General features: G+C 63.5%; 98 protein-coding genes, 1 tRNA gene and 5 pseudogenes. 76 read left to right on the top strand and 28 right to left on the bottom strand.

Annotation, left to right across the window (positions count from 1 at the left end):
- Positions 1-29 precede the first annotated feature (29 nt).
- Complete coding sequence (gene lpdA / locus AB3X96_RS24660) at positions 30-1,802, top strand: dihydrolipoyl dehydrogenase (protein WP_368591777.1); 1,773 nt, start codon at positions 30-32, stop codon at positions 1,800-1,802.
- A 325-nt stretch (positions 1,803-2,127) separates the two neighbouring features.
- On the opposite strand, the gene AB3X96_RS24655 is transcribed toward lpdA, so the two are convergent.
- A complete protein-coding gene (locus AB3X96_RS24655) occupies positions 2,128-2,703 on the bottom strand; it encodes a phasin family protein (protein ID WP_013089827.1) in 576 nt (191 codons plus the stop codon).
- Between the two features lie 781 nt (positions 2,704-3,484).
- On the opposite strand from AB3X96_RS24655, the gene pbpG reads away from it, so the two are divergent.
- The gene (gene pbpG, locus AB3X96_RS24650; protein WP_368591776.1) at positions 3,485-4,699 is read left to right on the top strand and encodes a D-alanyl-D-alanine endopeptidase; all 1,215 of its coding nucleotides are present in this window, start codon (positions 3,485-3,487) and stop codon (positions 4,697-4,699) included.
- A gap of 151 nt (positions 4,700-4,850) precedes the next feature.
- Here the strand turns inward: pbpG and AB3X96_RS24645 are convergent, their stop codons facing one another.
- Entirely contained in the window at positions 4,851-5,684 is an 834-nt protein-coding gene (locus tag AB3X96_RS24645; protein ID WP_368591775.1) for an IclR family transcriptional regulator, read from the bottom strand.
- Positions 5,685-5,863: 179 nt separating this feature from the next.
- Between AB3X96_RS24645 and AB3X96_RS24640 the strand changes: the two genes are divergently transcribed.
- Positions 5,864-6,586, top strand: a complete 723-nt coding sequence (locus AB3X96_RS24640) for a (Fe-S)-binding protein (protein WP_368591774.1) — start codon at positions 5,864-5,866, stop codon at positions 6,584-6,586.
- Positions 6,587-6,698: 112 nt separating this feature from the next.
- Positions 6,699-8,114 (top strand): lactate utilization protein B, encoded by a 1,416-nt coding sequence (locus tag AB3X96_RS24635; protein ID WP_368591773.1) that lies wholly within the window; start codon positions 6,699-6,701, stop codon positions 8,112-8,114.
- A gap of 90 nt (positions 8,115-8,204) precedes the next feature.
- Here the strand turns inward: AB3X96_RS24635 and AB3X96_RS24630 are convergent, their stop codons facing one another.
- Positions 8,205-8,705, bottom strand: coding sequence for a hypothetical protein (locus tag AB3X96_RS24630; protein WP_368591772.1), 501 nt, complete (start codon positions 8,703-8,705; stop codon positions 8,205-8,207).
- Between the two features lie 276 nt (positions 8,706-8,981).
- On the opposite strand from AB3X96_RS24630, the gene AB3X96_RS24625 reads away from it, so the two are divergent.
- The 10 genes and pseudogenes from AB3X96_RS24625 (at position 8,982) to iscX (ending at position 16,219) form a co-directional block, all read left to right on the top strand.
- Entirely contained in the window at positions 8,982-9,221 is a 240-nt protein-coding gene (locus AB3X96_RS24625; RefSeq protein ID WP_368591771.1) for a hypothetical protein, read from the top strand.
- A 155-nt stretch (positions 9,222-9,376) separates the two neighbouring features.
- A pseudogene (locus tag AB3X96_RS24620) lies at positions 9,377-9,872 on the top strand (low molecular weight protein-tyrosine-phosphatase).
- A gap of 198 nt (positions 9,873-10,070) precedes the next feature.
- Positions 10,071-10,601: a Fe-S cluster assembly transcriptional regulator IscR gene (gene iscR / locus AB3X96_RS24615; RefSeq protein WP_013089819.1), complete on the top strand. Its 531-nt coding sequence runs from the start codon at positions 10,071-10,073 to the stop codon at positions 10,599-10,601.
- Positions 10,602-10,684: 83 nt separating this feature from the next.
- Positions 10,685-11,908 carry an IscS subfamily cysteine desulfurase gene (locus tag AB3X96_RS24610; RefSeq protein WP_176108193.1) on the top strand — a complete coding sequence of 408 codons (1,224 nt, stop codon included), beginning with the start codon at positions 10,685-10,687 and terminating at the stop codon, positions 11,906-11,908.
- Positions 11,909-11,980: 72 nt separating this feature from the next.
- Positions 11,981-12,394, top strand: a complete 414-nt coding sequence (gene iscU / locus AB3X96_RS24605) for a Fe-S cluster assembly scaffold IscU (protein WP_013089817.1) — start codon at positions 11,981-11,983, stop codon at positions 12,392-12,394.
- 81 nt (positions 12,395-12,475) lie between these two features.
- Positions 12,476-12,799, top strand: coding sequence for an iron-sulfur cluster assembly protein IscA (gene iscA / locus AB3X96_RS24600; protein ID WP_129959361.1), 324 nt, complete (start codon positions 12,476-12,478; stop codon positions 12,797-12,799).
- A 138-nt stretch (positions 12,800-12,937) separates the two neighbouring features.
- Positions 12,938-13,465 (top strand): Fe-S protein assembly co-chaperone HscB, encoded by a 528-nt coding sequence (gene hscB, locus AB3X96_RS24595; RefSeq protein ID WP_176108194.1) that lies wholly within the window; start codon positions 12,938-12,940, stop codon positions 13,463-13,465.
- Positions 13,466-13,646: 181 nt separating this feature from the next.
- On the top strand, positions 13,647-15,518 hold the full coding sequence (gene hscA / locus AB3X96_RS24590; RefSeq protein WP_368591770.1) for a Fe-S protein assembly chaperone HscA: 1,872 nt from the start codon (positions 13,647-13,649) through the stop codon (positions 15,516-15,518).
- Between the two features lie 146 nt (positions 15,519-15,664).
- Positions 15,665-16,006, top strand: a complete 342-nt coding sequence (fdx, locus tag AB3X96_RS24585) for an ISC system 2Fe-2S type ferredoxin (RefSeq protein WP_176108196.1) — start codon at positions 15,665-15,667, stop codon at positions 16,004-16,006.
- Between the two features lie 15 nt (positions 16,007-16,021).
- On the top strand, positions 16,022-16,219 hold the full coding sequence (gene iscX / locus AB3X96_RS24580; protein WP_008922031.1) for a Fe-S cluster assembly protein IscX: 198 nt from the start codon (positions 16,022-16,024) through the stop codon (positions 16,217-16,219).
- 113 nt (positions 16,220-16,332) lie between these two features.
- On the opposite strand, the gene AB3X96_RS24575 is transcribed toward iscX, so the two are convergent.
- The 5 genes from AB3X96_RS24575 to AB3X96_RS24555 form a co-directional block, all read right to left on the bottom strand.
- Positions 16,333-17,076, bottom strand: a complete 744-nt coding sequence (locus AB3X96_RS24575; RefSeq protein WP_368591769.1) for a glycine zipper 2TM domain-containing protein — start codon at positions 17,074-17,076, stop codon at positions 16,333-16,335.
- Between the two features lie 343 nt (positions 17,077-17,419).
- The gene (gene lysS / locus AB3X96_RS24570; RefSeq protein ID WP_368591768.1) at positions 17,420-18,991 is read right to left on the bottom strand and encodes a lysine--tRNA ligase; all 1,572 of its coding nucleotides are present in this window, start codon (positions 18,989-18,991) and stop codon (positions 17,420-17,422) included.
- A 174-nt stretch (positions 18,992-19,165) separates the two neighbouring features.
- Positions 19,166-20,270, bottom strand: a protein-coding gene (gene prfB / locus AB3X96_RS24565; protein ID WP_013089810.1) for a peptide chain release factor 2 whose coding sequence is annotated in 2 segments (ribosomal slippage) — positions 19,166-20,188 and positions 20,190-20,270 — 1,104 coding nt in all. Because the reading frame shifts where the segments join, the coding sequence is not laid out codon by codon here.
- Between the two features lie 110 nt (positions 20,271-20,380).
- On the bottom strand, positions 20,381-22,087 hold the full coding sequence (gene recJ, locus AB3X96_RS24560; protein WP_368591767.1) for a single-stranded-DNA-specific exonuclease RecJ: 1,707 nt from the start codon (positions 22,085-22,087) through the stop codon (positions 20,381-20,383).
- A 16-nt stretch (positions 22,088-22,103) separates the two neighbouring features.
- Positions 22,104-23,222 carry a regulator gene (locus AB3X96_RS24555; RefSeq protein ID WP_368591766.1) on the bottom strand — a complete coding sequence of 373 codons (1,119 nt, stop codon included), beginning with the start codon at positions 23,220-23,222 and terminating at the stop codon, positions 22,104-22,106.
- 306 nt (positions 23,223-23,528) lie between these two features.
- On the opposite strand from AB3X96_RS24555, the gene AB3X96_RS24550 reads away from it, so the two are divergent.
- From AB3X96_RS24550 to ftsB, 9 genes are all read left to right on the top strand, one after another.
- Complete coding sequence (locus tag AB3X96_RS24550) at positions 23,529-24,782, top strand: lipoprotein-releasing ABC transporter permease subunit (protein ID WP_368586049.1); 1,254 nt, start codon at positions 23,529-23,531, stop codon at positions 24,780-24,782.
- Positions 24,775-25,530, top strand: a complete 756-nt coding sequence (lolD, locus tag AB3X96_RS24545) for a lipoprotein-releasing ABC transporter ATP-binding protein LolD (protein WP_368591765.1) — start codon at positions 24,775-24,777, stop codon at positions 25,528-25,530. The genes AB3X96_RS24550 and lolD overlap by 8 nt, the downstream gene beginning before the upstream one ends.
- A 137-nt stretch (positions 25,531-25,667) precedes the next feature.
- A complete protein-coding gene (locus AB3X96_RS24540) occupies positions 25,668-26,456 on the top strand; it encodes a TatD family hydrolase (protein WP_176108202.1) in 789 nt (262 codons plus the stop codon).
- A 113-nt stretch (positions 26,457-26,569) separates the two neighbouring features.
- Positions 26,570-29,200 carry a DNA internalization-related competence protein ComEC/Rec2 gene (locus tag AB3X96_RS24535; protein ID WP_368591764.1) on the top strand — a complete coding sequence of 877 codons (2,631 nt, stop codon included), beginning with the start codon at positions 26,570-26,572 and terminating at the stop codon, positions 29,198-29,200.
- 117 nt (positions 29,201-29,317) lie between these two features.
- Positions 29,318-30,121 (top strand): alpha/beta fold hydrolase, encoded by an 804-nt coding sequence (locus AB3X96_RS24530; RefSeq protein WP_368591763.1) that lies wholly within the window; start codon positions 29,318-29,320, stop codon positions 30,119-30,121.
- Positions 30,122-30,264: 143 nt separating this feature from the next.
- Positions 30,265-31,926 (top strand): CTP synthase, encoded by a 1,662-nt coding sequence (locus AB3X96_RS24525; protein WP_176108205.1) that lies wholly within the window; start codon positions 30,265-30,267, stop codon positions 31,924-31,926.
- Entirely contained in the window at positions 31,923-32,777 is an 855-nt protein-coding gene (kdsA, locus tag AB3X96_RS24520; RefSeq protein WP_368591762.1) for a 3-deoxy-8-phosphooctulonate synthase, read from the top strand. Before AB3X96_RS24525 ends, kdsA begins: the two co-directional genes overlap by 4 nt.
- Before the next feature lie 215 nt (positions 32,778-32,992).
- Positions 32,993-34,276: a phosphopyruvate hydratase gene (gene eno, locus AB3X96_RS24515; RefSeq protein ID WP_368591761.1), complete on the top strand. Its 1,284-nt coding sequence runs from the start codon at positions 32,993-32,995 to the stop codon at positions 34,274-34,276.
- A 113-nt stretch (positions 34,277-34,389) separates the two neighbouring features.
- Positions 34,390-34,827: a cell division protein FtsB gene (gene ftsB, locus AB3X96_RS24510; RefSeq protein ID WP_176108208.1), complete on the top strand. Its 438-nt coding sequence runs from the start codon at positions 34,390-34,392 to the stop codon at positions 34,825-34,827.
- Between the two features lie 96 nt (positions 34,828-34,923).
- Here ftsB and AB3X96_RS24505 read toward each other — a convergent pair whose 3' ends face one another.
- From AB3X96_RS24505 to AB3X96_RS24495, 3 genes are all read right to left on the bottom strand, one after another.
- Entirely contained in the window at positions 34,924-35,286 is a 363-nt protein-coding gene (locus AB3X96_RS24505; protein WP_018435430.1) for a hypothetical protein, read from the bottom strand.
- Between the two features lie 205 nt (positions 35,287-35,491).
- Positions 35,492-36,442 carry an Hsp33 family molecular chaperone HslO gene (gene hslO / locus AB3X96_RS24500; protein ID WP_176108210.1) on the bottom strand — a complete coding sequence of 317 codons (951 nt, stop codon included), beginning with the start codon at positions 36,440-36,442 and terminating at the stop codon, positions 35,492-35,494.
- Positions 36,443-36,505: 63 nt separating this feature from the next.
- Positions 36,506-37,030: a gamma carbonic anhydrase family protein gene (locus AB3X96_RS24495; RefSeq protein ID WP_176125657.1), complete on the bottom strand. Its 525-nt coding sequence runs from the start codon at positions 37,028-37,030 to the stop codon at positions 36,506-36,508.
- Positions 37,031-37,282: 252 nt separating this feature from the next.
- On the opposite strand from AB3X96_RS24495, the gene AB3X96_RS24490 reads away from it, so the two are divergent.
- The 10 genes from AB3X96_RS24490 (at position 37,283) to AB3X96_RS24445 (ending at position 46,462) form a co-directional block, all read left to right on the top strand.
- Positions 37,283-38,185: a ferritin-like domain-containing protein gene (locus AB3X96_RS24490; protein ID WP_368591760.1), complete on the top strand. Its 903-nt coding sequence runs from the start codon at positions 37,283-37,285 to the stop codon at positions 38,183-38,185.
- A gap of 72 nt (positions 38,186-38,257) precedes the next feature.
- Positions 38,258-39,142, top strand: a complete 885-nt coding sequence (locus AB3X96_RS24485; RefSeq protein WP_368591759.1) for an alpha/beta fold hydrolase — start codon at positions 38,258-38,260, stop codon at positions 39,140-39,142.
- Positions 39,143-39,318: 176 nt separating this feature from the next.
- Positions 39,319-40,149 (top strand): 3',5'-nucleoside bisphosphate phosphatase, encoded by an 831-nt coding sequence (locus AB3X96_RS24480; protein ID WP_176125660.1) that lies wholly within the window; start codon positions 39,319-39,321, stop codon positions 40,147-40,149.
- Positions 40,150-40,262: 113 nt separating this feature from the next.
- The gene (locus tag AB3X96_RS24475) at positions 40,263-40,898 is read left to right on the top strand and encodes an L-threonylcarbamoyladenylate synthase (protein ID WP_018435435.1); all 636 of its coding nucleotides are present in this window, start codon (positions 40,263-40,265) and stop codon (positions 40,896-40,898) included.
- Positions 40,899-40,954: 56 nt separating this feature from the next.
- Positions 40,955-41,617, top strand: coding sequence for a site-2 protease family protein (locus tag AB3X96_RS24470; protein ID WP_176108214.1), 663 nt, complete (start codon positions 40,955-40,957; stop codon positions 41,615-41,617).
- Between the two features lie 6 nt (positions 41,618-41,623).
- On the top strand, positions 41,624-42,826 hold the full coding sequence (locus AB3X96_RS24465; RefSeq protein WP_368591758.1) for a tryptophan--tRNA ligase: 1,203 nt from the start codon (positions 41,624-41,626) through the stop codon (positions 42,824-42,826).
- Between the two features lie 28 nt (positions 42,827-42,854).
- The gene (locus AB3X96_RS24460) at positions 42,855-43,457 is read left to right on the top strand and encodes a class I SAM-dependent methyltransferase (protein ID WP_368591757.1); all 603 of its coding nucleotides are present in this window, start codon (positions 42,855-42,857) and stop codon (positions 43,455-43,457) included.
- A 43-nt stretch (positions 43,458-43,500) separates the two neighbouring features.
- Positions 43,501-44,418, top strand: a complete 918-nt coding sequence (dapA, locus tag AB3X96_RS24455; protein ID WP_368591756.1) for a 4-hydroxy-tetrahydrodipicolinate synthase — start codon at positions 43,501-43,503, stop codon at positions 44,416-44,418.
- 123 nt (positions 44,419-44,541) lie between these two features.
- Positions 44,542-45,681, top strand: coding sequence for an outer membrane protein assembly factor BamC (bamC, locus tag AB3X96_RS24450; protein WP_368591755.1), 1,140 nt, complete (start codon positions 44,542-44,544; stop codon positions 45,679-45,681).
- Positions 45,682-45,688: 7 nt separating this feature from the next.
- A complete protein-coding gene (locus tag AB3X96_RS24445) occupies positions 45,689-46,462 on the top strand; it encodes an MBL fold metallo-hydrolase (protein WP_368591754.1) in 774 nt (257 codons plus the stop codon).
- A 145-nt stretch (positions 46,463-46,607) separates the two neighbouring features.
- Here AB3X96_RS24445 and AB3X96_RS24440 read toward each other — a convergent pair whose 3' ends face one another.
- Positions 46,608-47,306 (bottom strand): Bax inhibitor-1/YccA family protein, encoded by a 699-nt coding sequence (locus AB3X96_RS24440; protein ID WP_018417558.1) that lies wholly within the window; start codon positions 47,304-47,306, stop codon positions 46,608-46,610.
- Between the two features lie 269 nt (positions 47,307-47,575).
- Here AB3X96_RS24440 and ndk point away from each other — a divergent pair, with 269 nt between their 5' ends.
- The 17 genes from ndk (at position 47,576) to AB3X96_RS24355 (ending at position 67,125) form a co-directional block, all read left to right on the top strand.
- The gene (ndk, locus tag AB3X96_RS24435; protein ID WP_008923116.1) at positions 47,576-48,001 is read left to right on the top strand and encodes a nucleoside-diphosphate kinase; all 426 of its coding nucleotides are present in this window, start codon (positions 47,576-47,578) and stop codon (positions 47,999-48,001) included.
- A 218-nt stretch (positions 48,002-48,219) separates the two neighbouring features.
- Positions 48,220-49,371 (top strand): 23S rRNA (adenine(2503)-C(2))-methyltransferase RlmN, encoded by a 1,152-nt coding sequence (gene rlmN, locus AB3X96_RS24430; protein ID WP_368591753.1) that lies wholly within the window; start codon positions 48,220-48,222, stop codon positions 49,369-49,371.
- 212 nt (positions 49,372-49,583) lie between these two features.
- On the top strand, positions 49,584-50,720 hold the full coding sequence (locus tag AB3X96_RS24425; protein WP_368591752.1) for a helix-turn-helix domain-containing protein: 1,137 nt from the start codon (positions 49,584-49,586) through the stop codon (positions 50,718-50,720).
- 85 nt (positions 50,721-50,805) lie between these two features.
- On the top strand, positions 50,806-52,122 hold the full coding sequence (gene ispG, locus AB3X96_RS24420) for a flavodoxin-dependent (E)-4-hydroxy-3-methylbut-2-enyl-diphosphate synthase (RefSeq protein ID WP_368591751.1): 1,317 nt from the start codon (positions 50,806-50,808) through the stop codon (positions 52,120-52,122).
- A 21-nt stretch (positions 52,123-52,143) separates the two neighbouring features.
- Positions 52,144-53,484 carry a histidine--tRNA ligase gene (hisS, locus tag AB3X96_RS24415; RefSeq protein ID WP_176125669.1) on the top strand — a complete coding sequence of 447 codons (1,341 nt, stop codon included), beginning with the start codon at positions 52,144-52,146 and terminating at the stop codon, positions 53,482-53,484.
- 66 nt (positions 53,485-53,550) lie between these two features.
- Positions 53,551-54,180 (top strand): YfgM family protein, encoded by a 630-nt coding sequence (locus AB3X96_RS24410; RefSeq protein ID WP_368591750.1) that lies wholly within the window; start codon positions 53,551-53,553, stop codon positions 54,178-54,180.
- Between the two features lie 78 nt (positions 54,181-54,258).
- A complete protein-coding gene (gene bamB / locus AB3X96_RS24405; protein WP_176108225.1) occupies positions 54,259-55,404 on the top strand; it encodes an outer membrane protein assembly factor BamB in 1,146 nt (381 codons plus the stop codon).
- 468 nt (positions 55,405-55,872) lie between these two features.
- Positions 55,873-57,210 carry a ribosome biogenesis GTPase Der gene (der, locus tag AB3X96_RS24400; RefSeq protein WP_013089777.1) on the top strand — a complete coding sequence of 446 codons (1,338 nt, stop codon included), beginning with the start codon at positions 55,873-55,875 and terminating at the stop codon, positions 57,208-57,210.
- A 175-nt stretch (positions 57,211-57,385) separates the two neighbouring features.
- Positions 57,386-57,622 carry an RNA chaperone Hfq gene (gene hfq / locus AB3X96_RS24395; RefSeq protein WP_006051315.1) on the top strand — a complete coding sequence of 79 codons (237 nt, stop codon included), beginning with the start codon at positions 57,386-57,388 and terminating at the stop codon, positions 57,620-57,622.
- Positions 57,623-57,680: 58 nt separating this feature from the next.
- Positions 57,681-58,868 (top strand): GTPase HflX, encoded by a 1,188-nt coding sequence (gene hflX, locus AB3X96_RS24390; RefSeq protein WP_368591749.1) that lies wholly within the window; start codon positions 57,681-57,683, stop codon positions 58,866-58,868.
- Positions 58,869-58,917: 49 nt separating this feature from the next.
- Positions 58,918-60,321 carry an FtsH protease activity modulator HflK gene (hflK, locus tag AB3X96_RS24385; protein WP_368591748.1) on the top strand — a complete coding sequence of 468 codons (1,404 nt, stop codon included), beginning with the start codon at positions 58,918-58,920 and terminating at the stop codon, positions 60,319-60,321.
- A gap of 15 nt (positions 60,322-60,336) precedes the next feature.
- The gene (hflC, locus tag AB3X96_RS24380; protein WP_176108228.1) at positions 60,337-61,242 is read left to right on the top strand and encodes a protease modulator HflC; all 906 of its coding nucleotides are present in this window, start codon (positions 60,337-60,339) and stop codon (positions 61,240-61,242) included.
- Between the two features lie 43 nt (positions 61,243-61,285).
- Positions 61,286-61,477: a DUF2065 domain-containing protein gene (locus tag AB3X96_RS24375; RefSeq protein WP_176108229.1), complete on the top strand. Its 192-nt coding sequence runs from the start codon at positions 61,286-61,288 to the stop codon at positions 61,475-61,477.
- A gap of 218 nt (positions 61,478-61,695) precedes the next feature.
- Complete coding sequence (locus tag AB3X96_RS24370; protein WP_368591747.1) at positions 61,696-62,847, top strand: ATP phosphoribosyltransferase regulatory subunit; 1,152 nt, start codon at positions 61,696-61,698, stop codon at positions 62,845-62,847.
- 220 nt (positions 62,848-63,067) lie between these two features.
- Positions 63,068-64,414 carry an adenylosuccinate synthase gene (locus AB3X96_RS24365; RefSeq protein ID WP_368591746.1) on the top strand — a complete coding sequence of 449 codons (1,347 nt, stop codon included), beginning with the start codon at positions 63,068-63,070 and terminating at the stop codon, positions 64,412-64,414.
- Positions 64,415-64,432: 18 nt separating this feature from the next.
- The gene (locus tag AB3X96_RS24360; protein WP_013089770.1) at positions 64,433-65,005 is read left to right on the top strand and encodes a phosphoribosyltransferase; all 573 of its coding nucleotides are present in this window, start codon (positions 64,433-64,435) and stop codon (positions 65,003-65,005) included.
- Between the two features lie 233 nt (positions 65,006-65,238).
- Entirely contained in the window at positions 65,239-67,125 is a 1,887-nt protein-coding gene (locus tag AB3X96_RS24355; RefSeq protein ID WP_368591745.1) for a potassium transporter Kup, read from the top strand.
- Positions 67,126-67,278: 153 nt separating this feature from the next.
- On the opposite strand, the gene AB3X96_RS24350 is transcribed toward AB3X96_RS24355, so the two are convergent.
- Entirely contained in the window at positions 67,279-69,630 is a 2,352-nt protein-coding gene (locus AB3X96_RS24350) for a Tex family protein (RefSeq protein WP_368591744.1), read from the bottom strand.
- Between the two features lie 274 nt (positions 69,631-69,904).
- On the opposite strand from AB3X96_RS24350, the gene AB3X96_RS24345 reads away from it, so the two are divergent.
- From AB3X96_RS24345 to AB3X96_RS24335, 3 genes are all read left to right on the top strand, one after another.
- Entirely contained in the window at positions 69,905-70,897 is a 993-nt protein-coding gene (locus AB3X96_RS24345; protein ID WP_368591869.1) for a hypothetical protein, read from the top strand.
- Positions 70,898-71,045: 148 nt separating this feature from the next.
- Positions 71,046-71,264: a DUF465 domain-containing protein gene (locus AB3X96_RS24340; RefSeq protein WP_013089766.1), complete on the top strand. Its 219-nt coding sequence runs from the start codon at positions 71,046-71,048 to the stop codon at positions 71,262-71,264.
- Between the two features lie 64 nt (positions 71,265-71,328).
- Positions 71,329-73,581 carry an ATP-dependent DNA helicase gene (locus AB3X96_RS24335; RefSeq protein ID WP_368591743.1) on the top strand — a complete coding sequence of 751 codons (2,253 nt, stop codon included), beginning with the start codon at positions 71,329-71,331 and terminating at the stop codon, positions 73,579-73,581.
- Between the two features lie 201 nt (positions 73,582-73,782).
- Here the strand turns inward: AB3X96_RS24335 and AB3X96_RS24330 are convergent, their stop codons facing one another.
- Complete coding sequence (locus tag AB3X96_RS24330; RefSeq protein WP_035491217.1) at positions 73,783-74,031, bottom strand: hypothetical protein; 249 nt, start codon at positions 74,029-74,031, stop codon at positions 73,783-73,785.
- 231 nt (positions 74,032-74,262) lie between these two features.
- Positions 74,263-75,516: a cupin domain-containing protein gene (locus AB3X96_RS24325; protein WP_368591742.1), complete on the bottom strand. Its 1,254-nt coding sequence runs from the start codon at positions 75,514-75,516 to the stop codon at positions 74,263-74,265.
- A gap of 32 nt (positions 75,517-75,548) precedes the next feature.
- Here AB3X96_RS24325 and AB3X96_RS24320 point away from each other — a divergent pair, with 32 nt between their 5' ends.
- Positions 75,549-76,091, top strand: coding sequence for a peptidylprolyl isomerase (locus AB3X96_RS24320; protein WP_129959440.1), 543 nt, complete (start codon positions 75,549-75,551; stop codon positions 76,089-76,091).
- On the opposite strand, the gene AB3X96_RS24315 is transcribed toward AB3X96_RS24320, so the two are convergent.
- The 4 genes from AB3X96_RS24315 to AB3X96_RS24300 form a co-directional block, all read right to left on the bottom strand.
- On the bottom strand, positions 76,071-77,486 hold the full coding sequence (locus AB3X96_RS24315; protein WP_368591868.1) for a hypothetical protein: 1,416 nt from the start codon (positions 77,484-77,486) through the stop codon (positions 76,071-76,073). The genes AB3X96_RS24320 and AB3X96_RS24315 overlap by 21 nt on opposite strands.
- A complete protein-coding gene (gene mutS / locus AB3X96_RS24310; protein ID WP_368591741.1) occupies positions 77,473-80,160 on the bottom strand; it encodes a DNA mismatch repair protein MutS in 2,688 nt (895 codons plus the stop codon). The genes AB3X96_RS24315 and mutS overlap by 14 nt, the downstream gene beginning before the upstream one ends.
- Positions 80,161-80,266: 106 nt before the next feature.
- Entirely contained in the window at positions 80,267-81,565 is a 1,299-nt protein-coding gene (lplT, locus tag AB3X96_RS24305; RefSeq protein ID WP_368591740.1) for a lysophospholipid transporter LplT, read from the bottom strand.
- A 215-nt stretch (positions 81,566-81,780) separates the two neighbouring features.
- The gene (locus AB3X96_RS24300) at positions 81,781-82,584 is read right to left on the bottom strand and encodes an inositol monophosphatase family protein (protein ID WP_176108238.1); all 804 of its coding nucleotides are present in this window, start codon (positions 82,582-82,584) and stop codon (positions 81,781-81,783) included.
- A 334-nt stretch (positions 82,585-82,918) separates the two neighbouring features.
- Here AB3X96_RS24300 and AB3X96_RS24295 point away from each other — a divergent pair, with 334 nt between their 5' ends.
- The gene (locus AB3X96_RS24295; protein WP_368591739.1) at positions 82,919-83,749 is read left to right on the top strand and encodes an RNA methyltransferase; all 831 of its coding nucleotides are present in this window, start codon (positions 82,919-82,921) and stop codon (positions 83,747-83,749) included.
- Between the two features lie 255 nt (positions 83,750-84,004).
- Positions 84,005-84,847 carry a serine O-acetyltransferase gene (gene cysE, locus AB3X96_RS24290; protein WP_368591738.1) on the top strand — a complete coding sequence of 281 codons (843 nt, stop codon included), beginning with the start codon at positions 84,005-84,007 and terminating at the stop codon, positions 84,845-84,847.
- Positions 84,848-84,892: 45 nt separating this feature from the next.
- Here cysE and AB3X96_RS24285 read toward each other — a convergent pair whose 3' ends face one another.
- From AB3X96_RS24285 to AB3X96_RS24270, 4 genes are all read right to left on the bottom strand, one after another.
- Positions 84,893-85,690, bottom strand: coding sequence for a UDP-2,3-diacylglucosamine diphosphatase (locus AB3X96_RS24285; protein ID WP_176108241.1), 798 nt, complete (start codon positions 85,688-85,690; stop codon positions 84,893-84,895).
- A gap of 63 nt (positions 85,691-85,753) precedes the next feature.
- Positions 85,754-86,248, bottom strand: a complete 495-nt coding sequence (locus AB3X96_RS24280; RefSeq protein ID WP_013089755.1) for a peptidylprolyl isomerase — start codon at positions 86,246-86,248, stop codon at positions 85,754-85,756.
- Positions 86,249-86,386: 138 nt separating this feature from the next.
- The gene (locus AB3X96_RS24275) at positions 86,387-86,968 is read right to left on the bottom strand and encodes a peptidylprolyl isomerase (protein ID WP_368591737.1); all 582 of its coding nucleotides are present in this window, start codon (positions 86,966-86,968) and stop codon (positions 86,387-86,389) included.
- 50 nt (positions 86,969-87,018) lie between these two features.
- Positions 87,019-87,810, bottom strand: coding sequence for a tetratricopeptide repeat protein (locus tag AB3X96_RS24270; protein WP_368591736.1), 792 nt, complete (start codon positions 87,808-87,810; stop codon positions 87,019-87,021).
- A 250-nt stretch (positions 87,811-88,060) separates the two neighbouring features.
- On the opposite strand from AB3X96_RS24270, the gene cysS reads away from it, so the two are divergent.
- The 10 genes and pseudogenes from cysS (at position 88,061) to AB3X96_RS24220 (ending at position 99,734) form a co-directional block, all read left to right on the top strand.
- Positions 88,061-89,458, top strand: a complete 1,398-nt coding sequence (cysS, locus tag AB3X96_RS24265; protein WP_368591735.1) for a cysteine--tRNA ligase — start codon at positions 88,061-88,063, stop codon at positions 89,456-89,458.
- Between the two features lie 47 nt (positions 89,459-89,505).
- Positions 89,506-90,609: a DNA-3-methyladenine glycosylase gene (locus AB3X96_RS24260; RefSeq protein WP_368591734.1), complete on the top strand. Its 1,104-nt coding sequence runs from the start codon at positions 89,506-89,508 to the stop codon at positions 90,607-90,609.
- A 128-nt stretch (positions 90,610-90,737) separates the two neighbouring features.
- The gene (locus AB3X96_RS24255; protein ID WP_090800690.1) at positions 90,738-91,709 is read left to right on the top strand and encodes an acetyl-CoA carboxylase carboxyltransferase subunit alpha; all 972 of its coding nucleotides are present in this window, start codon (positions 90,738-90,740) and stop codon (positions 91,707-91,709) included.
- A gap of 53 nt (positions 91,710-91,762) precedes the next feature.
- Entirely contained in the window at positions 91,763-93,235 is a 1,473-nt protein-coding gene (gene tilS, locus AB3X96_RS24250) for a tRNA lysidine(34) synthetase TilS (RefSeq protein WP_368591733.1), read from the top strand.
- A gap of 415 nt (positions 93,236-93,650) precedes the next feature.
- Positions 93,651-94,901: an aspartate kinase gene (locus AB3X96_RS24245; RefSeq protein ID WP_018435472.1), complete on the top strand. Its 1,251-nt coding sequence runs from the start codon at positions 93,651-93,653 to the stop codon at positions 94,899-94,901.
- 180 nt (positions 94,902-95,081) lie between these two features.
- Positions 95,082-95,175, top strand: a tRNA-Ser gene (locus AB3X96_RS24240).
- 146 nt (positions 95,176-95,321) lie between these two features.
- Positions 95,322-96,572 carry a tyrosine-type recombinase/integrase gene (locus tag AB3X96_RS24235; RefSeq protein WP_368591732.1) on the top strand — a complete coding sequence of 417 codons (1,251 nt, stop codon included), beginning with the start codon at positions 95,322-95,324 and terminating at the stop codon, positions 96,570-96,572.
- 752 nt (positions 96,573-97,324) lie between these two features.
- A pseudogene (locus AB3X96_RS24230) lies at positions 97,325-97,468 on the top strand (IS30 family transposase); the annotation flags it as partial.
- 1 nt (position 97,469) lies between these two features.
- A pseudogene (locus tag AB3X96_RS24225) lies at positions 97,470-97,856 on the top strand (DDE-type integrase/transposase/recombinase); the annotation flags it as partial.
- 336 nt (positions 97,857-98,192) lie between these two features.
- Positions 98,193-99,734 (top strand): phospholipase C, encoded by a 1,542-nt coding sequence (locus AB3X96_RS24220; RefSeq protein WP_368591731.1) that lies wholly within the window; start codon positions 98,193-98,195, stop codon positions 99,732-99,734.
- A gap of 65 nt (positions 99,735-99,799) precedes the next feature.
- Here AB3X96_RS24220 and AB3X96_RS24215 read toward each other — a convergent pair whose 3' ends face one another.
- Positions 99,800-100,051 carry a hypothetical protein gene (locus AB3X96_RS24215; RefSeq protein WP_368591730.1) on the bottom strand — a complete coding sequence of 84 codons (252 nt, stop codon included), beginning with the start codon at positions 100,049-100,051 and terminating at the stop codon, positions 99,800-99,802.
- A 100-nt stretch (positions 100,052-100,151) separates the two neighbouring features.
- Positions 100,152-100,448: a hypothetical protein gene (locus tag AB3X96_RS24210; protein WP_368591729.1), complete on the bottom strand. Its 297-nt coding sequence runs from the start codon at positions 100,446-100,448 to the stop codon at positions 100,152-100,154.
- Positions 100,449-100,660: 212 nt separating this feature from the next.
- On the opposite strand from AB3X96_RS24210, the gene AB3X96_RS24205 reads away from it, so the two are divergent.
- From AB3X96_RS24205 to AB3X96_RS24185, 5 genes and pseudogenes are all read left to right on the top strand, one after another.
- Entirely contained in the window at positions 100,661-101,599 is a 939-nt protein-coding gene (locus AB3X96_RS24205; RefSeq protein ID WP_368591728.1) for a hypothetical protein, read from the top strand.
- A 290-nt stretch (positions 101,600-101,889) separates the two neighbouring features.
- On the top strand, positions 101,890-102,303 hold the full coding sequence (locus AB3X96_RS24200; protein WP_368591727.1) for an adenylate/guanylate cyclase domain-containing protein: 414 nt from the start codon (positions 101,890-101,892) through the stop codon (positions 102,301-102,303).
- A gap of 253 nt (positions 102,304-102,556) precedes the next feature.
- Positions 102,557-103,008 (top strand): annotated as a pseudogene (locus AB3X96_RS24195) (hypothetical protein); the annotation flags it as partial.
- Between the two features lie 154 nt (positions 103,009-103,162).
- The gene (locus AB3X96_RS24190; RefSeq protein WP_368591726.1) at positions 103,163-104,263 is read left to right on the top strand and encodes a DnaJ domain-containing protein; all 1,101 of its coding nucleotides are present in this window, start codon (positions 103,163-103,165) and stop codon (positions 104,261-104,263) included.
- A gap of 255 nt (positions 104,264-104,518) precedes the next feature.
- A complete protein-coding gene (locus tag AB3X96_RS24185; RefSeq protein ID WP_368591725.1) occupies positions 104,519-104,782 on the top strand; it encodes a hypothetical protein in 264 nt (87 codons plus the stop codon).
- A gap of 450 nt (positions 104,783-105,232) precedes the next feature.
- On the opposite strand, the gene ilvD is transcribed toward AB3X96_RS24185, so the two are convergent.
- On the bottom strand, positions 105,233-107,092 hold the full coding sequence (gene ilvD, locus AB3X96_RS24180; protein ID WP_368591724.1) for a dihydroxy-acid dehydratase: 1,860 nt from the start codon (positions 107,090-107,092) through the stop codon (positions 105,233-105,235).
- 1,293 nt (positions 107,093-108,385) lie between these two features.
- On the opposite strand from ilvD, the gene AB3X96_RS24175 reads away from it, so the two are divergent.
- The gene (locus AB3X96_RS24175; protein WP_368591723.1) at positions 108,386-109,720 is read left to right on the top strand and encodes a hypothetical protein; all 1,335 of its coding nucleotides are present in this window, start codon (positions 108,386-108,388) and stop codon (positions 109,718-109,720) included.
- Positions 109,721-110,115: 395 nt separating this feature from the next.
- Here the strand turns inward: AB3X96_RS24175 and AB3X96_RS24170 are convergent, their stop codons facing one another.
- Positions 110,116-110,829, bottom strand: a complete 714-nt coding sequence (locus AB3X96_RS24170) for a substrate binding domain-containing protein (protein ID WP_368591867.1) — start codon at positions 110,827-110,829, stop codon at positions 110,116-110,118.
- A 36-nt stretch (positions 110,830-110,865) separates the two neighbouring features.
- Positions 110,866-111,042: pseudogene (locus tag AB3X96_RS24165) on the bottom strand (LysR family transcriptional regulator); the annotation flags it as partial.
- 92 nt (positions 111,043-111,134) lie between these two features.
- Between AB3X96_RS24165 and AB3X96_RS24160 the strand changes: the two are divergent.
- The 4 genes from AB3X96_RS24160 (at position 111,135) to AB3X96_RS24145 (ending at position 115,222) form a co-directional block, all read left to right on the top strand.
- A complete protein-coding gene (locus AB3X96_RS24160) occupies positions 111,135-111,986 on the top strand; it encodes an SDR family NAD(P)-dependent oxidoreductase (RefSeq protein ID WP_368591722.1) in 852 nt (283 codons plus the stop codon).
- Between the two features lie 13 nt (positions 111,987-111,999).
- A complete protein-coding gene (locus tag AB3X96_RS24155; protein WP_368591721.1) occupies positions 112,000-112,308 on the top strand; it encodes a putative quinol monooxygenase in 309 nt (102 codons plus the stop codon).
- Between the two features lie 689 nt (positions 112,309-112,997).
- On the top strand, positions 112,998-114,095 hold the full coding sequence (locus AB3X96_RS24150) for a hypothetical protein (protein WP_368591720.1): 1,098 nt from the start codon (positions 112,998-113,000) through the stop codon (positions 114,093-114,095).
- 479 nt (positions 114,096-114,574) lie between these two features.
- Positions 114,575-115,222: a hypothetical protein gene (locus AB3X96_RS24145; RefSeq protein ID WP_368591719.1), complete on the top strand. Its 648-nt coding sequence runs from the start codon at positions 114,575-114,577 to the stop codon at positions 115,220-115,222.
- Positions 115,223-115,343 lie beyond the last annotated feature (121 nt).

Below are 115,343 nucleotides of genomic sequence, written 5' to 3'. Positions count from 1 at the left end.
ATCATCGATCAATAAGAGAAGGGGACACCATGAGTCTCGTCGAAGTAAAAGTGCCGGACATCGGTGACTTCAAGGACGTCGACGTTATCGAAGTCAACATCAAGCCGGGCGACGTCATCGAGCAGGAGCAGTCGCTGCTGACGCTCGAATCCGACAAGGCGTCGATGGAAGTGCCGAGCGATACCGCCGGCACCGTCAAGGAAGTGCGCATCAAGCCGGGCGACAAGGTTTCGCAGGGCACGGTGATCGCGCTCGTCGAGGCAGCGGCGGGCGGCGCGGCCGCGGCCGCCCCGGCAGCGAAGGAACCTGAAAAGGCGGCGCCCGCGCCGGCGCCTGCCGCGCCGAAGGCCGCCGCACCGGCGCCGCAGGCCGGCAGCTATTCGGGCAGTGCGGACATCGAGTGCGACATGCTCGTGCTCGGTTCGGGCCCCGGTGGCTATTCGGCCGCGTTCCGCTCCGCCGACCTCGGTATGAAGACCGTGCTGGTCGAGCGTTATCCGACGCTCGGCGGCGTGTGTCTGAACGTCGGCTGTATCCCGTCGAAGGCGCTGCTGCACACCGCGCTCGTCATCGACGAAGCGGCTGATCTCGCGTCGCACGGCATCACGTTCGGCAAGCCGCAGATCGACCTCGACAAGCTGCGCGATTTCAAATCGGGCGTGGTCAAGAAGCTGACCGGCGGTCTCGCGGGCATGGCCAAGATGCGCAAAGTCGAAGTGGTGACGGGCACCGGCGCGTTCGTCGATCCGAACCATATGGAAGTGCAGACCGAGGGCGGCAAGAAGGTCGTCAAGTTCAAGCAGGCGATCATCGCCGCGGGCTCGGAAGCGGTGAAGCTGCCGTTCATTCCGGAAGATCCGCGGGTCGTCGATTCGACCGGCGCGCTCGAACTGCGCCAGATTCCGCAGCGCATGCTGGTGATCGGCGGCGGCATCATCGGCCTCGAAATGGCGACCGTGTACTCGACGCTCGGCGCACAGATCGACGTCGTCGAAATGCTCGAAGGCCTGATGACCGGTGCGGACCGCGATCTGGTCAAGGTCTGGGAGAAGTACAACAGCAAGCGGTTCGCGAACGTGATGCTGAAGACCAAGACCGTCGCGGCCGAAGCGAAGGACGACGGTATTTACGTGTCGTTCGAGGGCGAGAAGGCGCCGGCCGAGCCGCAACGCTATGACCTCGTGCTGGTGGCCGTGGGCCGCTCGCCGAACGGCAAGCGGATCGGCGCGGAAAAGGCCGGGGTCGCGGTGACGGATCGCGGCTTCATCGAAGTCGACAATCAGCAGCGCACGAACGTGCCGCACATCTTCGCGATCGGCGATATCGTCGGTCAGCCGATGCTCGCGCACAAGGCCGTGCACGAAGGCCACGTGGCGGCGGAAGCCGCGCATGGCGAGAAGGCGTACTTCGACGCGATGCAGATTCCGTCGGTGGCATACACCGATCCGGAAGTGGCATGGGCCGGCAAGACGGAAGACCAGCTGAAAGCCGAAGGCATCAAGTTCGGCAAGGCGGTATTCCCGTGGGCCGCGTCGGGCCGCGCGATCGCCAACGGCCGCGACGAAGGCTTCACGAAGCTGCTGTTCGATGAGGAGACGCATCGCGTGATCGGTGGCGGTATCGTCGGTCTGAACGCGGGCGACCTGATCAGCGAGGTCTGTCTCGCGATCGAGATGGGCGCGGACGCAACGGATATCGGCAAGACGATCCATCCGCATCCGACGCTCGGCGAATCGATCGGCATGGCGGCCGAGTTGTATGAAGGCGTCTGTACCGATCTCCCGCCCGTCAAGAAGAAGTAAAGCGGTGCGCCGGGAATGCATGGCGACATGCGGGCCCGGCGAAGTGCGTCAGGCTGTGGCGCAAAGAAAAACGGCGCGCTCCATGTCGGAGCGCGCCGTTTCTGTTTTCCTGGCGGCCGGTAGGCGGGCAAAAAAATCCCGGCTTGGCGGCCGGGCAAACGATACGTCCATTGCAACGTATCGGAGCGTTCGGCCCATCAAACCGTATAAGCGGCAACGGCACGACGCTGTTGCTTGCGATAACGCCGGCGCAGCGCGCAGGCTGAGCCGGCGTGAAAGACGACGACGCCAGGTGTTTAACGCCTGGCGTGTTGATGCGTGAAGCTTAGACTGCCTTCTTGGCGGCAGCGCGCGATGCTTGCGCAGCGGCTTGCGAAGCTGCCTTCGAAGCGGCCGTTGCAGCTGCATTGAAGTTGCTTTCGGCGATTTCGACAGCCTGACGGGTTGCCTTGTGGACCGTTTCGTACGTGGTGTTGGCGGCGGTGATAGCCGACTTCATCACGGCGACAGCGGTTTCCGAACCAGCCGGTGCGTTCTTGGCGACGTTTTCGACGAGCGCCTGAACCTTGCGGTTTTGCTCTTCGAATTGCGCTTCCGCGACGCGGGTGAATTCACCTTGCGTTGCCGAAACGATTTCGTACACGTGGCGGCCATACGACAGCGCCTTTTCAGCCACCGGCTGCGCGAGGCTTGCTTGCAGTGCCAGCAGTTCCTGCGCGTCCTTCACGGACAGCGCGCGTTGGGCATTTTCCTGGCTTTCGGCGAGCGTCGACTTCACAACTTGCAGGTTCAGCTCAACCAGCTTTTCGACGCCTTCAAATGCTTTGGTCGTCAGGCCGAACAGGGTTTCGAAGTTGGCTTTCTGGGCTGCGGCGAATTGCTCAGGGGTCAGCAGAGTCATGGTTTACGCTCCTGGATCGCGGCCGGTCTGTGCGGACCGCATTGGGTGGGTGGCAAGACGCCGATTGATCGTCCGCCTGGACCGCGATGTATTGTGCATCGCAGCAATGGTTCCCATTTTAGGATGGTCACAAGGAATGTCAAGCGTTTTTTGTGCGTTGCACAATATTAAGAAAACGCCGATAAAACAAGAGGTTATGCAGTAGGCATGTCATTAATATGACGCGGAACGATTGAGTCGCCGCACCTAGCTGGTGCGAGATAAACGACCTCCGCAAGAGGCGGTCGGGAAATTATTTTTCGCCGTCAAAGCCTTTATGCGGGGCTGAGAGGGGTTGCATCGCAGCGATTCGCCCCTGAAAAACCGATCATCATCAATTCGATGTAAACCACCCGAGGACAAGGAACGTTAAAGAACGAAGGCAGTCGAATGCGCGTTAGCGACTTTCGTCAGACACTTAAAAGTCTGCCGCACGCTCGCAACGCCCTCATGGCGCGGCGCAGTAGTTTCCGCCGGCGCTCTGACGGTATTTCCCCGGATCAAGGTTGTCTCAAAATTGCCGTTATCCTGCAAGGATCTGCTCGGTTGGGCTGGGCGGCAGCAATGGCGAGGCTTGCTGGCGACGATCGTTTTTTTCGATCGAGGCGCGGCACTTATTCGTGTTTTCGCGATCGGAGCTGACAAGCCGGTTTAAGGACCGCATATAAGTGCTTCAAATTGCTAATTTTTCGTTGCTTTACTACACTTGCGGAAACCTCTCGCCGCTCCCTATCGAACACCCATGAAAACCGACATGTTTTCGTCGCTAAAGGCGCTCCACGGCGCGGCGCGCAGCACCGCTCTGTCGGTGGCCGTCTCGCTGGCCGTCGCAGCGGCATTCGCTACGCCTGTCAGCACTTTTGCAGCTACGTCTGCTGCATCCGCAAAAACTTCCACACACGCAAAAACCGCCAAAAAGCCGGCGCAAGCGGCCGCCACCGAAAAAGTGTCGAGCCGTGCGGCGAAAGCCGGCAAAACTGAGGCAGCGAAAGCCGGCAACGGCGAGGCCGTGAAAGCCGCTGCCGCAGACGAAGATGCGCCGCGCGCCGGCGTCAAACGCAAGCGCCTGACGTTCGCGGCGAACGGCCGGCACCATTCGGTGATGCGACGCGTTGCGTACGAGCCGCGCCAGCCGAGCGTCGGCCAGGCGTTTGGTTTGCACGAGACGCCGGACGCGCTGATGCTGCGCTCGAGCGTCGCCTACGTAATCGACCAGAACAGCGGTGAGACGCTGTTCGACAAGAACTCGCGTGCTGTGGTACCGATCGCATCGATCAGCAAGCTGATGACCGCGATGGTGGTGCTCGATTCGAAAGAGCCGATGACCGACCAGATCGAAGTCACCGACGAAGACCGCGACTACGAGAAGAACACCGGTTCGCGTTTGGCGGTGGGCTCGGTGCTGTCGCGCGAAGACATGCTGCACATCGCGCTGATGGCGTCGGAAAACCGCGCGGCGGCGGCGTTGTCGCGCTACTACCCGGGCGGCCGCCCGGCGTTCCTTGCGGCCATGAACGCGAAGGCCAGGCAACTCGGCATGAACGACACGCACTTCGAGAACCCGACCGGTTTGACGAGCATGAACGTGTCGAGCGCGCGCGATCTGGTGAAGATGGTCAACGCGGCGTATCAGTACCCGCTGATCCGCAAGTTCTCGACCGATCACAGCTACGAGGTGTACACCGGCAAGCGCACGCTCGCGTATAACAGCACGAACGCGCTGGTGCGCAACCCGACGTGGGACATCGGTCTGCAGAAGACCGGCTTCATCAACGAAGCGGGTGAGTGTCTCGTGATGCAGGCGACCATCCACGGCCGGCCGATGATCCTGGTGCTGCTCGATTCGTCGGGCAAGTACTCGCGTTTCGCGGACGCGACGCGTCTGCGTACATGGCTCGACAACGGCGGCGACCAGACACGTATCACGAGCGCCGATGCCGGCGGTCCCGGTACCTGAAGCCGGAACGATTAGTCAGCTGATCGTATTCCGGCCGGCGGCAGTTGTCGTGCCAAGAAAAAGCCTCGCGGATGCGAGGCTTTTTTCGTTGGCGTCGAAGACGGCGAGCGCAACGGTGCAACGGCGGTCAGGCGGCCCCTGTGCGTGCGGCCTACGAATGCTGGCCGTGCGAACTGTGCGAACTGTGCGAGCCGTGCGAATGATCCTGCTGCGCCTGCGGCCGGTAGCCTAGCGACTCCGAAATCATCAACGCGGTCTGGCTCAACTGGCCCAACCACGAATCCTGCAAGCGATCGGCCGGCGCCGACAGCGACAGCCCCGCGACCAGCTTGCCCGTATCGTCGTAGATGCCGGCGGCGATGCAGCGCACGCCCAACTCCAGTTCCTCGTTGTCGCGCGCGCAGGCCTGCTGGCGCACATGCGACAGCTCGCGCTCGAGTTTCGCGAGATCGGTGATGCTGTTTTGCGTGTGGCCCGAAAGACCGGTGCGGGTTGCGTAGGCACGCACGCGGGTGGCTTCGTCGGCGGCGAGGAACAGCTTGCCGACCGAAGTCAGATGGAGCGGCGCGCGCCCGCCGATCGCCCGCACCACCTGCATGCCCGAGCGCTCCGAATACGCGCGTTCGATATAGACGATTTCGTCGCCCTGACGCACCGACAGGTTCACGGTCTGCCCGGTCTGACGGTGCAGCTCGCGCATCGGCGTGAGCGCCGCGTCGCGCACGGACAGGCGCGCCTTGACGAGATTGCCGAGTTCGAGCAGGCGCATGCCGAGACGGTAGGTGCCGGGGTCCGAACGGTCGACCAGCCGGCACATCACCATATCGTTCAGGATCCGGTGCGCGGTGGAGGGGTGCAGCTCCGTGCGGAGGGCCAGTTCTTTCAGGCTGACCGGGTCGCTATGTGCCGCCAGTGCGTCGAGCAGGCGCATCATGCGTTCGATCACCTGGATCGAGGTTTTGGGATCCGGGTTCGTATCGCTCATATGAGAATCGGTGGATGCGTCAAACAGCGAAAACTGATTGTATCTCGTATTGTGAAAAAAGCGAACGCGCTTCGAGGCGCGCTTCCAATCCGACGGTGCTGCTTCCTATGCCTTCCGGCCGTTGGTATTGCCCCGGCAAACAGCGGATAATCAGGGACGTTTCCCCGAAAGGAGGGCTCATGCGAGTCGGATTGTTCGTCACGTGCCTGATCGACCTGATGCGTCCCGAGATCGGTTTTTCGGTCATCAAGCTGATCGAAGGCGCCGGTTTCGAGGTCATCGTGCCGCCTGCGCAAACCTGTTGCGGGCAACCCGCGTACAACTCCGGAGACCGCCGGCTCGCGCGCGAACTCGCTGAGAAAACGCTGCGCGAGTTCGAACAGTTCGACTACGTGGTGGTGCCGTCGGGTTCGTGCGGCGGCATGATCCGCGCGCACTACGGCGACCTGTTCCGCGACGATCCCGAACTGATGAACCGTTTCGGCCGCCTGCGCGGCAAGGTGTTCGAACTGACGGACTTCCTCGTCAACGTCGCGAAGGTGCAGCTGCAACCGGGCGAGTTCGCAGGGCAGGTGACTTATCACGACTCATGCTCGGGCCTGCGGGAACTGGGCGTGAAGGCGCAGCCGCGCGAACTGCTCGCGCAGGTCGGCGTCGCGGTCACCGAAATGAACGGTTGCGAGCATTGCTGCGGCTTCGGCGGCACGTTCGCGGTCAAGTACGGCGATATCTCGACCGCGATCGTCGACGAAAAGTGCGCCAACATCGCCGCGAGCGGTGCCGGTACGGTCGTGCTCGGCGACCTCGGCTGCATGTTGAATATCGAAGGGCGGCTGCGCCGCCAGGGCGACTCCACGACGCGCGTGCTGCATATTGCGCAGGTGCTGGCCGGCGACGTGTAAGCCCCGCGCGGCGAACACGGCGATTGTTCGCGTCGCGTCTCTCGCGTCTTTCACGCATTGCGTCGCGCGCGGATACGCCGCGCGTTTTCAATCCGATCTCCTCAGGGCCGCCATGCAAGTCCAATCGATGCAGTTCAAGGCTCGCGCCGGTCAGAAACTCGCCGACCAGCGCCTGCAGCAGAACCTGACCAAACTGTCTACGAAGTTCGTGTCGGCGCGCGCCCGCGCGATCACCGCGATCGACTTTCCCACGACCCGCGCGGCGCTCAAGGAGCGTCGCAATCGCGCGCTCGAGAATCTCGACGTGTGGCTCGAAACCTTCGAACGCGAGGCGACCCGGCGCGGCGTGACGATGCTATTCGCGGAGACCACGCAGGACGCTGCGCGGCTCGTCGGCGACATCGCGCGCAAGCACGACGTAAAGAAGGTGATCAAGACCAAGTCGATGGTCACCGAGGAAATGCGCCTGAACGAAGTGCTCGGGCAGATGGGCGTCCAGTCGATCGAAACCGATCTCGGCGAATACATCCTGCAGATCAACGACAACGAGCCGCCGAGCCACATCATCGCGCCGGTCGTTCACAAGGATAAAGACGAGATCGCCGATCTGTTCGCGAAGACCCACGGCCGGCCGCGGCTCACCGAGATTCCCGACATGACGCGCGAGGCGCGCGAGATGCTGCGGCCGCATTTTCTGAGCGCGGACATGGGCGTGACGGGCGGCAATTTCATCATCGCGGAAACGGGCTCGGTGGTGGTCGTGACCAACGAAGGCAACGAGGGCATGTGCACTGTTATGCCGCGCGTGCACGTCGCTGTCACCGGCATCGAGAAGGTGTTGCCGACGCTCGAGGATCTCGCGACAGCGATGCGCCTGCTGCCGCGTTCGGCAACCGGGCAGGCGACCTCGAACTATTTTTCGGTGCTGACCGGGCCGCGTGGCGCGGGCGATCAGGACGGGCCAGAGCATATGTACGTGGTGCTCGTCGACGGTGGCCGAACTGGGCTGATCGGCGGAGACTTTCAGGAGATGCTTCGCTGCATCCGCTGCGGCGCGTGCATGAATCATTGCCCGGTGTATCAGAAGGTCGGCGGACATGCGTACGGGTGGGTGTATCCGGGGCCGATGGGCTCGGTGCTGACGCCGAGCTATGTCGGCATCGACAAGGCGCTCGATTTGCCGCAAGCAGCAACGTTGTGCGGCGAATGCAATAGCGTGTGCCCGGTCGGTATCCCATTGTCCGATCTGTTGCGCAAGCTGCGCGAAAAGCAGATGGAGCGACACCTGCGGCCGTGGAAGGAGCGCGCCGGGTTGGCGGTGTGGGGTTGGCTCGCGCTGCATCCCGATGCCTATGCGCTCTTTACGAAACTCGCCGTGCGCGTGCTGGAACGCATGGGTGGGCGCAATCGGTCGATTGCAAAGCTGCCGCTCGGCGGCGCGGGCTGGACCGATACGCGCGACATCCCGGCGCCGGTGGGTCGTACGTTCCGGGAGTTGTATGCCGCGCAGCGCAGTCATATTGGCTGAGCCGGCGGCACTGGGAGTGGTTTGACGGCTGCGCGCTCACGCAGCTGTCATCGTGGGCGCGGGCGGGACTAACTCGACGTCGGACGGTCCTCAATGTTCCGTCGGTTGCCCCGGGCGACGGGCAGGCGCATTTCTCACCCAGTCGTTGCCCCGTCCGCCGTTGCCTGCTTGCGGCTGCGGCTGCGGCTGCGCCGGCGGCGGGCCCCCTGCGCCGGGGCGCGGGCCGCCATTCGCCCCGCTCGGGCCGTGCGGACCGCCCGCTGCGCCCTGCGGCGGTGGCCCGCCGTGCGGCTGTCCAGGACCGCCACCATTGTTGCCACGATCGTTGCCGTGATTGTCGTGGTCGTTGTCGCCCGGATGACCGCGGAAGCCACGGCCCGGCGGCGGCCCGTAGTAGCGTCCCGGACCGTAATCGCTGTAGCCGAGGTACACATTGGATTGCGGCACGACCGCTACGCCCGGCGCGTAATCGTCATAGCCGCTATAGGCGCCGTAGCCGTTGCCATACATCGGCGTGCCGTCGGGATAGACCGCGCAGCCGCCGAGCAGCGCGGCGGCCACGAGGCCAGCGAGAGGTGCAATGCGTTTCATTTTGTGGGACCAGTTGCAAGTGCAAAGAAATGTCGATGTAAGAATAAGACCATCATTATCGCTTTCCGTCGCGGCGGCTTTGTATGAGTTTGTAAGGTCTTCTTTTTCGTGCCAGCGATTGCGCAAGCGCTCGTGGAAGACCTGTCAATTGACTGTTCCATTTCGAGCAACGATGTATCCCGTGTGCGCGGGTTTTTCCTGATTGTGAATTCCTATAGCATTTGGACTGGGCATAGTGCGCCAAAAGCTCATGCGCCCCTAATTGGAAAACACATCATGAAAAAGACAATATCGGTGTACTGGCCTCTCGCCATCGTTGTGTCGCTCGCGGTGCTCGCCTACCTGCACGTCAGCGGCCAAACCTCTTCGCGCGCTCCGCAGATGCCGCTCGATGCCAACCATCTGACCGCGGAACTCGCACGCGCGGTGTCATACGGCATGATCGACACAGCGTCGGCATTGCCGGCTAAACCGATGCCTGCCGCCGCGGCGACCCCGCTGGCCGAGGCGTCGTAGGCAGTCGCGGCGGACCGCGACGGGACGAAGCCCGCTGCGCTTGCGCGGCTGTACCACAACCGGCGCGAATCCGTCGAGGTTTGTATAATCGCGGCGCAGTCCGCTGACTGTCTGATGACCTCACGCGCGGCGCCTGGAGCGCCGAAGAATCCCTGATGAAAACTGTGTCCATCTGTTTTGTTTGCCTCGGGAATATCTGCCGTTCACCGACGGCGGAGGGCGTGATGCGTCATCTGGTCGACGAGGCGAAGCTCGCGGATCGCATTCTGATCGATTCGGCCGGCACCGGCGATTGGCACATCGGCGCGCCGCCCGACGAACGCGCGCAACACGCGGCGCGCCAGCGCGGCTATGCCCTCGACGCGCTGCGCGGCCGCCAGATCACGGTCGCGGACTTCGAGCGCTTCGATCTGCTGATTGCAATGGACGACCGCAACGTCGCCACGTTGCGGCAACTGTGCCCGCCTTCTCAGCGTGACAAGATCCGTCTGCTGATGGAGTTCGTGCCGGAGTCGGATGGCCGCTGGAGCGGCGCGCGAGATCGTCGACCCGTATTTCGGCGGCGCGGAAGGCTTCGAGTTGGTGCTCGATCAGTGCGAAGCAGCCTGCCGCGGGCTGATCGCCGCGCTGCGCCCGCAGTTGCTCGCGTAGGTATCGGGCGAAGAGCGCGGGCGAATGCCTCGGGTGACAACCGCAGCCTCATGCCGCGTGTGCCGCGCATGTGAATCTGGCGTCGAAGTATGGTGATCAATTAAGCAGATGACACAAAATTTGCCGCCCATACTTGACTAAATCGGTCATGTATTTATACTTGACAAAACTTGTCGAGAATTGCGGTTCCCACATCATATGAGACTCACCACGAAAGGCCGTTTCGCCGTCACGGCGATGATCGACCTGGCGTTGCGCCAGGAGCAGGGCCCGGTGACGCTTGCGGGTATCAGCCAGCGCCAACACATCTCCCTGTCGTATCTCGAGCAGCTGTTTGGCAAGCTGCGCCGTCATGAAATCGTCGAGTCCGTGCGCGGACCGGGCGGTGGCTACAATCTCGCGCGCCGTGCCGAGGAGGTGACGGTGGCCGACATCATCATCGCGGTCGACGAGCCGCTCGACGCCACCCAGTGCGGCGGCAAGGGCACGTGCGAAGGCACCAAGCAGCACGATGGCCACTGCATGACGCATGAGCTGTGGTCGACGCTGAACCAGAAAATGGTCGAATACCTCGATTCGGTTTCGCTAAAGGATCTGGTCGACCAGCAGCGCTCGCGCGAAGGCGCGCCGGCGGTGCTGCGCGACAGGCGCAGCGACGCGCCGGCGGTCGAACCCGTCCGCGTGGCGCCCAAGGGTCCCAATTCCGTTTTCAACATGGCCGGTTCGTGAAGCGCGGCACGCGATAGAAATCTTCCGCCGCAGCCCCATATCGAATCCAGAAGCCAGAGCACATGACGTCCCCGGAGCAATTGATGAACAACGACTCTCTCCATCTGCCCATCTACATGGACTACAGCGCCACGACGCCGATCGATCCGCGTGTGGTGGACAAGATGATCCCGTATCTGCGTGAACAGTTCGGTAACCCCGCGTCGCGTAGCCACGCTTATGGCTGGAACGCCGAACGCGCGGTCGAGGAAGCGCGCGAGCAGGTCGCAGCGCTCGTGAACGCCGATCCGCGCGAAATCATCTGGACCTCGGGTGCGACGGAGTCGGACAACCTCGCTCTGAAAGGTGCCGCGCACTTCTACAAGAGCAAGGGCAAGCACATCGTCACGGTGAAGACCGAGCACAAGGCCGTGCTGGACACCACCCGCGAACTCGAGCGCGAAGGCTTCGAAGTCACCTATCTGGATGTCAAGGACGACGGTCTGATCGACCTCGACGCATTCAAGGCGGCGCTGCGCCCGGACACGATTCTGGTGTCGGTGATGTCGGTCAACAACGAGATCGGCGTGATCCAGGACATCGAGGCGATCGGCGAGATCACGCGTGAAAAAGGCATCATTTTCCACGTCGACGCGGCGCAGGCCACCGGCAAGATCCAGATCGATCTGCAGAAGCTGAAGGTCGACCTGATGTCGTTCTCGGCGCACAAGACCTACGGCCCGAAGGGCATCGGCGCGCTGTACGTGCGTCGCAAGCCGCGCATCCGGATCGAGGCGCAGATGCACGGCGGCGGCCACGAGCGCGGTATGCGTTCGGGCACGCTCGCGACGCACCAGATCGTCGGCATGGGCGAAGCGTTCCGTATCGCGCGTGAAGAGATGGCGACCGAAAACGAGCGCATCCGCATGCTGCGTGACCGTTTGCTCAAAGGCTTGTCGGAAATCGAGGAAGTGTATGTGAACGGCGACATGGAAAAGCGTGTGCCGCACAACCTGAACATCAGCTTCAATTTCGTCGAAGGCGAATCGCTGATCATGGCGGTGAAGGACGTCGCGGTGTCGTCGGGTTCGGCGTGCACGTCGGCGTCGCTGGAGCCGTCGTACGTGCTGCGCGCGCTCGGCCGCAACGACGAACTGGCGCACAGCTCGATCCGCTTCACGGTGGGACGCTTCACGACCGAGCAGGAAATCGACTACGTGATCAACCTGCTGAAGACGAAGATTTCCAAGCTGCGCGATTTGTCGCCGCTGTGGGAAATGCACAAGGACGGCATCGATCTGTCGACCATCCAGTGGGCCGCGCACTGACGCGCCCGCTGAACGAAACCGACATCGAACGTTCATCGGATTGCAGGTTGAAACGAATCAAGGAGTGTAATCATGGCTTATAGCGACAAGGTCCTCGACCACTACGAAAACCCGCGCAACGTCGGTTCCTTCGCCAAGGACGACGACACGGTCGGTACCGGCATGGTCGGTGCGCCGGCCTGCGGCGACGTGATGAAACTGCAGATCCGCGTCGGCGCGGACGGCATCATCGAAGACGCGAAGTTCAAGACCTACGGCTGCGGCTCGGCCATCGCGTCGAGCTCGCTCGTCACCGAGTGGGTGAAGGGCAAGACGCTAGACCAGGCCATGTCGATCAAGAACACGCAGATCGCCGAAGAACTGGCACTGCCGCCGGTGAAGATCCACTGCTCGATCCTCGCGGAAGATGCGATCAAGGCAGCAGTCGCCGACTATAAGCAGCGTCACGGCGAAGCGGCGGTCGCCGAAGACGGCAAGGCCGCCTGAGCAGCAACAAGGTAAGAACGAAGCAACCGGTGAGCGCGGCGCGAACAAGCGCGCCAAGCACACCGGCAACTGAGAAACGTTATGGCAATTACGTTGACCGAAAAGGCAGCACAGCACGTCCAGAAGTATCTGACCCGCCGTGGTAAAGGCATCGGGTTGCGCGTCGGCGTGCGCACCACCGGTTGCTCGGGCCTCGCCTACAAGCTCGAGTACGTGGACGAACTCGCGCCGGAAGATCAGGTCTTCGAGACAGGCGGCGTGAAGGTCGTGGTCGACCCGAAGAGTCTCGCGTATATCGACGGCACGGAGCTCGACTTCGCGCGCGAAGGGCTGAACGAAGGCTTCAAGTTCAACAACCCGAACGTGAAAGACGAATGCGGCTGCGGCGAGTCGTTCCGAGTCTAGATTCGTTACTTTCCGCGTGCGGCGGATCAAAGGCGGCGCGGGCCGCCTTTTTAGTTTGATCCGTGCGCGCGTGAAGCGCTCACGCCTGACACGGCCCAACGTTTCCACACCAGGTTTTCATCAACGGACTTTCATCCGATGGCATCGCTGAACGACAGCCACTTCGATCTGTTTGGTCTGCCGGCGCAATTCGCGCTCGACGCGAGCACGCTCGATCACGCGTACCGCACCGTGCAGGCGCAAGTGCATCCGGACCGCTTCGCGGCGGCCGGCGATGCGCAAAAGCGTATCGCGATGCAATGGGCGACGCGCGCGAACGAGGCGTATCAGACGCTGCGCGATCCGCTCAAGCGCGCGACCTATCTGCTGTCGCTGCGCGGCATCAACGTCGGCGCGGAGAACAACACGGCGATGGAGCCCGCGTTCCTGATGCAGCAGATGGAGTGGCGCGAGAACATCGAGGACGCGGCCGCGGCGAAGAACGTCGACGCGCTCGACGCGCTGCTCATCGAGTTGCGCGACGAGGAACGTCAGCGCTTCGACAAGCTCGGCGCATCGCTCGATAGCGGTGCGAATCAGGCGGCGGCCGAGGCGGTGCGGCAGATGATGTTCATCGAACGCGTCGCGTCGGAAATCGACGCGCAGATCGAGCGGCTCGAAGGCTAGCCCGGTTTCGTGCGGCGCGCGCAAAAAGCGCGGCGCCGGCAAGCAGCAACACGCCGAAGCAGCACCGGCAGGCAGCGATGTAGCAAGCGACAAACAAAAACCAGAGCGGCCGCGAGCCGTGGCATCACCCCCAGCAACGCGAACATTCAGGACGGGGCACAACGTCCCCGAGAAGATCCAGATGGCCTTACTGCAAATCTCCGAACCCGGCATGGCGCCGGCGCCTCACCAGCGGCGTCTGGCGGTGGGTATCGATCTCGGTACCACCAACTCCCTCGTCGCCGCCGTGCGCAGCGGCCTGCCCGATGTGCTGCCCGACGAAGACGGGCACGTGCTGCTGCCCTCGGTGGTGCGCTACCTGGAACAGGGCGGCCGTCGCATCGGCCGCCGGGCGAAGGCCGAGGCCGCCAGCGACCCGCGCAACACGATCGTGTCGGTCAAGCGCTTCATGGGCCGCGGCAAGGCCGAGGTGGAGGGCGCCGAAAACGCGCCGTACGACTTCATCGACGCACCCGGCATGGTGCAGATCCGTACTGTGGACGGCGTGAAGAGCCCGGTGGAAGTATCGGCTGAAATTCTCGCGACGCTGCGCCAGCGCGCCGAAGACACGCTCGGCGACGAACTGGTCGGCGCGGTGATCACGGTGCCCGCATACTTCGACGAAGCGCAGCGCCAGGCGACGAAAGACGCCGCTCGCCTCGCGGGGCTGAACGTGCTGCGTCTGCTGAACGAACCGACCGCGGCCGCGATCGCCTACGGTCTCGACAACGGCGCCGAAGGTCTGTACGCGGTCTACGACCTCGGCGGCGGCACCTTCGACTTGTCCATTCTTAAGCTCACCAAGGGCGTGTTCGAAGTGCTGGCGGCGGGCGGCGATTCCGCGCTCGGCGGCGATGACTTCGACCATGCGCTGTACCGCCATGTGCTCGAACAGGCCGGCATCGCGCCGCAGACGCTCGCGCCGCACGACGTGCGCCTGCTGCTCGATAGCGTGCGCGAGGCCAAGGAGGCGTTGTCGAGCGCGCCGCAGGCTGATCTCAAGCTCGCGCTTTCCAACGGCACCGCGCTCGATCTGACGATCGACGAAGCCACTTTCGAGACCATCACGGCCGAGCTGGTGCAACGCACGCTGGGTCCGACGAAGAAGGCGCTGCGCGACGCGAAGGTCACCACGAAGGAGATCAAGGGTGTCGTGCTGGTTGGCGGCGCGACGCGCATGCCGGTGATCCGCCGCGCGGTCGAGGCGTTCTTCGGCCAGGCGCCGCTCGTCAATCTCGATCCGGACCAGGTCGTCGCGCTCGGCGCGGCCATCCAGGCCGATCTGCTGGCCGGCAACCGCGGCGGGGAAGGCGACGAGTGGCTGCTGCTCGACGTGATTCCGCTGTCACTCGGCGTCGAGACGATGGGTGGTCTCACCGAGAAGATCATTCCGCGCAACTCGACGATTCCAGTCGCGCGCGCGCAGGATTTCACGACCTTCAAGGACGGTCAGACCGCGATGGCGATTCACGTCGTCCAGGGCGAGCGCGAGCTCGTCAGCGATTGCCGTTCGCTCGCGCGCTTCGAGCTGCGCGGCATTCCGCCGATGGCCGCGGGCGCCGCGCGCATTCGCGTGACCTATCAGGTCGACGCCGACGGCCTGCTGTCCGTGTTCGCGCGCGAGCTCGCGTCGGGCGTGGAGGCGTCGGTCGTCGTGAAGCCTTCGTATGGCCTCGCCGACGACGACATCGCGCGCATGCTCGAAGACAGCTTTTCGACCGCTGAAATCGATATGCGGGCGCGCGCTCTGCGCGAGGCGCAGGTCGAAGCGCAGCGTCTCGTCGAAGCGACCGACGCGGCGCTCGCCGCCGACGCCGAGCTGCTCGACGACAGTGAACGCGCCGAACTCAACACGCTCCTCGCCGCGCTGCGCAAGGTCGCGCCCGGCGAGGACGTCGGCGCGATCGAAGCCGCGACGAAGGCGCTCGCCGAAGGCACCGACGAATTTGCCGCGCGCCGCATGAACAAGGGGATTCGCCGCGCGCTGTCGGGCCGCAAGCTCGACGAGATCTGAACGGGCGAACGAACCGCGAACGTCGCACGAATCACCGGAGCGCGCCGGCTGGACTTAAAAAGTCCGCGCGGCGCCAGTAAAATGGTACGGAGCCTGCACGCGGCATTGCTGGCAGCCGCTGTGCCTCAGACCCAAACGGAAACTGTATGCCTCAAATCGTTGTGCTGCCTCACGTCGAACTGTGCCCGGAAGGCGCGCTGATCGACGCCGTTCCCGGCAAGAGCATCTGCGACAACCTGCTCGATAACGGTATCGAAATCGAGCATGCGTGCGAGAAGTCGTGTGCATGCACGACCTGTCACGTGATCGTGCGTGAGGGTTTCGCCGCCTTGACGCCGTCCGAGGAAGACGAGGACGATCTGTTGGACAAGGCATGGGGGCTCGAACCGGCTTCGCGCCTGTCGTGCCAGGCGATCATGCCGGACGAGCAGGATCTGGTCGTCGAAATTCCGCGTTACTCGATCAATCACGCGAAGGAAAACCACTAACAGGAGGGCGCCGCCATGAAGTGGACCGATACGCAAGAAATCGCGATGGCTCTGACCGACAAGCATCAGGATGTCGATCCGCAGCAGGTGCGTTTCACCGATCTGCATCGCTGGGTGATGGAGCTCGAAGGCTTCGACGACGATCCGAACCGCTCCAGCGAAAAGATCCTCGAAGCGATTCAGGCGGCGTGGATCGAAGACGCGGATTATTGAACGCGCGTTCGAACTGATTCATCGAACCTGCAAAGAAAAGGCGATTCCGATGGAATCGCCTTTTTTCATGGCTGCGTCGACGAGAGTGGAGCGCGTGAGTGACGCGGCCGATGTCAGTCGGCGACGAGACCGCCGTTCTGCACGCGCACCCGCTCGCCGTCGTGGAACGGCGGCGCCTCGTGATAGGTGAAGTAGCGCGTCTTGCCGTCTTCCATGTGCACGCGCACCGAATACGACGTCGTGCTGCGCAGATGTTTTTCGACCGAGTTGCCGGCGAGCCCGCCGCCGAGCGCGCCGAGCAGCGTCATCGCGGTACGCCCGCCGCCGGCCCCGAACTGGTTGCCGACGACGCCACCGGCCACCGCGCCGCCGACCGCGCCAATACCGGTGCCATGTCCTTCATGCCGAACTGCAGAGATCGCGACGACCGTGCCGCAAGTCGAGCAATGAGCGGCTTGTGGCGCCGGCTGCTGCGCGTACTGGGGCGCTGCTTGCGGCCCGGGTTGTTGCGCGTACTGCGCCTCAGGTGCGGCCGGCGCCTGTTGCTGCTGCGCGTATTGCTGTTGCTGCGCCGGGGCCGGGGCTGGGGCGGGCTGCGCAGCTTGCTGGGCCTGAACCTGCTGCTGTTGCGCGGATGGATTGACCGGTGCGGCCGAATCGACGACGCCCGGCACTTGCGTGCTGACCTGCGCGGCCTGTGTCTGATCGTTCTGTGCGCCGTTGCCCGACGCCTTCGGGAACACGCCGGTGATCGCGGCGGTAGCGACGAGACTTGCAACGAGCACCGCGCCGGCGGCGACCGCGATCAACGGATGAAGACGACGTGGCTGCGTGGGTTGATGAGTAGGGGTGTCCATGTGGGGCCTCCGCTTCTGACAGAGCCGACTGCCTATGAGACTGAGTGTCGGGCAATTCGATCCCGGCAGCGTTTCCATTTGTAACCGGCTCGAAGGCGGCCTCGGGCGTGGGCTGGTGGCCTCTGCGCGGCGCGCCTTGTGTCAGCAAGCTTTCAAGACTGTTGCGACCACGGCGATTTGCGCGCACTGGCGCGGCTTTTACCGCCGGTTACAAAACGACTGCTCGCAGAAACCGGTCCCGCCAAGCGAAAACGCGTATAAAAAACGCCCGGCATCGACCGGGCGCTCTTCAAAACCATCACATTGCACGCGAAGCGCAACGACTACTCGCGCTTAGCGTCGCTCAATCTTCGCGACGCAGATGCGGGAACAGAATCACGTCGCGGATGCTCGGGCTATCGGTCAGCAACATCACCAGGCGGTCGATGCCGATACCGCAGCCGCCCGCCGGCGGCATGCCGTATTCGAGCGCGCGGATGTAGTCCGCGTCGTAGAACATCGCTTCCTCGTCGCCGGCGTCCTTCTGATCGACCTGTTTCTTGAACCGCGCGGCCTGATCTTCCGGATCGTTCAGCTCGGAGAAGCCGTTGGCGATTTCGCGGCCGGTGATGAACAGCTCGAAGCGCTCGGTGATGCCTTCCACCTTGTCCGACGCACGCGCGAGCGGCGACACCTCGATCGGGTAGTCGATGATGTAGGTCGGCTCCCACAGTTGCGACTCGGCGGTCTCTTCGAACAGCGCCAGCTGCAGCGAGCCGATGCCCGCGTTCAGGAACTGCGGCTGCGACGCATCGACACCGAACTTCTTCAGTTCGGCGCGCAGGAACGTGCTGTCGCCGAGCTGTTCGTTCGTGTATTGCGGCGCGTATTTCTGGATCGCCTGCGTGATCGTGAGGCGATGGAACGGCCTCGACAGATCGAGCTCGCGGCCCTGATAGGTGATGGTGGCCGTGCCGAGCGCATCGATCGCGGCCTGGCGGATCAGCTGCTCGGTGAAGTCCATCAGCCACTTGTAGTCGGTGTAGGCCGCGTAGAACTCGATCATCGTGAATTCCGGGTTGTGGCGCACGGACACGCCCTCGTTGCGGAAGTTACGATTGATTTCGAACACACGCTCGAAGCCGCCCACCACCAGACGCTTCAGATACAGCTCCGGCGCGATGCGCAGGAACATCTGCATGTCGAGCGCGTTGTGGTGCGTCGAGAACGGCTTGGCCGCCGCGCCGCCCGGAATCGGGTGCAGCATCGGCGTTTCGACTTCCATGAAGTTCGCATCGGCCATGTACTTGCGGATCGACGAAATCGCCTTCGTGCGCGCGACGAACGTGCGGCGCGTCTCCGGCGTGACGATCAGGTCGACATAGCGCTGGCGGTACTTCATTTCCTGGTCGGCGAGACCGTGGAACTTGTCCGGCAGCGGACGCAGCGACTTCGACAGCAGACGCAGCTCCGTGCAGCGCACCGACAGCTCGCCCTTGTTGGTGCGGAACAGTATGCCGCGCGCGGCGACGATGTCGCCCATGTCCCACTTCTTGAACGCGTCGTAGGTTTCCTGGCCGACGTCGGCCGGCGTGATGAAGAACTGGATCTGACCCGAGCCATCGCGCACGGTCGCGAAGCTCGCCTTGCCCATCACGCGTTTGAGCATCATGCGGCCGGCGATCGCGACTTCGAGCGGATTCGCTTCGAGCGCTTCCTTGTCGGCGTGCTCGTACTGCGACTGCAGATCTTCGGCGTGGTGCGTGGGACGGAAATCGTTCGGATAGGCGACGCCTTGCTCACGCAGCTCGCGCAGCTTTTCGCGGCGCTCGGCGATGATCTTGTTGTCGTCCACTTCGGGCACGACAGTCGGCTGGGCGGCATTCGGCTGGGCGGCATTCCGCTGGGCCGCATTCGGCTGGGTCGGTTCAGTCATGATGATTTGGTATTCGGTGGCCCGCCGCGGCGTGCGCCGCAAAGCGGGAAGCCAGTCAGTGTAGAAACCTCAGGCGGTACTGAAAAAACGGCAAAGAAACAGCTAGAAGCAACGCAAAAGCAGCAACGAAGAAGGCGCGGCACCGATCGCTGAACGTGGCCGCGCCGTGCGCGCTTAGACGCCCTGTTTCAGGCTCGCGCTGATGAACGGATCGAGATCGCCGTCGAGCACGCTCTTCGTGTTGCTGATTTCGACGTTGGTGCGCAGATCCTTGATGCGGCTGTTGTCGAGCACGTACGAGCGGATCTGATGGCCCCAACCCACATCGGTCTTGCCGGCTTCGAGCTTGTCCTGCTCGGCCTGACGCTTGCGGATTTCCGCTTCGTACAGGCGCGATTTCAGCATCGCCATTGCTTCGGCGCGGTTGCGGTGCTGCGAGCGGTCGTTCTGGCACTGCACGACGATGCCCGACGGCATGTGCGTGATACGCACCGCAGAGTCGGTCTTGTTGATGTGCTGACCGCCTGCGCCGGAAGCACGGTACGTGTCGATGCGCAGATCGGCCGGGTTGATCTCGACTTCGATCGAGTCGTCGATTTCCGGGTACACGAACACCGACGAGAACGACGTGTGACGGCCGCCCGATGAATCGAACGGCGACTTGCGAACGAGGCGGTGCACGCCGGTTTCGGTACGCAGGAAGCCGTACGCGTATTCACCTTCGATCTTGATCGTCGCGTTCTTGATGCCGGCGACGTCGCCTTCGGTCTGCTCGAGCACTTCGGTCTTGAAGCCCTTGCGCTCGCAGTAGCGCAGATATTGGCGCAGCAGCATCGACGCCCAGTCGCACGCTTCGGTGCCGCCGGCGCCGGCCTGGATGTCGAGAAAGGCGTTGTTGGGGTCGGCCGGGTTCGCGAACATCCGGCGGAATTCCATGTCGGCGACGCGCGCCTCGATGGCCTGGGCATCGGCTTCGCAGGCGAGCAACGTTTCGTCGTCGGCTTCTTCGCGCGCCATGTCGAACAGGTCTTGCGCGTCGTTCACGTCGTTGGTGATCGACGTGAGTTTGCCGACCGTGTCGTCGAGCAGCTTCTTTTCCTTACCGAGTGCCTGGGCGTGCTTCGCATCGTTCCAGACGTCCGGGTCTTCGAGTTCCCGGTTGACTTCGATTAGACGCAGTGCTTTGTCGTCGTAGTCAAAGATACCCCCGTAGGTCGTCCGCGCGCTTGCGCAGGTCGGCCAGAGAGGCTTCGATCGCGTTGAGACGTTCCGCTTCCATGTCGATCTTTTATAGCTTCGTAAAAAGGAGAAATTATAGCCGATCGGCACGCCGCGCCGGAGTCCCGCGGGCGATCCGGCGCGTGTTCGCACTTGATTTTGCGGAAGATTTCAGCTCGCCGCGTGCTCGACGATCAATTGCACGCGCGACACGCCGTTCCATGTGTCGCTCGCGAGCCGGTAGGCGACGGTGGTGCGCGCGGGCAGCGTATCGGTGTGATTGAACCAGATCGCGTTGAAGCGCTGGCGGCCGCGCAACAGTTGCAGCTTCAGGTGCTTGTCCTTCACGAGCGCCTGCGACGCGACCTCGAATTCGCCCGAGAACACCGGCGCCGGAAAGCCCTGGCCCCATACGGCCGCATCGAGCATCTCGACGAATTGCGGCGTGAAGTACGCGTCTTCCAGCTCGCCGTCGGTTTCGACGGTGCGCGCGAGCGCCTCCGCGGACAGCCATTCGCGGCCGACCGCCTCGAAGGCGGCCGTGAAGCGCGGCACGTTCGCGGCGGCGATCGTCAGGCCCGCGGCCATCGCGTGGCCGCCGAATTTGACGATCAGGTCCGGTTCGCGCTTCGAGATCAGATCGAGCGCGTCGCGCAGATGGAAGCCCGCGATCGAGCGGCCCGAGCCCTTGACGAGCACGCCGGTATCGTCGGCGGGTGCGAACGTGAACGACGGGCGGTGGAATTTCTCCTTCAGCCGTCCGGCGACGATGCCGATCACGCCTTGATGCCAGCCCGGATTGAACAGCGTGATCGTGGTCGCGCCGTCGGGATCGACCGTCGACAGGTCGTCCAGTGCCTGCTGCTGCATGCCGGCCTCGATTTCGCGGCGCTCGCGGTTCATCGAGTCGAGCTGCTGCGCGAGCTCCCACGCGCGGCCGACGTCGTCGGTGGTCAGGCATTCGATGCCGAGCGACATGTCCGACAGCCGTCCCGCCGCGTTCAGGCGCGGTCCCAGCGCGAAGCCGAGGTCGAAGCCGGACGCGTTGCGCGCATCTCGCGCGGCGGCGCGAAAGAGGGCGGCGATGCCCGGCTGCATGCGACCCTTGCGGATGCGCTGCAGACCTTGCGCGACCAGCACGCGGTTGTTGCCGTCGAGCTTGACGACATCGGCGACGGTGCCGAGCGCGACCAGATCGAGCAGGCCGTCGAGGCGCGGTTCGGGCAGCGCATCGCCGAACGCGCCGCGGCAGCGCAGTTCGGCGCGCAGCGCGAGCAGCACGTAGAACATCACGCCGACGCCGGCCAGACACTTGCTCGGGAACGTGCAGCCCGGCTGGTTCGGATTGACGATCGCGCGCGCGGCGGGCAGTTCGTCGCCGGGCAGGTGGTGGTCGGTGACGAGCACGTCGATGCCGAGCGCGTTGGCGGCGGCGACGCCGTCGACGCTCGCGATGCCGTTGTCGACGGTGATCAGCAGATCGGGCTTGCCCGTAGCGCCGCGCGCCGCCAGCTCGACGATGTCCGGCGTGAGCCCGTAGCCGTGCTCCATGCGGTTCGGCACCAGATAGTCGATGCGCGCGCCGAACATGCGCAGTCCGCGCACCGCGACCGCGCAGGCGGTCGCGCCGTCGCAGTCGTAGTCGGCGACGACCAGCATGCGGCGCTGTTGCTGGAGCGCGTCCGCGAGCAGCGCGGCGGCCGCGTCGCAGCCCTTCAGTTCGACGGGCGGCACGAGCCGCGCGAGGCCGGTCTCGACCTCTTCGGGCAGGCACACGCCGCGCGATGCGTACAGGCGCGCGAGCACCGGATGCATGCCGCAGCGGATCAGTACTTCGGCATCGACGGGGGAGCAGGGGCGCGTAACGATTCGGGTCATGCGGAAGGGCCGTGGATCATTCGATGAAAAGCGAGGCCAGCACGCGCCGCCGCCAGAATTTGCGCAGATCGCCGCGCGTGACGGTCAGCGTCACCGAGCCGGTGTCGCCGCACAGCGTGAGGTCGAGTTCGGCGAGTTCGCCCGCCTGCAGCGCCGCGAGCGCCGGCTCGAACCAGTCGGTCTGCAGCGCGGCGAATGCCTGGTTCCAGCGCGCCCAGTCCTGTTCGATGTAGGGCGCGGAGAATGGATCGAGTTCGACGAGTGTCGCGCCGCTGCCGTTGCTTGCACGGCGCAGCGCCGCCGGCAGTTCGCGATACGACGCCGGCGGCGCGCCTGGCGTGATCCCCGCGCTGAGCGCGAGGCCTCGCGTCGCGGCGGCGTCGGACAGCACCTGCGCGAACGGACTGCGCACCGGCCGCGCGGCGCCTTGCGCGTAAAACCAGATCGAGTTGACGGCCGGCAGCCCGCGTGCCTCGCGCGCCTCGTTGACCGGATGCTCGAACCATGCCATCTGCACTTCGTTCTGCAGCTTCATCCATGCGCGCGAGCGTTCGCCGGAATGCGCTTCGTGGGGCAGCCAGATCTCGATGTTGCGGCCGCTCGCGCGCAACGGCGACGCGCCCGCGAGCGTGCCGAACGCGTCGCTCGACAGATACCAGCGGGTCGGTTTCGGCGCTTCGATGCGAACGCCGAGTTCCTCGATCAGCGGACGCGCAAGCGCGAGCAGCGTGGCCGCTTCGTCGTCCGACAGATCGAGCGACGCGGGATCGATCAGCACCAGGTGGTCGTGCGCGATGTGCACGTGCACCGGCTGCACGCAGGCCCACGTCGCGCTGCCGGGTTCGCCGCCGTCGGCGCGCAGCATGTAGGGCGCGAGCGGGGCTTCGTCGGCGGCGGCCGAGGCGCCCGCCGTGCCATCGGGCAGCGCGCCGAATTGTCGCGCGACCCAGCGCTCGTGCGGCAGCGTGCGCTGAAAATCTTCGCCGATCACGCGTTCGATCAGCGTCGCGCGGGCGATCAGCCTGTCGAGGGCGGGGCTCTGGATGTCGTGAAGCGCTGTGGAGGCGTCGGCCGCGGCGGGCAGCGCGAAGGGCAGCAGAAGATGGAGGCGGTCGGCAGGCATGATGCTGCGCATTGTAGGGCAAACGGTGCGAGTATTTCGACGAAGCACGGTCGGTTTGTCGATCGCGAACCGAGGCATGAGCTTTGCGCGAGCCGGCGGCATTGTGTGGCAAACTTCGCGCTTGATCGCTGGGCGCGGCAGGGGCGGCGCGCCGTGCAGCCACGCCTCCATGCGCCGGCGGAGCCGCACGGCGGCTGGGCGGGCGAGGAACGATCCGCGCCGCCCCGAGCCCAACGATCACGACGCTCGGGCCGCTCGGCGCACGCTCGCTGTCCGCCGCTCCCGACACACAGTCGAAGAACGCACAAAAGGATTCGCTTGAAATTTCCCTACGAATGGCAGATTGGCTGGCGCTACACACGCGCCGGCAAACGCACGACCGGCAACGGCTTCATCTCGTTCATCGCGCTGGTGTCGATGTCGGGCATCGCGCTTGGCGTCGCGGCCCTGATCGTGGTGCTGTCGGTGATGAACGGCTTTCAGAAAGAGGTGCGCGACCGCATGCTGTCGGTGCTCGCACACGTCGAGATCTTTTCGCCGACCGGGTCGATGCCCGACTGGCAGCTGACCGCGAAGGAAGCGCGGCAGAACCAGCAGGTGATCGGCGCGGCGCCCTACGTCGAGGCCCAGGCGCTGCTCACGCGCCAGGATGCGGTGAGCGGCGTCGCGTTGCGCGGCATCGAGCCGACGCTCGAACCGGAAGTGTCCGATATCGGCAAGGAAATGAAGGGCGGCAAGCTGACCGACCTCCTGCCCGGCGACTTCGGCATCGTGCTCGGCGCCGATCTCGCGGCCAACCTCGGCGTGCAGTTGAACGACAAGATCACGCTCGTCGCGCCCGAAGGCACGATCACGCCGGCCGGCATGCTGCCGCGCCTGAAGCAGTTCACGGTGGTCGGCATTTTCGAGTCGGGCCACTACGAATACGACAGCACGCTCGCGCTGATCAACATCAAGGACGCACAGGCGCTGTTCCGGCTGCCCGCGCCGACCGGCGTGCGGCTGAGGCTCACCGACATGCAGCGCGCGCCGGAAGTCGCGCGTCAGCTCGCGCGCACGCTGTCGGGCGATCTGTACATTCGCGACTGGACCCAGCAGAACAAGACCTGGTTCTCGGCGGTGCAGATCGAGAAGCGCATGATGTTCATCATCCTGACGCTGATCATTGCGGTGGCCGCGTTCAATCTGGTGTCGTCGCTGGTGATGACGGTGACCAACAAGCAGGCCGATATCGCGATCCTGCGCACGCTCGGCGCGCAGCCCGGCTCGATCATGAAGATCTTCGTCGTGCAGGGTGTGACGATCGGCTTCATCGGCACGGCGACCGGCGTCGCGCTCGGCTGCCTGATCGCGTGGAGCATTCCGTGGCTGGTGCCGATGATCGAGCATCTGCTCGGCGTGCAGTTCCTGCCGCCGTCGGTGTACTTCATCAGCGAGCTGCCGTCCGAGCTGGTTCCGGCCGACGTCGCTCGCATCGGCATCATCGCGTTCGTGCTGTCCGCGCTCGCGACGCTGTATCCGAGCTGGCGCGGCGCGAAGGTCCGTCCGGCGGAGGCGCTGCGCTATGAATGACCGCCTCGTCCATCCCTCAACCGATTCATCCATGAACGCTCAGGACCCGGCATCGTATCCGTACGTGCTCGAAGCCACCGGTATTTCCAAATCGTTCGTGCAGGGTGGCCTGAACGTGCAGGTGCTCAACAATGCTGAGCTCGCCGTGCGGCGCGGCGAGAAGCTCGCGATCGTCGGCGCGTCGGGCTCCGGCAAGAGCACACTGCTGCACGTGCTCGGCGGTCTCGACGATCCGAGCGCGGGCGAGGTGTCGGTACTCGGCAAGCCGTTCACGAAGCTCTCGGAGCGCGAGCGCAACGACCTGCGCAATCGCGCGCTCGGTTTCGTTTATCAGTTTCACCATTTGCTGCCGGAGTTTTCCGCGCTCGATAACGTCGCGATGCCGCTGCGAATTCGTCGCGAGACGACCGAAGTCGCGCGCCGTGAGGCGATGGCGGTGCTGGAGCGCGTCGGCATGGGGCATCGCGCGAAGCATCGGCCGGGCGAGCTGTCGGGCGGCGAGCGTCAGCGTGTCGCGATCGCGCGCGCGCTCGTCACGAAGCCCGCCTGCGTGCTCGCCGATGAGCCGACCGGCAACCTCGACGGCGGCACCGCCGACACCGTGTTCAACCTGATGCTCGAACTGTCGCGCACGCTCGAGACGAGCTTCGTGATCGTCACGCACGACCCGGAATTGGCGGGGCGCTGCGATCGCATCATGCGGCTGCGCGACGGCGTGCTGCACGAAGAACCGCCGGTGCCGGTCTGAACCCGGGTTGAGCCCGGGTTGAGCCCGGGTTGAGCAAAACCCCGGCACGGTCGTTGCGGGTGGTCCGCGGATGACCGACCGCCGCCGACAACCGCCAGACCACCTTCGGTTCGGTTCCATTGCCAGCGAGACAACCCATGTGGATCGATACGCACTGCCATCTCGACGCTTCGGAGTTCGACGCCGATCGTGACGCGGTCGCGGCGTCCGCGCGCGATGCGGGCGTGTCGCGCATCGTGATCCCGGCGATCGGGCGACAGAACTTCGCGGCGGTGCGCGAGCTCGCGCACCGTGTTGACGGCGGCGCGTACGCGCTCGGCATTCATCCCATGTACACGCCAGGCGCCGTCGACGCCGACCTCGACCTATTGCGCCTGGAGATCGAGGCGAGTCTCGACGATCCGCGCTTCGTCGGCATTGGCGAGATTGGGCTCGACTTTTTCGTCGACGGTCTCGACGATGCGCGCCAGCAATTTTTCTACAACGGGCAGTTGCAACTCGCGCGCGAGTTCGATCTGCCGGTCATCTGCCACGTGCGCAAATCGCAGGATCAGGTGATCGCGGGACTGCGCCGGCATCAGATCCATCGCGGCATCGCGCACGCGTTCAATGGCAGTTTCCAGCAGGCTCGGGCTTATATCGATCAGGGCCTGCATCTTGGGTTCGGCGGCAACCTGACGTTCGAGCGCGCGCGGCAGATCCGCCGACTCGCCGAACAGCTGCCATTCGACGCGCTGGTCGTGGAGACCGACGCGCCCGATATCGCGCCGTCGTGGATGTACAGGCAGCGCAATTCGCCAGAGCAGATTCCGGCGATCGGCGCGAGTCTCGCGCAACTGCGCGGTGTCACTTCCGACGCAGCAGCCCTTGGCACAACGGCTAACGCGCTCGCCGCGCTGCCGCGACTCGCGCTTTCCTCTGCATAATCGATTCCGTTGATCGAAAGGGTTCGCGCCGGGCGACACCCATGCCCGGCGGGCTCGCTGCTGCCTGCTCGCCGGCGCGTGACGACGCCCGGCGCCAGTGGCGCGGAGGGCGGATGCGGGCAGTCTGGTGCGGGTTTGCGTTGGGCGTGATCTGGCTGCAGCAGCAGGCGGTGTTGCCGGGTGCGGGCGGATGGTGGGCGTTGATACTGGCCGGCTCAACGGCGGCTTGCGTTGCCGTGTGGGGTTTGCGTGGCGATAGGGTGGGTGCGGCGTGCCGGCTCGAATACGAGCGGCGCTTTTCGAACCAGTTCGCTAGCCGCACATGGCGTGATGTCCGCATGCGGCGGGTCGCCGGTTGGGGCGCCGTGTGGTGCGCGGCGATCTGCGTCGGTTTCGGATATGCGGCTCTGCGCGCTCATACGCGGCTCGCCGTGAGTCTGCCGCATGAGTGGGAGGGGCGCGATATCGAGGTGGTCGGCACTATCAACGGATTGCCGACGCGCGATGACAAAGGCGCGCGCTTCCTGTTCGACGTCGAGACGAACGATGCGCGGCTGGCTGCCTTCCCGCGCATGATCCAACTCGCCTGGATCGCGCGCGGCGCCCCGGCGCCGCGGCTCGAACCGGGCGAGCGCTGGCGTCTGACCGTGCGCCTGAAGCGCCCGCACGGCAACGCGAATTTTGGCGTGCGCGATGCCGAGGCGAGTCTGCTCGCGCGCAACGTCCGCGCGACTGGTTACGTGAGCGTGCCGGAGCATGCGCGACGCCTCGCCGGTCGCGCGCGCGGGCTCGCCGTGCTGGTCGACCGGTGGCGCGCCGCATTGCGCGCGCGTATCGACACGGTGCTCGCCGATGCGCCGCATCGCGGCATCGTCGTCGCACTCGCGGTCGGCGCGCAGGACCAGGTGAGCCCCGCCGACTGGCAATTGATGCGCGGCACCGGCACGAGTCATCTGGTGGCGATTTCGGGCTTGCACATCGGCCTGGTCGCGGGGTTGACCGGCTGGCTCGCGGCAGCAGTCTGGCGACGCTCGGGCTGGCTCGGCCGCAACTGGCCGCTGCGCCTGCCCGCGCAGCTCGTCGGCGTGACGGCGGGGGCGCTGTTCGCCGCGCTGCATGCCGCGCTCGCGGGCTTCAACGTGCCGGCGCAACGCGCGCTGTGGATGACCGCACTCGTCGCGCTGGCGTTCGTCGGTGGCCGGCAACTGGCGCGCTCAACGGTGCTCGCGTGGGCGCTCGGGCTCGTGCTGCTGGTCGATCCGTGGGCGGTCGTGTCGGCCGGATTCTGGCTGTCGTTCTGCGCGGTCGGCGCGATCCTGTTCGCGATGGCGGGGCGGCCGCGCGTGCGCGGTCCACAGGCGTCCCTTCGGCATGAAGACGAAGAGGGCGGCGCGGCGCATGGTAGGTGGCTGGCGCTGCGTCCTGACTTGATCCGGCATCTGCGTGCCTTCGCCGAACGCTTGCGCAGCGCCGCGCACGTGCAGTTCGCGGTGACGGTCGCGCTTGCGCCGCTGACCGCCTACTGGTTCGCGCAGATTCCGCTCGTCGGTCCGCTCGCGAATGCGTTCGCGATTCCGTGGGTGAGCGCGCTCGTCACGCCGGCGGTGCTCGCGGGCGTCGCATTGCCCGCGCCGCTCGACGCGTTCGCGTGGCGCGCCGCGCACACGCTGCTCGATGGTCTCGTGGCCGGCCTGGAGCTGGTGTCGGGACCGCGCTGGACATTGTGGTGGTTGCCGCAGCCGCATGCGTGGGCGCTCGCCGCGGCGGCAGTCGGTGTGCTGTGGTGTCTCGCGCCGCGCGGCTGGCCGTTGCGCTGGGCGGCGCCGCTGACGTGGCTGCCGCTGCTGATGCCCAGCGCAAACGGCGCACTCGCCGAGCCATCGGGCGCGTTCCGTCTGACTGCGCTCGATGTCGGGCAGGGCACGTCGGTGCTCGTGCAGACCGCGCATCACGCGTTGCTGTTCGATGCCGGCCCCGGCCCGGAATCGACGCATGCTGGCGAGCGAGTGGTGGTGCCGTTCCTGCAGGCGCAAGGTGTGACGATGCTCGATACGCTGATGATCAGCCACGACGATTCGGATCATTCGGGCGGCGCGCCGGCAGTACTCGACGCGATCGAGGTGCGTCAGCTGGTGGCCGGACTGAAGCCGGACAATCCGCTGTGGCCGAAGGCGAAGCAGCATGGCACGCGGACGCTGCCGTGCGTGGCGGGGCAGCGCTGGCAGTGGGACGGTGTCGAGTTCGCCGTATTGTGGCCGGACGCCGGGGCGCTCACCGGCAAGGCGAACGAACATTGCTGCGTGTTGAGAGTCAGCACGTTGCCCGCCACCAATGCAGGCCACGCGGCGTTGGTCGGTGCGAACGCGCCGCGTTTCGCGGCTCTGCTGACCGCCGACATCGAAGCGCCGACCGAACGCGCGCTGCTCGCACGCGATCGCGAGATGTTACGCGCGCAAGTATTGATAGTGCCGCATCATGGCAGCAAGACCTCGTCGACCGAACCGTTCCTCGACTCTATCGATCCGTCCATCGCATTATTTCAGGTAGGCTACGAGAATCGTTTTCATCATCCGAACGCGGGCGTGCTCGCGCGCTATGTGGCGCGTCATATCGAGCTCGCGCGCAGCGATCGGGATGGCGCCGTCAGGGTCGACGTCGATCCGGGCGCGCGCGGTGAGGAGGGCGCCGCGCTCACGCTCGAGCGCTATCGCGACACGCGGCGCCGCTACTGGATGGAGCCCTGAGCGCGTCGCCGCTCAATGAGCGCAACGGCGCAGACAACGGGCGCAAGCAGCGGTATAAGCAGCGGCACAGACGAAGAACCCGCCCGCGCGTAAAAAACACAACGGAGATTGCCGCAGTTGAAAAACATCATCCATTTCTCGCACGCGAACGGCTTTCCGGCCTCGACTTACCGGACCATCTTCGCCGAACTCTCCGACGACTACGAGGTGCGCTCGATCGAGCGGATCGGTCATGATTCGCGCTTTCCGGTCACGCAGGACTGGCCCCATCTGGTCGACCAACTGCTCGACGATATCGCGCGCAAGTACGAGCAGTCAGTGTGGCTCGTCGGGCATTCGCTCGGCGGTTATCTGTCGCTGATGGCGGCGCTGAAAAAGCCGCAGTGGGTGAGGGGCGTCGTGATGCTCGACTCGCCGGTGATCGCCGGCTGGCGCAGCAGCATGCTGCGCGTGTCGCAATGGACCGGGCTCGACGAGCGGCTGTCGCCGGCCGCCGCGACGCGCAAGCGCCGCACGCAATGGGCTAGCCGCGACGAAGCCTGGCGGCACTTCCATTCGAAACCCGCGTTCGCGCGCTGGGACGAGCGCATGCTGTCCGACTACATCGACTTCGGCATTCCGCAGAGTTCGCCCGACGGCACCCGCGTGCTCGCGTTCGATCGGCGCACCGAATACCAGATCTACCGAACTTTGCCGCATACGCTCGGCGCGCGGCTCGCGCGCGGCGCGGCGGTGCCGGTCGGGTTCATCGCCGGCACGCACTCGAAGGAAATCCGCCAGGTCGGTCTCGACGCGACGCGGCGCGCGACCGGCGGGCACGTCGAGTGGATCGAGGGCAGCCATCTGTATCCGATGGAAAAGCCGATCGAAACCGCGCGCGCGGTGCAACGCATGTTGCGCGAGCTGGAGCGAACCGCCTGACGCGCTGCGCGCACGAAGCGGGCCCCAAACTGCTGCGCCGGCTACCACGCGAGGCGGCATCGGCGCGCGGCGGGCGGGTCGTTTTTTGCTGGGTCGGGACCATCCTTTACGGTATAATCCGTTTTTCCCGCGAGCATCCAGCGATGACCAAATATGTTTTCGTCACCGGCGGCGTAGTATCTTCCCTCGGCAAGGGTATTGCCGCCGCTTCCCTCGCCGCGATCCTCGAATCGCGCGGTCTTAAAGTCACCCTCCTCAAGCTCGATCCCTACATCAACGTCGACCCCGGCACGATGAGCCCGTTTCAGCACGGCGAAGTGTTCGTGACGGAAGACGGAGCGGAAACCGACCTCGACCTTGGCCACTACGAGCGCTTCATCAGCACGAAGATGCGCAAGGCCAACAACTTCACCACGGGCCAGATTTACGAATCGGTGATCCGCAAGGAACGCCGCGGCGATTATCTCGGCAAGACCGTGCAGGTCATTCCGCACATCACCAACGAAATCCAGGCATTCGTCGAACGCGGCGCAGCTTCTGCAACGTGCGGCGAGCCGGATGTCGCGATCGTCGAAGTGGGCGGCACGGTGGGTGACATCGAATCGCTGCCGTTCCTCGAAGCCGCGCGTCAGATGAGCCTGCGCCTCGGCCGCAACAGCGCGTGTTTCGTGCACCTGACGCTGGTGCCCTGGGTCGCCACGGCCGGCGAGCTCAAGACCAAGCCTACCCAGCACAGCGTGCAGAAGCTGCGCGAAATCGGCATCTCGCCGCACGTGCTGCTGTGCCGCGCCGACCGCCGCATTCCGGACGACGAGCGCGCGAAGATCTCGCTGTTCTCGAACGTGCCCGAAGACGCGGTCATTTCCGTGTGGGACGCAGACAGCATCTACAAGATTCCGCAGATGCTGCACGACCAGGGTCTCGACGCGATCATCTGCGAGGAGTTGAAGCTCACGCCGAAGGCCGCCGACCTTTCCATGTGGTCCGACCTCGTCGAGAAGCTGCAGAACCCGAAGCACGAAGTGACGATCGGCATGGTCGGCAAGTATGTCGATCTGACCGAGTCGTACAAGTCGCTGATCGAAGCGCTGCGTCATGCGTCGATGCATACGTCGACGCGCGTGAACATCGAGTACATCGACTCCGAAGAGATCGAAACGCAAGGCGTCGAAAGTCTCAAGCATCTCGACGCGGTGCTCGTGCCGGGCGGCTTCGGCCGTCGCGGCACCGAAGGCAAGATCGCCGCGATCCGCTACGCGCGCGAAGCGAAGGTGCCGTATCTCGGCATCTGCCTCGGCATGCAGCTCGCGGTGATCGAATTCGCGCGTGACGTGGTCGGCCTGAAGGACGCGAACAGCACCGAGTTCGATCAGGAAACGAAGAATCGCGTGGTCGCGCTGATCACCGAGTGGTACGACCGCGAAGGCCGCGTCGAGAAGCGCACCGAAGAATCGGACCTCGGCGGCACGATGCGTCTCGGCTCGCAGCGCTGCCCGATCAAACCCGGCACGCTCGCCGAAGAGATCTATGGCACGGACGTGAACGAGCGTCATCGTCACCGTTATGAGGTGAATAACCGTTTCGTGCCCCAGCTCGAAGGGGGTGGCCTCATCATTAGCGCCCGTACCCCGAGCGAGGATCTGCCGGAAATGATGGAACTGCCGCGCAGCATGCACCCGTGGTTCGTCGGCGTGCAGTTCCATCCGGAATTCACGTCCACGCCGCGTGACGGTCATCCGCTGTTCAAGTCGTTCGTCGAAGCGGCGCTCGCGCATCAGCAGTCGAGGGTCGAGGAGAAAGCATGAAACTGGGCGATTTCGAAATCGGGCTCGACAAGCCGTTTTTCCTGATCGCCGGTACCTGTGTCGTCGAATCCGAACAGATGACGATCGACACGGCCGGCCGCCTGAAGGAAATCTGCGCGAAGCTGAACATTCCGTTCATCTACAAATCGTCGTACGACAAGGCCAACCGCAGCAGCGGCAAATCGTTCCGCGGTCTGGGCATGGACGAAGGTCTGCGTATCCTGTCGGAAGTGAAGCGCCAGCTCGGTCTGCCGGTGCTGACCGACGTGCACGCCGAGCACGAGATCGAGCAGGTGGCGTCGGTCGTCGACGTGCTGCAAACGCCCGCGTTTTTGTGCCGTCAGACGGACTTCATCCACGCGTGCGCACGCTCGGGCAAGCCGGTCAACATCAAGAAGGGCCAGTTTCTCGCGCCGCACGACATGAAGAACGTGATCGACAAGGCGCGCGACGCCGCGCGTGAAGCGGGTCTGTCGGAAGACCGCTTCATGGCGTGCGAGCGCGGCGTGTCGTTCGGCTATAACAACCTCGTGTCGGACATGCGTTCGCTCGCGATCATGCGCGAGACCAACGCGCCGGTCGTGTTCGACGCGACGCACTCGGTGCAGTTGCCGGGCGGTCAGGGCACGAGCTCGGGCGGCCAGCGCGAATTCGTGCCGGTGCTCGCGCGCGCCGCGGTGGCGGTCGGCGTCGCGGGCCTGTTCATGGAAACGCACCCGAATCCGGCGCAGGCGAAGTCGGACGGGCCGAACGCGGTGCCGCTCAATCGCATGGCCGAGCTGCTCGAGACGCTCGTCACGCTCGACCAGGCCGTCAAGCGTGGCCCGTTCCTCGAAAGCGACTTCAACTGATTCAGGTGTGCGCCGCGTGTCACGATTGCTCTCGATAATCGACCCGCGGCGTTTTCGCATAATGGTCGTCGAACGTATCGGCGCGCGAGTTGTCTGTCGGGGAGACCGGCGGGTGCTTTGCATGGGACCGGAGTAGGCGCTAAAGCACCAACCCCGGATCGACAGCGCGATACAGTGTCAGAGTAAAGAATTCAACGTCATCCTTTGAGGAAACCATGAGTGCTATCGTAGACATCATCGGTCGAGAGATTCTCGATTCGCGAGGCAACCCCACCGTCGAATGCGACGTGCTGCTCGAGTCGGGCACGATGGGCCGCGCAGCCGTGCCGTCGGGCGCGTCGACCGGCTCGCGCGAAGCGATCGAACTGCGCGACGGCGAAGCCGGCCGCTACGGCGGCAAGGGCGTGCTGAAGGCCGTCGAGCACATCAACACGGAAATCTCCGAAGCGATCATGGGTCTCGACGCGTCCGAGCAGGCATTCCTCGACAAGACGCTGCTCGAGCTCGACGGCACCGACAACAAGTCGCGCCTAGGCGCGAACGCGATGCTGGCCGTGTCGATGGCCGTCGCGAAGGCCGCCGCTGAAGAAGCCGGCCTGCCGCTGTACCGCTATTTCGGCGGTTCGGGCGCGATGCAACTGCCGGTGCCGATGATGAACATCGTCAACGGCGGCGCGCACGCGAACAACAGCCTGGACATCCAGGAATTCATGATCGTGCCGGTCAGCCAGCCGAGCTTCCGCGAAGCGCTGCGCTGCGGCGCCGAAGTGTTCCACGCGCTGAAGAAGATCCTGTCGGATCGCGGCATGAGCACGGCAGTCGGCGACGAAGGCGGCTTCGCGCCGAATTTCGGCAGCAACGAGGAATGCCTGTCCACCATTTTGCAAGCCATCGAGAAAGCGGGCTATCGCGCCGGTGAAGATGTGCTGCTCGCCCTCGACTGCGCGGCCAGCGAGTTCTACCACGACGGCAAGTACCAGCTCGCGGGCGAAGGCCTGCAGCTGTCGTCGACGGAATTCGCGGATTACCTCGCGAACCTGGCGGACAAGTTCCCGATCGTGTCGATCGAAGACGGCATGCACGAAGGCGACTGGGACGGCTGGAAGACGCTGACCGACAAGCTCGGCGACAAGGTCCAGCTGGTCGGCGACGACCTGTTCGTCACGAACACGCGCATCCTGAAGGAAGGCATCGAGAAGGGCATCGCGAACTCGATCCTGATCAAGATCAACCAGATCGGCACGCTGACGGAAACCTTCGCGGCGATCGAAATGGCCAAGCGCGCGGGCTACACGGCCGTGATTTCGCATCGCTCGGGCGAAACCGAAGACTCGACGATCGCGGACATCGCCGTCGGTCTGAACGCCGGCCAGATCAAGACCGGTTCGCTGTCGCGTTCGGATCGCATCTCGAAGTACAACCAGCTGCTGCGTATCGAGGAAGATCTCGGCGATATCGCAAGCTACCCTGGCAAGTCGGCGTTCTACAATCTGCGCTAAGCGTTTTCGCCAGATTGTTCACGCCGATCGATGAGCCGGTTATCCTTCGTTTCTGATTGACTTCGCCGCCCTGCGTATAGCGCAGGGCGGCGCGTATTTATTGTGCTTACTTCATGCGGCTTGTCACTGCTGTCCTGATCGTTCTGCTGGCATTGATCCAGTACCCGCTCTGGTGGGGGCACGGCGGCTGGCTGCGCGTGCATGAGTTGCAAGGCCAGCTCGCGCAGCAACTGCAGAAGAATGCCGACGCCAAGCTGCGCAACGAGCGCATCCAGGGCGAAGTGCAGGATCTGCAGAACGGCACCGCGGCGGTCGAAGAGCGGGCGCGCTACGAAATGGGCATGGTCAAGGACGGCGAAGTGTTCGTGCAGTTCGTGTCGCCGAACCAGCCGCTGCCGTTGGCGAACACGCCGTCGGCGGATACTTCGACGCGCGGCGAAGTGTCGGCCGCGCCGCTGCACGTGGTGCCGAATCCGGAGTCGCGCGCGAAACCGGATCGCAAGCATGGCGGGAAGGCGGCGGCTGCGAAGGAGAAGAAGCCGGCGCACTGAGGTTCGATATCTCGCATCGGCTTCGCCACGAATGGCGAAAAAAAGCGCGGTTCACTTTGAACCGCGCTTTTTGTTTTTGGGCTGACGTATTCGCTGCTACCAACCCCAATATGGCCCGAACCCGACGCCGACCCCAGTTCCCCAGCCACGTCCCCAGCCGCCGCTCGAGAAGCCCAAGGAAAACCTCACGGGCGGCGAGCGTGAGTAATAGCGGGACCAGGCTTGCGCGGCGGCGTCCGTGGCGATCGCCTGATTCTGTTCGAACATGACCTGTTGCTCGATCGCGTCATAGCGCGCGCGTTCCTCCGGTGTCAGCGTCTGTGTATGGCTGATGGCCTCCGCCTGATCGGGCGGCAGACGGCTCAGAATCGGCGCGGGGCCCGGCGGATCGATCGAGCAGGCGGCCAGCGCCGCGCAGCCCGTGAGGACGGCCAGCATCAACGAAAGCGTATGCTTCATGGTCGAATCTCCATCGGTCCGAGGTCCGAGGCTCGAGCAGGCGTCTTCCAACACGTGGTGACGCATCTTTCCAATGTATCAACGCCGCGCTCAAATGCAACGCGCCGCCCGAGCCGTGACGAGGCATGGGGCGGCGCGGTCAGGACTTCCGTCGTAATGCGCGATCAGTTCGCGGGCACGCACTCCGCTTCAGCGAAAGCGCACTTTAGTGCCGCTGCGCGGCCGCCGGCGTCACGCCTTGTGAGAGTCCGCCGGCGACGAAAAGTTGCGCGACGTCGACCGGGTCGAACTCGTAGCGCTGGTTGCAAAACTCACAGTGAATCTCGACGTGGCCGCGTTCCTCGATCACGCCGTCGACTTCATCGCGGCCGAGCATCTTCAGCATCGCGCCGACTTTTTCGCGCGAGCACGTGCATTCGAAGCGGGCGGTGACAGGCTCGAAATGCTGGACGTTTTCCTGCCAGAACAGGCGCCGGAACACCGTCTCCGGTTCTTCCTTCAGCAACTCGTCCTGTGACAGAGTGCCGCCGAGCGTGCAGACGCGCTCCCACGTATCCGCGTCGAGCGCGCCCGGATGCGGGACGATGCCGCCGTCGCCCGGCAGCTTCTGCAGCAGCATGCCGACCGCGCGCTCGGTGTTCGCCGCGAGCCACATGCGCGTGTCGAGCTGCTCGGAGTGATGCATGTAGTGCTCGAGCACTTCGGCGATCGACTTCAGCGGTCCGTTCGCGCCCGACAGCGGCACGATACTCTGATACGGCTGCTGGCCGGGCTGCTTGTCGGTCGGGTCGAGCGTGATCACGCAGCGGCCGTGGCCGCTCGCGTTCACCAGATCGATCAGCGAGGTCGTGTCGTCGATCGTATGGGCGGCTTCGCCGGACAGCTTCGCGGTGGCGCGCATCGTCAGGTTCGAGCTGCACTGCACGACCAGCATCTTGATCGGGCCATCGCCGAAAATTTGCATGACGAGCGTGCCGTCGAACTTCAGGTTCGCCGACAGCAGCGCGCACGCGGCCATCATTTCGCCCAGAATCGTTCGCACGGGCGCCGGATAATCGCGGCGCGTCAGCACGTCCTGCCAGGTATTGCGCAGGGAAACGATCTCGCCGCGCACCGGCGCCGCGCTGAACATGAATTTTTGCAACTGGTCGCTCACAACTTTTCCTCGCTGGAATGACGCGGCGTGATGCCGCGCCTTTGCGCGCCGCGCGCCGGCCGTCTAGCCGATGCGTACGAGCTGCGCCTTGAAATACTCGCGACGCCCGGCATAACTTGCCGCGGCGCGCTGCAGGTTGGCGATATCCGCTTCCGTCAGTTCGCGCACCGCCTTCGCGGGCGCGCCGAGGATCAGCGTATTGTCGGGAAACACCTTGCCCTCGGTGACGATGGCGCCCGCTCCGACCAGACAGTTGCGGCCGATCACCGCGCCATTCAAGACCACCGCCTGAATTCCGATCAGCGCGCCTTCCTTGATCGTGCAGCCATGCAGCATCGCCTGATGGCCGATCGTCACGTTCGACTCGACCGTCAGCGGATAGCCCGGGTCGGTGTGCAGCACCGCGTTTTCCTGCACGTTGCTGCCGGCGCCGATCTTGATCGGCTCGTTGTCGCCGCGCAGCGTTGCGCCGAACCACACGCTCGCGTTCTCCTCGAGCGTCACGTTGCCGATGATGTTCGCGGAATCCGCGACGAACACGCTTTCATGAATGATCGGGGCGGCTTCGCCCAGCTTGTAAATCGTCACAATGTCTCCTTATCGGTCGGAGCCAGGCCTTGGGGCTGCTCCGATCCCGTGCACGATGGGTGTCTGATCGATTGCCTCGCATGGGCTGGGCGGCGTGCGCCCCGGCGCGGTGCGAGTTTGGCGGTCGTGCCCGAAAGCGCGCCGGATGGTCGAATCGGGTATTGTAAACGGTTGTGTGCTTGAGCCGCTCGGCCGCTCGCGTGCGGGCCGGGCGCCGTCGGCTTCACCGCTTCCATCGCCTATCCGTTCGTCATGACGTCCGTCCCTTCGCTCGTTTCCGTCGCTTCCCCCGCATCGAATTCTCACGACGAGCCACTGTGCGCGCGCCGCGCCGCGCTCGCCGCGTTGCGCGAGCGGGAACCGGCCGCGAAGGTCGCGGCGACCCGCGAACTGTACGCTGCGGTACTCGATGGCCGCGCGCTCTGTGACGCCGGCCTCGATCTCGCCGATCCCGCCGGCCTGCCGGGCCGCCCCGAACGGCCGGAACTGGTCGAACCGCGCCAGCTCGGCCGACGCAGCATGCAGTCGCCGCAGGGGCGCGCGGTGCTGCTCCACGCGCTTGCGCACATCGAGTTCAACGCGATCAATCTGGCGCTCGACGCCGTCTGGCGTTTCTCCGGCATGCCCGCCGAGTTCTATGCCGACTGGCTCAAGGTCGCCGCCGAAGAGGCATATCACTACTCGCTGCTCGCTGCGCGTCTCGCCGAATACGGCCACGCATACGGCGATTTCCCGGCGCACGGCGGCCTGTGGGACATGTGCGAGCGCACTCGCGGCGACGTGCTCGCGCGCATGGCGCTCGTGCCGCGGACGCTCGAAGCGCGCGGCCTCGACGCGTCGCCGCCGATCCGCGCGCGGCTGCAGCAGGCCGGCGATCACGCGTCGGCGGCGATTCTCGACGTGATCCTGCGCGATGAAATCGGCCACGTGCTGATCGGCAACCGCTGGTTTCGTCACCTGTGCGACGCGCACGACCTCGATCCGCACCACACGTATCTGCGTCTGGCCGACCAGTATCACGCGCCGAAACTGCGCGGCCCGTTCAATTTCGAAGCGCGCCGCGACGCCGGTTTCGACGACGCCGAACTCGCCGCGCTCGCACGCGAGGATGCGCTGCAAGCCACACGGGCTGCGGACGACCGGGCGTCGCCCTAATGATCCGTTACCACCTCTCGCGGCGTCCACCCTATAATCGAACGACCATTCTTTTTTGCGAGTGCGCCGTTGATGAATACCTTCCGCTCTGAATTCGTTAGCGCACATGGCGTCCGGCTGCACGTGCGGCGCTGGGGCCGTCCCGACGCGCCGATACTGTTCATGCTGCACGGCTGGATGGATGTCGGCGCGTCGTTCCAGTTCGTCGTCGATGCGCTCGGCGGCGACTGGCAGGTGCTCGCGCCGGACCTGCGCGGCTTCGGTCTGTCCGACTGGCCGGTTGCCGAGCACGGCGGCGGCAGCTACTGGGTGCAAGACTATCTCGGCGATCTCGACGCGTTGATCGATCACTACGCGCCGGACGGCGAGGTGAACCTGGTCGGTCACAGCCTGGGTGCGAACGTCGTGTGCCTGTACGCCGGCGTGCGGCCGCAGCGGGTGCGGCGGGTGGTCGATCTGGAGGGCTTCGGGCTCGCGCCTTCGTATCCGGCGCAGGCGCCGAAACGTCTGCTGAACTGGCTCGACGAATTGCGCGATCCACCGCAGTTGAAGCGCTACGCGTCGCTCGACGAGGTCGCCGCGCGCCTGATCAAAACCAATCCGCGCCTCGATCCGCGGCGCGCGCAGTTCCTCGCGCAGCACTGGTCGAAGCCGGATGGCGAAGGGCGTTTCATGCTGCTCGCCGACCCGGCGCACAAGGTCCGCGGCCCCACCTTGTATCGCCTCGACGAGGTGATGGCGGTGTGGCGCAAGGTCAGCGCGAAGGTGCTGCACGTCGAGGCCGCCGGCTCGCCGACGCTCGCGCGAATCGCCGGCGACGTGCCGCTCGACGAATTCAAGGCGCGTTTCCACGCGTTTGCCGATTGGCGCGAGAAGATCATCGACGGCGCGGGGCACATGGTGCATCACGACCAGCCGGAGCAGGTCGCCGCGTTGATCGAGGGGTTCTGCGCCTGACGCCGTGCCTGAAGCTACGGTCGAAAGGGCGCTCGCGGGTCGCCCGGACGTTGATCTCGGCACTGCCCCGTCCTGACCTTCCGGCACGCGGGCAAGTGCAACCGGCGTCGCCAGATACCCCTGCGGACCCTTACTGCATTGCAGTAAAATGATCGCAGAACCCTTCCAGGACCACGATGAACGCCGATCTTCACTGCCACTCCACCGTTTCCGACGGCCAGTTCGCGCCGACCGACGTCGCGCGCCGCGCGCACGCGAACGGTGTGACGCTGTGGGCGCTCACCGATCACGACGAAGTGGGCGGCCAGCAAGAGGCGCGCACCGCGGCCGAGGCGCTCGGCATGAACTACCTGAGCGGCGTCGAGATTTCGGTTACGTGGGCGGGGCGCACGGTGCACATCGTCGGACTCGGCATCGATCCGTCCAACCAGGTCCTGATCGACGGTCTTGCCCGCACCCGCGACGGCCGCGCCGCGCGCGCCGAGGCAATCGGCGAGCAACTGGCCACGCTCGGCATTCCAGACGCGTACGAGGGCGCGCTGCACTACGTATCGAATCCCGACATGATGTCGCGCACGCATTTCGCGCGCTTCATGGTCGAGCACGGCCACTGCGCAAACACCCAGGAAGTGTTCGACCGCTATCTCGGCGACGGCAAGCCGGGTTATGTCGCGCACCGCTGGGCCAAGCTCGCCGACGCGCTCAGCTGGATCCAGGCCGCCGGCGGCGTCGCGATCGTCGCGCATCCGGGGCGCTACGCCTATTCGCAACTCGAATTCGACGCATTCTTTGGCGAATTCATCGACCTCGGCGGCAAGGCGATCGAGGTCGTCACCGGCAGCCACACGCCCGACCAATACCGCGAATATGCGGATGTCGCGCGTCGCTATGGCTTCGAGGCCTCGCGCGGTTCCGACTTCCATGCGCCAGGCGAAGGCCGCATCGAACTGGGCACACTGCCGCCGCTACCCGCCGATCTGAAGCCCGTCTGGGAACGCTGGCTGTGACCGCGCGCCGTGCCGGAACGGCACGTCTCGCACGCGGGCCGGCTGGCTGGGGCACGCGCGCTGCTCGCCGCAGCCCATCCGCCGCAGTTCGTCTGCCGCCATCGTGAGTCCCCATGTCCCAATACTTTCGGCTCCATCCCGACAATCCGCAGCCGCGCCTCGTCAAGCAGGCCGCGCAGATCATCAACGACGGCGGCGTGGTCGCCTTGCCGACCGATTCGACCTACGCGCTCGCCTGCCGTCTCGACGACAAGGATGCGGTCGAACGCCTGCGGCGTATTCGCGGACTCGACGAAAAGCAGCTGCTGTCGCTGCTCGTGCGCGATCTGTCGGAACTCGCCAATTTTGCGATGGTGGACAACTGGCAATATCGGCTGCTGAAATCGGTGACACCGGGTCCGTACGTGTTCGTGCTGCAGGCCACCAAGGAAGTGCCGCGACGCGTATCGCATCCGTCGCGCAAGACGATCGGTCTGCGCGTGCCGGATCACGCTATCACGCTCGCGATTCTCGAGGAGCTCGGCCAGCCGCTGCTCGGCACGACGCTGATCATGCCCGGCGAAACCGAGCCGCTGAACGACCCCGAGGAAATCCGCGCGCGGCTCGAAAAGCAGCTCGATCTGGTGATCGACGGCGGCGCGTGCGTGTGCGAGCCGTCCACCGTGATCGATCTGACTGGCTCGGAGCCGGTGCTGGTGCGGGCAGGGCGCGGCCCGCTCGAGCCGTTCGGCCTCGAGGAAACGGCGTGAGCGGCCCGAGCGAAAGCGGACAGACACGCGCGAGCGCATTGTTACAATAGCGAGTTATGGATTCTTCCCTGATACAGACAATTGCGGTGTACGCGCTGCCGGTGATCTTCGCGATCACGCTGCACGAGGCCGCGCACGGCTACGTCGCGCGCTGGCTCGGCGACAACACCGCGTACGTGCTCGGCCGCGTGTCGCTTAACCCGATGCGGCATATCGATCCGCTCGGCACGATCGCGATTCCGTTGCTGCTGTACTTCGCGACGAGCGGCGCGTTCATGTTCGGCTATGCGAAGCCGGTGCCGGTCGCGTTCGGCAATCTGCGCAATCCGCGCTGGGGCAGCCTGTGGGTCGCGGCGGCCGGGCCGGTATGCAATTTTGTCCAGGCGCTGCTATGGGGCGTGCTTGGCATCGTGCTGGCGGTGCTCAACGTCAACGAACCGTTTTTTACGCGTATGGCGGGCGCTGGCGTCGGCGTCAATCTCGTGCTCGGCGTGCTGAACCTGTTTCCGCTGCCGCCGCTAGATGGCGGCCGCGTGGTGATGGCCCTGTTGCCGCCGAAGCAATCGATCGCGTTGTCGCGGCTCGAACCGTACGGCTTTTTCATCGTGATGGCGCTCGTGATGACGGGTACGCTGACGCGTTTCTGGTTGAGGCCACTCGTTACGCTCGGCTATAGCGCGATCACCGCAATTCTGACTCCTCTTGTTTCGCTTTTCTAAATAACCATGTTCCCAGACCGTATCTTCTCCGGCATGCGGCCCACCGGGTCGCTGCACCTCGGCCACTATCACGGCGTGCTGAAAAACTGGGTGCGGCTGCAGTCCGAGTACCCGTGCTTTTTCTGCGTGGTCGACTGGCACGCGCTGACGACTCACTACGAAACGCCCGAAGTGATCGAAAAGAACGTGTGGGACGTGCTGATCGACTGGCTCGCTTCCGGCATCGATCCGGCGCAGGCGACGCTGTTCATCCAGAGCAGGGTGCCCGAGCATGCCGAACTGGCGCTGCTGCTCGGCATGAGCACGCCGCTCGGCTGGCTCGAACGCGTGCCGACCTACAAGGAGCAGATGGAAAAGCTGAAGGACAAGGATTTGTCCACCTACGGCTTCCTCGGCTACCCGGTGTTGATGGCGGCGGACATTCTGCTGTATCGCGGCTCGCTCGTGCCGGTTGGTGAAGACCAGGTGCCACACGTGGAGATGACGCGCGAAATCGCTCGTCGTTTCAACTACCTGTACGGCCGCGAGCCGGGCTTCGAGGAAAAAGCGAACGAAGCCGCGAAGAAGCTCGGCGGCAAGCGCTCGAAGCTGTATCACGAGCTGCGCAATGCGTATCAACAGGAAGGCAACGACGAAGCGCTCGAACGCGCGCGGGCGATGCTGCAGGAATCGCAAAGCCTGTCGATGAGCGATCGCGAGCGCCTGTTCGGCTATCTCGAAGGTTCGCGCAAGATCATCCTCGTCGAGCCGCAGGCGATGCTGACCGAGGCGTCGCGCATGCCGGGTCTCGACGGCCAGAAGATGTCGAAGTCGTACGGCAACACGATCGGCTTGCGCGAAGACGGGGAAACGATCACGAAGAAGGTCCGCACGATGCCGACCGACCCCGCTCGCGTGCGCCGCACCGATCCGGGCGATCCGGACAAGTGTCCGGTGTGGCAGCTGCATCAGGTCTACACCGACGAAGCGACCCACGAGTGGGTGCAGAAGGGCTGCCGCTCGGCGGGCATCGGTTGCCTCGATTGCAAGCAGCCGGTCGTCGAAGGCATTCTGCGCGAGCAGCAGCCGATGCTGGAGCGTGCGCAGAAGTACATGGACGACCCGTCGCTGTTGCGCGCGATCGTCGCCGATGGCTGCGACAAGGCACGCCGCTTCGCGACCGAAACGATGCGCGACGTCCGCGAGGCGATGGGGCTTTCGTACAACTGATGCGCACTCGAGGCGCCGCCCCGCAGCGATGAGCACGCCGGCTACCCCTGGCTTGCATGGCCTCGGTGAACCGTCGCGCTGGGTGCGTCACTGGGCACACCTGATCGCGCCGGGCGGGGCGGTGCTCGACGTGGCATCGGGGGCCGGGCGGCACGCGCGCTTTTTTGCGTCGCTCGGCCATCCGGTCACCGCGATCGATCGCGATGCCGCTGCTCTCGACCTGCTGCGTGACGCGTCGCTCGTCACCCCTGTCGTGGCCGATCTCGAAAGCGCGCCGTGGCCATTACCGGACGATGCGGTGTTCGCCGCCGTCGTGGTCACCAATTACCTGCATCGACCACTTTTTCCGCAGTTGCTGCGCGCGCTCGCGCCCGGCGGCGTAATGGTTTACGAGACCTTTGCGCAAGGAAACGAAAGCGTCGGCAAACCCTCCAATCCGGCGTTTTTGCTCGCGCCTGGCGAGTTGCTCGAGATCGTGCGGGGCCAATTGCGGGTGATCGCATTTCAGGACGGATTTCTCGCCGAGCCGCGTCCGGCGTACGTTCAGCGCATCTGCGCGGTTCGGGAAGCGGCACGTGCGGATGATCCCGCACGAGCAACAGTTCCACCTTGTTACGAGTTGGCTGGCTAATCCGCTACAATCGCGGTTTACCTGATCATATTCATGGCGTTTCATGACTAACGGCAACCACAGCGGTCACAAGGACGGCGTTCAGATCCGCGGCAGCATTCCTGCCATCATCACTCCGATGCTCGAAGACGGCAGCCTTGATCTGCCGGCGTTTCGCAAACTGATCGACTGGCACATCGAGGAAGGCACGAATGCGCTCGTCGTGGTCGGCACGAGCGGCGAGTCGGCCACTCTGTCGGTCGAAGAGCACGTGCTGATGGTCAAGACCGCGGTCGACCACACCGCTGGACGCATTCCTGTCATCGCGGGCGCGGGCGCCAACTCCACCGCCGAGGCGATCGAACTCACGCAGCACGCGAAAGACGTCGGCGCGAATGCCACGCTGCAGGTCGTGCCGTACTACAACAAGCCGACCCAGGAAGGCATCTACCGCCATTTCGCGAAGATCGCCGAAAGCGTCGATCTGCCGGTGATCCTGTACAACGTGCCGGGCCGCACCGTCGCCGACATGAGCAACGAGACCATCCTGCGCTGCGCGCAGGTGCCGGGGATCGTCGGCGTGAAGGAGGCCACGGGCAACATCGACCGCGCTGCGCATCTGATCAAGTCGGCGCCGGCAAACTTCAGCATCTATAGCGGCGACGATCCCACTGCGATCGCGCTGATGCTGCTCGGCGGTCACGGCAATATTTCGGTCACCGCGAACGTCGCGCCGCGCGCAATGAGCGAGCTGTGCAAGGCCGCGCTCGCCGCGGACGCGAAGACCGCGCGCGAGATTCATCTGAAACTCCTGTCGCTGCACAAGTACCTGTTTGCCGAAGCGAATCCGATTCCGGCGAAGTGGGCGCTGCAGCAACTGGGGCGTGTGCAGGGCGGCATCCGCCTGCCGCTCACGCCGCTCGACGCGCAATACCATGAAGTGGTGCGCGGCGCGCTGCGCGAAGCGGGCCTGCTCGGCTGAACGGCCCGCCCGTCCAGCCGCCCACGCCAGACCGCCACCGGCATTTCATTAACCGACGTCGCTTCAGCCCACGTTCCCGGCAGACCGAACGAGGCATCGCGTTCCAGCATCACGAAGGACCTCATGAAACGTTCCGCACTTTCCCTCCACGCAACCCGCATGGCGGCGCTGGCGCTTGCCCTGTCGACGCTCGCCGGCTGTGACACGCTGAACGACTGGTTCGCTTCCGACCGCGTCAACTACAAGGCGACCTCGAGCGCACCGCCGCTGGCCGTGCCGAGCGACCTGAGCACGTCGCCGAACGACCAGCGCTATGTGGCGCCACCCGCCAATCTGGCGCTCGGTGGCACGCCGACGCGCGCTGTCACGGCCGCCGGCAACGCGACCGAAGGTCAGCCGACCGCACAGGATCCGCTCGGCATGCATATCGAACGCGACGGCGACCGTCGCTGGCTGGTGGTAGACGGCCGTTCCCCGGAACAGCTGTGGCCGCAACTGCAGGAGTTCTGGCAGGAGAACGGCTTCGTGCTGAAGACCGACGCGCCGGCCACCGGCATCATGACGACCGACTGGGCGGAGAACCGCGCGAACATTCCGGACGACTGGTTCCGCCGCACGATCGGCAAGGTGATCGACTTCGCCTATTCGTCGGGCACCCGCGACAGTTTCCGTACGCTCGTATCGCGCGGTCCGGACAGCGCGACCGATATCTCGATCACGCATAGTGCGATGGAAGAGGTGATGACCGGGCAGGACAAGACGTCTTCGCGCTGGGAAGAGCGTCCGCGTGACCCGGCGCTCGAGGCGCTGTTCCTCGCCAAGCTGATGCAGAAGTTCGGCCTGACCGAAGCGCAGTCGAAGCAGCTTCTGACCGACGCGCGCCCGGCCAGCGCGCCGACCACCATCGAGCAGAACGCGGGCGCGTCGACGCTCGATCTGCAGGAGTCGTTCGACCGCGCCTGGCTGCGTGTGGGCCTCGCGCTCGATCGCACCAACTTCACGGTCGACAACCGCGATCGCGAGAAGGGCATCTACTACGTACGCTACGCGGATTCGATGCAGGAGCTGAAGAAGGAAGGCCTGTTCGGCAAACTGTTCTACAGCGGCAATTCGACGCGCAAACCGGGCCAGGAATTCCTCGTCAACGTGCGCGCGAAGGGCGACGCGGTGACGCAGGTTGCGGTCGTCGACGCGAACGGGCAGATCGATACGTCGTCGGACGCGCAGCGCATCGTGTCGCTGCTGCACGCGCAACTGAATTAGGCGGGTCGTGCGCTTCGCAAGTCTCGGCAGCGGCAGTGAAGGCAACGCGCTGCTGGTGGAAGCGCACAGCGGCGCGAGCACCACGCGCGTGCTGCTCGACTGCGGGTTTTCCGGGCGCGAAGTCGAGCGGCGTCTCGCGCGGCTCGGCGCGAGCGCCGAGCATCTCGATGCGATCCTGATTACGCATGAACATAGCGATCACATCGGCAGCGCATTGACGCTGGCGCGCAAGTGGTCGATTCCGCTGTACATGAGCTGGGGCACCGCATGCGCGGTGGGCGCCGACGAAACCGATGTCGACCTGCAGGTGCTGTGGGGCGACGAGGCGGTAGCAATCGGCGAGCTCAGCGTTCTCCCTTATACCGTTCCGCACGACGCTCGCGAACCGTTGCAATACGTGTTCTCGAACGGCGCGCGCCGGCTCGGCGTGCTCACCGACGTTGGCACGTCCACCCCGCATATCAGCGCGGTGCTGAGTGGTTGTGACGCACTCGTGCTCGAATGCAATCACGACGTGCAGATGCTCGCGGGCAGTCGTTATCCGCCGTCGCTGAAGGCGCGTATCGGCGGCAATCACGGGCATCTGAACAACGACGCGGCGGCTGAAATCCTGGCGTCGCTCGACCGCTCGCGTTTGCGGCATCTGGTCGCCGCGCATCTGAGCCAGCAGAACAATCTGCCGGAACTCGCGCAGGCGGCGCTGGCGGGCGTGGTTGGCGCGGCTCCCACCGAGGTGGTGGTTGCGTCGCAGAGCGAAGGTTTCGGGTGGTTGGCTCTGTGACTGCGGTGCGGGGCTGGCTTCCGGTTGCGCCGCGCAGCATGTGTCAGCTGATCAGGTAATAAAAAAAGCCCATAACGAACAATCGTTATGGGCTTTTGCTTTGAGCCTCGAGGCGGCGCAGGGCACGCCTCGCGACCGGCCAAGCTTAATTGCGGTTGCCGCCGAAAATGCCGAGCAGCGCAAGCAGGTTCACGAACACGTTATACAGATCCAGGTAGATCGCTAGCGTCGCGGTGATGTAGTTCGTCTCACCGCCGTTCACCACACGCTGCACGTCGAACATGATATAGGCGGAAAAGATCACGATTGCCATGACGGAAACCGTCAGCATCAGTGCCGGCAGTTGCAGGAACACGTTCGCGACCGAAGCCAGCAGGATCACGATCACGCCCATGAAGAGCCATTTGCCGAGGCCCGAGAAGTCGCGTTTGCTGACCGTGGCGATGGTCGCCATGGCCGCGAAGATCACACCAGTGCCACCAAACGCGAGCATGATCAGCGACGGGCCGTTCGAGAAGCCGAGCACGAACGCGAGAATGCGCGACAGCATCAGCCCCATGAAGAACGTGAAGCCGAGCAGTACGAATACGCCGACGGCGCTGTCTTTGGTGCGCTGAATCGCGAACATGAAGCCGAACGCGATCGCGAAGAACGCCAGCATGCTCATGGCGGGACTGGTGGCGGCAAACAGCGAGAAGCCGGTGGCAAGACCGACCCAGGCGCCGAGCACCGTTGGGATCATCGACAACGCGAGCAGCCAGTAGGTATTCCGTAGCACGCGGTTGCGTGTTTCGACCGTACTGACCGCGCCGTTGCGGCCAAACATATACGGATGTTCGTTCATGGTCTCTCCTTACCTCGGAAGCGTGTTTCGTGATGGTGATACGGAAATTTGCGAAGCACCGGCGGGCGCACCGTTCATCCGTAAGATTAGCGCGGCGGCACGGAGTTTCAATACCCTCCAGTCACCCCTATGGCCTACGCTACCAGTATTTTGCACCCGTTGCTTCGATCCTTTCCATACTGTAAGGGTTCAATCGCAATGATACACGAGAACATGCTACAATAGCGGATTCATTTAAATCTGTAACCTCTTAATTTTTTGGAGTTTTTATGGCGATCGAGCGCACCCTGTCGATTATCAAGCCGGACGCAGTGGCCAAAAACGTGATCGGCCAGATCTATACCCGTTTCGAAAACGCTGGCCTGAAGATCGTGGCATCGCGCATGGTTCATCTGTCGCGTGCGGACGCCGAGAAGTTCTACGCTGTGCACGCAGCACGTCCGTTCTTCAAGGACCTCGTCGAATTCATGATCTCGGGTCCGGTGGTTGTGCAGGCGCTGGAAGGCGAAAACGCGATCCTGAAGCACCGTGACCTGATGGGTGCGACGGACCCGAAGAAGGCAGAAAAGGGCACGATCCGTGCCGACTTCGCCGACAGCATCGACGCCAACGCGGTGCACGGCTCGGACGGGCCGGAAACGGCTGCGGTCGAAATCGCTTTCTTCTTCCCCCAAGTCAACGTCTACTCGCGTTGAGCGCCTCGCGCTGAGGTCGGGTAGTGACCTCAGTCGCGTATCGCAAGCCGTCTTTCGCGTGGCGCGTTTCGTGCGATCGAATTGTTTTATCGCATGGATCGCGCGCGGTGCACGGCAAAAGTAGTAAGGTAAAAGCAGCAGGAATGGGCGCGAACGGCACGGCGTTCATGCAGCTTGTTGCATGAACGTAGTCTCGCACTGAAATGGCAGGATTCGATATGACGAGCAGTCCCTCCGTCAACCTTCTCGACCTCGACGCCCAAGGGCTCGTCGCCTATTGCGACAGCCTGGGCGAGAAACCGTTTCGCGCCAAGCAATTGCAGCGCTGGATTCACCAATACAACGCTGCCGACTTCGACGGCATGACCGATCTCGCGAAGTCCTTGCGCGAAAAGCTCAAAGGGCGCGCCACGATCACAATGCCTGGCGTCGTCAGCGATCATATTTCGTCGGACGGCACACGCAAGTGGCTGATCGATGTCGGGAATGGCAACGCCGTTGAAACCGTGTACATCCCCGAAGAAACGCGCGGAACGCTATGTGTGTCGTCGCAGGCGGGGTGTGCGGTCAACTGCCGATTCTGCTCGACCGGCAAGCAGGGGTTCTCCCGCAATCTCACCACCGGCGAAATCATCGGCCAGTTGCGCATGGCCGAGTTTGCGCTGCGCGCGTCGCGTGCCGACGCCGGGGGCCGCGCGATGGGCGGCGACGGCAAGGGCGAGCGCGTCGTCACGAACGTCGTGATGATGGGGATGGGCGAGCCGCTGCTCAATTACGACGCGGTCGTGCCGGCCATGCGTCTGATGCTCGACGACAATGCGTACGGCCTGTCGCGCCGGCGCGTCACGTTGTCCACTTCTGGCGTCGTGCCGATGATGGACCGGCTTGGCGCGGACTTGCCCGTGGCGCTCGCGGTGTCGCTGCATGCGTCGAACGACGCGCTGCGCGACGTGCTGGTGCCGCTCAACAAAAAGTATCCGCTGCGCGAACTGATGGCGGCGTGCGAGCGCTACCTGAAAGTGGCGCCGCGCGATTTCATTACGTTCGAATATTGCATGCTCGATGGCGTGAACGACAGTGAGGCTCACGCACGCGAGCTGCTCGCCGTCACGCGCAGCGTGCCGTGCAAGTTCAATCTGATTCCGTTCAATCCGTTTCCCGAATCGGGCCTCATCCGCTCGAAACCGGAACAGATCAAGCGGTTTGCGCAGGTGTTGATCGACGCAGGCGTCGTCACCACCGTGCGCAAAACCCGCGGCGACGATATCGATGCTGCCTGCGGTCAGCTGGCCGGCGCGGTGAAAGACCGCACGCGTCTTGCTGAGCGCACCGGGAAGGCGGGGAAGGTGATCGAGGTTCGCGCCGTGTAATCGCGTGGGGCAGCAGGGCGTCGGCCTTCGGCGGAAGCACTGCGAACGCGAAAATGCTCTGATGCCACCGGCGGTTGAAAAGAAAGTTTGCAGAATCGATCGGGAGCGGCACACAAAGCCGCACATTTTGTTATAAACGGTCTGCGATTTGGACGTGAGGCTCGAGCCCATCCAGTCGCACGATTAAAAGAATCGACGCGAAAGGATTTGGGATGAGTGAGCCGCAGCACCCGCAGCCGCACGAGACAGACACGAATGATGGCCATCCGGCACCCGTTGCAAGGGCGGTGGTCCAGCCGGTCGAGCAGCCGGCCCTCGATTCGTTGGCAGCGGTTGGCGCGCGCTTGACCCAGTTGCGCGAGTCGAAAGGCTGGGCGATCGAGGACGTGTCGGCGCGGCTGAAGGTGTCGGTCGTCAAGCTGAGCGCGCTCGAAGCGGGCGACATTAGCCATCTGCCGGACACGACGTTCGCACTCGGCGTCGTGCGCAGCTACGCGAAAATGCTCGGCGCCGATCCGGCGCCTTTTACGGCGGCGCTGCGTCGCGAGAGAGGAGTGCCGGCGCCGAATCTGTCGATGCCCGCGTCATCCGGCAAGGATCTGCCCCGCGGCAAGGTTTCGCTGTCGCTCGGCGATAGCGGACACAAGAGCCGTTCGTGGCTCTGGGGCATTGCGGCGATCGTCGTCGCGGTCATCGCGCTCGGCATGTGGCGCACCAACGGCGGCGATTCATCCGCGTGGCTCGCGCGGCTGAAGGCCAGCGCAAATAGTTCGACGAGCAGCGACACGGCGGCGTCGGGCCCGGTCGCGCAAGGCCCGGCGACGGCGGAAGGCGCATCGGCGCCGGACGCGGCGGTCACGGCGGACAACGCGGGGAGCGCGGATAATGCGGCGTCTGCGTCGGCAACGCCGATGCCCGCACCGCTTGCCACCGGCACCGCGCCGGGCTCGGCCCCGGCCGCGAATACAGCGGCAACGCCGGCGCCGACGGCAGCGGCAGCGAAGGCCGGCTCGCAGGCGCAGGCGCAAGCCGCCTTGGAGAGCCCAAGTGCACCGGTGGTCGTGGCGAACGCGTCGGCACCGGCGGTTGCGCCAGCGCCTGGCGAGTCGGTCGTCGCGCTGCGGGTGACGCAAGACAGCTGGTTCAGCGTGCGTGACAAAAACGGCAAGGAACTGTTCTCCGGCCTCGTGCATGCTGGCGATCCGAAGGAAGTGACGGGCGCCGGCCCGTTCAAGGTGACGGTCGGCAACAAGGCGGGTCTCGAGTCGGTGACGCTCGACGGCCAGCCGGTCGATCCGTCGAAATATGCGGCAGCCAAGGGCAATGTGGCGCGGTTTGCGCTGCCTTGACAGATACGGTACGCGCCGCGGCCAACCGGTCCGCGGCGCTTTTTCAATTGAGGCGCTGCGTTTTTGCATAGCGCGTGCGGCGTAAATGGGTTTTTCGATGCGAACCGAAGCTCAATCCCAATCCTGTAGCAAGATCGTTTCAGACGAGCCGGTGTTCGGCGGCCCCGCGATGCGGCGCAAATCGCATGCGGTCAACGTCCGCTGGGGCGGCCAGCTCGTGACCATCGGCGGCGATGCGCCGGTGCGCGTGCAGTCGATGACCAACACCGACACCGCCGACGCCATCGGCACCGCTATCCAGATCAAGGAGCTGGCGCAAGCCGGTTCGGAACTGGTGCGTATCACCGTGAATACGCCGGAAGCGGCGGCGGCCGTGCCGGCTATCCGCGAGCAACTCGACCGCATGGGCGTGATGGTGCCGCTCGTCGGCGACTTCCATTACAACGGCCATCTGCTGCTGCGCGACTATCCGGGCTGTGCGGAATCGCTGTCGAAATACCGGATCAATCCGGGCAACGTCGGGCACGGCGCGAAGCGCGACACGCAATTCGCGCAGATGATCGAGGCGGCGGTCAAATACGACAAACCGGTGCGCATCGGCGTGAACTGGGGCAGCCTCGACCAGGACCTGCTCGCCAGGATGATGGACGAAAACGGCTCGCGCGCTACTCCGTGGGAAGCGCAAAGCGTGATGTACGAAGCGCTGATCCAGTCCGCGATCGGCTCGGCGGAACGCGCGGTCGAACTCGGCCTCGGGCGCGACCAGATCATCCTGTCGTGCAAGGTCAGCGGCGTGCAGGATCTGATCGCGGTGTACCGCGAACTCGCGCGCCGTTGCGATTTCGCGCTGCATCTGGGCCTGACCGAAGCAGGCATGGGCTCGAAGGGCATCGTCGCGTCGACCGCGGCGCTGTCGGTTTTGCTGCAGCAGGGCATCGGCGACACGATCCGTATCTCGCTGACTCCGGAACCGGGCGCGTCGCGCACCGGCGAAGTGATCGTCGGTCAGGAAATCCTGCAGACAATGGGCCTGCGCTCGTTCACGCCGATGGTGATCGCTTGCCCGGGCTGCGGCCGCACCACGAGCACGCTGTTCCAGGAACTGGCGTCGCAGATCCAGACCTATCTGCGTCAGCAGATGCCGGTGTGGCGTGACCAGTATCCCGGCGTCGAGCAGATGCACGTCGCGGTGATGGGCTGCATCGTCAATGGTCCGGGCGAGTCGAAGCAGGCGAATATCGGCATCAGCCTGCCGGGCTCGGGCGAGAACCCGGCCGCGCCGGTGTTCATCGACGGCGAGAAAGTGAAGACGCTGCGCGGCGAAAACATCGCGCAAGAATTCCAGCAAATCGTGAGCGACTACGTCGAGCGCCGCTATGGCCGCGCCGAAGCGCTCAACTAAATACCGGCAATCGAAACACAGATGACTGAACAGAAGAAAAAGCTCGAGAAGCTTTCCGGCGTGAAGGGCATGAACGACATCCTTCCGCAGGAGGCCGGGCTCTGGGAATTTTTCGAAACCACCGTCAAGTCGATGCTGCGTTCGTATGGATATCAGAATATCCGCACGCCGATCGTCGAGCATACGCAGCTGTTCACGCGCGGTATCGGCGAAGTGACCGACATCGTCGAAAAAGAGATGTACAGCTTCACCGACGCATTGAACGGCGAAAACCTGACGATGCGCCCGGAAAACACGGCGGCGGTGGTGCGCGCGTCGATCGAGCACAACATGCTGTACGACGGCCCGAAGCGCCTGTGGTACATCGGGCCGATGTTCCGTCACGAGCGTCCGCAGCGCGGCCGTTATCGCCAGTTCCACCAGGTCGGTGTCGAGGCGCTCGGCTTCGCGGGTCCGGATGCGGACGCGGAAATCATCATGATGTGCCAGCGTCTGTGGGACGACCTCGGCTTGACCGGCATCAAGCTCGAAATCAACTCGCTGGGCCTCGCTGAAGAGCGAGCCGCGCATCGTGTCGAACTGATCGCATACCTCGAGAAGCACATGGACGTGCTCGACGAAGACGCGAAGCGCCGTCTCTATACGAACCCGCTGCGCGTGCTCGATACGAAGAATCCCGCGCTGCAGGAAGTCGCGCAAAACGCGCCCAAGCTGATCGACTTTCTCGGCGAAGAATCGCGCGCGCACTTCGAAGGTCTGCAGCGTCTTCTGAAGGCGAACAATCTTCCGTTTACGATCAATCCGCGTCTCGTGCGCGGTCTCGATTACTACAATCTGACTGTGTTCGAGTGGGTGACCGACAAGCTCGGCGCGCAAGGCACGGTCGCGGCGGGCGGCCGCTACGATCCTCTGATCGAGCAGCTCGGTGGCAAGCCGACCGCTGCATGCGGCTGGGCGATGGGCATCGAGCGGATTCTTGAGTTGCTGAAGGAAGAGCAGCTCGTGCCGGAAGACGAAGGTTGCGACGTGTACGTGGTCCATCAGGGCGACGCCGCGCGCGAGCAGGCTTTCATCATCGCCGAGCGTCTGCGCGATACCGGTCTCGACGTGATCCTGCATTGCAGCGCGGACGGTCAGTCTGCAAGCTTCAAGTCGCAGATGAAGCGCGCCGATGCGAGCGGCGCCGCGTTTGCGGTCGTGCTCGGCGAGGACGAGATCGCCAATGGCACGGTCGGCGTGAAACCGCTGCGCGATACCCAGGCCCATGGCGGTAAGAACGAGCAACAGAACGTGCCCGCCGAAGACTTGACCGAATATCTAATCAATGCGATGGTTGCATCCGCCGAAGACGGCGACGACTGATCGCGATGTCGTCGAGCCGGCTGGCTCGACACGCACACATAGCAAGAATGAGGAAATCGCCGGGCAATGAGTTACCACGACGAACAAGAATCGATTGAAAGTCTGAAGGCATGGTGGCGGCAGTGGGGCAATGCGACCACGTGGATCGTGCTGGTGGTGTTGTTGGCAGGCGCGAGCTGGAATGGCTGGAATTTCTGGCAGCGTCGCCAGGCCGCGGAAGCCGCGGTGTTGTATGACCAGGTTCAACAAGCCACGGCATCGGGCGACAAGGCGCAGATCGCGCGCGTCGCCGCCGACATGGAAGACAAGTTCGGCCGCACCGCCTACGCTCAGATGACCGCGCTCGGCGCCGCCAAGGCGCTCTACACCGCTGGCGACGAAGCCGGCGCGAAGGCGCAGCTGCAATGGGCGATCGATCACGCAAAAGATGACGAGTTCAAGCAGATCGCGAAGCTGCGCATGGCATCGCTGCTGCTCGACGACAAGGCGTACGACCAGGGGCTCGCGCTTCTGGCGGAGCCGCAATCCGATGCCTTCAAGGGCGTCGTGGCGGACCGCCGCGGCGACCTGCTCGCCGCCCAAGGCAAGCGCGACGACGCGCGCGCGGCCTACAAGCTCGCGCTCGACTCGCTGTCGAAGAGCGACAGTTCGGCGCGCCAGCTGATCCAGTTCAAGCTGGATGCGCTTGGCGGCTGAGCGTCCCGCGCGGCGCGCCGCGAGCCACGACCGCAAGACGGTCTCCTTTAATCCATTTCCTGAATGCTTCGTCCACCGATGAATCTGCTGAAACGTTACGCCGTGCCCGTTATCTGTGCGATGACCGTTCTCACGCTGGCGGCTTGCTCGTCCACGAAAGACGAGCGCCGTGTGCCGACGCCGCTCACCGAGTTCAAACCCGTTCTCGACGTGCAGCAGTCCTGGTCGGCGAGCGTCGGCAAGGCGGGCCGCTACATGTTCTCGCCGGTTGCCGTCGGCAATGCCGTGTACGCTGCCGGCACGAACGGCACGGTCGCCAAGATCGACGCGCAAACCGGCAAGGACGTGTGGCGCGTCAAGCTGCATGACGATCTGTCGGCGGGCGTCGGCAGCGATGGCACGCTCACCGCGGTCGGCGGCCTGAAGGGCGACGTATACGTGCTCGGCGCGGACGGCAAGGAGCTGTGGACCGCGAAGGCGCCGGGCGAGATCATTTCGCCGCCGCTCGTCGGCAACGGCCTCGTGGTCGTGCGCACGATCGACGGCCAGATCGTCGCGTTCAACGCGCAAACCGGCGAGCAGAAGTGGAACTTCCGCAACCGCGCGGTGCCGTTGAATCTGCGCGTGTCATCGGGCATGACGTTCGCGGGCGACGCGGCCGTGCTGGCCGGCTTCCCGGGCGGTTCGTTCGCCGCTATCAATCTGCAGACGGGCGACGCCTACTGGCAGACGCCGGTGTCGTATCCGAAGGGCGTGACCGAGGTCGAGCGTATCAACGACGTGACCGGCCCGCCCACGCTGGTGGGTTCGGAGACCTGCGCGGTGACGTTCCAGGGCCAGATTGGCTGTTTCGACGCGAACTCGGGCCGCGCGCTGTGGGGCAAGCCGTTCTCGAGCACGAGCGGCCTCGCGCAGGATGAGCGCAGCGTGGTCGCCGCCGACGACTGGTCGGTCGTGTCCGCGTTCGACGTGAACAACGGTTCGGTGCTGTGGAAGAACGAGGCGCTGAAGAACCGCGAACTGAGCGTGCCGATGCTGCTCGGCCGCGCGGCCGTGTTTGGTGACTACAAGGGCTTCGTGCATTTCCTGTCGACCGCCGACGGCACGCTCGTCGCGCGGGTCAAGACCGACGGCAGCGCGATTACCGCGGCGCCGGTGCTGGCCGGCGACACGCTGGTCATCCAGACGCGCGATGGCGGCCTGTTCGGCTATCGTCCGCGCTGATCGCTATAGATCGTGTCAGGCGCGCAGGCCGGCTTTGCCGGCCGCGCGCTTTTTAGTTGAAGTCTGCGTGGGCCTTGGCGCACGGCTCCTGCCTCGGGTTGCCACTCGGTCCGTGGCGTGATCGGGGCAGACTCAATAGAAAAATCGCCGGACGGGCTGGTCCGGCAAGTCGGATCGAAGCTGCGCCCGCCGGCATCGAAAGCGGTGCGTGCGCTTGGTCGGCGGCTTTGCGAACCCCGGAAGCACTCGCGCACGAGCGTCGGCCGCCGAGCAGCCCGGTCTGAAGCAGGCGACCCCCGGTGGCGTCTGTGCAGCCACTCCCGTCCGCCTGGATGCGCGTGTCGATCGCGCACCCGGAGCAGGCTGAATTCGTGATAATTTCGTCAAAACGCCGCCGCGTGGCGGCTGCCTGGCGTCGCTAAGCGCGCGATCGATTGCGATCCCGCGTTTCACCGTGAACAACATCAGATGAAACCCGTTATTGCCCTCGTTGGGCGCCCCAATGTGGGGAAATCCACGCTGTTCAACCGCCTTACGCGTTCGCGTGATGCGCTGGTTGCCGACCTGCCCGGTCTCACGCGCGATCGCCACTACGGCGAAGGGCGCACCGGCGAGCGGCCTTATCTGGTCGTCGATACCGGCGGCTTCGAGCCTGTCGCGAAAGACGGCATCCTGCACGAGATGGCGCGCCAGACCCGCCAGGCGGTCGAGGAGTCGGACGTCGTCGTGTTCATCGTCGATGGCCGCAACGGGCTCGCCCCGCAGGACAAGTCGATCGCCGACTATCTGCGCAAGGTCGGCCGGCCCATCTTCCTCGTTGTCAACAAGGCCGAGGGGATGAAGTACACCAACGTCGCAGCCGACTTCTACGAACTCGGCCTCGGCGACCCGCGCGCGATCTCAGCCGCGCACGGCGACGGCGTCACCGACATGATCAACGAGGCGCTCGAAGTCGCGTATGCCGGTCAGCCGGAAGAGAGCGAGGAAGACAAGGAAGCGCGCGGCGTGAAGATCGCGATCGTCGGGCGGCCGAACGTCGGCAAGTCGACGCTGATCAATGCGCTGGTCGGCGAAGAGCGCGTGATCGCGTTCGACATGCCCGGCACTACGCGCGACTCGATCTACGTCGATTTCGAACGTAACGGCAAGCCGTATACGCTGATCGACACGGCTGGCCTACGCCGCCGCGGCAAGGTGTTCGAAGCGATCGAAAAGTTCTCGGTCGTGAAGACGCTGCAGTCGATTTCCGATGCGAACGTCGTGATTCTGCTGCTCGACGCGCGTCAGGACATCTCGGATCAGGATGCGCACATCGCTGGCTTCGTCGTCGAGCAGGGCCGCGCTCTGGTGGTTGGCGTGAACAAATGGGACGGTCTCGATCCGCATGTGCGCGAGCGCACCAAAGCCGACCTCGAACGCAAACTAAAATTCCTGGACTTCGCCAAATTCCATTTTATTTCCGCCGCGGAAAAAACCGGAATTGGGCCGCTGATGCGTTCGGTCGACGACGCGTACACGGCCGCGATGTCGAAGCTGCCGACGCCGAAGCTGACGCGCGCGCTGATCGAGGCGGTCGAGTTCCAGCAGCCGCGCCGCCGCGGTCCGGTGCGTCCGAAGCTGCGTTATGCACACCAGGGTGGGCAGAATCCGCCGATTATCGTGATTCACGGCAATGCGCTCGACGCGATCACCGACACGTATAAGCGGTACCTCGAAAATCGCTTCCGGGAAACTTTCAAGCTGACGGGGACTCCATTGCGAATAGAGTTCAGATCGTCGACGAACCCTTACGCGGACAAAGGCTGAAGCAGGCTGAAGCTGGTCTTAAACCTGGGCTGAAACCCGCATGTATGCTGGGTTTGGCCGGTGGTCCCGGGCCCGCGCGTCGAAATGAAAATCAGCTATAGTGTAGCGGTTGGCGGCGGATCTCTTTTTCTTCGCCGTCAATTCAGTCAACCTGCAAAAAAATACGGAGTTTGCTATGAGCAACAAAGGGCAATTGTTACAAGACCCGTTTTTGAACGCACTGCGTAAAGAGCATGTGCCGGTGTCGATCTACCTGGTCAACGGCATCAAGCTTCAAGGGAACATCGAATCGTTCGACCAGTACGTCGTGTTGCTCCGGAATACGGTCACCCAGATGGTCTACAAGCACGCGATTTCGACGGTCGTGCCGGCCCGTCCGGTGAATTTCCACCCGGATTCCGAACAGTCCTAACCCTCGCCGCGGCCGGCACAGCGTCGCCCGTTGGCGATTCGCTCCCGGTCGCGTCATTTTGATACCCTCCAATTTGATCAATGCAGCGCTCGTTGGCATCGACTTCGGCAAGATCGATTTCGAAGCCAGTCTCGAAGAACTCAGCCTGCTCGCGCAAAGCGCGGGCGCGAGCCCCGTAGTCACCCTCACCGGACGCCGTTCCAGTCCCGACGCGAAGATGTTCGTCGGCAGCGGCAAGGCTGAAGAATTGCGCCTTGCCTGTGAAGCGAACGACATCGAACTCGTGATCTTCAACCATGCTCTGGCGCCTGCGCAGCAGCGCAATCTGGAGCGGGCGCTTAATCGGCGCGTGGTCGATCGCACCAGTCTGATCCTCGACATTTTTGCGCAGCGCGCACGCAGCCACGAAGGCAAGCTGCAGGTCGAGCTCGCGCAGCTGCAATATCTGTCGACCCGGCTGATTCGCGCGTGGACCCACCTCGAACGTCAGAAGGGCGGTATCGGTTTGCGCGGTCCGGGTGAAACGCAGCTCGAAACCGACCGCCGGCTGATCGGCGAGCGCATCAAGGCACTGAAGATCCGCCTCGACAAGCTGCGCCGCCAGCACGGCACGCAGCGTCGCGCGCGTAATCGCAACCAGACGATGTCGGTGTCGCTCGTCGGCTATACGAACGCTGGGAAATCGACGCTCTTCAACGCTCTTACCAAGGCGCAGGCGTATGCCGCCGACCAGCTGTTCGCGACACTCGATACCACCTCGCGGCGCGTGTATCTCGGCGACGAAGCGGGGCAGGTAGTGGTGTCCGATACCGTCGGTTTCATCCGCGAACTGCCGCATCAGCTCGTCGCGGCGTTTCGCGCGACGCTCGAGGAAACCATTCACGCGGACCTGTTGCTGCATGTCGTCGATGCATCGAGCGCGGTGCGGCTCGATCAGATCGATCAGGTGAACGAGGTGTTGCACGCGATCGGCGCGGACACGATCCGCCAGGTGCTCGTGTTCAACAAAATAGATGCGGTGCCAGAGCTGGCAGCCCGTGGGGACGCGGTCGAGCGGGACGAGTATGGTAATATTTCGCGCGTCTTTTTGAGCGCGCGCACCGGGCAGGGGCTCGATGCGTTGCGCGCTGCCATCGCTGAAATCGCTACAGCCGAACCGCTTGCCGAGATGCCGCTCGATGCGTCGCAAGATGACCGCTCGGCGCAACTGCGCGAAGACCACAAGATTCCAGAACTCGGGCACTGACCCGTTCCAATTGCACTGACCCGCTGTCTACTCTGGTGAACGAACACAGGTGAACGATTACAACGAGCGGAGTATCTGGCTGCGTATGCGCGCCTCGCTTTCACTGAACGATCCGCGTTGGGGCCGGGGCGACGGCAACGGCGACCGGCAACGGCCGAACGATCCGAAGCGACCGGGGCGCGACGGTGAAGGTCCGCCCGATCTCGACGAAATGTGGCGAGATTTCAATCGCCGTCTGTCCCGGATTTTCGGGCGCAAGGGCGGCGGTGTCGGCGGCGGCCGTCCGGACAACGGCCGCGGCGCTCGCCTCGGCGTCGGCATCGTAATCGGCGTGCTGATCGCAATCTATCTCGGCAGCGGCGTGTTTGTCGTACAGGATGGCCAGGCGGCCGTCGTGCTGCAGTTCGGCAAGTATCGCTATACCGCGGCGCAGGGCGTGCACTGGCGTCTGCCGTATCCGTTCGAGTCCCATGAGTTCGTCAACGTCGGCCAGATCCGCCAGGTCGAGATCGGCCGTAGCAACGTGGTGCGTCTCGCCAACGTGAAGGACGCCTCGATGCTCACGCACGACGGCGACATCGTCGACGTGCGCTTCGCCGTGCAGTACCAGGTGCGTAAGCCCAACGACTTTCTGTTTCGCAGCGTCGATCCCGATCAGAGCGTGATGCATGCCGCGCAGGCGGCGGTGCGCGGCATCGTCGGAGCGCACAGCACCAGCGATATTCTCGATCAGGATCACGAAACACTGCGCCAGCAGCTGATCGCGTCGATCCAGCAATCGCTCGATCAGTATCAGTCCGGTCTCGGAGTCACGGGTGTGACGATTCAGAGCGTGCAGGTGCCCGAGCAGGTGCAACCCGCGTTCGCCGACGCTGCGAAGGTGCACGACGAAAACGAACGCGCGAAACGCGATGCGCAGGCTTATGCCGCCGAGCTCGTGCCGCGCGCGCAAGCCGACGTCGATCGTCAGGTCCAGGAAGCCAAGACCTACAGCCAGAGCACGGTCGCGCAGGCGCAGGCCGAGGCCGAGCGCTTCAAGCAGGTCTACGCGCAATATGCGAAGGCGCCGGCCCTCGTGCGCTTCCGCCTGTACATGGAAACCATGCAGCAGATTTACGCGAACGCGACCAAGGTGTTCGTCGACGCGAAGAACGGCAATAACGTGCTGTATCTGCCGCTCGACAGGCTCGTCGAGCAGAACCGCGAGCGTCAGGCCGCGGCCGCGGGCGCCGCCGCTTCGGGTCCAGCTGTCGCGGGCGCGCCACAAGCGGCGAGCGCGGCTGCGCCGTCGGCTGCGTCGGCCGCTGAGACCGGTGCCGCGGCGGGCTCCGCCGCCGAGGGCGCATCCGGCCCCGCCGCTTCCGCGCCTGCGCCGGCGAGCCGGCCGAGCGCCGCGTCGCTGCGTTCGCGCGAAGCATTCCGCAATCGCATGCGCGAAGAAGACGCTCAATAAGGAGCGCACGAGAATATGAACCGAATCATTGCGCTCGTCGTCGCCGTCGTCATCGTGCTGTTCGCGGCATCGTCGATGGTGTTCGTCGTCGATCAACGGCATATGGCCGTGTTGTCCGCCCGCGGCGACGCCGTGCCCACGCTGCTCGGCCCAGGGCTGCACGTGAAGCTGCCGCCGCCGTTGCAAACGGTGACTTTCGTCGACAATCGCATCCAGTCGCTCGACGCACCCGACGAAGATCATTACGTCACGTCCGACAAAACCGATCTGCTGGTCAACCCGGTCGTCAAGTTCCGTGTGACCGATCCGCTGAAGCTGATCGCCGAGACGAAAGGCGATCCGCAGAGCCTGCCCGACCGGCTCGCGCTGCTGTCGCGCGGCGCGCTCGGCGACGCGTTCGGCAAGTTCACACTATCAGACGCGCTCGCGAAACAGCAGGCGGTCGCCGAAGAGGCGCGCGGTGCGATGGACAAGAGCGCGGCATCGCTCGGCGTGTCGGTAGTGGATGTGCAGCTCACGCGCGTCGATTTCCCGGCGGCGGTGGCCGACTCGGTGTTCAAGCGCATGATTGCCGCGCGCCAGCAGGTCGCAGCGGACGAGCGCGCGAAGGGCGCCGCCGAAGCGAACCAGATCCGCGCTGACGCGCTCGCGAAGCAGCAGGCGGTGCTCGCCGACGGCCTCGCCCAGGCCCAAGGCATTCGCGGCGAAGGCGATGCGAAGGCCGCGGAGATCGCCGCCGAAGCGTTCGGCAAGGACCCGCAGTTCTATCAGTTTTATCAAAGCATGCAGGCGTACCGGAAGACCTTCAAACCGGGCGATCTGATCGTGGTCGACTCCAGTAGCGAGTTCTTCCGCTTCATGCGTAGCCCGACCGGCGGCGTCGCCCCGGACGCTTCCGCGCCTGCTGCGCACAAACGCTGATTACCGAAGGCCGCGGCATCCGCATCGCGGCCGCTTCACTCGCATGGACATAGCTGGCTCGTTATTGCTCGCGATCGCGCTGATGCTGATTATCGAGGGGATGTTTCCGTTCGTTTTTCCGAGCGCCTGGCGCGACACGTTCCGTAAAATAGCGGAACGACCGGCGCATCAGATTCGTGTCGGTGGGCTCATCGTGATGTTGCTCGGGCTGGTTCTGCTGTTCATCGCGACCTGAAGCCGGCTTGCTTGTCTGACGAACGCTGCGTGCTGCGGCGTGTTTCACCCGCCCGAGCGAAACGCCGACTGTTCCGGTCAGGCCGCAGCGCGTCGCGCGCGAGCCGCAAAACGCCGCCCGAGCGTCGGTGTCAGCCGCCAGAATCAAGCCGCTATACGCCATTCACACTCATCATCGGCGCTACAAGACGCCGTGTTCAACGCCGTAGGACTGTATCGATGTCGACCTGGTTGCTTCCTGAGAATATCGCCGACGTGCTGCCGTCGGAGGCCCGCAAGATCGAAGAATTGCGGCGTCATTTGCTGGACCGTTTCCGCTCGTACGGCTACGAGATGGTGATGCCGCCGCTGCTCGAATACCTCGAGTCGTTGCTGACGGGCGGTGGGCAGGACCTGAATCTGCGCACCTTCAAGCTCGTCGATCAACTGTCGGGCCGCACGCTCGGTCTGCGCGCCGACATCACGCCACAGGTCGCGCGTATCGACGCGCATCTGCTGAACCGCCAGGGCGTCACGCGTCTTTGCTACGCGGGCAATGTCGCGCATACGCGGCCGCGCGGCCTGCATGCGACGCGTGAGCAGATCCAGATCGGTGCGGAAATCTACGGCCACGCGGGCCTCGAAGCGGACCTCGAAATCCAGCAGCTGATGCTCGACGCACTGCGTCTCGCCGGCCTCGCGAAGGTGCGTCTGGACCTGTGTCACGCGGGCGTGCTGGCGGCGCTGATCGAAGCCGAGCCGGCCGCCGAGGAACTCGGCCAGGCGCTCTACGACGCACTGGCCGGCAAGGACGTGCCTCGCCTCGTCGAGATGACCGCGCAATTCTCGCCGGTGATTCGCGATGCGCTGCGCGCGCTGCCCACTTTGTACGGCGACGCTTCGGTGCTCGAAGAGGCCCGCGCGCGTCTGCCGAATTCGCCGGCGATCGCCCGCGCGCTCGACGACCTCGCGTTCCTCGCGAGCCAGGTCGACAGCGCCGAAGTGATGATCGACCTCGCCGATCTGCGCGGCTACGCGTACCACAGTGGCGTGATGTTCTCCGCTTACGTGGACGGCGTGCCGAACGCGGTGGCGCGCGGCGGCCGTTACGACCACGTCGGCCAGGCCTATGGCCGCGCCCGCGCGGCAACCGGCTTTTCGCTGGATCTGCGTGAAGTCGCGCGAATCTCGCCGATCGAAGCGCGCAGCAGCGCGATCCTCGCGCCGTGGCGGCACGACGAGGCATTGCGCGTGGCGGTCGCGGCATTGCGTGACGGTGGCGAAGTGGTGATCCAGGCGCTGCCTGGCCACAAGCACGATCTCGATGAATTCGCGTTCGACCGCATGCTGGTCGAGCGCAATGGCGCATGGGTGGTCGAACCGCGCGCTTGAGCCGCGCGTTCCGATCGACTCCGCCGGGAACACGTTTCCGGCGCTCGCTACAGGGCGGTGCAACCATCGCCCGAACCGGGCGCGGTCGAGCGACTTTTCGCGGCCGCGCATCCCTCGCAAAACTCAACATAACGTGCATACCGTTGAGCGGAAACGGAAAAATTCCGGAAGCTTCCGCGAACCTAGGTAAAATACGTTTTTAACCAGCTTACGAAACAACATGTCTGCCAGCGCAGTGAATGTGAACCCCGGGCGCAACGTCGTCGTCGTGGGGACCCAATGGGGTGATGAGGGCAAGGGCAAGATCGTCGACTGGCTGACGGACCACGCTCAGGGCGTCGTTCGCTTCCAGGGCGGTCACAATGCCGGTCACACGCTTATCATCGGCGGCAAGAAAACCATCTTGCGTCTGATTCCGTCGGGCATCATGCATGCCGGCGTCGCGTGCTATATCGGCAATGGCGTCGTGTTGTCGCCGGAAGCGCTGTTCAAGGAAATCGGCGAACTCGAAGCCGCCGGCATCGACGTCCAGAAGCGTCTGTTCATTTCCGAAGCCACCACGCTGATCCTGCCGTATCACATCGCGATCGACCAGGGCCGCGAAGCGCGCCGCGGCGCGAGCAAGATCGGCACGACCGGCCGCGGCATCGGCCCGGCATATGAAGACAAGGTCGCGCGCCGCGGCCTGCGCGTGCAGGACCTGTTCGACGCGCCAGCCTTCGCCGAGCGCCTGCGCGAAAACCTCGACTACCACAACTTCGTGCTCACGCAGTACCTCGGTGTAGCCGCGGTCGACTTCCAGCAAACGCTCGACACGATGCTGAGCTACGCCGACCGTCTGAAGCCGATGGTCACCGACGTGTCGCGCCGCCTGTACGACGTCAACGCGAACGGCGGCAATCTGCTGTTCGAAGGCGCGCAGGGCACGCTGCTCGACATCGATCACGGCACCTATCCGTTCGTCACGTCGAGCAACTGCGTCGCGGGTGCCGCGACAGCGGGCGCGGGCGTCGGTCCGCAGAAGCTCAACTACATCCTCGGCATCACCAAGGCGTACTGCACGCGTGTTGGTTCGGGCCCGTTCCCGAGCGAACTGTACGATGCGGACAATACCTCGCGTCAAGACCCGATCGGCCTCGAGCTCGCCACGGTCGGCAAGGAATTCGGCTCGGTCACCGGCCGTCCGCGCCGCACCGGCTGGCTCGACGTCTCGGCGCTGCGCCGCTCGATCCAGATCAACGGCGTGACGGGTCTGTGCATGACCAAGCTCGACGTGCTCGACGGTCTCGACGAGGTGAAGCTGTGCGTCGGCTATACGGTCGACGGACAGAACGTCGATCTGCTGCCGCGCGGCGCGACGGAAGTCGCGCGCTGCGTACCGGTCTACGAAACCTTCGCGGGCTGGAAGGAAAGCACGGTCGGCATCAAGGAATGGGACAAGCTGCCCGCCAACGCGCGTGCGTATCTGACGCGCGTGCAGGAAGTCGCGGGCATTCCGATCGACATGGTGTCCACCGGTCCGGATCGCGACGAAACGATTCTGCTGCGTCATCCGTTCAAGGTTTAAGTGATGCAAGGTGTACCGATGATCGCGATGAAAGATCCGCGTAACGACGACAAGAACCTGTGGGTCGGCTGGGACGAATATCACCGGCTGATCGAGGTGCTCGCACTTGCCGTGCACGAATCGGGCTGGAAGTTCGACAAGATCCTGTGCCTCGCGCGCGGCGGTCTGCGCGTCGGCGACCAGCTATCGCGCATCTACGATCTGCCGCTGGCCATTCTCGCAACGAGCTCGTATCGCGAGGCGGCCGGCACACAGCAGGGCGAACTCGACATCGCGCAATACATCACGATGACGCGCGGCGAACTGCACGGCAACGTGCTGCTCGTCGACGACCTCGTCGATTCGGGTGTCACGCTCGCGCGCGTGCAGCAGCATCTGAAGGAACGCTATCCGGCCATCACTGCGGTGCGCTCAGCGGTGCTGTGGTACAAGGGCTGCTCGAAGGTGAAGCCCGATTATCACGTGCAGTATCTGCCGACCAACCCGTGGATTCATCAGCCGTTCGAGGAGTGGGACACGGTGCGTCCGCATAACCTCGGCGCGTGGATCAAGCGCGGCATTGCCCAGGCCGAGGAGGCGTCGGGCAATTAACGCAAGGCCGCGCGCGGCATCGCGGTGTCACAAAACGGAGCCCAGTCGGGCTCCGTTTTTTATGCGCCCCACACGCCGCGCGGGGGCGCCCGCCCCGCGGCAGACGCGTCCATATCGCAGTGCTACACTGCGCGGACATCCACGTAGCGTATCCACAACAAGCCGGGCGGTACCGGAAGGGCAGTTTAAAATAGCGGGCGTTTTTTCCGCCCGGAACGGATTTCCTCGCGTCCATGACAGATAACAACCACGAACACAAACAGCCGCTTACTTCCCTTGCGATTGCCGCGATCGGAGTGGTGTTCGGCGACATCGGTACGAGTCCGTTGTACTCGCTGAAGGAAGCTTTCAGTCCGTCGCACGGTATCCCGTTGACCGATCAGTCGATCCTGGGCGTGATCTCGCTGCTGTTCTGGGCAATCATGATCGTAGTCGGCGTCAAGTACGTGCTGTTCGTGATGCGCGCCGACAACAACGGCGAGGGCGGCGTCCTCGCGCTGATGGCGCTGGCGTTGCGCTCGGTCGATCAGAAATCGAAAATGGCCGGCCTGCTGATGATGCTCGGCATCTTCGGCGCCTGCATGTTTTACGGCGACGCGGTGATCACGCCAGCGATCTCGGTGATCTCGGCGGTCGAAGGTCTGGAAATCGCCGCGCCGCATCTGTCGCATCTGGTGATTCCGCTGACCATCGTGATCCTGATCGTGCTGTTCTGGATCCAGCGGCACGGCACCGCCACGGTCGGCCGTCTGTTCGGGCCGATCATGATGCTGTGGTTCCTCGTGCTTGCCTTGCTCGGCCTGTGGCACATCATGCAGTCGCCGAACGTGATCCGCGCGCTCAATCCGTACTACGCGTACACCTTCATGGCCGCGCACGTGCTGCAGGCCTACGTGGTGCTCGGCTCGGTCGTGCTGGTCCTGACCGGCGCCGAAGCGCTGTACGCGGACATGGGCCACTTCGGCGCGAAGCCGATCCGCATGGCGTGGTACGTGCTCGTGATGCCGTCGCTGGTGCTGAACTACTTCGGCCAGGGCGCGTTGCTGATGCACGATTCGAAGGCGATCGAAAATCCGTTCTTCCTGCTCGCGCCGGACTGGGCGCTGTTGCCGCTCGTCGTGCTGTCGACGGTTGCGACGGTGATCGCGTCGCAGGCGGTGATTTCGGGCGCGTACTCGCTGACGAGCCAGGCGATCCAGCTCGGCTACGTGCCGCGCATGAAGGTCCTGCACACGTCCGAACTCGCGATCGGGCAAATCTATGTGCCGGTCGTGAACTGGATGCTGCTGTTCATCATCCTTTGCATCGTGATCGCGTTCAAGAGCTCCGACAATCTGGCGGCCGCGTACGGTATCGCGGTGACGGCAACGATGGTGATCACGACGATCCTCGCGTGCGTCGTGATGGTGAAGGTGTGGAACTGGAACAAACTGCTCGTCGGACTCATTATCGGCGTGTTCCTGGTGGTCGACCTCGGCTTTTTCGGCGCGAATCTGCTGAAAGTCGAAGAGGGCGGCTGGTTGCCGCTGTGCATCGGCGGCTTGCTGTTCTTCCTGCTGATGACGTGGTTCAAGGGCAGGATGATCGTGAAGGAACGCACGGCCGCCGACGGTATTCCGCTGATGCCGTTCCTGCAAGGCCTGCTCGCGCATCCGCCGCATCGCGTGTCGGGCACCGCGATCTATCTGACCGGCAGCGATTCGCTGGTGCCGGTGAGCCTGCTGCATAACCTGAAGCACAACAAGGTGCTGCACGAGCGCACGATCTTCCTGACCTTCGTCACGCGCGACATTCCGTATGTGAAAGACTCCGATCGCGTGACCGTGAAGGACATGAACGGCGGCCTGTGGCTGGTGAAGGCAGCCTACGGTTTTAACGAAACGCCCGACGTGAAGGCGGTGCTGCTCGACGTCGGCCGCTCGCACGACATGACGTTCGAATTGATGGACACGTCGTTCTTTCTCGCGCGCGAAACGGTGGTGCCGACGCAATTGCCGGGCATGTCGGTGTGGCGCGAGCGTGTGTTCGCGTGGATGCATCAGAACGCCGCCAAGCCGACCGACTTCTTCAGCATCCCGGCTAACCGGGTCGTGGAACTGGGGACGAAGATCGAGATTTGACGGCCCGCGCGTGACGTGCGGGAGCGCCAACAAAAAGCCCACGCAATGCGTGGGCTTTTGATTCATGCGCGCGTGCGTGTAAGCGGTTGAGCGCGCGACGCAGTCATGTAACGGACCGGAGCACGTCCAACGACGTACACCGGTCCGACACGCTCACTTCTGCTTGAGCTTGGCAAACGCGGCCGCCATCGCGCCGCCCGGCTCCGGTTCGCGCGAGCGCTGCGGCGCGCCGCGTCCCGCTCCGCCGCGGTTGAGGCCGCCCGAGCCGCTGCGATCCTGCTGCGCACCGCCGCCGCTGCGCGCGGCCGCCGCGCCGGGTTCGTCATCGAGACGCATCGTCAGCGCGATGCGCTGGCGTTTCACGTCGACCTCCAGCACCTTGACCTTGACGATCTGACCGGCCTTCACGACATCGTGCGGGTCCTTCACGAACTTCGTCGACATCGCCGACACGTGCACGAGACCGTCCTGATGCACGCCGACGTCGATGAATGCGCCGAACGCCGCGACGTTCGTCACGACGCCTTCGAGCACCATGCCCGGGATCAGGTCGCTGACCTTCTCGACACCTTCGCGGAACGTCGCGGTTTTGAACTCGGGACGCGGATCGCGGCCCGGCTTTTCCAGTTCGACCAGGATATCGCGCACGGTTGGCAGACCGAAGCGTTCATCGACGAATTCAGTGGGTGACAGTCCGCGCAACGCGTCGCGATTACCGAGCACTTCACCAACCTGTTTGCTGATCTTCGCGAGAATGCGCTGGACGACCGGATAAGCTTCCGGGTGCACCGACGAACGGTCGAGCGGATTCTCGCCGTTGTTGATGCGCAGGAAGCCGGCGGCCTGCTCGAAGGTCTTGTCGCCGAGACGCGGCACCTTACGCAGATGCTCGCGCGACGGGAACGGCCCGTTCGCATCGCGATAGTCGACGATGTTGCGCGCGAGCGTCGCGTTCAAGCCCGAGACCCGTGCGAGCAGCGCGACCGACGCGGTATTCGCATCGACGCCGACCGCGTTCACGCAGTCTTCGACGACCGCGTCGAGCGAGCGCGCGAGTTCGCGCTGGTTCACGTCGTGCTGATACTGGCCGACGCCGATCGCCTTCGGCTCGATCTTCACGAGCTCGGCGAGCGGGTCCTGCAGACGTCGCGCGATCGACACCGCGCCGCGCAGCGACACGTCCATGTCGGGGAATTCCTTCGCCGCGAGTTCGGACGCCGAGTACACCGACGCGCCCGCTTCCGACACGACGATCTTCTGCAGCTTCAGCTCCGGGTGACGCGCGATCAGCTCGCTCGCGAGCTTGTCCGTCTCACGCGACGCGGTGCCGTTGCCGATGCTGATCAGCTCGGCCTGCGTTTGCGCGGCAAGGCGCGCGAGCTTCGCGAGCGAGCCGTCCCAGTCGCGGCGCGGCTCGTGCGGGTAGATCGTGTCGGTCGCGAGCACCTTGCCGGTGCGGTCGACCACCGCCACTTTTACGCCGGTGCGCAAGCCCGGATCGAGACCGATCACGGCCTTCGGCCCAGCGGGCGCCGCGAGCAGCAGGTCTTTCAGATTGCGTGCGAACACGCGGATCGCTTCGTGTTCGGCTTCGTCGCGCAGATTGGTCAGCAGCTCGTTTTCCAGGTGCGGCTGCACCTTCACGCGCCAGCACCAGCGGCACACATCGGAGAGCCACTTGTCGGCGGGGCGGTTCTGATTGGCGATGCCGAAGTGCCGCGCGATCAGCGCTTCACCCGGATGCGGCACCTGCGCGTCGAGCTCTTCGCCGAGACCCAGCTTGATCATCAGCACGCCGGCATTGCGGCCGCGGAACAGCGCGAGCGCGCGATGCGACGGCACCGTGCGGATCGTTTCGGCGTAGTCGTAGTAGTCGCGGAACTTCTCTTCCTCCGCCGTTTCCTTGCCTTCCACGACCTTCGACGACACCACGCCCTGGTTGAACAGATAGTCGCGCAGCTTGCCGAGCAGTTCGGCGGTTTCGCCGAACTGCTCGGAGAGGATGTCGCGCGCGCCGTCGAGCGCGGCCTTCACATCGGCGACGCCTTTCTCGGCGTCCACGTACGCCGCGGCTTCGGTTTGCGGATCGAGCAGCGGATTGCCGAGCAGCGCGTCAGCGAGCGGCTGCAAACCGGCTTCGCGCGCGATCTGCGCGCGCGTGCGGCGCTTCGGCTTGTACGGCAGATAGAGGTCTTCCAGCACCTGTTTGCTGTCGGCGCCTTCGATCGCGCTGCGCAGCTCGTCGGTGAGCTTGCCCTGTTCGTCGATGCTCGCGATGATCGCCGCGCGCCGGTCTTCCAGCTCGCGCAGATAGAGCAGGCGTTCCTCGAGATTACGCAGTTGCGTATCGTCGAGATTGCCGGTCACTTCCTTGCGGTAACGGGCAATGAACGGAACGGTCGCGCCTTCGTCGAGTAGTTCCACCGCGGCCGCGACCTGGCGCGGCTGGACGGACAGTTCGGTGGCGATGCGCTGGACGATCTTGAGTGCTACGGTTTCCGTCATAAGGTCTTGGTATTCCTGCGGACTCAGTGATGGGCCGCGCGCGGGCGGCAATTCGGGACAGGCCGGGCGTGCGCCGCGACCAGGTTGCTAGAGCGGGGCATTTTGCCATAAATGCCAAAGGGCTCAACCGCGGGGTGTTAGAATTTCGGGCATGTTCCGTTGACCCTCTACGACGTTGCCAATCTCCTTGTCCCTCAACCGCCTGGTCTCTTCGCTGGCGTCAGGTTCGCTGCCGGGTTCGTCTCGGGGTTCGTCTCAATTGCCGCTGGTTTCGTTGCGCTGGCTCGGTCCGTCGCTCGTAACGGCGGCCGCGTCGTGCGCGATCGCCGCAGCGCTTGCCGCGCCGGTGCCGGCCGCGGCGCAGAGCGCGACACCCGCGCAAGGTTCGGCGCCGGTCGCGGCCTCGGGCCCGCAAGCCGCCGCAACGGCCGGCAGCCTTCAAAGCGCGAGTGATGCAGCCGCGCTGGACAAGTCGTTCGACGAACGGCAACAGGTGCTCAACCAGCGCACCGACGACAACAACTATCAATTCGCTGTCGCGCAACACAACTGCTACAGCCGCTTCTTCGTCAATCACTGTCTGAATCGTGCGCGCGACGCGATGCGCAGTGTGCAGGCGGACATCCGCAAGGAACAGCTCGCGCTCGACGCCGAGCAGCGTGCGCAGCGCGCCCGCGAGCGCGACGAACGCACAGCATTACGGCGCGCGCAAAATGAGGCGGAAGCGCCGCAACGCGCTGCCGAAGACACGCGTAACGAGCAGGCGTATCAGGAAAAGCAGCGTCAGCACGCGCTCGATCAGGCGCAGCGCAACGCCGAGGCGCCGCAGCGCGAAGCCAATGCGCAGGCCTACGAAGAGAAGCAGCGTCAGCACGCGCTCGAGCAGGCGCAGCGCAACGCCGCGGCACCGCAGCGCGAGGCCAATGCGCAGGCCTACGAAGAGAAGCAGCGCCAGCACGCGCTCGACCAGGCGCAGCGTGGTGTCACGCCGGCGCAGTCGGCGGCCAATCAGAAGGCCTACGACCAGAAGCAGAGCGACTACCAGCGCAAGCTCGAGGAAGCGCGTCGGCAGGGCGCGCAACAGGCCGTGGAGCGCCAGCAGAAACAGGAGAATTTTGAGCGGAAGCAGGCCGAGGCCGCGCAGCACAAGCTCGATGTCGAAGCGCGTCAAAAGCAGGCTGCCGAAAAGGCCGAGCAGAAGCGTCAGGACCAGTTGAAGCAGCAACAGCTCGAAGAGCAGCAAAAGCAGCAACAACAGCAACAGTAAGCGTGCTGTAGTGGCAGTGCCGTAGAGTGAGCCGTTGCGGTCGTGGCCACGGCCGCCGTAGTCGCCGTAATGCGTTTTGAGCCGGACAGCAACCTCAGGCATCGGACCGCGCGCACGCGGTTGGTGCCGCCGACCAGAGGAGGCGAGCATGCGCGATCGTCATCACGTCATCGACGCAAACACACTTCGCGACCGCATTCTGCAACTGGAATCGGAGCATAGTGGACTCGACCGGTTGATCGACCGGATGTCGGATGAACCCGGCATCGACGACTTCGAGTTGCAGCGCCTGAAAAAGCGCAAACTCAAAGTCAAGGACACCATCATCTTGCTGCAATTGCAGCTCGAACCGGACGCGCGCGCCTGAGTTCGCGGCCTGGCAGGTGCTGGGGCGCGCAGCGCGCGAGCCGGACTTAGCAGGAACGCTTGCCTTGAATTCATCGCATGACACTTCATCCCGGGCCGCGCCGGACAACGCATCTGTTTCGGGCACGCCGTCGCCGCGTGCGGCAGCACCGGTGCCAGGTGTGTCGCTGAGTCGGCGCCGCGCGAGCGAGCTCGACGACATCTTCGCCGACAACGGTCTGCTCGCGCGGCAGATCGACGGTTATCGGCCCCGTGCGTCGCAGATCGAAATGGCGCGCGCGGTTGCCGCGGCGATGGAGGCGTCGGGTCGCGCGATGCCCGAGCCCGTGATGTTCGAGGCGCAGAAGCGCCCGGCACGGCGCCTGCAGCAGACGGGCGCTGAGGCCGCCTCTGAGTCGACCGACAGCAACGCCGAAGCCGACGGTGTCGATGCGGGTGAGAACACGCTGATCGTCGAAGCGGGAACCGGCACCGGCAAGACCTATGCGTACCTAGTGCCGGCCATGCTGTGGGGCGGCAAGGTGATCGTCTCGACCGGCACCAAGCATCTGCAGGATCAGCTGTTCCAGCGCGACATTCCGACCGTGCGCGACGCGCTCGCGGTGCCGGTGTCGGTCGCGATGCTGAAGGGCCGCGCGAACTATCTGTGCCATTACTACCTGCAACGCACCGCGGACAACGGCCGTCTGCCGTCGCGCCAGGAAACCTCGTATCTGCAGGACATCGTGCGCTTCGCGAAGATCACGCGCACCGGCGACAAGGCCGAACTGGCGAGCGTGCCGGAGACCGCGCAAGTGTGGTCGATGGTCACCTCGACGCGCGACAACTGTCTCGGCCAGGAGTGTCCGCACTACAAGGACTGCTTCGTGATGCAGGCGCGCCGCGAAGCGCAGCAGGCCGATATCGTGGTGGTCAACCACCATCTGTTTTTCGCCGACATCATGCTGCGCGATACTGGCATGGCGGAGTTGCTGCCCACTGCGAACACGGTCATCTTCGACGAAGCGCACCAACTGCCCGAAACCGCCACGCTGTTTTTCGGCGAGACGCTATCGACCGCTCAGTTCCTGGAGCTCGCGCGCGATTCGGTGGCCGAGGGCCTCGGTCACGCACGCGATGCGCTCGATTGGGTCAAGCTCGGCGCGACGCTCGAGCGCGCCGCGCGCGACGTGCGGCTCGCGTTCAAGGAAGACACGGTGCGTCTGTCGATCGGCCAGTTGCCCGACGATCATCCGCTATTCCCCGCGCTCGACACGCTCGAAGCCGAACTCGACGCATTGGCCTCGGCGCTGGCGGGGCAGGCCGAGCGAGCCGAATCGCTGGGCGCGTGTCTGCGTCGCGCGCGCGAGCTGCAGGACGTGCTGAGCGGCTGGACCTCGCCCCCCACGAGCGCGGAACGCGACGCGGTTGCGACACGCGAAGGCGACGCAGGTGCCGAGCGCACCGATCCGAACGAAAAGGTCCGCTGGATCGAGGTGTTCTCGCACACGGTGCAGTTGCACGAAACGCCGTTGTCGGTTGCGCCGATTTTCGCGAAGCAGCGCGCCGGCGTGCCGCGCGCGTGGATCTTCACATCGGCGACGCTGTCGGTGCGGGGCGACTTCACGCATTACGCGGCGCAGATGGGCTTGAACTCGAAGCGCTCGATGACCTTGCCGAGTCCGTTCGACTATCCGTCGCAAGGGCTTCTGTACGTGCCGCGCAATCTGCCGCAGCCGTCGTCGCCGATGTTCACCGATGCCGTGTTCGATGCGGCATTGCCCGCGATCGAAGCATCGGGTGGCGGCGTCTTCATGCTGTGCACGACGCTACGCGCGGTGGACCGTATCTCGGCGAAGCTGCGCGACGCGATCGAGTCGCGCGGCTGGGACTATCCGCTGCTGGTGCAGGGCGATGCGAGCCGCACCGAACTGCTCGATCGCTTTCGCGCGTACGGCAATGCGATTCTGGTCGGCAGTCAGAGCTTCTGGGAAGGCGTGGACGTGCGCGGCGACGCGCTGTCGCTGGTCGTGATCGACAAGCTGCCGTTTGCGCCGCCAGACGATCCCGTGCTGGCCGCGCGGCTCGACGCACTGACGAAGAAGGGCTTGAGTCCGTTCGCCGTGCATCAGCTGCCGCAAGCCGTGATCACGCTGAAGCAGGGCGCGGGCCGGCTGATTCGCGCGGAGACGGATCGTGGCGTGCTGATGATCTGCGATACGCGTCTCGTCGATAAGCCGTATGGCCGCCGTATCTGGCAGAGTCTGCCGCCCTTCAAACGCACCCGCGAGATAGAGGTGGTCCGGGAGTTCTTCGAGGAACCGGTCGAACGCGGTTGAATGTCTTGATCGGTTGCTGCGTTCAAGTGACGCGGCGACCCAACGACGTGTGCCGCGTGCGCGGTGCATCGCAAACAAAAAAGCCACGAATTTGCATTCGTGGCTTTTTTAATGCTGCTTGCCAGGGGCTGCTGGTTTGAGCAGCCTCCCGCATCGACGTTAGCTGCGACGGGAGCCGTCGCAACGTCGAGCAAGCGCAGCTTACTGGCTTGCGCCTGCAGCCGGCGATGCTGCGACTGCCGGCGATGCGGCTTCAGCCGGGGATGCGGCTTCTGCGGGCGATGCTGCTTCTGCCGGGGATGCTGCGACTGCCGGCGATGCTGCTTCTGCCGGGGACGCGGCAGCAGGCGCGGACGCAGCATCTGACGGAGCAGCGGCTTGTTCGCTCTTATTGCATGCAGCGAGTGCCACAGCTGCCAACAGGGATGCTACGAGGAGGGATTTCTTCATGATCACGTCCTTTTATGGTTTAAAGGTAAGCAACAGCGCAAAATAAAACCGGTAATGTGCTCCAACACCGACCTGGGCCGCTGGTGGAGATGCTCTTTCGAGAGCTGGAATCTTCCCTACGGCTTGGGCGGAAATTATATGCACTTTCGTACTGACAGTCGATAAATCCGGGGTCAATACGTTGTCTTTCTCATACAAAATTTCACTGTACGGTATAGCACGTGGGCAGAGTTACGCAAGCTCGCCCACCTGTATCCAGCCCGCACGATACCACTCGTGTAGCAGGGATGTCACAGATGAATCGTGCGATAGTGTTACAAAGCGTTTCGCACTCATGGACCTCTGATTCGCGAGATCAAACAGCCATCTTTTCGCACCGTTCCACGTCATTTCTTCTCCATTTACGAAGAAAAAACGACGTTCATACAACAGGTTAGTCTTGCGATCGAGCCGTAGACCGGATTTCGATGCGACGCCGATGAAACGGGCTTCGTTGAGCGGCCGTTGCGGCGGATCAAAGACGACACTCGGCTTCGGTTCGCTGAGATACGTACCGAGGAACGACGCAATGTCCTGCTCATTCCATCGCACTTTAGCAAGCATCGCGCCCACCCGTTCGACGAGCGCCGCGGGCAGTTCGGCCGGCCGCTCGACGGCGGCCTGCCGTGGATCGCGGTAGAGAGCGCCGGCCTTGCGGGTGGCCTCTCCACGCTCGGCCAGGTGGTACAGGAACTGCGCGGTCAGCTCGGTCTCGGACGGGGCGCGAAAACCAATCGAACAGGTCATGCATTCGCCCTCGGCGATGCCATCGTGCGCGATGTGCGGCGGCAGATACAACATGTCGCCGGGCTCGAGCACCCACTCTTCATCGTGCTCGAAATGCTGTAAAACTTTCAACGGCAAGCCCGGCTGCAGTGTCAGGTCTTTTTGCGCGCTAATACGCCAGCGGCGCTTGCCTTTTACTTGCAAAAGAAACACATCGTAGGAATCGAAGTGCGGACCGACGCCGCCGCCATCGGTCGCATACGAAATCATCAGGTCGTCGAGACGCGCGTCCGGCACAAAGCGGAAACGGTCGAGCAACGCGCGGGCGCGATCGTCATGCAGGTCCACGCCCTGCACGAGCAGTGTCCACGCGCGCTGTTTGACGGACGGCAGTTCGTCGGGCGCAAACGGGCCGTGCTCCAGCTGCCATTTGTTGCGGAAGTGCGTGATCAGGCGCGCTTCGACGTCGTCCTGATCGGCCAGCTCGAACAACTCGTCGCGCGACAGCGGCGCTTCGACGTCCGGAATCGCCTGACGGATCAGCAATGGCTTTTTCTGCCAATAGCGGCGCATGAATTGCGAGGGGCTCAGATGGCCGAGCAGTGCGGTCGGAATGTCGGGCGAGGGCGGAAGAATGGGCTGCGTGGCCGGCTTTGCAGCAGACGGCGAATTGCTTGCCGAATGTGCATCGGCCGGGAGATGAGTGGGCCGCCTGGGCATCGTATAATGTGAGTTGTATTCTGGAGAATCGAATGAAAATCGCAAAGAACACCGTCGTGTCGGTCGCGTACAAGCTGTCGGATGCGCAAGGCAATCTGATCGAGGAAAGCGAAGAGCCGATGGTCTATCTTCACGGCGGCTATGATGGCACGTTCCCCAAGATCGAGGAAGAGCTCGACGGCCACGAGGCTGGCTTCGAAACCCAGATCCAGCTCGAACCGCAAGACGCGTTCGGCGAATACGATCCCGAGCTTGTGAAGATCGAGCCGCGCGATCGCTTCCCGGAACCTCTTGAAGTCGGCATGCAGTTCGAAGGCACCCCGGAAGATGGCGACGAGGAAATCGATGCGCTGGTCTACGTGGTGACCGACGTCGCCGAAGACAAGGTCGTGCTCGACGGCAACCATCCGCTCGCCGGCATGGCGCTGCGTTTCGCGTTGACCGTCAAGGACGTGCGTCCGGCAACTGAAGACGAAATCCAGCACGAACACGCGCATGGCGCGGACGGCCTCGAAGTCCTCGACGACGACGAAGACGAGGACGAAGAAGACAACTCAAAACCGACCCTGCACTGAGCTTGCGGGCGTGCGAGGTGTCGTCGCGGGGGCAGGCGGCACCGATGCCGGCAACGCCGGCGAGGCTGGCAGTATCGACCCCGGCGGCATCGAGATCGCGGGCCCGTAGTCGCCGCCGCCCTGGTCGGACGGAATGTGCGGCTGCTGGTCCTGCGACTCTCCAGGTGTCTGCAATACGGGCGGCAATTCCGACCCCGGCCCGAACCCTTCCACATTCGGCATCTCCGGTGCAGCCGGCATCGACGCGCCCGATTCGTCACGCGGCGATACGGGTGGCAAGACCGGCGGCGTGATGGGCAGCGGCATCTGCTTCGGCACGTCGCGCACGGTGACTCTGAACGGCGGCTTCCAGGCGAAGTCCGCTTCTATCTGAATCCATTGGTTGAGACGATCACGCGGCGCGAGTGCAATGCGCGTGAGGTTCGTCACGACCATCCCCTTGTCGTTGCGTAGCGGCTGATCGATGACGAAAGCTCCGGCCTGCCGTTCGTCGTCTGCATGAACGACGACCACGGGTCCGGGGAAAATCTGCGCGAGCTTGACCAGACTGCGCTTGAATTCGAGAAAGCCGTCGCGGCGCGGACTGTGCGCAAAGTGCAGCCAGGCGAACCGTTCGGGTCGCTCATAGCGCTCCGGGTCGAAATCACCCTGAATGAATACGACCATCGCGCGCGCGTCGCGGCGCTTCGCATATTCGGCCGCGTGCTCGAGCCAGAATGCATTGGCGATCACGCGATCTTCGAACTCGCCGTTGCGGCCGCCCGCGCTCAGGTAGTGATTGTTCGGACCCGGCGCGTTCAAACCGATGAAGACGACGTCGCCGCCTTTGGTATTCGCTTTTTCCTTGACCACCCAGCGCACGTTTTCGCGAAATGGACGGAAGCGCGATACCTCGCTCTCGCGCGTCAACGCGATCGGGTTCTGTCCCATCGAGGTCGGATCGGCGAACAGCGTTTGACGCAACTGGTCGAGCCGTTCGACTGGATCGAAGCCGCCGGCTTCCGCCGTGCCGCAATCGGCCCAGTCATGCTGGCCGGGGATAAAGAAGAGGGCAGTGCGCGAGCTGTCGAGCAAGGCCTGACGGCGCTCGAACAACGCGTCGCGACAGACTTCCTTCGGGCCCTTCAGATTGCCGTCGTAGACGATGAAGCGCACGTCGCGCTCGCGGCCGATCGCATCGAGCAACCGTTGCGTGGCGGCTTCGTCGGCGGGGCTGTGCATCGTGCCGGAAATCACCGCGAACCCGAAGCGCGAGGCCTCGGCGTGCGCCGGCGCGCCCCAAGCGCACACCATTGCGAGCACGACGATGCCCCCTGCCGGTGCGAGCACGTGACGCAGCGCCGCGCGAATCCCGCGCGGGCGCGGCGGGCGTCTGCGCATGTCAGTGGCCCGCATCCGGCGCGACGGCCAGTTCATGCAGTTCGTACAGCAGATCGAGCGCTTCGCGCGGCCGCAGATCGTTCGGATCGATGCCGCGCAGACGCTCGACGAGCGTCTGAATCGCGGGCGACGCAGGCGTCGCGTCGCTCGCCGCCTCGAGGTCGTCGTCCGCATCTTCGGCGAGCATGGCAGGCTGCGTCGCAAACAGATCGAGTTGCGGCGCGGGCTGCGCGGCCGATTGCTGTTCCAGATGCGCGAGATGCTTGCGCGCCGCGCGAATCACCGCGTTGGGTACGCCGGCGAGTTGCGCGACCTGCAGACCGTAACTTTGATTGGCCGGTCCTTCGTTGACAGCATGCAGGAACACGATGCCGTGCCCATGCTCGACCGCCGACAGATGCACGTTGGCTGCGTGCGGAAACTCCGCGGGCAGTTGCGTCAGCTCGAAATAGTGCGTTGCAAACAGCGTGTAGCAGCCGTTGTGGGATAGCAGGTGACGCGCGATCGCCCACGCGAGCGCGAGGCCGTCGAACGTCGATGTGCCGCGGCCGATCTCGTCCATCAGCACGAGGCTTTGCGGCGTCGCGTCGTTGAGGATCGCGGCGGCTTCGGTCATCTCGACCATGAAGGTCGAGCGGCCGCCGGCGAGGTCGTCGGCCGCGCCGATGCGCGTGAAGATACGGTCGATCGGTCCGAAGGCCGCGCGCCGCGCCGGCACGTAGCTGCCAACATATGCGAGCAGCGCGATCAACGCGGTCTGGCGCATGAAAGTCGACTTACCGCCCATGTTCGGACCGGTGATCAACAGCAGCTTGCGCTCGGTCGCGAGCGTGCAATCGTTGGCGATGAACTGCTCGACCTGCGCCTCGACCACCGGATGCCGCCCCTGCTCGATGTCGATGCCGGCGTTCGCCGAGAACGTCGGCGCAACCCAGTCGAGCGCGCGAGCGCGTTCGCCGAACGCGGCCAGCAGATCGAGTTCGGCAAGCGCGAGTGCGACGCGCTGACAGTCGGGAATGAACGGCAGCAACGCTTGCAGCAACGCGTCGTACAGCGCGCGTTCGCGCGCGAGCGCGCGTTCCTGAGCGGACAGCGCTTTGTCCTCGAAGGTTTTCAGCTCGGGAGTGATGTAGCGCTCGGCGTTCTTCAGCGTCTGCCGACGGCGATAGTCGTCGGGCACCTTGTCGGTCTGGCCGCGCGTGACTTCGATATAGAAGCCATGCACCTTGTTGTACTCGACGCGCAGATTGTTGATGCCGGTGCGTGCGCGTTCGCGTGTTTCGAGATCGATCAGGAACTGTCCGCAGTTCTCCGAAATATCGCGCAGTTCGTCGAGCTCGGCGTCATAGCCACGCGCGATCACGCCGCCATCGCGCACCATCGCGGCCGGCTCCTGCGCGACCGCGAGCTTCAGCAAATCGACGCACGCGTGCGGCGGTTCGAGCGCCGCGTCGATGCGCGCGAGCGAATCCGCGTTCGCTGCCACCGCCGCGAGCTGCGCGCGCAAAGCAGGCAGCGCGATGAAGGTATCGCGCAGGCTCGACAGATCGCGCGGTCGCGCCGACAGCAACGCGAGACGTCCGGTGATCCGTTCGATGTCGGAAATCTGCCGCAATGCGCTGCGCAACGTATCGAGATCGGTGCTTGGCGGTGCGTCGAGCAACGCGCCGATCGCCTGCTGGCGTGTTTGCGCCACCGCCGAATCGCGCGGCGGATGATGCAGCCAGTGACGCAGCAGGCGGCTGCCCATTGTCGTGCAGCAGGTGTCGAGCAGCGAGCACAGCGTTGGCGATTCGGTGCCGCGCAGTGTCTCCGTGAGTTCGAGGTTGCGGCGCGTGGCCGGATCGAGGCCGATGTATTCGGATTCGGATTCGACCTTCAGGCTGCGCACGTGACGCAGCTGCTGGCCTTGCGTAGACGCCGCATACAGCAACAACGCGCCGGCCGCGCCGCACGCGCAGCCGAGCGAATGCGCGCCGAAGCCGTCGAGGCTCGCGACTTCGAGCTGATCGCACAGGCGCTTCGTGCCCGACGTGATATCGAAGTGCCAGGCCGGCACGCGCTTGAGCGCGCTGGCATTGACAGGCGGTGCCCAGCTGGTCGAGTCGGCGGCGGCATCGGCGACCAGAATTTCCGCGGGACGGATGCGCTCCAGCGCGGCGGCGACCTGATCGGGCGCGACTTCGGCGAGGCGCAGCGCACCGCTCGCGAGATTGAGCCACGCGAGACCGACGCTCGTCGCGACGCCGCGGCGATTGTGCGCGACGCACAGCGCGAGCAGATAGACGTCGCTCTTGTCGGACAGCAGCGCGGCGTCGGTCAGCGTGCCGGGCGTGACCACGCGCATGACCTTGCGCTCGACCGGGCCTTTCGAGGTGGCCGGGTCGCCGATCTGTTCGCAGATCGCGACCGATTCGCCGAGCTTCACGAGCTTGGCCAGATATTGTTCGACCGAGTGATGCGGCACGCCGGCCATCTTGATCGGATTGCCTGCCGATGCGCCGCGCTGCGTGAGCGTCAGGTCGAGCAGACGCGCGGCTTTTTCCGCGTCGTCGAAAAAGAGTTCGTAGAAGTCGCCCATCCGGTAGAACACCAGCGTGCCCGGATGCTCCGCCTTGATGCGCAGGTACTGCTGCATCATCGGCGTGTGTTGTGCGACGTCGTTGGCCGCTGCGGTTTGAATGCCCATCCTTCCTGTCTTCTTGCGGTAGATGCTCAGGGCGTGAGTTTAACCCGCCGGCGCGACGAGCGGACCCTGGCCGAATGGACGATGCCCATCCGGGAGCCGGATGCGTTCATTCCTCGATCATCGCCCGCATATCCACTCTGCGTTCGTTCGTGGCGCTGCGGCGTTTCGCGAGCCACATCAGCAGCGTGATGAAGCTGCCGAACACGACGATGATCCACTGCGCGGGCATCTTTGCCGTGAGCAGCAGCGCGTACACGCCGAGCATCAGCAGCACCGCGAGGTTCTGGTTGAAATTCTGCACGGCGATCGAGTGACCGGCCGAAAGCAGCGTCGCGCCGCGATGCTGCAGGACCGCGTTCATCGGCACGATGAAAAAGCCCGACAGCCCGCCGAGCACGATCATCAGCGGATAGGCCAGCAGAATGTAGTAGGGCGCGACGTGCGTGCCGAAGCGCAGGCCCGCGCCCGGCGGGAACAGGTCCTTGTTGTAGAAGGCCATCGCAACCGCCACCGCGCCTGTGAGCACGCCGACCGGCAAGACCTTCAGCGAGTGTCGCAACGGAATCAGCGCGGCCGCACCCGCCGCGCCGATCGCGATGCCGACACCAGTCACGCCCTGCATCACCGCGGCTTTCGACAACGACAGCCCGAGGTTCACGTTCGCCCATTTGAGCACCAGCAGCTGCATCGTCACCGCGGCGCCCCACATCAGCATGGTCACCCACAGCGCGATCTGTGCGAGCTTGTCGGCCCACAGCACGCGGAAGCAGTGATGGAAATCGCCGAGCAGCTTGCTCGGCTCGGTCAGCCGGTTCGGATAGCGCGCGCCGGTATCCGGAATGAAGATGTTGATTGCGGCGGCGATCGCGTAGGTGAGCATGACCGCGGCCATCGCGAGATCGGCGGCGGAGTGCATCAGCGGCAAATGCATGCGCGTGACGAAATGCTCGACGACGGTGCTGATCAGCGCGCCACCGAGCATCGTGCCGACGATCGTCGACAGCACCGTCGCCGATTCGAGCCATGCGTTCGCGCGCACGAGCTTTTCGGCGGGCAGCAGCTCGGTGAGGATGCCGTACTTGGCGGGCGAATACGCGGCCGCGCCGAAGCCGACCACGCCGTAGGCGATCATCGGATGAACGCCGAGGATCATCATCATGCAACCGCTCGCCTTCAGCGCGTTGGAGATGAACATCACGTGGCGCTTTTGCATCGAATCGGCGAACGCGCCGACAAAGGGCGCGAGCAGCACGTACGAGATCGTGAAGAAGATCTGCAAGAGCGGCGTAACCCACGCGGCAGAGCGCATCGCGGAAAGCAGCGCGATGGCTGCGATCAACAGCGCATTGTCGGCCAGCGACGAAATGAACTGCGCCGCGATGATCGTATGGAAGCCTTTTTTCATGGGGCCGGTTGGCGGCTGCGCCCAGGGTGAAAGTCGGACGGGGTCAAAGCGGTATGGAGCACAGAACGGTCCCGGCCGAGTCCCGTCCCGAGTCACCGCGGCATTTTTGGCACGACGCCCCGGCACGCCGCAGCGCCGCCAACAAAAAAAGCGGCCGAAGCCGCTTTTCCGCACAACCGTAATCCGTGGCCGCGGACCGGCCGCGGCGGTGCACCTTACGCCGACTGCTGACGCGTGCGGCTGTAGCGCGACAGAATCGGGATCATCTGCGCGTAGACCTTCGGATTGCCCGCGACGACTTCGCCGACGTGCAGGAAATCCGAATCACCGGTGTAGTTGCCGACCAGACCGCCGGCTTCGGTGATCAGCAGGCTGCCCGCCGCGACGTCCCATGCGTTCAGACCCTGCTCGAAGAAGCCGTCCATGCGTCCGGCCGCGACGTTGGCCAGATCGAGCGCGGCGGCGCCCGGGCGGCGCAGGCCCGCGCAAGCTTGCGTCATCTCGGCGAACTGGCGGCCGTACGATTCGAGGCTGTCCTGCGCGCGGAACGGGAAGCCGGTGCCGATCAGGCAGTCGGCGAGGCGGTCACGCTTGGCGACGCGGATGCGGCGATCGTTGAGGAACGCGCCACGGCCACGCGATGCGGTGAACAGATCGTTGCGGGTCGGGTCGTAGACGACGGCTTGCGTGACGATGCCCTTGTGCGCGAGCGCGATCGACACGCAGTAGTACGGGAAGCCGTGGATGAAGTTGGTGGTGCCGTCGAGCGGATCGATGATCCACTGGTATTCGGAATCGTCGTTCGACTTGCCCGATTCTTCGGCGAGGATGGCGTGATCGGGATAGGCGGTCTTCAGCGTTTCGATGATCGCCGCTTCGGACGCTTTGTCGACCTCCGTGACGAAATCGTTGTGCTGCTTTTTGCTGACCTGAATCAGGTCGAGATCGAGCGATGCGCGGTTGATGATCTGAGCTGCGCGGCGCGCGGCCTTCACAGCGATATTGAGCATGGGATGCATAAACTGATCCTTGTGCCGGGGCAGCACGGCTGCCGGCCGGTAAATAAGCGCGAAACCTGCGCTGACGGGCGCCGCAACGACGCAAAAACAGCACGGAACGGCGGCCAGCTATCCAGCCGGAGCGCATTCCGTCGACGGAGACGAATTGAATAAGAACGGTGCGGCCGGTTCGACGAAGGCTTCAGCAAACGTCGGCGCCGGACGCGAAGAGCGGTATTTTACCTGAGTCCGGCCGCCCTCGCGCAGGTGCTCGCTAACGTGGAGCGGATGTGCCGCACGGGCGCCGGTTGGCGCTACCATACGCGTCTTGAGTTCTAGCCAGCCGAGTTTCATCGTGGATCACACCCACCATTCCTCCGACCCCGCCGTGGCCGATTTGCGCGGCGGCTTCACGTCGACGCGTTTCGTGCTGGTCGAGCCCAGCCATCCGGGCAATGTCGGCGCCGCGGCGCGGGCGCTGAAAACCATGGGCTTTTCGCGGCTCGTGCTCGTGTCACCGCGCGTGCCGAACGTGCAGAACGATCCCGAAGCGATCGCGATGGCGAGCGGCGCGGACGACGTGCTCGCCTCCGTGCACGTGGTGCCGTCGCTTGCCGATGCGCTGACCGGCGTGCACTGGTCGATCGCGCTGACCGCGCGGCTGCGCGAATACGGTCCGCCGCAATGGACGCCGCGTGCGGCTGCCGCCGCCGCGCACGCAGAGGCGATGCACGGCGAGATCGCGCTGGTGTTCGGCAACGAGCGCACGGGCTTGTCGAACGAGGACGTCGAGCGATGCAGCGCCATCGCGCATATTCCGGCCAATCCGGCCTACAGCTCGCTCAATCTCGCGCAGGCGGTGCAGGTGCTCGCCTACGAGCTGCGCACCGCGTATCTCGGCGCCGATGAAGCGACCGACGGTGCGCCCGCCGCAGGGGCACGCGTAGCGCCGGCCGAATCCGCCGGTACGCGCGCGCAGATGGCAGCGAGCGACGAGATCGAGAGCATGTTCGCGCATCTGGAAAGCGCACTGGTCGCGCTCGAGTTTCTCGATCCGGCCAATCCGAGGAAGCTGATGTCACGGCTGCGGCGGCTCTTCGCGCGCTCGGGCCTCGAGCGCGAAGAGGTCAACATCGTGCGTGGCATCGCCAAGCACATCCTGCTCAAGACCGGGCGGACCGGCTGACGCTCGTTGACGAGCCCCGCGGCGCACCTGTTGCGCCGCGTTCATCTGACGACAACCTTGTAGGTGACGGGGACTTCCGGCAGGTTTCGCGCAATCGCCCTACAATCCATGAAACGTTAGAAGCAAAGCTGCCGCCGTGCTGAGCGGCAGGCATGCCGTCACGTGTGGCGCGAAATGCCCAGGCCCGCGCGAGCGCTAAGCGCGCGGACCCGCCCACGCAGACGGTTTTTCCCCCAAAACAACACAGTCCCTGCCATGTTCACGAGACTTCGCGAAGACATCGCCACGATCCGCGAGCGCGATCCCGCCGCCCGCAGCGCATGGGAAGTGCTCACGTGTTATCCGGGGCTGCACGCGCTCGTGCTGCATCGGATCGCGCACGCGTGCTGGCGCGCGAAGCGCCGTTGGCTCGCGCGTTTCGTGTCGCAGATGGCGCGCTTCATGACCGGGATCGAGATCCATCCGGGCGCGACCGTCGGGCGGCGCGTGTTCATCGATCACGGCATGGGCGTCGTGATCGGCGAGACCGCGCAGATCGGCGACGACTGCACGATCTACCAGGGCGTGACGCTCGGTGGCACGTCGCTCACGCGCGGCGCGAAGCGGCATCCGACGCTCGAGCGTGGTGTGATCGTCGGTGCGGGCGCGAAGGTGCTCGGCGGATTCACGATCGGCGCGGACGCGAAGATCGGCTCGAACGCGGTGGTGACGAAGCCGGTACCGGCGCGTGGCACGGCGGTCGGCAATCCGGCGCGGATCATCGTGCCGGCGTCGGTGGCCGCGGACGCGAACGGCGCCAAGGGTGCGAACACGAATGCGGACAACGCCGCGCGTGACGCGAAGCGTGGCAGCGAAATCAGCGCGTTTTGCGCCTACGGCATCACGCCCAATGCGGACGATCCGGTTTCGCTCGCGATTCACGGTCTGATCGATCATGCGGCTACCCAGGCGCGGCGTATCGATGAGATCGTCGATGCGCTCGAGCGGCTCGGCACGAGCCTCGAAGGGCTGGAAGGCGCGGATGCGGCGTTGCTCGATCTGCGGCGCCTATCGGCGGCGATCGCGGGGAAGGTGGAAGGGGTGGCGGCGGAGCACTAGGTATCGGCGCTTCGACAGCGCGAAGCGCACGCCGTACTTACCAGGTCAATCCAGCGGCAACGCCCGAATCCCGTCGGCATCGATCTTCAGATAGCCGCCACGGCGCTCGCCGTGATCGAGATCCCAGTCCGGCAGAACCCAACGCGTGCCGCCCGGTTCGCGATGCCGCGCGGGCAGATGTGTATGCCCGTGAATGATCGTCGCGCTCTTCGATTTCCTGAACAGCGCGGCGACGCCTCGCGGGGTCACGTCATACTTGACCGACATCGGCCGCGTGCGGCCGTGCTCGCTCTTCGAGCGCATATTCTCGGCGAGCTTGCGACGCCACCGAAACGGCCACGCGAGAAACAGTGTCTGCGCGAGTCGATTGCGCGCGAAACACCTGAACAACTGATAGCCGCGATCCGCGGTGCACAGACCATCGCCGTGGGCGAGCGCAATGCGCGTGCCGAACGCGGTGATCACGAATGGATCGGGCAGCCAGATCGCGCCGGCCGCTTTCATGAAGCGCTTGCCAAGCAGAAAGTCGCGATTGCCGTGCATGATGTAGAGCGCGATGCCGCGCTCGGACAGCGTGTGCAGCAATGCGGCAATACGGGCGACGAACGGCTCGCTCAACATGTCGTCGCCGACCCAATATTCGAACAGGTCGCCGAGGATGAAAACAGAGTCGGCCGCTTCCGCGTTCACGCGGATGAAGTGCTCGAACGCGGCGACCGTGCGCGGAATCGCCTCGCTCAGATGTAGATCGGAGAGGAAGAAAAAAGGGCGCGCGGCGTGCGGGCGTGGGCCCTCGCCTGGCACGCCCGCGGCGATGCTTCGCAGCGGCGTCTCTTGCAGCATTGAAGGTGCCTGATTTCAGTTCAAACGAGTCGACGCCCGCATGGGGCGCGACTCACTCACGGCTTAGCCGACGACGACAGCCTTTTCGATCACGACGTCATCGACCGGCACGTCCTGATGGAAGCCCTTCGAGCCGGTCTTGACCTTCTTGATCTTCTCGACCACGTCCATGCCTTCGACGACCTTGCCGAACACCGCGTAGCCCCAGCCTTGCGGCGTCGGCGACGAGTGGTTCAGGAAGTCATTGTCGTTCACGTTGATGAAGAATTGCGCGGTCGCCGAATGCGGATCGTTGGTACGCGCCATCGCGATCGAGCCGTTCTCGTTCTTCAGACCGTTGTTTGCCTCGTTGGTGATCGGCTCGGCCGTCGGCTTCTGCTTCATGCCGGGTTCGAAGCCGCCGCCCTGGATCATGAAGCCGTCGATCACGCGGTGAAACACCGTGTTGTCGTAGTGGCCGGCCTTCACGTAGTTCAGGAAGTTCTCGACCGACTTCGGCGCCTTTTCGGCGTTCAGTTCGAGTTTGATGACGCCGTGGTTCGTATGCAGTTCAACCATGATGGAATCCTTTGATGAACAGGTGGATAAAAGGCGCGTCGCGTCGTCATGCGCTGACGACAGGCCGCGCCGGGGCGTTGGTTGGGGCCGGGCTTCGGCCGCGCGGATTCGCTTGCTGGTGCGCCCGCTGGTTCGTCGTTACTTGCTCACCACCGTCGCCGACTGGATCACGACCGGTTTCTGCGGCACATCGCTCATGGGGCCGCGCGTGGTGGTGGGCGTGGCTTCGATGCGCTTCACGACGTCCATGCCGCTCGTGACCTTGCCGAACACCGCGTAGCCGTTGCCGTCCGGATTCGGGTAGTCGAGATTGGCATTGTCCACCGTGTTGATGAAGAACTGCGCGGTGGCGGAATTCGGGTCGCTGGTGCGTGCCATCGCGATCGTGCCCGCGGCGTTCTTCAGACCGTTGCGGCTCTCGAGCGGGATCGGCGCGCGCGTCGGCTTCTCGGCGAAGCTCTGCGTATAGCCGCCGCCCTGAATCATGAAGCCCGGAATCACGCGATGAAAGATCGTGCCGCTATATTGGCCGGCCTTCACGTAGTCGAGAAAATTCGCGACCGTTTTTGGCGCTTTCTCGGGATACAGCTCGACGCGGATGTCACCCTCCGACGTCTTCAACAGCACGGAAGGATGAGCGGCCTGCGAACCGGACTGTGCAAAGGCGGGTGCGTTTGCGATCAGGGCGGCGCTGCCGAGCGCCAACATCAACCATTTCATGAAAATCCTCGGGGTTGGAGAAAACGTGCGGCAAGCAACGAGCCCGGCGCTCAGCGCGACGGCGCCATGTACGGCGGCATGGCGAGCGAGCCGTTCGGGCCGCCAAACTGGAAGCTCGGGCTGTCCGTGATGTTCGACGTGGGGTGCGCGGCAGGCCCGGTCGTCTGTTCGGCGGCGGGCTGCGACGCCGCGGCAGCGGGCGCAGCCGGCGACACGACCTTCTGGATGTCCGCGAGACGCTGCGCGGTCCTCGGGCTAGCCTTGCCGAGGCTTTCCGCGCGACGGTACGCGGCATCGGCGAGGCGCAGATAGAGGTCGCCGAGGTTCTCGAACGCGAGCCCGTAGTTCGGATTGACCTGGGTGGCCATTTCGAGCGCGGCGCGCGCTTCGGTCAGGCGGCCTTGTCTTGCGAAGAGCGTGGCGAGGTTGTTGTACGGCTCGGGCAACTCGGGATACAACTGCGTGAGTTCGGTGAACGCGGTGATCGCTTCGTCGTCGCGATTCAGATGCACGAGCACGTTTGCGCGTTTGAATTTAGCTTGTGCGTCGCGCGGGTTTGCGGCGACGCGCGCATCGAGTTGGGTCAGCGCGGCTTGCCAGTTTTTCTGCGCGATCGATGCGTCGATTTCCGGCGTGTTGTCACGCACGGCGGGACCTTGCGGCATCACCGCCGCCTTCTGCGCAAAAGCGCTCGCAGCCGGCGCCGCGGCTAGCGCGGCAACGACGGTGATACGCCACGCGAGGGCGCGCGCCGCTTCGAAAGTGACGCCACCAACAACGTCGCCAAACGCAGTCGCGGCGAGGGTCGCAGCGCTGCGCGCGCGGCCGCTGGAGTGTTTCATAGGCTCAGGTCAGGATGTTATACTCCGAGCCATTCTAACAAAAGGTCTGCGCGTTCCGTCGAACCGCCGACTGTCTTTTCGCCACTCGTGGCCGTCTCCGCCCGGTTCGCAGTATCGTCTGCAGCCTGATCGCCGCACGAGGTGCGCCGGTTTAAGCTGTATGCGACGCACCCGTTGTCCTGTTGGTTTCGCGGGTCGCGGCGCGCATGAAGCACAATGCGGACTTCTTTCGGCCCACGCACCGCTCTCTATGGAATCTCTGCGCATCTACAACACGCTCGCGCGTGACAAACAGACTTTCGTGCCGCTGCGCGAAGGTGTCGTGCGGATGTACGTCTGCGGGATGACCGTGTACGACTATTGTCACGTCGGTCATGCGCGGGTGATGGTCGTGTTCGACATCGTGCAGCGCTGGTTGCGCGCGCTTGGGTACAACGTGACCTACGTGCGCAACATTACCGATATCGACGACAAGATCATCAAGCGTGCAGTCGAGAACGGTGAAACTATCAAATCGCTGACTGATCGCTTCATCGCCGCGCTGCATGAAGACGCGGACGCGCTCGGCATCGAGCGTCCAGACATCGAGCCGCGCGCGACCGACTTCATTCCGCAGATGCTCGGCATGATCGAGGCGCTCGAGAAGAACGGCTACGCCTACCAGGCGAGCGACGGCGACGTCAACTACGCGGTACGCAAATTCGCAGGCTACGGCATGCTCTCGGGCAAGTCGCTCGAAGACCTGCGCGCGGGCGAACGCGTCGCGGCCAACGACGCGAAACAGGACCCGCTCGACTTCGTGCTGTGGAAGCAGGCGAAGCCCGATGAACCGGCCGACACCGGCTGGGATTCGAAGTACGGGCGCGGTCGTCCCGGCTGGCACATCGAGTGCTCGGCGATGGGCTGCACGCTGCTCGGCGAACAGTTCGACATTCACGGTGGCGGCCAGGATCTGCAGTTTCCGCACCACGAAAACGAGATCGCGCAAAGCGAGGCCGCGACCGGACAAACATTCGTCAATTATTGGATGCACAACGGCTACGTACAGATCGACAATGAGAAGATGTCGAAGTCGTTGAACAATTTTTTTACGATTCGCGAAGTGCTCGCGCAGTACGATGCAGAGGTGGTGCGTTTCTTCATCGCGCGCGCGCACTACCGCTCGCCGCTGAACTACAGCGACGTGCATATCGACGACGCGCGCAATGCACTCGCGCGTTTGTACACGGCGTTGAAAGACGTGTCACCCGATAGTGCCGCGCTCGACTGGAACGAAGCGTACGCGCAGCGTTTCCAGGCAGCGATGAACGACGACTTCAACACGCCGGTGGCCGTGTCGGTGCTGTTCGAACTGGCCACTGAAGTGAATCGCACGCGCGAGCCCGCGCTGGCCCGTCAATTGCGCGCGCTTGGCGCGGTGCTCGGGTTGCTCGGACGCGAACCGCGTGCATACCTGCAGCAGGCAGCGGGTGCTGCAGCCGAAGGCGCGCTCGAGCCCGCCGCGATCGAAGCGAAGATCGCCGCGCGCATCGCCGCCAAGCAGGCAAAAGACTATGCGGCAGCAGACCGGATCCGGGCTGAATTGCTCGAGGCCGGCGTTGCCCTCGAAGACAAACCCGGCGGGTTGACCGAGTGGCGGCGCGTGTGAGCGCACCTCGTACTTCCCTCTGAACGACTCGCCAGGCAGGAGGCAGGATGGCAACGGCCACGAAGACGCCGGCTAAACGCGCGGCGTCTCAAACCAGTGCGGCAGCCGCACCATCGGCTGCCGCAGCCAAGTCGACGCGTGCGTCGACTCGCGCGGGCGATGGCGCGGTAGACAAAGCGTCATCGATAGCGGGCGGGGCGGCGAAAGCCGGCTCGGCCGCGGCAAAGAAGAGCCCGGCCAAACGCTCGCTCAATGGCGCGGGCGGCGCGGGCACTGAAGCCTCGCACGCGCCGGTTGCGAAGCGCGCGAAAACGGCGTCGCGGGCGAAGGGCAATGGCGCGGTGCCGCCCGAGCTCGCCGGCGACGTGCAGGAACTCGCACGCGATACGAACGCAGGCGAAGTCGTGCGCAAGACACGTGTGTCGGCCACCTCGGCGAGCACGGTCAGCGCCGGCGGCGAAGCGGCCGGTGTCGCATCGCTCGCGAACGAAGTCGCGGTGCCGGTGCAGATCGGCGGCCTCGCGCCTGAAGTCACGCGTCCCGCGTATTGGGATAAGGCGTGTGCGGACCTCGTCAAGCGCGATCGCATTCTGAAAAAGCTGATTCCGAAATTCGGCCCCGTGCATCTTCTGAGTCGTGGCGATCCGTTCGTCACGCTTGCGCGCTCGGTGGTCGGCCAGCAGATTTCGGTCGCGTCGGCGCAGGCGGTGTGGGCGAAGGTCGAAGCCGCGTGTCCAAAGCTCGTGCCGCAGCAGTTCATCAAGCTCGGTCTCGAGAAGCTGACTGCGTGCGGTCTGTCGAAACGCAAGGCCGAGTACGTGCTCGACCTCGCGCGGCATTTCGTGTCGGGCGCATTGCACGTCGGCAAATGGACGTCGATGGACGACGAGTCGGTGATCGCCGAACTCACGCAGATTCGCGGCATCGGCCGCTGGACCGCGGAGATGTTCCTGATCTTCAACCTGTCGCGTCCCGACGTGCTGCCGCTCGACGACCTCGGCCTGATCCGCGCGATCAGCGTCAACTATTTCAGCGGCGAACCCGTCACGCGCAGTGAAGCGCGCGAGGTTGCCGCGAACTGGGAGCCGTGGCGCACCGTGGCGACCTGGTACATGTGGCGTAGTCTCGATCCGTTGCCGGTCGACTACTGAAGAAGAACAGGAGGCGAAGCCGTTTCAAAGACTATCGTGTATATCATGTCGATAGTTGAGAAATGGTTTTGACATCGGCTCGCGCGGTTAGAATACGCGCTGCCCGGTAAGTCCAAGGATTACAACCAATGAAGACCACGTTTCTGGATTTCGAACAGCCGATCGCTGAACTCGAAGCAAAGATCGAAGAATTGCGCTTCGTGCAGGACGACTCGGCCGTCGATATTTCGGAAGAGATCGAGCGGCTGTCCAAGAAGAGCCAGCAGCTCACCAAAGATCTGTATGCGAACCTCACACCGTGGCAGGTTTCGCAAATCGCCCGTCATCCGCAGCGTCCGTACACGTTCGACTACGTGAGCGAGCTGTTCACCGACTTCCATGAACTGCATGGCGACCGCAATTTCGCGGACGATCTGTCGATCGTCGGCGGTCTCGCGCGGTTCAACGGCCAGGCGTGCATGGTGATCGGTCATCAGAAGGGCCGCGACACCAAGGAGCGCGCGCTGCGCAACTTCGGCATGCCGCGTCCGGAAGGCTATCGTAAGGCCGAGCGTCTGATGCGCCTCGCCGAGAAGTTTGGCCTGCCGATCTTCACGTTCATCGACACGCCGGGCGCGTACCCCGGCATCGGCGCGGAAGAGCGCGGCCAGTCCGAAGCGATCGGCCGCAATCTGTACGTGATGGCCGAGCTGAAGACGCCGCTGATCGCGACGATCATCGGCGAGGGCGGCTCGGGCGGCGCGCTCGCGATCGCAGTGGGCGATAGCGTGCTGATGCTGCAGTTCTCGACCTACTCGGTGATTTCGCCGGAGGGTTGCGCGTCGATTCTGTGGAAGAGCGCCGCGAAGGCGCCGGAAGCAGCGGAAGCGCTCGGCTTGACCGCGCATCGTCTAAAGGCGCTCGGTTTGATCGACAAGATCGTCAACGAGCCGCTCGGTGGTGCGCACCGCGATCCGAAGGGCATGGCCGCGATGCTGCGCCGCGCGCTCGCCGATTCGCTGCGCCAGTTCCAGGGCATGAGCACCAACGACCTGCGCGAACGCCGTTTCGAACGGCTGATGGCGTACGGCAAATTCAAGGAAACGACGCCGGGCGCATAAGCCCGCGCGTTGACCTGTCTTCATCGTCCACCGGCGCTTGCCGCGCTAACGACGTGACCACCACCGCCGACTCATCCGCCGAGCGTCTCGTGATCGAGGCGCTCGGCGCGGCGCTGTCCAGGCTCGATCCGAACGCGCGGATTGCGCTCGCATTCAGCGGCGGCGTCGATTCGAGCGTGCTGCTCGATGCGGCGGTACGCGTCGCCGGCGCATCGCGTTGTGTCGCGCTGCATGTGCATCACGGTTTGAGTCCAAATGCCGATGCGTGGCTCGCGCATTGCGAGGCATTCGCGCGCGAACGTGGCGTGGAATTCGACGCGCGACGCGTGGACGTTTCGCGCGCGCCGGGCGTGAGCATCGAGGCTGCGGCACGCGACGCGCGTTATCGCGCGCTCGACGCGATGTGCGCAACGCACGGAATCAGCACGCTATGGCTCGCGCAGCATGCGGACGATCAGGCCGAGACCGTGCTGCTGCAACTGTTGCGCGGCGCGGGTCTCGCGGGGCTCGCGGCGATGGCGCCCGGCTCGCTGCCGACGGGCGCGTCGACGACACGTATGCGGCCGCTTTTGCATTTGCTGCGCGCGCAACTCGAACATTATGCGAGCGCGCGCAAGCTGCGCTGGATCGACGACGAATCGAACACGGACACGCGTTACGCGCGCAACGCATTGCGTCATCAGGTGATGCCGGTGCTCGCGGTGCACTTTCCGGGCTTTCGCGATGCGCTCGCGCGCACGGCCGCGCATGCAGCATCCGCGCAGCGCTTGCTCGATACGCTCGCGCGCGCGGACATGAAGAGCGCGGCGCGCGATGAAGGACGCGCGCTCGCGCACGACGCGCTGCTCGCTCTCGACGACGATCGCGCGCTGAATCTGCTGCGCTACTGGATGCGCACGCTCGGCTTCGTCGCGGCATCGAGCGCACGTGTCGCGGATGCGCTGCGGCAGTTGCGCGAAGTCGGTGCGGGACAGGACGGACATCGTCTGCGTATCGATCATGCGGGGCATGCGTTGCGCAGTTATCGCGGCCTCGTCTACTGGGAGGCCGGCGACAGCAGCGAGCCCGCCGACGAAACCGCGCTCGTCGAGCGTGAGATCAGCGAACTCGAGTGGCAGGGGCAAGAGGTCTGGCATCTGCCGCAATGGCGCGGCACGTTCGTGTTCGCGGTGGTGGATGCAGCCGCTGCCTCCGATGTCGCCGACGCATGGCACGAAGCGCCACGCGACGAAGCATTGGATACCGTTCCCGTCAGCGTCCTGCAACGTGCTTCTCTAAGCGTGCGGGCGCGCCGTGGCGGCGAGCGCATGCGCGTCGGTGCGTCGAACACGTCGAGCCGCACGCTGAAGAACCTGTTTCAGGAGCGCGGCATTCCCGCATGGAAGCGCGACGTGCCATTGCTTTACGTCGGCGATGAACTGCTGTTCGTGCCGCTGATCGGCGTGAATCGTCGGACGGTGCGCGACGCATCCGAGCGCGAAACGCGCGTGAAAATCGCCTGGCGAGAAGATCTGCTGATCGCCTGAGTGCCGGTCGGGCAGTCGCGCATGCCGCGCGGGCGCATGTCGTAATGGTGAAATAGGGTGCAAATCAACGATAAAACAGGCCATTACGGGCCTGTTCTGACGCATTTGAACGCTCTGTGTGTCTTGTCTTTTTGCGCCTAATCAGGTACTTTAGCTTGTTTGCCCGACCCGATTTCGCCGTCGCTTTTGTCGCCATCGGTCGTTAGTGCCGGCAGGCGTGCGTGATCCGTCGTCGCCGTTCAAATCCGATCAGCCATTTGCGATTTCATCCCGGGCAAATCCGCGCGTGCTGCACGCGTGCTGCATCTACGCCGCCACACACTTTGCCGCCGTTCACGAGACGTTGCGCCCCTGTGCTTTCTGTGCGGTCGTCTCCAGCGCGCCAGCGCGGTCTATCTTCCAGTTCAGAACGACAATGGCACTCATCGTACACAAATACGGCGGCACCTCGATGGGCTCGGTCGAGCGCATCAAGAACGTCGCCAAGCGCGTCGCGAAATGGCACAAGGCCGGCCACCAGATGGTCGTCGTGCCCTCGGCGATGTCCGGCGAAACCAATCGCCTGCTTGGCCTCGCGAAAGAAATCACGACTCAACCGAGCCCGCGTGAACTCGACATGATCGCCGCCACCGGCGAGCAGGTCAGCTCGGGTCTGCTCGCGATCGCGCTGCAGGAAGCCGGCGTCGAAGCGGTCAGCTACGCAGGCTGGCAGGTGCCGGTCAAAACCGATAGCGCGTTCACGAAAGCGCGCATCAGCGACATCGACGGCGAGCGCGTCAAGCAAGACCTCGCGGCCGGTAGGGTGGTCGTGATCACCGGCTTCCAGGGTATCGACCCCGATGGCCACATCACGACGCTCGGCCGCGGCGGCTCGGACACCTCGGCGGTCGCGGTCGCGGCCGCGCTGAAGGCGGACGAGTGCCTGATCTACACGGACGTCGACGGTGTGTACACGACGGACCCGCGCGTCGTTGAAGAAGCGCGCCGGCTCGACCGCGTGACGTTCGAAGAAATGCTGGAAATGGCCAGCCTGGGTTCGAAGGTGCTGCAGATCCGCTCGGTGGAATTCGCCGGCAAATATCAGGTGAAGACGCGCGTGCTGTCGAGCCTGACCGATCCGCTGATGCCGCTCGACGACGAAATGAAGTCGGGCACCCTGATTACTTTTGAAGAAGACGAGACCATGGAAAAAGCAGTCATCTCGGGCATCGCGTTCCAGCGCGACGAAGCTCGTATCGCCGTGATGGGCGTGCCCGACAAGCCGGGCATCGCGTATCAGATTCTCGGCCCGGTGGCGGACGCGAATATCGACGTCGACATGATCATTCAGAACCAGAGCGTCGAGGGCAAGACAGCGTTCACGTTCACGGTTGGCCGCGGCGACTATGCGCGCGCAATGGAGATCCTCACCGGCACGGTCAAGGCGCACGTGCAGGCCGAGCAGGTGCTGGGCGACCCGAAGGTGTCGAAGGTGTCGGTGGTCGGCGTCGGGATGCGCTCGCACGTCGGCATCGCGAGCAAGATGTTCCGCACGCTGTCGGAGGAGGGCATCAACATTCAGATGATCTCGACTTCCGAAATCAAGATTTCGGTACTGATCGACGAAAAGTACATGGAGCTCGCAGTGCGCGCGCTGCATAAGGCCTTCGAACTCGATCAGGCATAAATCGTGTGAAAAACGGGGCGCTCTAGAGCGCCCCGTTTGTTTTGTGGCGTTCATGTGAACGAATTGCGTCGCGAGACACCTCGTTGGCACAAAAAATGTTCGCGAGACATTGACCTTATCGGCCCGGCCCGCTATTATCTTGGCTTCGTCGCACTGACTCCCTGTGCGACAGAAAGTTTGGGAGACGTGGCCGAGAGGTCGAAGGCACTCCCCTGCTAAGGGAGCATCTGGGCCAAAACCTGGATCGAGGGTTCGAATCCCTCCGTCTCCGCCAATAGGCGGTCCGGGCAGTTCCGCCCGGTTCCATCAGACACCCCCAAAGCCTTAGAACAGTAAGGTTTTGGGGGTGTTTTTCTTGTTGCTGCTTCCGATCTGTACCGACAAAATCAACCCATCAAGTGGGGGTGAAAGTAGGGGGAAATGGCGGAATCTCAATCCAGGCAACTTCATCGATTGTCGGCACTGCGCATAGCGAAGCTGGTTGATCCCGGTTTCTACGCTGATGGCGGTGGCCTTTACTTCCAGATTTCAGGCTCGGGTTCGCGCTCCTGGATTTACCAGTTCAAACTGTTTGGACGGTTGCGCGAGATGGGGCTTGGGTCAGTTACGACTGTCTCGTTAGCTGAGGCGCGTGCCGAGGCGGCTCGATGTAGGGCACTCGTGAAGGACAAGATTGACCCGATCGAGGCGCGTAAAGAGGCGCAGCGCAAAGCGGCTGCGGAAGGTGCAACGCTCTTCCGCGATGCGGCTACGACATACATCGAGAAGATGTCCCCGAGCTGGAAGAATAAAAAGCACGCGCAGCAGTGGACGAACACTCTCACGGCCTACGCCTATCCGGTGATTGGCGATGTCGATGTACGCCACATCGATACGCCGATGATCGTGCGTATTCTTCAGCCAATCTGGTCGACCAAGCGTGAGACCGCAGGCCGCGTGCGCGGTCATATCGGGAATATTCTCGATGCGGCGAAGGTGCTTGGACATCGTAATGGCGACAACCCTGCACGCTGGCGTGGTCACATAGATAAGGTGCTATCAAAGCGCAGGCGTGCCGTGAAGCATTTTCCTGCCTTGCCGTGGGCCGACATCGCTGAATTCATGCCAAAGCTTAAGGTGAAGGAAGACGAGGGTTCTCGCTCAGCCGTGATGTTGCACCTAGTGATCCTGACCGTCTGTAGAACGAATGAGATCCGCAGAGCGCGGCCCGAGGAGTTCGACCTACGCCACAAAATTTGGACGATCCCCACCGAGCGGATGAAGATGGGTCTTCCTCACCGCGTACCATTGGGTGATACGGCCTGCGATCTCGTGAAGAGAGCTATGCAGACGGCTAGGTATGGCTACCTCTTTCCGGGCGATAAAAAGGGAGTTCCACTTTCGAACATGGCGATGTTCGAGTTGCTTGATGGTATGGGATATTCAGAGATCACGGTGCACGGGTTCCGTTCGACATTTCAGGACTGGGCAGAGGAGTATGGTGAGTATCCCGAAGTACTAGCCGACAAGGCGATTGCCAACAAGACGAGCAACAAGGCGCGGCGTGCGTATCAACGAGGTGACATGCTCGAGAGACGCCGAAAGATGATGGACCATTGGTCGCTGTACTGCGCGGGGGTGTCTGCGAGCGTCGTGTCTATCACACCTCCGAAGGTTCAGGCCGTTGCATGATGGTTGGTAGACAACCTGTGCATGGGGTGCAGGTGGTAAGAGGTTCAAATTCTCTCGCCCCGACCAGGAAAATCAAGGACTTACGGCATGCTGTCGTAAGTCCTTTTTCTTGGGCTGGCAGTTTTCCACGTTTGCCCCCACACGTTGGAGGGCTCTCGGGGGAACACAGCGGAATTTTCGACGGAGCTGCCCCGCGTCCGTTGTGCGCTTTGGGTGACTTCGCTCGTGTACCGGTGGGTCGCTACACCCTGGGCAATCGGTCGGCAGTTGCTGGCATTGCACAAGATGGCGCGATCAACATGAAGGTGCAACTGGTACGAAGTACGAGAGTACAGGCGGAGAATCACAGCGCCTATTCAGCCGGCTTCGAAACCAAAACTGGATAGCACACCGGCCAAGACAAATAATGGCTATTCAAAGTGGACGCCTTTCGCTCCGCATATCAGGACTGGCCACGCACCATGATTAGCATGCCGAGGTGTTTTGTGAAAATGTGATCGTGTACAGCACCGACGATCATATGCGGCGCGCGCACCAGCGACGTGGCAGAGTTTGAGAAACGTCGAAAGACGATAGAGCATTGATCGCAGGACTGCGCGAGGTCGTCCACGACCGGGGATAAAGTAATTTTTGTGCACGCGATATTCCCACCTCCATAAACAAATCTCGTTGGTGGGCTTGATCGTCGGGAGGCGATGCATTGCTTTGATGCCGGTTCGAAAATAGGTAAGATCGAATTGTCTGCAGATTGTGTTGAGCGCACCAGTCGCCTGGTGCTACTGGCAAAGATGGAAGACGCCACCGCTGCTTCGGCCCTGGCGGGCTTCACCGCCAAGCTGAATTCGATCGCTGCCCCTCTGCGCCAGAGCCTTACCTACGACCAGGGCTTGGAACTGCGCTAAACGTTTTTTCAAGCGGGTGCTGCGTTCGAAGCCGGTGCCCCGCAAGGTCTTCACCGATCAATGGCGCAGCTATCCGGCGGCGAGAGCCGACATCCCGGAACTGCTGAACGTGAAGCATGTGTTCGTCAAGGCTGCGGCCCGTATCAACAATCGGGCGGTGAATAGCCATCCGCCCATAAGGGAGCGCGAACGGCGCATGCGAGGCTTTCGCGACCCGAAGCGTACGCAGGCCTTCCTGTCGAGCTTCGGTCCGATCCGGCAGCACTTCGCAATGAAACGACATTTGCTGCGCGCTTCTCTCTGCCGCAAACACCTCGCGGCCCGGTTTGTCGCGTGGCGCGAAATTACCAACGTCACCCAAACTCCGTCGACTGGCTTCTGAGCCGCAGTGCGTTATGGATCGTCATCGACGAAGTCAGCCAGGTTGACAGTGCCGTACCAAAGCCTCCCGACGAACCGTTCCTGCACGACACTTGTACACGCAATGGCTAGACGAGGATTGATCTGACATTTGACTGCCACCGCCCCACGCTGTGAAGACGGGGTACGCAAAAAATTGAAGCAGCTTCACCAAAATGCCATTTCACCTGACTACGCTGACCCAAGTTTCTCAAGTTGGTTCTCTTGCAGTTTCTCGATCTGACCGCCGTATCCTCCTCAACGAATCGCTTGACGGATCAATCCTGTCGAATGGCAATGAATCTGAAGGAGTACGAACGTGGAAACACCGAAACCCAAACGAATTGCCTTTGCCGCATTGTTGGTGACCGCGGTGAGCAGTGGGCTGCTGCTCTCAACACCCGCCCGTCCAGATAGTGAATCTTCCACCAGAACGCCTATCAAACACATCGTCGTGATCTTTCAGGAGAACGTCTCCTTCGATCACTACTTCGGCACCTATCCGCACGCGAAACCAAACACGGATGGCACGCGCTACTTTGGCGACCCGAAGGAAGATACGCCAAGGCCAAATACGCTATTGAGCGCGGGCTTGCTGACCAATAATCCCAACGGCCAGAATCCGTTCCGGATTGACCGCAGCGTACCCGTGACCTGCGATCAGGATCACGGCTACAGCGACGAACAGTTCGCGTTTCACGGCGGACTGATGGATCGCTTCCTCACGCACAGTTGCAATGATGCGATTCTCGGTCCGAACAGTACACTGGGCTACTACGACGGCAACACCGTCACGGCGCTGTGGAACTATGCACAGCACTACGCGATGAGTGACAACTCGTTCGGGACGAGCTTCGGTCCGTCAACGCCCGGTCTTCTCAACCTCGTGGCTGGCACGACTTACATGGGAACGATCACTAACAACATTTTGACGAGCGGCAACATTGCCAACGGCGGCACCAGCGGAGCGGTCATTGGCGATCCGGATCCGGCCGGCGACAAGTGCTCCGATCGCAAGCGCACTCAGATCACGATGTCAGGTGAGAACATCGGCGATCGGTTGAATTCTGCTGGTCTTACCTGGGGCGCGTTCATGGGAGGCTTCGACGACTGCGCGGCGACCCATAACAACGTCGCCGGTGCCAGCGTCGTCGACTACATCCCCCATCACGCGTTTTTTCAGTATTGGAAGAGTACGCAAAATCCGCAGCACCTGCCGCCGAGTTCCGATGCCGCGATTGGCAAGATGGATCAGGCCAATCATCAATACGACTTGAATCGGTTCTACACGGCGATCGCGCATCACAACCTGCCGGCGGTGAGCTTCCTCAAAGCACGAGCGTTCCAGGATGGCCACGCCGGATATTCGGATCCGCTGGACGAGCAGATGTTCATCGTCGATGTGATCAATACCGTCATGCATTCACCGGAGTGGCGTGAGACTGCAGTCATCGTCGCCTACGACGACTCGGATGGATGGTATGACCACGTGATGGGCCCCGTCGTGTTCCAGTCCAACGTGCTGGATGACCAGCTTCTCCCGCCCGGAAACTGCGGTCAGCCAAAGGCCAACGATCCTGCAAGCGGTACCCAGAACGGGCGCTGCGGCTACGGCCCCCGGCTGCCGCTGCTGGTGATATCGCCGTGGGCCAGGACCAACTACATCGACCATAAAGTGACGGACCAGTCCTCGATCATTCGTTTCGTCGAAGACAACTGGAACTTGCAGCCTATTGGCGGCGGTTCCGCCGATGCGGTCGCGGGGTCGTTGAACGGTTTCTTCGATTTTGACCATGACCCGCGTGCGGGACGTCTGTTTCTCGACGACCGCACGGGCCAGATCGCATCGTTCGATCGGTAACCGGGGCTATGTGTGCGCGGCGCATCGGTGCCCCGCACACATCTCGATGGCTCAATAATTATCGTCTAGACAGGGTCCTGACTGCGAGCCGGCACCGGATACGGTGTCTTGCCCGTGATGCCGGACCACATCACCTTGTTGTATTGAGCGGGGGCCGCCCGATCGCCCTCGTCGAAATCGAAGCCGACGGTGACTCGATCCCAGTATGCCGCATCTTGCGTCGGCTTAACGTCCGGGCCCTGTGCGAATTGCACGCTACCGTCAGTCCGGCTCAACGCCAGCGTCGTCGTCTTCAGAACGGTGGGGATTCCTTGCATGCGATTCTGTCGATGGGAGCAGCCTCGTGAGCTTGGAGTAGTCCAGGCCGTTGTACTCCCAGAGAAGGTCGGAGAATCGTTGTCGGAATGCATCGGTCCCTTAGTCGCTGGGACGAGCAATTTCGGGTACGCGCAATACATCCATGCGTTCATATGCCGTGATGTCCCAAAACCGGCGCCAAACGCCATCGTCGTGCACTTCCACCTTCATCAGTGGAAGACGCGTGTACGCAACTCCCGTTGTCAGCGCCTCAAACAGGCGAATGCCATCCGCGTAGAGGGCTGCGTATGAGTAGGGGCCGCCCGTGGCCTTCGCGATGAGGTCGCTGCCTTTGCCGTGACTTTTGACGAAAAGAACATCTCCTGCGCGCAACTTGTCAATACGTAGACGGGCCACTACTTTCTCCTTGCGACGGCTAACACCCAACCAGCGGCAGCCGAGCTGCCCGAATTCATCTCTGGCGGCGCTCGCGAAGGGATCAACCGACCTTCCATGCCACAATGTCCTCCGGACTGTCGGAATCGCCCCGCATTTGCACGCGAGAAATTCAGGGCGCCGTCACCGCATGTAGCACGAACTAGTCGGCCCGGCCTTTGGTATTCCGTCAGATGCAATCGAAGCACTTTCCCTATCGTCAATGGTTGCGGCCGACGGGTTTGAGATCGGTCCGGCTGATCACGGGACTGGTGCTGTTCACTTACGTGGGCACGCATCTCCTGAATCGCTCGCTGGGGAATATCTCGCTCGCATGGCTTGAGCGAGATCTGCTTGTGCAGAAGTTCATCTGGCAGGGATGGTTTAGAACGGCCGTTCTGTACGGCGTGCTGGTGACGCATTTCTTCCTGGGTCTGTGGGCTTTGTACGAACGGCGCTCAGTGCACTGGACTCCGGGTCAGGTGGCGCAACTTGTTCTCGGCTTGTGCATACCGCCGCTGCTAGCAAACCATGTTGTGAATACGCGGGTCGCCTTTGCCGAGTCCGGCCTGAACAAGGGTTACGCGCAGTTGCTGTACTCGTTCGGGGTCGATTCACCGTTCTTCGGCCGCGTGCAGTTGATACTGTTGGTGGTGGCCTGGCTGCATGGGTGTTATGGCATCTGGTTCTGGTTGCGACTGAAACCCTGGTTCGGGGCGTGGCGGAGCGTGCTGCTGAGTGTTGCCGTCCTGCTCCCGGTGCTCGCGCTGCTGGGCTTCTTACAGGGCGGACGCGAAGTGATCGCGCTCGCGCAGGACCCTGTGTGGCGTGCCGCGGCGATCCGGCCGGCGATCATTGGAACGGGATCGCAAAACCTTTGGCTCGCCAGGCTGCGCAACGACTTTTTGTTCTTCGATGGTGGGGCGCTGCTGCTGGTGCTCGCCGCGCTGCTGGTGCGTACGGTGCGGGAGCGCCGGGGCGGGCGACTGTGCGTTCTCTATCCGGACGGGCGCAAGATATTCGCGCCGCTCGGATTTTCGGTACTCGAGGCTAGCCGCATCGCCGGCGTTCCCCATGCCAGCAGCTGCGGTGGCCGCGCCCGATGCACGCGTTTTGGAACGGCTGGGAGTTGATCCGCGGACAGTGCGCCTGGCCTGTCAGTCGCGGCAGATCCATGATCTCTCCGTGTGGCCATTGGTGCCACCGGCAGCGCCAGCGGCCTTCCTGCAACGGAGCCAGCGGGACGTCATGCCGCAAGAGCGATTCGCGGCGTTCATGTTCGTGGATATGCGCAATTCGACAAGGCTTGCGGCGGCACAATTGCCGTTCGACAGCATATTCGTGGTCGGTCGCTTCCTGAGTGCGGTCAGCTCCGCGGTAGTCCAGGGGGGCGGCCTGCCAAACCAGTTCCTGGGGGGACGCAGTGCTCGCGATATTTGGCTTAAGCTGCGAGCCGTCCACTGCCTGTCGTCAGGCGCTCGGCGCGGTGCCGTTGGTGGCTGCCAATATTGAAGAAATCAACGCTGCGCTCGAGCAGCAACTGCAAACGAAAATCCGGTTTGGCATTGGATTGCATTGCGGCCGGGCGGTGATGGGTGAGATTGGTTTTCGTGAGCATGTCACCTTCACTGCAATTGGTGACTCATTGAACGTGGCCTCGCGACTTGAGCAGTTGACAAAGGAGGTCGGTTGCGAGGCGATTGTCTCAGAACAGGTCTTCGAGCATGCCCGCGTTTCAGCCGCAGGCCTGCCACAAATTGCGGCGCGCCTACGAGGCCGAGATGACGTGGTGCCTGTCCGTGTGGTATCCAAGGCGGCACAGATGCCTCGGCACTGACAACGCCCTCCGCGCCAGTTCGAGTGACTCATAGTGGCCGAGGACTGGACGCTCGTAGTTGCTACCTGAATGTCCGAAACGGGTGTGCACCGTGAAAAGGTGGCGCTTTCCAGCGGGTGCAAGCCCCGCCCGGCAACCGCTCCCGATCGCACGCCGTTTCCACAATCGCATGGCGGGTAGATTCTGCCTCGGCGGCGACGGGTGTTGACTAATTTACTTCGTTTTCGGTGACAACTTTCCTTCGCTCTACGCCTTCGCGGACCACGATGCTTTGCTCGATCCGCCCACCGAGGACGTATCGGGCCGCGTGCGACTGTGTTTTGGTGTGACGGGGCGCGCAGCGGGGGGGCCTCGCGCCCGCTGGTGGGGATCCGAAGCAGCCGTACATTGCCCGCGCACTCACGTGGCTTTGCGCGCAGCAAAACGCCGATGGCGGCTGGGGCGAAACAAGCGACAGCCATATCGCCCCACGCCTGACTGGCACTAACGGAGGCGAGATCGCGTCAAACTTCACAGCTTGGCCGTTGCTCGCGCAGATGGCATTTTGGGGAATCCGAGTCTGGATCGGTCCGCCGAGGCATTGCTTATCTGCTTTCGGTACAGGGAAATGATGAATTATGGTGGCATCGCTCGCATAACGCGCCAGGAGCACAGCAGCCCGCCTTACCACAACGAAACCAACTCGGCGCACTGAACATCCCTTGAACCAGAGCAGCGCGAAGCGAGATACATCCATGCGAAGCGAACGGCGGGTTTGAACATCTGGTCATGCGAAAAACGGTTGGTTACATCAGCATGGCCGATGTGTCTGCTACGCTGCGAGCAATTGCATTAGTCGCGAACTTTGAGGTATCGAACCATGTATCGTCTACCCCCATCCAGCAAAACATCCACCGTCAGCAGATCTCCGAGCGCCGAGTCCGATGCGCAGAACTCGCCGTATCCTGGCCAGCAAAAAACTACGGCGACGACAATATCGAGCGCGCGCAAGGGCGGCCCATTTTCGGAACTTCCAGTTTTTGAAAAGCGTATCGCGACTGGGTTCTCCCCCCGCAACACGACAATCGAAAAATTTCAAACGGCTCAACGTACGAAAGCGCAGGTATTTTGCGTAGTAGAAGACGAACTGCTGAATACCGGGTTCCACGAAGACATACGCGCGGACAATGAGTCTCCTACGGAATGGCTTGAAACATACTGCGACGTGACCTTCGGGGTGAATATCCTCCCAGACACTATAGATCTCGAGGCCGCTTATTCTGCGACATCAGACGCACAGCAATCTCCAGCATTTCCAGGGACGTCGGAAGAATCTCCTTCAATTCCTTCAAAACGGATTGGCCGGCAATTCATGCGCATTGGGGAGGGCTCCTCTGGCGAGCTGCTCTCGAGCGAGGGTAATACCAATGCAGCCAGTAAGACCGCTTCGCCGAACTCCCGCGAGCCAAAGCGTGTTCCGCCGAGGCAAACTCCGCAATCCAGCATTCCTCAGAGAACGCGAGTCGACAACGCGGACGACGAAGTCGGTGCGGCTTTGCAGGAAACGCAACGTGATACGCGGCCGCAGACTTACTTCTGGTATCACCGCAATTCCGTCAATTTTCACGTAAAGGGAGAAGAGCGGCCCAGTCTAGAGAAGACGCCCCGTACGCAACAGGGTCTGACGGTGCCGGGCGTAAGCAACAACGAGGGGACGAGCATGCTTGCGCCGGGCAAGATGCCGGGCAGTGACGTCCCCTACCTGAAGCCCGGCCAGCCGTGGCATAAGATACTGGGAGTGCCTGAGAACGCAAGCAGCCAGGAGATCATGGGTGCTTACCGGGCAAAGGTCCCGCTTTACCATCCGGATTCGCATCGAGCGCAGGAAGAATTCGGGAAGCGGATGGCCAAAATACAGGTCCAGATATTGAATGACGCCCGCGACAATGCCCTGAAGGACGCGCAGGCGAGAGGTGTCTGACGGCGGTTGCGGTGCGATCAAACAGGGATGGCAAACTGGGCGTGGCGCATTCCACGATTACACGAGTGACCGATGTAACGAGATCCAGACAGTCGATAGTGATCGTCGCGACTTCGGCAAATTGATGGAGGCGACATGTTGATACTGGATTTATGTCGCCGCTTTTATCCCGTGCCAGGGCAGGGCGAAGTGCTTACGGATGGGACTAACTGTCGGATACATCTATATCGACCTCGATAATTTGCAAGCCAAGGGATGGATATTGGTATCTATTGCCGCCGACGCCAATATGAACCAGTCGCCGATGCGCCGATAATCCAGTCTGCGAGCTCGCAGATGCCGCCTGTTCCAGACGTCGACATCGGGCCGATTCACTTGAATCCCGGTATCCAGATCAAAACATCAGCGCTTGGACGAGCTGACGTCGTTTTGCCGGACACCGCTCACCGACTGTTGCAGCACCTGAAGGTGATCGAGGAGCGCATCGACTTAATCGCGGCCTTGAGTAGTCGTACATGAAGCACTCGACGCTCTGTAAAGAGATCACCGATCGAGCTCTACTTCCTGACCGATCGCCCGACTCTTCGTGCATAGTCGTACCACCCAGTTTTGCGAAGCTTGTCGATACGATGACAAAATAGGTTGAACCAGCACCCTGAATCCTGTTTATCGTGCCGGCTGCCACTGGCGGCAAGCCGCGATTGTGCTGAGGACCGGGTGCGTGGATCTCATCGAGGCAGCGGGCGTGCTTCGGCGATCGCCCATGCCGGATACATGCACGAAAATGACGATTACCCCACTTACACTTACCACGTGCCGCTTTGAAACGCCTTCATGCATTCGACAGCGAAAAGGCCTGGCAGGACTGGGACGGCGCGGACCGCTTCGGAGCGATCCGATAAGGATGCCTTATCGCATCCGGACGGCACACGCCATGTCCATCAGTTTGACCAAAGCACTTTCATGGCATCAGTCGTCCAGCAGCGAATGATCGCGCACTGCGCCCTTGTCCGCCGACATTACCAGCTTCGCATAGGCCTTCAGCGCCGCCGACACCTTGCGCGGACGCGGCTTTGCCGGCTTCCATCCCTTGGCGTTCTGATCTTCGCGGCGGCGCGCCAGTTCCTCGTCCGACACCAGCACGTTGATCGTGCGGTTGGGAATATCGATGCGGATCTTGTCGCCGTCATGCACGAGGCCAATTGCGCCGCCTGCCGCGGCTTCGGGCGAGCAGTGGCCGATCGAGAGACCCGAGGTGCCGCCCGAGAAGCGGCCGTCGGTCAGCAGCGCGCACACCTTGCCGAGGCCCTTCGACTTGATATAGCTCGTCGGGTAGAGCATTTCCTGCATGCCGGGGCCGCCCTTGGGGCCTTCGTAGCGCACGATCACCACATCGCCGGCCTTGACCTTGTCGGCGAGGATGTTTTCCACCGCCTCGTCCTGCGACTCGGTCACGTGTGCTGTGCCCTCGAACACGAGGATGCTGTCGTCCACACCGGCCGTCTTCACCACGCAGCCGTCGAGCGCGATGTTGCCCGTCAGCACGGCAAGGCCGCCTTCCTTCGAGAACGCGTGCTCAGACGAGCGGATGCAGCCTGCGGCGCGATCCGTATCGAGGCCCGGCCAGCGCGTGCTCTGGCTGAACGCCACCTGGCTGGGAATGCCGGCGGGGCCGGCCATGTAGAACGTCTTCACGGCGTCGTCGACATTGCGGACGATATCCCACTGCTCCAACGCATCCTTGAGCGTCGGCGCATGCACGGTGGGCACGTCGGTGTGCAGCTTGCCGGCGCGCTCCAGCTCGCCGAGGATCGCCATGATGCCGCCCGCGCGGTGCACGTCTTCGATGTGGTACTTGTTCGTGTTGGGCGCAACCTTGCACAGTTGCGGCACGACGCGCGAAAGGCGGTCGATGTCACCCATGGTGAAGTCGATGCCGGCTTCCTGCGCGATCGCCAGCAGATGCAGGATGGTGTTGGTCGAGCCGCCCATGGCGATGTCGAGCGTCATGGCGTTTTCGAACGCCTCGAAGCCCACAGAGCGCGGCAGCACGCGCTCGTCTTCCTGTTCATAGTACTGGCGGGCCAGCTCCACGATAAGGTGGCCAGCGCGCTTGAAGAGCTGCTCGCGGTCGGCGTGCGTGGCCACGACGGTGCCGTTGCCGGGCAGAGAAAGGCCCAGCGCCTCGGTCAGGCAGTTCATCGAATTGGCTGTGAACATGCCCGAGCACGAGCCGCAGGTCGGGCAGGCGGAGCGCTCCACCTCGGCCACTTCGGCGTCGGAGTACTTGCTGTCGGCGGCCATCACCATGGCGTCGATCAGGTCGAGTTTCTTGATCTCGATAGCCTTCGTGACAGGGTTCGCGAGGCGCGTCTTGCCCGCTTCCATCGGGCCGCCGGAAACGAAGATCACCGGAATGTTCAAGCGCATGGCGGCCATGAGCATGCCCGGGGTGATCTTGTCGCAGTTCGAGATGCACACCATGGCGTCGGCGCAGTGCGCATTGACCATGTATTCGACAGAATCCGCGATGATGTCGCGGCTCGGCAGCGAATAGAGCATGCCGTCGTGACCCATGGCGATGCCGTCGTCAACGGCGATCGTGTTGAATTCCTTGGCCACGCCACCCGCGGCTTCGATTTCGCGCGCAACGAGTTGACCGAGGTCCTTCAGGTGCACGTGGCCGGGCACGAACTGGGTGAACGAGTTGACGACAGCGATGATGGGCTTGGCAAAGTCTTCGTCTTTCATGCCGGTGGCGCGCCAGAGGGAGCGCGCACCTGCCATGTTGCGGCCGGCGGTGGAGGTTTTGGAACGGTATGCGGGCATTGTGGTCGATGAAGAAAAATCGCAGAAAGGAAGCGGGCCACGGGAATAAAGGCCCCACGCACGCCCTCGCGAACAACCTCTTGACCCGTGCCTCGTGCAAGACTTGGATTAACCAACACCTGTTTGCAGGCGTCGGCTTCGCAGCGCAAGGCTTTCGTGCAACGAGACGAATCGTCGGCGAATCACACCGGCCGGGAGCGCCGAACTTTCGGCACGGCGCGAGCCCACGAATGTGATCATCGACTGGTTTGCGGGGCTTCGAGTAAGTCCAGAGGGTGGTCGATTGAAGGTGCAGATGTTACATGAAGTGCCGGACGTGGCAAGACGTCCGGTGCGATGCGATGGTTTGATGAGCGAAGCGAAGGGATGCGGGCCGCCAGCGCCACTATCGCCACCGAGAAGTTGGATGAGCCGGGCACGTGTACGGCTGAGCGGGAAGCGGGGGACCCAAAGGTACGATCGAGTGACATGGATGAGAACATCGTTGACGCGTGGCCATCTTCCGCCCGCGGGCGGTAGCTTTCGACTGGTTACTCGCTGTGTCCTCGACCCACTCGAACGGTCCGATCAACGGCGAGCATTCTTCCCGATTTGCGATTGCGGTATGTCTGGCGATGCGCAGTTGCAGCGTGTAGCGCGAAGCAAGGCTGGCCGGCTGTCGAACACGCCCATCCTTTCGAAGTGCCATACTCGGGCGCTTCGGTATTTGCGTCACAACTACGGATGCGTGAGTGCTCATGCATCTAATGTCCGGGAGAATGCGTGCTTCGACCTTTTATAGGCCGTCAGCGAAGTGGCATGTCATCGGCCGAGAGCCGCTGCTTGCCCACGAGTCACTGCCAACGAGTCAATCATGTTTTCATCCAAAGCATTCACAGGTGCATTTCCGGCAGTTCCATGTTCGTCGACGCGGGTAACTGAGTCCACCATCTCCTCCGTGCCAGGCGGCGAGACGTCGTTGCCCGTGGCGGCACGACCTGAGCCGGCGTCTCCCGACCTGACCGGACTAAAGCCAATGCCGCCTGCTCTGCGTCAGACAACGCCTGATTCACGCGTTGGTGACGCGCAGCCCCAGCACGCTTCGCTCCCGGAAAGGCTTTCGACTCGGCGGCCTTCGGTAGCCGACTCGCATTCGATTCCTGCCTCGAGCCTCAATGTCGAATTCCCCTGCGATGCGACGCAGGTAGCCGGGCAACAGGCAAGCGCAAACTCACTCGACTCGTACGAGGATTTTTCGTACGCTCGGGACCCCAAGTTCGCCGAGGCATATGAACACTCACGGATCAACTCGCTGTGGTCCACACAGTCAGCGTCCGCAATCGCGCCGGTGAGATCGAGACAAAGCGAAAAGTCGACCCGAACATCACGACTGCGATACTCCTGCAGATCCTGGAGCGGGGGCGGGGCGCGTTCGGCGAGAGCGCCAAGATAGAGACAAACGACGCGGGCTCGCAGCATCCGTGCGAATACTTGAGTTCGCTCTTGCTGCGAGGCGATGGCCATCCGGCCGATGCAGACTTGAGGGCGAAGCTCGCTGCGGTTGCCATTTTGCAGCGTGCCGGTAAGAAGAACTTTGATTTGAAAGGCTTGGGGAAGGCCATTGTCGTTACCGGCAGTATCAGCACCGGTATGGAGTTCGCAGGGCAGCGCATCAAGGCGATGATCGAGTCGCTGAATTTGTCGCCGCAAGTTGCCGCCGCGCTCAAAGCCTTGACCGACTCTGCCTCGCCGTTCGTTCCCGAGGTGCTCGACACGGTGAACTACCTGGATTCGAAGGACGACATCAGCGGCGAGGAGAAACAGCCGTTGTCGAAGCGGTTTGGACAAGCGCTCAGTTCGGGTATCTCTGCATCTCTGGCGGCGTTTCCCAGCAATTTGAGAAGTTACATGTCGACCGGCATCGGCGGCCTGGATGTCGTGCTCGACGTAGTGACGTCGGTATTTGCCATCCTGTTCAGTTCAACCGGGCTTGCGCTGGAAGTGAACGAGAAGCGGGCGGCTCTGCGGGAAGAATTGCTGCGGATGATCGACGCCAAGGTAATGGCGGGGCCGCCGGAGGGCGTCAGTCTGGAGCACTATGTCGCCGGCATGGTCGAGACCTCGACGCGCTTTTCCGTAGGTTTGAGCCTGTGCCTGAAGGCGCTGGCGGTTGCGGCCGGGCTAGGGGCGATTCCGGTGGCGTTGAGGCAGACCGTGGCAGCCGCTATTTTTCAGGGCGCGCTACAAATTCCCAGGAATGTCCTATACACGTCAGCCGAAGTGATTTCACTCAATTTGCTGGTGCTGGGTGCGAGGATGGCGATTCCGAATTTCATGACGTCGGACGGTCAAAAATTCGAGCTGCTCGGGCAAAAAGTGATGGAGGCGCATGTCCGAGGTGAGCCGTTGTCCAGCGAAGAGATTCAGCAGTCTCTCAAGCCTTACCTGACGATAGCGGGCGAACATATCGTCACGGCAATGACGCCCGTTCTCGACTTTCCGGATAGGGCGGCAAAAGCGATATGGGACACCATGCAGCGGGTTGTCGCCGCAGTCGGCGAGCAGGATCGCGGCTCCGGCTCGGAGCCGGATGAATCGGACGACTCGCCAATCGAGATTCGGGTTATGGGCGAGTCGGCGTTTGGTTGATCCGGCAGTTCAGGGAAGCATGCGCTGAAGATCGGGCGGCGATCCACGTGAAGCCATTCGCCAATGCGCCGCGCCCAGCATTCTGGGGGCAACCGTCCGCATGCGATGGACAAGGTTCGGTCCGGCTCCCCGAAAAAGCGGCATACGCCCTGACCTCCGAAAAAGACCCCGACCGCTTCGGGCTGTCGTCGGGCGGGTTGGATGTGCGAGCTCAATGTGTGGATCCCGCGCACCGGTCCAAGTTTCACACCGTGTGGCATCGGCGAGCGCAGGCCCGACGCGTTGCGCCAGCGATAAGGTGCGCGACGTATTGGCGTGTGGGCCAGGATCAGCTTTGGCAGTAGTGCAGAAAATTGATCATCGTGTAGACGAGCGTCTTGAGCGCGTAGTGCACTTCACTGATGCGCTCGAAGCGAAGCGTTGCGAAACTGAATCTCCAGTTTCTCTTTGACGAATTCGATCAACATCCGGATCGCCGGCGCCGTACCGCGCCGGCTCGGGTATATCGCATAGTACTTCGCCGCCTGAGATGGCCAGGCGCGCATGGCTTCGACTAGCTTGCCTTCCTTGATCGGCACCGCACAGATGTTGAGTGGAATTTGCGCGAAGCCGAGACCAGCCAGTGCGGCCTCGCGCAGGGCGACGAAGTTGTCCACGATGAAGATCGGCTCGACTCGGTGCTCGACCAGCTCGCTGTCAGGCGACATGAAGCGCCAGTCACGCAACGTGTGCGCCGTGCCATACGCAAGACAAGGCAACGCCGAGAGTGCTGCCGGAGCATCCGGATCGCCGCAACGTGCGAGCAGTTCCGGGGTGCAGACGAGGACATTCGGCGCAAGCGCGATCTCGCGTGCGACCACGTCTTCCGATTCCAGCGGCGCGCTGGCGGCGCGAAACGCAAGGTCGATCCCCTCTGCAATGAGGTCGGTGTAGCGATTCGTCAATGTCAGGTGAAATCGCACCTTTGGATATCGCGTAGCGAATTCGGCTAACAGGCCGCTCAGAATCGATTCCCCCATTAACAGCGACGCGTTGACCCGCATCACGCCCGACGGTTCCGCCAGCGCGTCGTCCACCGCCGCCTGCACGCTCTGTGCCTCGGCGACCATGTTGCGAGCGTGGCGGTACACGGTCTCACCGAGCGGCGTCAGGTCGAAGCTGTGAGTGTCCCGATTCACGAGACGGGCACCCAACCGCGCTTCGAGTGCCGTGATACGGCGCGACAGCCGCGACTTTGCAATGCCTGTTGCGCGCTCGGCCGCGCTGAAGCCGCGCGCCTCAACCACGCGTACGAGCAGGTACAGGTCGTTCAGATTGTCCATCGGCGCAGGATCGCGCGAGGCGCCCCCCTCGTCAATCCGGCGCAGCCCACGGTGTTGATCAAAACGCAACACCGCCTTCCATTTTTCGGGCTATGAAGCGGCTACTGAATCTCTATAGTGACGTCAGCCGAGTTCTTCTAACCCGTTCCTCGGCTTTCGATCAAACAGTCCTCACAGGAAGCAAGCTGATGTCAACGACATTGACCGAACGAGTCGCCATTATCACCGGCGCCACCTCAGGAATCGGCCGTGCAGCCGCCATGCTGTTCGCCAGGCACGGCATCAAAGTGATTGCAGCGGGCACCCGCGAGGATGCGGGCGCCGCGCTCATTGCCGAGATCGCGTCCGCCGGCGGCGACGCCGTCTTCATCCCGGCGGACGTGTCGGATGCCACCCAGATGCAACGGCTCGTGCAACGCGCCGAAGCGCTCTACGGCGGCGTCGACTACGCGTTCAACAACGCTGGCGTCGAAGGCGAATTTGGCCCGCTCGACGAGCTCGACGAAGCAACGTGGAACCGGGTCATGGACGTCAACCTCAAGGGCGTCTGGTTGAGCATGAAGTACGAATTGCCGGCGCTCAGACGGCGTGGCGGCGGCGCGATCGTCAATACGTCAACGAACCTCGTCTCGCTGGGCCTCCCGTCGACAGGTATCTATACCGCCAGCAAGGCAGCGGTCGATGCGCTGACACGTGTCGCGGCGATGGAGGCCGGTTCCCAGGGCGTTCGCGTCAATGCGGTGAACCCGGGCAACGTCGCCACGCCGATGACCGAGCGCCTGTTCGACGAGGCGACCGTCGCCGGCATCCGCGCATCCAATCCGCTGCGCAAGATTGCCACCGTCGACGATGTCGCACAGGCTGCGCTATGGCTGCTGTCGCCGGCCTCGGGCCACATCACGGGCCAGACGCTGAACATCGACGGCGGCTTGACGCTGATCTGAAAGGAGGCCGCCTGTGATTGCCGTGCTTGTCACCTTCCGCATCAAGCCCGAGAGTGTCGATGCGTTCAAAGAGGCATTGCTGGAGGTCGCCGTGGCCGTCGTCGCGGAGCCGGAATGCCTGACGCTCGATTACGCGCAAGACGCGGCGGACCCAACGCGTTTCATGCTTTATGAAGTCTGGCCGAGCCGCGAGTATTTCGAGAAGACGCAACTGCCGAAGCCCTACTACCGGCCGTATCTCGAAGCCACCCAGCCGATGTGGGCGGAGCCTCGCCGCTTCGCGTACTTCGACCTGTTTTCGACGTATCCGACGAGAACATGATGAGTGAGGCAAGCTCTCAAGGCCGGAGTTCGGATGAATTCAGTCGGCACGACCATCGGTGTTATTGAATACATCGAGTCGGCTTTGCTTGTGTACGTGCGGTGAGCGTTTTTCTTCGGCTCAGGAGCGGCCATTCGGGGATTTGGTTCGAACGCCCCGATCAGGCCGCGTCTCGCCCATGCAGCCGGCAGAAGCCGGTCGTGTAAAAGCGTACAGGCCGCCGACGATGGCGCATGTCTCCGTAAGAAGCCACGCTTGGCGGCATCGCTTGTAAGCGGAAGCGATTGTACTGGCACCGCTGGAACTTCAGCCCGATGGGGCTCGCAGACTAGGTCGGCCCGTTCGGAATACCCGCAATCTGTTGACTGCCAACCCGGTATCTACGTGCTCTTGGACTTCCCTCGGACAGTCCAGTCGGTTAACCGTCCGAGCCACCGTGTACGGAACCGTACGCACGGTGGCGCGGAAGGGGCCGTGCCCGTGAGATCTGCCTTCATCTCGATTCCGCGCTCGTGGCGGTGTCGCATGTCAGGCGTGTCGTCGAAATTGGCGTTGGAACGTACGTAGCTCGGCGCGAAGTTTCGCATGGCAGCGCGCATCTTTCTCATGCGCTTGCCGGTTAGCCATGCGTCAATCGGTTGCGAAGGTTCTACACTCCCTACGTCAAAACCGGCGAGTCGAGTCATAGCATGAATCTTCGAAACATCTCCAAATGGTTGCCGCGTATCTCTAGCAGGGAGAGCGCGAGAGCACATGCGCGAAAAGGCGCTGCGAACAGCAGCTCGTTTGACCTGCTGAGCCATCATCCAGGACCGCTTGCCGGACTCGACCGTTGGTCGCCGAAAACGAGTAAGACGCGCCCGAAGCAAGTTCAAACCCTACCTGTCTATTTTCACAGGCCGCACGCCCAGCCTGGAGAGCAGTCGCGGAAGGTTCCGATCGGCGACAGCGCGAAAGATGCCGTGGTGAAGGAATCGACTGTGCCGAGAATCCTCTATCCGATTGCCAGGACCAAGGGGGCGCTTAAGCCGCAAGACCTGATGACGGACGTTCAGCTGGAGTGCTACAAATGGATGACGCTCGGATTGGAGTTGTCGGCAGAGCAACGCGCCGAGCTGGAAGCGGAGGAGCAAAGGGTTCTCGCTATGGCAGGCAAGGCCAGCAGGGATCTCCACGAGGGCATATCCACGCAGGCGCTCGTTCAAAGGTTGCACGCGCTTCCTTCGCTCGAGCCCGAAGCCGAGACGGCATCGCTCGGGCCCGCCTCGCCGTGCGCCGATGACCGCCAATTCGATTTGGCGGAGCTCACGGCGTTTACGATGGCGGCGCAAGAACGAGGTAACGCGCAGATCGCCGCCGTCTTGCATGACCTCGGAATGGTGGCTGTCAAGAACAACGGAACGGCACGCGGCGAAAGCAATAATTGCTTTTTCATTGCGCTAGCGCAGCATGCACTGCGGAATTACAGCGTATCCGGAGACGCCAATGTGCCGGACCAAGTGGCCATTTTGGCCGGCGCCACGAGAAAGCATTTAATGCAGGCGAACCTGATCGGACCGAACGAGATGATCCCTTCAGGCGGGCCTGCCGCGGATTCCGCTGTGGCATTCATCAACGGGCTGGAGGTCGTGCAGCCAAAGCTCCATATTCACGTCGTATCGAGGCAAGTCGACCACACCGGCGACGACCAGTTCGGGGTGACGGGGGAAGGCTCGCGACGGATCGTCATCTGGGACCGAGGCGGCCATTTCGAAGCGGTGGTGTCAGAGAATCTGCTGACCGTGTGAGCTATGTCATCGAAGTTGGCAGGGCAGCGCCGAGGCGTTGGCCGGGACCGGGCCGGTAGTCGCCGTCATCAGCGCGCTCCAATTACTCGCTGGATCATCATGAAAAGTTTGCGCATACAATTCGCCCCGACTTCTTCAAACCCGGCGTCCACGAGCCCGAAAAAGTCGGCGACGGAGACCCGGGCGGCGTTCAATCGTCCTGTGCCCGATACAACGGGCAAGTGGACGGTCCGCTCAAGCCTTTCTGCAGGTCGAACAAAGGGCAGCGACTGCAGGAGCAATATTCGAAGGACATCTCCAATATCGTCGCATTTCTCGGAAAGGGGGATTCGAGTCCCCGGCGAACAAATTCTTCCGGGGCTAGTGGTTCGGGACCCGTACCATTCCAGCCTCTCAAAGAGAGGAGTCAAGTCGTCCCAGGCTTCTTCAAGACGTTGCAAAAGAGAATATTCACATCTGGCCCAAAGCGTGGCCATGCGTTGCGTGATGCGGTAAAGATTGCGGGTGACACCAAGAATACGGACGCGTTTCGGGCGCGACTCTACCAATATCCCGAACTCGTGAATATGAAGTCTGCCGGAGGGCGCACCGCGCGTGACCACGCTGAGGCAATCCAGCATACCGCCACCCGGCAGGCAGTGGTCCGGTCGCTTGAGGACGCTGGCGCACTGAGGTCCGATCAACTCCGCCTCAATGAGCGCCTGCTGAATGCAGCCAAGAAGCGCGATGCCGCAACGGTGCGCGAACTGTTGACGGTGGGATCGGACCCGTGTTGGGCGGGCAATGGGAAGTCTCCTCTGTCGATCGCCATTGCACACGGCCAGTTGGAACTGGTCAAGGCGATGATTAGCGATAGACCGAGCGGCAAGGCGGATATTGCAGCCGCGCGCGCGGGGTTGTCGAAGAACGAGGCTGTAGCATTCGAACATGATTTTCGCCGGCTGTGCCGAAATGGAAATCTGTCGGAAGCTAAAGAACTGCATGCACTCGGGTTGATCGATGATGTGGATGCCAGGTCGAAAAACGGGCGAACGGCGTTGCATGAAACGACTGACGCCAATGTCATCAGTTGGCTGCTGGAACGCGGCGCCGACGCTAACTTGTGCGACAAAGATGGTCAGTCGTAAGCGCCCGGTCATCCCATCTTGAGTCACGGTGAAAGTCTTGGGAGCATCGTGTTCACTTAAATAGGTGGACACGTGAACACTATTGAAGAAGCAGCGGCACCTAGCCGTCGACGACGCCGGC

Origin of the sequence: Paraburkholderia sp. BR13439 (genome assembly GCF_040948805.1) — a bacterium.
Lineage (GTDB): Bacteria > Pseudomonadota > Gammaproteobacteria > Burkholderiales > Burkholderiaceae > Paraburkholderia > Paraburkholderia youngii.
The sequence above is the reverse complement of the archived record's forward strand: the minus strand, read 5'-3'. Positions and strand labels throughout refer to the sequence as shown.

Excerpts from the sequence above, each read along its gene's own strand:
- lpdA (WP_368591777.1), top strand. The coding sequence starts at position 30 with ATGAGTCTCGTCGAAGTAAAAGTGCCGGACATCGGTGACTTCAAGGAC.
- AB3X96_RS24655 (WP_013089827.1), bottom strand. The coding sequence starts at position 2,703 with ATGACTCTGCTGACCCCTGAGCAATTCGCCGCAGCCCAGAAAGCCAAC.
- pbpG (WP_368591776.1), top strand. The coding sequence starts at position 3,485 with ATGAAAACCGACATGTTTTCGTCGCTAAAGGCGCTCCACGGCGCGGCG.
- AB3X96_RS24645 (WP_368591775.1), bottom strand. The coding sequence starts at position 5,684 with ATGAGCGATACGAACCCGGATCCCAAAACCTCGATCCAGGTGATCGAA.
- AB3X96_RS24640 (WP_368591774.1), top strand. The coding sequence starts at position 5,864 with ATGCGAGTCGGATTGTTCGTCACGTGCCTGATCGACCTGATGCGTCCC.
- AB3X96_RS24635 (WP_368591773.1), top strand. The coding sequence starts at position 6,699 with ATGCAAGTCCAATCGATGCAGTTCAAGGCTCGCGCCGGTCAGAAACTC.
- AB3X96_RS24630 (WP_368591772.1), bottom strand. The coding sequence starts at position 8,705 with ATGAAACGCATTGCACCTCTCGCTGGCCTCGTGGCCGCCGCGCTGCTC.
- AB3X96_RS24625 (WP_368591771.1), top strand. The coding sequence starts at position 8,982 with ATGAAAAAGACAATATCGGTGTACTGGCCTCTCGCCATCGTTGTGTCG.
- iscR (WP_013089819.1), top strand. The coding sequence starts at position 10,071 with ATGAGACTCACCACGAAAGGCCGTTTCGCCGTCACGGCGATGATCGAC.
- AB3X96_RS24610 (WP_176108193.1), top strand. The coding sequence starts at position 10,685 with ATGAACAACGACTCTCTCCATCTGCCCATCTACATGGACTACAGCGCC.
- iscU (WP_013089817.1), top strand. The coding sequence starts at position 11,981 with ATGGCTTATAGCGACAAGGTCCTCGACCACTACGAAAACCCGCGCAAC.
- iscA (WP_129959361.1), top strand. The coding sequence starts at position 12,476 with ATGGCAATTACGTTGACCGAAAAGGCAGCACAGCACGTCCAGAAGTAT.
- hscB (WP_176108194.1), top strand. The coding sequence starts at position 12,938 with ATGGCATCGCTGAACGACAGCCACTTCGATCTGTTTGGTCTGCCGGCG.
- hscA (WP_368591770.1), top strand. The coding sequence starts at position 13,647 with ATGGCCTTACTGCAAATCTCCGAACCCGGCATGGCGCCGGCGCCTCAC.
- fdx (WP_176108196.1), top strand. The coding sequence starts at position 15,665 with ATGCCTCAAATCGTTGTGCTGCCTCACGTCGAACTGTGCCCGGAAGGC.
- iscX (WP_008922031.1), top strand. The coding sequence starts at position 16,022 with ATGAAGTGGACCGATACGCAAGAAATCGCGATGGCTCTGACCGACAAG.
- AB3X96_RS24575 (WP_368591769.1), bottom strand. The coding sequence starts at position 17,076 with ATGGACACCCCTACTCATCAACCCACGCAGCCACGTCGTCTTCATCCG.
- lysS (WP_368591768.1), bottom strand. The coding sequence starts at position 18,991 with ATGACTGAACCGACCCAGCCGAATGCGGCCCAGCGGAATGCCGCCCAG.
- recJ (WP_368591767.1), bottom strand. The coding sequence starts at position 22,087 with ATGACCCGAATCGTTACGCGCCCCTGCTCCCCCGTCGATGCCGAAGTA.
- AB3X96_RS24555 (WP_368591766.1), bottom strand. The coding sequence starts at position 23,222 with ATGCGCAGCATCATGCCTGCCGACCGCCTCCATCTTCTGCTGCCCTTC.
- lolD (WP_368591765.1), top strand. The coding sequence starts at position 24,775 with ATGAATGACCGCCTCGTCCATCCCTCAACCGATTCATCCATGAACGCT.
- AB3X96_RS24540 (WP_176108202.1), top strand. The coding sequence starts at position 25,668 with ATGTGGATCGATACGCACTGCCATCTCGACGCTTCGGAGTTCGACGCC.
- AB3X96_RS24535 (WP_368591764.1), top strand. The coding sequence starts at position 26,570 with ATGCGGGCAGTCTGGTGCGGGTTTGCGTTGGGCGTGATCTGGCTGCAG.
- AB3X96_RS24525 (WP_176108205.1), top strand. The coding sequence starts at position 30,265 with ATGACCAAATATGTTTTCGTCACCGGCGGCGTAGTATCTTCCCTCGGC.
- kdsA (WP_368591762.1), top strand. The coding sequence starts at position 31,923 with ATGAAACTGGGCGATTTCGAAATCGGGCTCGACAAGCCGTTTTTCCTG.
- eno (WP_368591761.1), top strand. The coding sequence starts at position 32,993 with ATGAGTGCTATCGTAGACATCATCGGTCGAGAGATTCTCGATTCGCGA.
- ftsB (WP_176108208.1), top strand. The coding sequence starts at position 34,390 with ATGCGGCTTGTCACTGCTGTCCTGATCGTTCTGCTGGCATTGATCCAG.
- AB3X96_RS24505 (WP_018435430.1), bottom strand. The coding sequence starts at position 35,286 with ATGAAGCATACGCTTTCGTTGATGCTGGCCGTCCTCACGGGCTGCGCG.
- AB3X96_RS24490 (WP_368591760.1), top strand. The coding sequence starts at position 37,283 with ATGACGTCCGTCCCTTCGCTCGTTTCCGTCGCTTCCCCCGCATCGAAT.
- AB3X96_RS24485 (WP_368591759.1), top strand. The coding sequence starts at position 38,258 with ATGAATACCTTCCGCTCTGAATTCGTTAGCGCACATGGCGTCCGGCTG.
- AB3X96_RS24480 (WP_176125660.1), top strand. The coding sequence starts at position 39,319 with ATGAACGCCGATCTTCACTGCCACTCCACCGTTTCCGACGGCCAGTTC.
- AB3X96_RS24475 (WP_018435435.1), top strand. The coding sequence starts at position 40,263 with ATGTCCCAATACTTTCGGCTCCATCCCGACAATCCGCAGCCGCGCCTC.
- AB3X96_RS24470 (WP_176108214.1), top strand. The coding sequence starts at position 40,955 with ATGGATTCTTCCCTGATACAGACAATTGCGGTGTACGCGCTGCCGGTG.
- AB3X96_RS24465 (WP_368591758.1), top strand. The coding sequence starts at position 41,624 with ATGTTCCCAGACCGTATCTTCTCCGGCATGCGGCCCACCGGGTCGCTG.
- AB3X96_RS24460 (WP_368591757.1), top strand. The coding sequence starts at position 42,855 with ATGAGCACGCCGGCTACCCCTGGCTTGCATGGCCTCGGTGAACCGTCG.
- dapA (WP_368591756.1), top strand. The coding sequence starts at position 43,501 with ATGACTAACGGCAACCACAGCGGTCACAAGGACGGCGTTCAGATCCGC.
- bamC (WP_368591755.1), top strand. The coding sequence starts at position 44,542 with ATGAAACGTTCCGCACTTTCCCTCCACGCAACCCGCATGGCGGCGCTG.
- AB3X96_RS24440 (WP_018417558.1), bottom strand. The coding sequence starts at position 47,306 with ATGAACGAACATCCGTATATGTTTGGCCGCAACGGCGCGGTCAGTACG.
- ndk (WP_008923116.1), top strand. The coding sequence starts at position 47,576 with ATGGCGATCGAGCGCACCCTGTCGATTATCAAGCCGGACGCAGTGGCC.
- rlmN (WP_368591753.1), top strand. The coding sequence starts at position 48,220 with ATGACGAGCAGTCCCTCCGTCAACCTTCTCGACCTCGACGCCCAAGGG.
- AB3X96_RS24425 (WP_368591752.1), top strand. The coding sequence starts at position 49,584 with ATGAGTGAGCCGCAGCACCCGCAGCCGCACGAGACAGACACGAATGAT.
- ispG (WP_368591751.1), top strand. The coding sequence starts at position 50,806 with ATGGGTTTTTCGATGCGAACCGAAGCTCAATCCCAATCCTGTAGCAAG.
- hisS (WP_176125669.1), top strand. The coding sequence starts at position 52,144 with ATGACTGAACAGAAGAAAAAGCTCGAGAAGCTTTCCGGCGTGAAGGGC.
- AB3X96_RS24410 (WP_368591750.1), top strand. The coding sequence starts at position 53,551 with ATGAGTTACCACGACGAACAAGAATCGATTGAAAGTCTGAAGGCATGG.
- bamB (WP_176108225.1), top strand. The coding sequence starts at position 54,259 with ATGAATCTGCTGAAACGTTACGCCGTGCCCGTTATCTGTGCGATGACC.
- der (WP_013089777.1), top strand. The coding sequence starts at position 55,873 with ATGAAACCCGTTATTGCCCTCGTTGGGCGCCCCAATGTGGGGAAATCC.
- hfq (WP_006051315.1), top strand. The coding sequence starts at position 57,386 with ATGAGCAACAAAGGGCAATTGTTACAAGACCCGTTTTTGAACGCACTG.
- hflC (WP_176108228.1), top strand. The coding sequence starts at position 60,337 with ATGAACCGAATCATTGCGCTCGTCGTCGCCGTCGTCATCGTGCTGTTC.
- AB3X96_RS24375 (WP_176108229.1), top strand. The coding sequence starts at position 61,286 with ATGGACATAGCTGGCTCGTTATTGCTCGCGATCGCGCTGATGCTGATT.
- AB3X96_RS24370 (WP_368591747.1), top strand. The coding sequence starts at position 61,696 with ATGTCGACCTGGTTGCTTCCTGAGAATATCGCCGACGTGCTGCCGTCG.
- AB3X96_RS24365 (WP_368591746.1), top strand. The coding sequence starts at position 63,068 with ATGTCTGCCAGCGCAGTGAATGTGAACCCCGGGCGCAACGTCGTCGTC.
- AB3X96_RS24360 (WP_013089770.1), top strand. The coding sequence starts at position 64,433 with ATGATCGCGATGAAAGATCCGCGTAACGACGACAAGAACCTGTGGGTC.
- AB3X96_RS24355 (WP_368591745.1), top strand. The coding sequence starts at position 65,239 with ATGACAGATAACAACCACGAACACAAACAGCCGCTTACTTCCCTTGCG.
- AB3X96_RS24350 (WP_368591744.1), bottom strand. The coding sequence starts at position 69,630 with ATGACGGAAACCGTAGCACTCAAGATCGTCCAGCGCATCGCCACCGAA.
- AB3X96_RS24340 (WP_013089766.1), top strand. The coding sequence starts at position 71,046 with ATGCGCGATCGTCATCACGTCATCGACGCAAACACACTTCGCGACCGC.
- AB3X96_RS24330 (WP_035491217.1), bottom strand. The coding sequence starts at position 74,031 with ATGAAGAAATCCCTCCTCGTAGCATCCCTGTTGGCAGCTGTGGCACTC.
- AB3X96_RS24325 (WP_368591742.1), bottom strand. The coding sequence starts at position 75,516 with ATGCCCAGGCGGCCCACTCATCTCCCGGCCGATGCACATTCGGCAAGC.
- AB3X96_RS24320 (WP_129959440.1), top strand. The coding sequence starts at position 75,549 with ATGAAAATCGCAAAGAACACCGTCGTGTCGGTCGCGTACAAGCTGTCG.
- AB3X96_RS24315 (WP_368591868.1), bottom strand. The coding sequence starts at position 77,486 with ATGCGGGCCACTGACATGCGCAGACGCCCGCCGCGCCCGCGCGGGATT.
- mutS (WP_368591741.1), bottom strand. The coding sequence starts at position 80,160 with ATGGGCATTCAAACCGCAGCGGCCAACGACGTCGCACAACACACGCCG.
- lplT (WP_368591740.1), bottom strand. The coding sequence starts at position 81,565 with ATGAAAAAAGGCTTCCATACGATCATCGCGGCGCAGTTCATTTCGTCG.
- AB3X96_RS24300 (WP_176108238.1), bottom strand. The coding sequence starts at position 82,584 with ATGCATCCCATGCTCAATATCGCTGTGAAGGCCGCGCGCCGCGCAGCT.
- cysE (WP_368591738.1), top strand. The coding sequence starts at position 84,005 with ATGTTCACGAGACTTCGCGAAGACATCGCCACGATCCGCGAGCGCGAT.
- AB3X96_RS24285 (WP_176108241.1), bottom strand. The coding sequence starts at position 85,690 with ATGCTGCAAGAGACGCCGCTGCGAAGCATCGCCGCGGGCGTGCCAGGC.
- AB3X96_RS24280 (WP_013089755.1), bottom strand. The coding sequence starts at position 86,248 with ATGGTTGAACTGCATACGAACCACGGCGTCATCAAACTCGAACTGAAC.
- AB3X96_RS24275 (WP_368591737.1), bottom strand. The coding sequence starts at position 86,968 with ATGAAATGGTTGATGTTGGCGCTCGGCAGCGCCGCCCTGATCGCAAAC.
- AB3X96_RS24270 (WP_368591736.1), bottom strand. The coding sequence starts at position 87,810 with ATGAAACACTCCAGCGGCCGCGCGCGCAGCGCTGCGACCCTCGCCGCG.
- cysS (WP_368591735.1), top strand. The coding sequence starts at position 88,061 with ATGGAATCTCTGCGCATCTACAACACGCTCGCGCGTGACAAACAGACT.
- AB3X96_RS24260 (WP_368591734.1), top strand. The coding sequence starts at position 89,506 with ATGGCAACGGCCACGAAGACGCCGGCTAAACGCGCGGCGTCTCAAACC.
- AB3X96_RS24255 (WP_090800690.1), top strand. The coding sequence starts at position 90,738 with ATGAAGACCACGTTTCTGGATTTCGAACAGCCGATCGCTGAACTCGAA.
- AB3X96_RS24245 (WP_018435472.1), top strand. The coding sequence starts at position 93,651 with ATGGCACTCATCGTACACAAATACGGCGGCACCTCGATGGGCTCGGTC.
- AB3X96_RS24235 (WP_368591732.1), top strand. The coding sequence starts at position 95,322 with ATGGCGGAATCTCAATCCAGGCAACTTCATCGATTGTCGGCACTGCGC.
- AB3X96_RS24215 (WP_368591730.1), bottom strand. The coding sequence starts at position 100,051 with ATGCAAGGAATCCCCACCGTTCTGAAGACGACGACGCTGGCGTTGAGC.
- AB3X96_RS24205 (WP_368591728.1), top strand. The coding sequence starts at position 100,661 with ATGCAATCGAAGCACTTTCCCTATCGTCAATGGTTGCGGCCGACGGGT.
- AB3X96_RS24190 (WP_368591726.1), top strand. The coding sequence starts at position 103,163 with ATGTATCGTCTACCCCCATCCAGCAAAACATCCACCGTCAGCAGATCT.
- AB3X96_RS24185 (WP_368591725.1), top strand. The coding sequence starts at position 104,519 with ATGGATATTGGTATCTATTGCCGCCGACGCCAATATGAACCAGTCGCC.
- ilvD (WP_368591724.1), bottom strand. The coding sequence starts at position 107,092 with ATGCCCGCATACCGTTCCAAAACCTCCACCGCCGGCCGCAACATGGCA.
- AB3X96_RS24170 (WP_368591867.1), bottom strand. The coding sequence starts at position 110,829 with ATGGTCGCCGAGGCACAGAGCGTGCAGGCGGCGGTGGACGACGCGCTG.
- AB3X96_RS24160 (WP_368591722.1), top strand. The coding sequence starts at position 111,135 with ATGAAGCGGCTACTGAATCTCTATAGTGACGTCAGCCGAGTTCTTCTA.
- AB3X96_RS24150 (WP_368591720.1), top strand. The coding sequence starts at position 112,998 with ATGAATCTTCGAAACATCTCCAAATGGTTGCCGCGTATCTCTAGCAGG.